This is a genomic window from Paenibacillus ilasis (assembly GCF_043195395.1).
Lineage (GTDB): Bacteria > Bacillota > Bacilli > Paenibacillales > Paenibacillaceae > Paenibacillus_AQ > Paenibacillus_AQ lautus.
Map to the genome: position 1 here is coordinate 692,058 of NZ_JBHDJG010000002.1, position 115,343 is coordinate 807,400.

Annotated in this window: 95 protein-coding genes and 1 riboswitch (2 of these 96 cut by a window edge); of the genes, 75 read left to right on the forward strand and 20 right to left on the reverse strand. The window is 51.0% G+C overall.

Going from position 1 to position 115,343, the window contains the following annotated elements; genetic code table 11:
- Positions 1-4,543 carry the 5' portion of a WIAG-tail domain gene (locus ACETK5_RS23225; protein ID WP_394058119.1) on the reverse strand. The gene continues 1,019 nt to the left of window position 1, outside the view, so 4,543 of the gene's 5,562 nt are visible here — the first part of the coding sequence; its start codon is at positions 4,541-4,543; its stop codon lies off the left edge, out of view.
- Positions 4,544-5,193: 650 nt separating this feature from the next.
- Between ACETK5_RS23225 and ACETK5_RS23230 the strand changes: the two genes are divergently transcribed.
- Positions 5,194-6,699, forward strand: coding sequence for an HD-GYP domain-containing protein (locus ACETK5_RS23230; RefSeq protein ID WP_100540052.1), 1,506 nt, complete (start codon positions 5,194-5,196; stop codon positions 6,697-6,699).
- 193 nt (positions 6,700-6,892) lie between these two features.
- Here the strand turns inward: ACETK5_RS23230 and tatC are convergent, their stop codons facing one another.
- Both tatC and ACETK5_RS23240 read right to left on the reverse strand, forming a co-directional pair.
- A complete protein-coding gene (tatC, locus tag ACETK5_RS23235; protein WP_394058121.1) occupies positions 6,893-7,663 on the reverse strand; it encodes a twin-arginine translocase subunit TatC in 771 nt (256 codons plus the stop codon).
- A 23-nt stretch (positions 7,664-7,686) separates the two neighbouring features.
- Positions 7,687-7,938 carry a MerR family transcriptional regulator gene (locus ACETK5_RS23240; RefSeq protein ID WP_100540054.1) on the reverse strand — a complete coding sequence of 84 codons (252 nt, stop codon included), beginning with the start codon at positions 7,936-7,938 and terminating at the stop codon, positions 7,687-7,689.
- A gap of 279 nt (positions 7,939-8,217) precedes the next feature.
- Between ACETK5_RS23240 and ACETK5_RS23245 the strand changes: the two genes are divergently transcribed.
- From ACETK5_RS23245 to ACETK5_RS23275, 7 genes are all read left to right on the forward strand, one after another.
- Complete coding sequence (locus ACETK5_RS23245) at positions 8,218-9,822, forward strand: flavin monoamine oxidase family protein (protein ID WP_394058123.1); 1,605 nt, start codon at positions 8,218-8,220, stop codon at positions 9,820-9,822.
- Positions 9,823-9,842: 20 nt separating this feature from the next.
- Positions 9,843-10,394: a RidA family protein gene (locus ACETK5_RS23250; RefSeq protein WP_100540056.1), complete on the forward strand. Its 552-nt coding sequence runs from the start codon at positions 9,843-9,845 to the stop codon at positions 10,392-10,394.
- Positions 10,395-10,484: 90 nt separating this feature from the next.
- On the forward strand, positions 10,485-10,700 hold the full coding sequence (locus ACETK5_RS23255; protein ID WP_012818889.1) for a twin-arginine translocase TatA/TatE family subunit: 216 nt from the start codon (positions 10,485-10,487) through the stop codon (positions 10,698-10,700).
- Positions 10,701-10,943: 243 nt separating this feature from the next.
- Entirely contained in the window at positions 10,944-11,147 is a 204-nt protein-coding gene (locus ACETK5_RS23260; RefSeq protein ID WP_100540057.1) for a CsbD family protein, read from the forward strand.
- Positions 11,148-11,179: 32 nt separating this feature from the next.
- A complete protein-coding gene (locus tag ACETK5_RS23265) occupies positions 11,180-11,455 on the forward strand; it encodes a hypothetical protein (protein ID WP_394058125.1) in 276 nt (91 codons plus the stop codon).
- Between the two features lie 155 nt (positions 11,456-11,610).
- The gene (locus ACETK5_RS23270) at positions 11,611-12,285 is read left to right on the forward strand and encodes an NAD(P)H-binding protein (protein ID WP_394058127.1); all 675 of its coding nucleotides are present in this window, start codon (positions 11,611-11,613) and stop codon (positions 12,283-12,285) included.
- A 68-nt stretch (positions 12,286-12,353) separates the two neighbouring features.
- Positions 12,354-12,734 carry a RidA family protein gene (locus ACETK5_RS23275; protein ID WP_100540060.1) on the forward strand — a complete coding sequence of 127 codons (381 nt, stop codon included), beginning with the start codon at positions 12,354-12,356 and terminating at the stop codon, positions 12,732-12,734.
- Positions 12,735-12,865: 131 nt separating this feature from the next.
- On the opposite strand, the gene ACETK5_RS23280 is transcribed toward ACETK5_RS23275, so the two are convergent.
- The 3 genes from ACETK5_RS23280 to ACETK5_RS23290 all read right to left on the reverse strand — a co-directional run bounded on the left by ACETK5_RS23280 (position 12,866) and on the right by ACETK5_RS23290 (position 17,129).
- On the reverse strand, positions 12,866-13,630 hold the full coding sequence (locus tag ACETK5_RS23280) for a tryptophan-rich sensory protein (protein WP_394058129.1): 765 nt from the start codon (positions 13,628-13,630) through the stop codon (positions 12,866-12,868).
- Between the two features lie 96 nt (positions 13,631-13,726).
- The gene (locus ACETK5_RS23285; RefSeq protein ID WP_394058131.1) at positions 13,727-15,343 is read right to left on the reverse strand and encodes a response regulator; all 1,617 of its coding nucleotides are present in this window, start codon (positions 15,341-15,343) and stop codon (positions 13,727-13,729) included.
- Between the two features lies 1 nt (position 15,344).
- Positions 15,345-17,129: a cache domain-containing sensor histidine kinase gene (locus tag ACETK5_RS23290; protein ID WP_394058133.1), complete on the reverse strand. Its 1,785-nt coding sequence runs from the start codon at positions 17,127-17,129 to the stop codon at positions 15,345-15,347.
- A 154-nt stretch (positions 17,130-17,283) separates the two neighbouring features.
- On the opposite strand from ACETK5_RS23290, the gene ACETK5_RS23295 reads away from it, so the two are divergent.
- From ACETK5_RS23295 to ACETK5_RS23305, 3 genes are all read left to right on the forward strand, one after another.
- Complete coding sequence (locus tag ACETK5_RS23295; protein WP_100540064.1) at positions 17,284-18,165, forward strand: carbohydrate ABC transporter permease; 882 nt, start codon at positions 17,284-17,286, stop codon at positions 18,163-18,165.
- Positions 18,165-19,001 carry a carbohydrate ABC transporter permease gene (locus ACETK5_RS23300; protein WP_076326017.1) on the forward strand — a complete coding sequence of 279 codons (837 nt, stop codon included), beginning with the start codon at positions 18,165-18,167 and terminating at the stop codon, positions 18,999-19,001. The genes ACETK5_RS23295 and ACETK5_RS23300 overlap by 1 nt, the downstream gene beginning before the upstream one ends.
- A gap of 142 nt (positions 19,002-19,143) precedes the next feature.
- Positions 19,144-20,433 (forward strand): ABC transporter substrate-binding protein, encoded by a 1,290-nt coding sequence (locus ACETK5_RS23305; protein WP_100540065.1) that lies wholly within the window; start codon positions 19,144-19,146, stop codon positions 20,431-20,433.
- Between the two features lie 268 nt (positions 20,434-20,701).
- Here ACETK5_RS23305 and ACETK5_RS23310 read toward each other — a convergent pair whose 3' ends face one another.
- Positions 20,702-20,914 (reverse strand): PLDc N-terminal domain-containing protein, encoded by a 213-nt coding sequence (locus tag ACETK5_RS23310; RefSeq protein WP_100540066.1) that lies wholly within the window; start codon positions 20,912-20,914, stop codon positions 20,702-20,704.
- 311 nt (positions 20,915-21,225) lie between these two features.
- On the opposite strand from ACETK5_RS23310, the gene ACETK5_RS23315 reads away from it, so the two are divergent.
- The 3 genes from ACETK5_RS23315 (at position 21,226) to ACETK5_RS23325 (ending at position 26,204) form a co-directional block, all read left to right on the forward strand.
- Positions 21,226-24,327, forward strand: coding sequence for a DEAD/DEAH box helicase (locus ACETK5_RS23315; protein WP_100540067.1), 3,102 nt, complete (start codon positions 21,226-21,228; stop codon positions 24,325-24,327).
- A gap of 69 nt (positions 24,328-24,396) precedes the next feature.
- Positions 24,397-25,134, forward strand: a complete 738-nt coding sequence (locus tag ACETK5_RS23320) for a hypothetical protein (protein ID WP_394058342.1) — start codon at positions 24,397-24,399, stop codon at positions 25,132-25,134.
- Positions 25,135-25,325: 191 nt separating this feature from the next.
- Positions 25,326-26,204 carry a M15 family metallopeptidase gene (locus tag ACETK5_RS23325; protein WP_100540069.1) on the forward strand — a complete coding sequence of 293 codons (879 nt, stop codon included), beginning with the start codon at positions 25,326-25,328 and terminating at the stop codon, positions 26,202-26,204.
- 281 nt (positions 26,205-26,485) lie between these two features.
- Here the strand turns inward: ACETK5_RS23325 and ACETK5_RS23330 are convergent, their stop codons facing one another.
- Positions 26,486-26,854, reverse strand: coding sequence for a hypothetical protein (locus ACETK5_RS23330; protein ID WP_100540070.1), 369 nt, complete (start codon positions 26,852-26,854; stop codon positions 26,486-26,488).
- Positions 26,855-27,231: 377 nt separating this feature from the next.
- On the opposite strand from ACETK5_RS23330, the gene ACETK5_RS23335 reads away from it, so the two are divergent.
- From ACETK5_RS23335 to ACETK5_RS23365, 7 genes are all read left to right on the forward strand, one after another.
- Positions 27,232-28,056: a zinc ribbon domain-containing protein gene (locus ACETK5_RS23335; RefSeq protein WP_394058136.1), complete on the forward strand. Its 825-nt coding sequence runs from the start codon at positions 27,232-27,234 to the stop codon at positions 28,054-28,056.
- A 97-nt stretch (positions 28,057-28,153) separates the two neighbouring features.
- Positions 28,154-29,056, forward strand: a complete 903-nt coding sequence (locus tag ACETK5_RS23340; RefSeq protein WP_394058138.1) for a TrmB family transcriptional regulator — start codon at positions 28,154-28,156, stop codon at positions 29,054-29,056.
- Between the two features lie 248 nt (positions 29,057-29,304).
- Positions 29,305-29,610: a hypothetical protein gene (locus ACETK5_RS23345; protein WP_179090732.1), complete on the forward strand. Its 306-nt coding sequence runs from the start codon at positions 29,305-29,307 to the stop codon at positions 29,608-29,610.
- Positions 29,611-29,732: 122 nt separating this feature from the next.
- On the forward strand, positions 29,733-30,830 hold the full coding sequence (locus ACETK5_RS23350; protein ID WP_326118774.1) for a metallophosphoesterase: 1,098 nt from the start codon (positions 29,733-29,735) through the stop codon (positions 30,828-30,830).
- A 142-nt stretch (positions 30,831-30,972) separates the two neighbouring features.
- Positions 30,973-34,815, forward strand: a complete 3,843-nt coding sequence (locus tag ACETK5_RS23355) for a stalk domain-containing protein (protein WP_394058141.1) — start codon at positions 30,973-30,975, stop codon at positions 34,813-34,815.
- Between the two features lie 166 nt (positions 34,816-34,981).
- Positions 34,982-35,082: riboswitch (purine riboswitch) on the forward strand.
- 145 nt (positions 35,083-35,227) lie between these two features.
- Complete coding sequence (locus tag ACETK5_RS23360; protein WP_009593434.1) at positions 35,228-35,797, forward strand: xanthine phosphoribosyltransferase; 570 nt, start codon at positions 35,228-35,230, stop codon at positions 35,795-35,797.
- A gap of 40 nt (positions 35,798-35,837) precedes the next feature.
- Positions 35,838-37,199: a nucleobase:cation symporter-2 family protein gene (locus ACETK5_RS23365; RefSeq protein WP_100540076.1), complete on the forward strand. Its 1,362-nt coding sequence runs from the start codon at positions 35,838-35,840 to the stop codon at positions 37,197-37,199.
- A gap of 237 nt (positions 37,200-37,436) precedes the next feature.
- Here ACETK5_RS23365 and ACETK5_RS23370 read toward each other — a convergent pair whose 3' ends face one another.
- From ACETK5_RS23370 to ACETK5_RS23385, 4 genes are all read right to left on the reverse strand, one after another.
- Complete coding sequence (locus tag ACETK5_RS23370; RefSeq protein ID WP_100540077.1) at positions 37,437-37,775, reverse strand: DUF4870 domain-containing protein; 339 nt, start codon at positions 37,773-37,775, stop codon at positions 37,437-37,439.
- Between the two features lie 99 nt (positions 37,776-37,874).
- The gene (locus tag ACETK5_RS23375; RefSeq protein WP_394058144.1) at positions 37,875-39,836 is read right to left on the reverse strand and encodes an electron transport protein; all 1,962 of its coding nucleotides are present in this window, start codon (positions 39,834-39,836) and stop codon (positions 37,875-37,877) included.
- Positions 39,837-39,900: 64 nt separating this feature from the next.
- Complete coding sequence (locus tag ACETK5_RS23380; RefSeq protein ID WP_100540079.1) at positions 39,901-40,179, reverse strand: transposase; 279 nt, start codon at positions 40,177-40,179, stop codon at positions 39,901-39,903.
- Positions 40,180-40,345: 166 nt separating this feature from the next.
- Positions 40,346-41,389, reverse strand: a complete 1,044-nt coding sequence (locus tag ACETK5_RS23385; RefSeq protein ID WP_394058146.1) for a serine hydrolase domain-containing protein — start codon at positions 41,387-41,389, stop codon at positions 40,346-40,348.
- A 384-nt stretch (positions 41,390-41,773) separates the two neighbouring features.
- Here ACETK5_RS23385 and ACETK5_RS23390 point away from each other — a divergent pair, with 384 nt between their 5' ends.
- The 23 genes from ACETK5_RS23390 (at position 41,774) to ACETK5_RS23500 (ending at position 66,803) form a co-directional block, all read left to right on the forward strand.
- Positions 41,774-41,962: a hypothetical protein gene (locus ACETK5_RS23390; protein ID WP_006208082.1), complete on the forward strand. Its 189-nt coding sequence runs from the start codon at positions 41,774-41,776 to the stop codon at positions 41,960-41,962.
- 269 nt (positions 41,963-42,231) lie between these two features.
- Positions 42,232-42,981, forward strand: coding sequence for a type I methionyl aminopeptidase (gene map / locus ACETK5_RS23395; RefSeq protein ID WP_394058149.1), 750 nt, complete (start codon positions 42,232-42,234; stop codon positions 42,979-42,981).
- A 436-nt stretch (positions 42,982-43,417) separates the two neighbouring features.
- Positions 43,418-44,467 carry a cytochrome c oxidase subunit II gene (coxB, locus tag ACETK5_RS23400; RefSeq protein ID WP_100540082.1) on the forward strand — a complete coding sequence of 350 codons (1,050 nt, stop codon included), beginning with the start codon at positions 43,418-43,420 and terminating at the stop codon, positions 44,465-44,467.
- Positions 44,468-44,553: 86 nt separating this feature from the next.
- Positions 44,554-46,401, forward strand: coding sequence for a cytochrome c oxidase subunit I (gene ctaD, locus ACETK5_RS23405; protein WP_371860473.1), 1,848 nt, complete (start codon positions 44,554-44,556; stop codon positions 46,399-46,401).
- Positions 46,398-47,018 (forward strand): cytochrome (ubi)quinol oxidase subunit III, encoded by a 621-nt coding sequence (locus ACETK5_RS23410; protein WP_009590523.1) that lies wholly within the window; start codon positions 46,398-46,400, stop codon positions 47,016-47,018. The genes ctaD and ACETK5_RS23410 overlap by 4 nt, the downstream gene beginning before the upstream one ends.
- 3 nt (positions 47,019-47,021) lie before the next feature.
- Positions 47,022-47,345, forward strand: a complete 324-nt coding sequence (locus ACETK5_RS23415; protein WP_071222061.1) for a cytochrome C oxidase subunit IV family protein — start codon at positions 47,022-47,024, stop codon at positions 47,343-47,345.
- Between the two features lie 99 nt (positions 47,346-47,444).
- Positions 47,445-48,353, forward strand: a complete 909-nt coding sequence (ctaG, locus tag ACETK5_RS23420) for a cytochrome c oxidase assembly factor CtaG (RefSeq protein WP_394058152.1) — start codon at positions 47,445-47,447, stop codon at positions 48,351-48,353.
- A gap of 24 nt (positions 48,354-48,377) precedes the next feature.
- Positions 48,378-48,842, forward strand: coding sequence for a DUF420 domain-containing protein (locus ACETK5_RS23425; protein WP_326118781.1), 465 nt, complete (start codon positions 48,378-48,380; stop codon positions 48,840-48,842).
- Positions 48,843-49,706: 864 nt separating this feature from the next.
- Entirely contained in the window at positions 49,707-50,408 is a 702-nt protein-coding gene (locus ACETK5_RS23430; RefSeq protein WP_394058154.1) for a hypothetical protein, read from the forward strand.
- A 73-nt stretch (positions 50,409-50,481) separates the two neighbouring features.
- Positions 50,482-50,883 (forward strand): GntR family transcriptional regulator, encoded by a 402-nt coding sequence (locus ACETK5_RS23435; RefSeq protein WP_100540086.1) that lies wholly within the window; start codon positions 50,482-50,484, stop codon positions 50,881-50,883.
- Positions 50,884-50,889: 6 nt separating this feature from the next.
- A complete protein-coding gene (locus ACETK5_RS23440) occupies positions 50,890-51,792 on the forward strand; it encodes an ABC transporter ATP-binding protein (RefSeq protein ID WP_100540087.1) in 903 nt (300 codons plus the stop codon).
- Between the two features lie 22 nt (positions 51,793-51,814).
- Positions 51,815-52,717: an ABC transporter ATP-binding protein gene (locus ACETK5_RS23445; RefSeq protein ID WP_326116305.1), complete on the forward strand. Its 903-nt coding sequence runs from the start codon at positions 51,815-51,817 to the stop codon at positions 52,715-52,717.
- The gene (locus tag ACETK5_RS23450) at positions 52,710-54,014 is read left to right on the forward strand and encodes an ABC transporter permease (RefSeq protein ID WP_100540089.1); all 1,305 of its coding nucleotides are present in this window, start codon (positions 52,710-52,712) and stop codon (positions 54,012-54,014) included. The genes ACETK5_RS23445 and ACETK5_RS23450 overlap by 8 nt, the downstream gene beginning before the upstream one ends.
- Positions 54,015-54,202: 188 nt before the next feature.
- Positions 54,203-55,417 carry a TraB/GumN family protein gene (locus ACETK5_RS23455; protein WP_394058158.1) on the forward strand — a complete coding sequence of 405 codons (1,215 nt, stop codon included), beginning with the start codon at positions 54,203-54,205 and terminating at the stop codon, positions 55,415-55,417.
- A 364-nt stretch (positions 55,418-55,781) separates the two neighbouring features.
- Complete coding sequence (locus tag ACETK5_RS23460; protein ID WP_394058344.1) at positions 55,782-56,639, forward strand: carbohydrate ABC transporter permease; 858 nt, start codon at positions 55,782-55,784, stop codon at positions 56,637-56,639.
- Positions 56,636-57,520 (forward strand): carbohydrate ABC transporter permease, encoded by an 885-nt coding sequence (locus ACETK5_RS23465; protein ID WP_100540092.1) that lies wholly within the window; start codon positions 56,636-56,638, stop codon positions 57,518-57,520. The genes ACETK5_RS23460 and ACETK5_RS23465 overlap by 4 nt, the downstream gene beginning before the upstream one ends.
- 54 nt (positions 57,521-57,574) lie before the next feature.
- Entirely contained in the window at positions 57,575-58,960 is a 1,386-nt protein-coding gene (locus ACETK5_RS23470; protein ID WP_394058160.1) for an ABC transporter substrate-binding protein, read from the forward strand.
- 136 nt (positions 58,961-59,096) lie between these two features.
- Positions 59,097-60,104, forward strand: a complete 1,008-nt coding sequence (locus ACETK5_RS23475; protein WP_394058162.1) for a LacI family DNA-binding transcriptional regulator — start codon at positions 59,097-59,099, stop codon at positions 60,102-60,104.
- A gap of 329 nt (positions 60,105-60,433) precedes the next feature.
- The gene (locus ACETK5_RS23480) at positions 60,434-61,798 is read left to right on the forward strand and encodes a cytochrome ubiquinol oxidase subunit I (RefSeq protein WP_100540095.1); all 1,365 of its coding nucleotides are present in this window, start codon (positions 60,434-60,436) and stop codon (positions 61,796-61,798) included.
- A complete protein-coding gene (locus tag ACETK5_RS23485; protein ID WP_326112060.1) occupies positions 61,795-62,811 on the forward strand; it encodes a cytochrome d ubiquinol oxidase subunit II in 1,017 nt (338 codons plus the stop codon). The genes ACETK5_RS23480 and ACETK5_RS23485 overlap by 4 nt, the downstream gene beginning before the upstream one ends.
- Before the next feature lie 99 nt (positions 62,812-62,910).
- A complete protein-coding gene (gene cydD / locus ACETK5_RS23490; protein WP_394058346.1) occupies positions 62,911-64,698 on the forward strand; it encodes a thiol reductant ABC exporter subunit CydD in 1,788 nt (595 codons plus the stop codon).
- Positions 64,695-66,422, forward strand: coding sequence for a thiol reductant ABC exporter subunit CydC (cydC, locus tag ACETK5_RS23495; RefSeq protein WP_394058165.1), 1,728 nt, complete (start codon positions 64,695-64,697; stop codon positions 66,420-66,422). The genes cydD and cydC overlap by 4 nt, the downstream gene beginning before the upstream one ends.
- 249 nt (positions 66,423-66,671) lie before the next feature.
- Complete coding sequence (locus tag ACETK5_RS23500; protein WP_279300477.1) at positions 66,672-66,803, forward strand: hypothetical protein; 132 nt, start codon at positions 66,672-66,674, stop codon at positions 66,801-66,803.
- Positions 66,804-67,022: 219 nt separating this feature from the next.
- On the opposite strand, the gene ACETK5_RS23505 is transcribed toward ACETK5_RS23500, so the two are convergent.
- Genes ACETK5_RS23505 through ACETK5_RS23515 form a run of 3 tightly spaced genes read right to left on the reverse strand, consistent with a single transcriptional unit; the run spans position 67,023 to position 69,765 of the window.
- Entirely contained in the window at positions 67,023-67,553 is a 531-nt protein-coding gene (locus ACETK5_RS23505) for a chromate transporter (RefSeq protein ID WP_100540101.1), read from the reverse strand.
- A 26-nt stretch (positions 67,554-67,579) separates the two neighbouring features.
- On the reverse strand, positions 67,580-68,227 hold the full coding sequence (locus tag ACETK5_RS23510; RefSeq protein ID WP_100540102.1) for a chromate transporter: 648 nt from the start codon (positions 68,225-68,227) through the stop codon (positions 67,580-67,582).
- Positions 68,227-69,765 carry a sulfatase family protein gene (locus tag ACETK5_RS23515; RefSeq protein ID WP_394058168.1) on the reverse strand — a complete coding sequence of 513 codons (1,539 nt, stop codon included), beginning with the start codon at positions 69,763-69,765 and terminating at the stop codon, positions 68,227-68,229. Before ACETK5_RS23515 ends, ACETK5_RS23510 begins: the two co-directional genes overlap by 1 nt.
- 125 nt (positions 69,766-69,890) lie before the next feature.
- Here ACETK5_RS23515 and ACETK5_RS23520 point away from each other — a divergent pair, with 125 nt between their 5' ends.
- The 10 genes from ACETK5_RS23520 to ACETK5_RS23565 all read left to right on the forward strand — a co-directional run bounded on the left by ACETK5_RS23520 (position 69,891) and on the right by ACETK5_RS23565 (position 83,679).
- The gene (locus ACETK5_RS23520; protein ID WP_100540255.1) at positions 69,891-70,745 is read left to right on the forward strand and encodes an AraC family transcriptional regulator; all 855 of its coding nucleotides are present in this window, start codon (positions 69,891-69,893) and stop codon (positions 70,743-70,745) included.
- Between the two features lie 75 nt (positions 70,746-70,820).
- Positions 70,821-72,614: a sensor histidine kinase gene (locus ACETK5_RS23525; protein WP_394058170.1), complete on the forward strand. Its 1,794-nt coding sequence runs from the start codon at positions 70,821-70,823 to the stop codon at positions 72,612-72,614.
- Positions 72,615-72,623: 9 nt separating this feature from the next.
- Positions 72,624-74,267 (forward strand): response regulator, encoded by a 1,644-nt coding sequence (locus ACETK5_RS23530; protein ID WP_394058172.1) that lies wholly within the window; start codon positions 72,624-72,626, stop codon positions 74,265-74,267.
- A gap of 196 nt (positions 74,268-74,463) precedes the next feature.
- A complete protein-coding gene (locus tag ACETK5_RS23535) occupies positions 74,464-76,035 on the forward strand; it encodes an extracellular solute-binding protein (RefSeq protein WP_394058174.1) in 1,572 nt (523 codons plus the stop codon).
- Positions 76,036-76,068: 33 nt separating this feature from the next.
- Complete coding sequence (locus ACETK5_RS23540; protein WP_394058176.1) at positions 76,069-77,031, forward strand: ABC transporter permease; 963 nt, start codon at positions 76,069-76,071, stop codon at positions 77,029-77,031.
- A gap of 14 nt (positions 77,032-77,045) precedes the next feature.
- Positions 77,046-77,939 carry a carbohydrate ABC transporter permease gene (locus tag ACETK5_RS23545; protein WP_394058178.1) on the forward strand — a complete coding sequence of 298 codons (894 nt, stop codon included), beginning with the start codon at positions 77,046-77,048 and terminating at the stop codon, positions 77,937-77,939.
- Positions 77,940-77,990: 51 nt separating this feature from the next.
- Positions 77,991-80,006, forward strand: coding sequence for an alpha-L-arabinofuranosidase C-terminal domain-containing protein (locus tag ACETK5_RS23550; protein WP_394058180.1), 2,016 nt, complete (start codon positions 77,991-77,993; stop codon positions 80,004-80,006).
- Positions 80,007-80,235: 229 nt separating this feature from the next.
- Positions 80,236-80,733: a pyridoxamine 5'-phosphate oxidase family protein gene (locus tag ACETK5_RS23555; protein WP_326112045.1), complete on the forward strand. Its 498-nt coding sequence runs from the start codon at positions 80,236-80,238 to the stop codon at positions 80,731-80,733.
- 502 nt (positions 80,734-81,235) lie between these two features.
- Positions 81,236-82,534 carry a hemolysin family protein gene (locus tag ACETK5_RS23560; RefSeq protein WP_394058182.1) on the forward strand — a complete coding sequence of 433 codons (1,299 nt, stop codon included), beginning with the start codon at positions 81,236-81,238 and terminating at the stop codon, positions 82,532-82,534.
- 77 nt (positions 82,535-82,611) lie between these two features.
- Positions 82,612-83,679 (forward strand): hemolysin family protein, encoded by a 1,068-nt coding sequence (locus ACETK5_RS23565; protein WP_100540111.1) that lies wholly within the window; start codon positions 82,612-82,614, stop codon positions 83,677-83,679.
- Positions 83,680-83,829: 150 nt separating this feature from the next.
- On the opposite strand, the gene lacZ is transcribed toward ACETK5_RS23565, so the two are convergent.
- Complete coding sequence (gene lacZ / locus ACETK5_RS23570; RefSeq protein ID WP_394058185.1) at positions 83,830-86,949, reverse strand: beta-galactosidase, LacZ type; 3,120 nt, start codon at positions 86,947-86,949, stop codon at positions 83,830-83,832.
- Between the two features lie 270 nt (positions 86,950-87,219).
- On the opposite strand from lacZ, the gene ACETK5_RS23575 reads away from it, so the two are divergent.
- The 9 genes from ACETK5_RS23575 (at position 87,220) to ACETK5_RS23615 (ending at position 97,274) form a co-directional block, all read left to right on the forward strand.
- Positions 87,220-87,813 carry a TetR/AcrR family transcriptional regulator gene (locus ACETK5_RS23575; protein ID WP_100540113.1) on the forward strand — a complete coding sequence of 198 codons (594 nt, stop codon included), beginning with the start codon at positions 87,220-87,222 and terminating at the stop codon, positions 87,811-87,813.
- Positions 87,814-87,839: 26 nt separating this feature from the next.
- Positions 87,840-88,619, forward strand: coding sequence for an alpha/beta fold hydrolase (locus ACETK5_RS23580; RefSeq protein ID WP_100540114.1), 780 nt, complete (start codon positions 87,840-87,842; stop codon positions 88,617-88,619).
- A 517-nt stretch (positions 88,620-89,136) separates the two neighbouring features.
- Positions 89,137-89,640 carry a GNAT family N-acetyltransferase gene (locus ACETK5_RS23585; RefSeq protein WP_394058348.1) on the forward strand — a complete coding sequence of 168 codons (504 nt, stop codon included), beginning with the start codon at positions 89,137-89,139 and terminating at the stop codon, positions 89,638-89,640.
- Between the two features lie 117 nt (positions 89,641-89,757).
- Positions 89,758-90,942, forward strand: a complete 1,185-nt coding sequence (locus ACETK5_RS23590; protein WP_207797523.1) for an acyl-CoA dehydrogenase family protein — start codon at positions 89,758-89,760, stop codon at positions 90,940-90,942.
- A gap of 292 nt (positions 90,943-91,234) precedes the next feature.
- Complete coding sequence (locus ACETK5_RS23595; protein ID WP_394058188.1) at positions 91,235-91,903, forward strand: hypothetical protein; 669 nt, start codon at positions 91,235-91,237, stop codon at positions 91,901-91,903.
- A 229-nt stretch (positions 91,904-92,132) separates the two neighbouring features.
- On the forward strand, positions 92,133-92,906 hold the full coding sequence (locus ACETK5_RS23600) for a hypothetical protein (RefSeq protein WP_394058190.1): 774 nt from the start codon (positions 92,133-92,135) through the stop codon (positions 92,904-92,906).
- 158 nt (positions 92,907-93,064) lie between these two features.
- Positions 93,065-93,835 (forward strand): MerR family transcriptional regulator, encoded by a 771-nt coding sequence (locus ACETK5_RS23605; protein ID WP_100540118.1) that lies wholly within the window; start codon positions 93,065-93,067, stop codon positions 93,833-93,835.
- A gap of 309 nt (positions 93,836-94,144) precedes the next feature.
- Positions 94,145-95,569, forward strand: a complete 1,425-nt coding sequence (locus tag ACETK5_RS23610; protein WP_394058193.1) for an alanine/glycine:cation symporter family protein — start codon at positions 94,145-94,147, stop codon at positions 95,567-95,569.
- Between the two features lie 130 nt (positions 95,570-95,699).
- Complete coding sequence (locus tag ACETK5_RS23615) at positions 95,700-97,274, forward strand: sigma-70 family RNA polymerase sigma factor (RefSeq protein WP_394058195.1); 1,575 nt, start codon at positions 95,700-95,702, stop codon at positions 97,272-97,274.
- 237 nt (positions 97,275-97,511) lie between these two features.
- Here the strand turns inward: ACETK5_RS23615 and ACETK5_RS23620 are convergent, their stop codons facing one another.
- From ACETK5_RS23620 to ACETK5_RS23630, 3 genes are all read right to left on the reverse strand, one after another.
- Positions 97,512-98,027: a DinB family protein gene (locus ACETK5_RS23620; protein ID WP_100540121.1), complete on the reverse strand. Its 516-nt coding sequence runs from the start codon at positions 98,025-98,027 to the stop codon at positions 97,512-97,514.
- Between the two features lie 72 nt (positions 98,028-98,099).
- Positions 98,100-98,705, reverse strand: coding sequence for a class I SAM-dependent methyltransferase (locus tag ACETK5_RS23625; protein WP_394058197.1), 606 nt, complete (start codon positions 98,703-98,705; stop codon positions 98,100-98,102).
- On the reverse strand, positions 98,698-100,113 hold the full coding sequence (locus ACETK5_RS23630) for an NAD-dependent malic enzyme (protein WP_326112032.1): 1,416 nt from the start codon (positions 100,111-100,113) through the stop codon (positions 98,698-98,700). The genes ACETK5_RS23625 and ACETK5_RS23630 overlap by 8 nt, the downstream gene beginning before the upstream one ends.
- A gap of 204 nt (positions 100,114-100,317) precedes the next feature.
- Between ACETK5_RS23630 and ACETK5_RS23635 the strand changes: the two genes are divergently transcribed.
- Positions 100,318-100,617, forward strand: a complete 300-nt coding sequence (locus ACETK5_RS23635; RefSeq protein WP_036638865.1) for a hypothetical protein — start codon at positions 100,318-100,320, stop codon at positions 100,615-100,617.
- Positions 100,618-100,998: 381 nt separating this feature from the next.
- Positions 100,999-102,033 carry a lytic polysaccharide monooxygenase gene (locus tag ACETK5_RS23640; protein ID WP_100540124.1) on the forward strand — a complete coding sequence of 345 codons (1,035 nt, stop codon included), beginning with the start codon at positions 100,999-101,001 and terminating at the stop codon, positions 102,031-102,033.
- A gap of 771 nt (positions 102,034-102,804) precedes the next feature.
- Here the strand turns inward: ACETK5_RS23640 and ACETK5_RS23645 are convergent.
- Positions 102,805-103,566 (reverse strand): DeoR/GlpR family DNA-binding transcription regulator, encoded by a 762-nt coding sequence (locus tag ACETK5_RS23645; RefSeq protein ID WP_071221931.1) that lies wholly within the window; start codon positions 103,564-103,566, stop codon positions 102,805-102,807.
- A gap of 362 nt (positions 103,567-103,928) precedes the next feature.
- Between ACETK5_RS23645 and ACETK5_RS23650 the strand changes: the two genes are divergently transcribed.
- The 10 genes from ACETK5_RS23650 to ACETK5_RS23695 form a co-directional block, all read left to right on the forward strand.
- Positions 103,929-104,984 (forward strand): ABC transporter ATP-binding protein, encoded by a 1,056-nt coding sequence (locus ACETK5_RS23650; protein WP_394058201.1) that lies wholly within the window; start codon positions 103,929-103,931, stop codon positions 104,982-104,984.
- Positions 104,977-105,855: a carbohydrate ABC transporter permease gene (locus tag ACETK5_RS23655; RefSeq protein WP_326112029.1), complete on the forward strand. Its 879-nt coding sequence runs from the start codon at positions 104,977-104,979 to the stop codon at positions 105,853-105,855. Before ACETK5_RS23650 ends, ACETK5_RS23655 begins: the two co-directional genes overlap by 8 nt.
- A gap of 30 nt (positions 105,856-105,885) precedes the next feature.
- Positions 105,886-106,719: a carbohydrate ABC transporter permease gene (locus ACETK5_RS23660; RefSeq protein ID WP_100540127.1), complete on the forward strand. Its 834-nt coding sequence runs from the start codon at positions 105,886-105,888 to the stop codon at positions 106,717-106,719.
- A gap of 61 nt (positions 106,720-106,780) precedes the next feature.
- On the forward strand, positions 106,781-108,097 hold the full coding sequence (locus tag ACETK5_RS23665; RefSeq protein WP_394058204.1) for an ABC transporter substrate-binding protein: 1,317 nt from the start codon (positions 106,781-106,783) through the stop codon (positions 108,095-108,097).
- Positions 108,098-108,123: 26 nt separating this feature from the next.
- Entirely contained in the window at positions 108,124-108,891 is a 768-nt protein-coding gene (locus ACETK5_RS23670) for a glycerophosphodiester phosphodiesterase family protein (protein WP_394058206.1), read from the forward strand.
- Positions 108,888-110,108: a sn-glycerol-1-phosphate dehydrogenase gene (locus ACETK5_RS23675; protein ID WP_394058208.1), complete on the forward strand. Its 1,221-nt coding sequence runs from the start codon at positions 108,888-108,890 to the stop codon at positions 110,106-110,108. Before ACETK5_RS23670 ends, ACETK5_RS23675 begins: the two co-directional genes overlap by 4 nt.
- A 457-nt stretch (positions 110,109-110,565) precedes the next feature.
- Positions 110,566-112,533: a methyl-accepting chemotaxis protein gene (locus tag ACETK5_RS23680; protein ID WP_100540131.1), complete on the forward strand. Its 1,968-nt coding sequence runs from the start codon at positions 110,566-110,568 to the stop codon at positions 112,531-112,533.
- Positions 112,534-112,741: 208 nt separating this feature from the next.
- The gene (locus ACETK5_RS23685) at positions 112,742-113,602 is read left to right on the forward strand and encodes a transporter substrate-binding domain-containing protein (protein ID WP_100540257.1); all 861 of its coding nucleotides are present in this window, start codon (positions 112,742-112,744) and stop codon (positions 113,600-113,602) included.
- Positions 113,603-113,920: 318 nt separating this feature from the next.
- Complete coding sequence (locus ACETK5_RS23690) at positions 113,921-115,141, forward strand: ABC transporter substrate-binding protein (protein ID WP_326112018.1); 1,221 nt, start codon at positions 113,921-113,923, stop codon at positions 115,139-115,141.
- A 59-nt stretch (positions 115,142-115,200) separates the two neighbouring features.
- Positions 115,201-115,343, forward strand: the 5' end (the start) of a protein-coding gene (locus ACETK5_RS23695) for a carbohydrate ABC transporter permease (protein WP_326112016.1). Its footprint extends 724 nt past the window's final position; the window shows 143 of its 867 coding nt (coding positions 1-143); its start codon is at positions 115,201-115,203; its stop codon lies beyond the right edge, outside the window.

Below are 115,343 nucleotides of genomic sequence, written 5' to 3' on the forward strand. Positions count from 1 at the left end.
TGAAGGCGTCCGGTCCGAGATGCCGGCTGCCGATTGCGCCGTCGGCAATCTGCGCTCCAGTAAGTGAACCCTCAGCTACGTGAGCGCCGGTGATGGAAGCCTTAGCAATCTTGCTGCTGTCTATGGAGCCATCGGCTAACGTAAAGTTATTGAAGGCATCCGGTCCGAGGTGTCTACTGCCGATGGCTTCGTCGGCAATCTGGTTACCAGTGAGGGAGCCGTCAGCAACGTGAGCGCCGGTGATGGAAGCCTTAGCAATCTTGCTGCTGTCTATGGAGCCATCGGCTAACGTAAAGTTATTGAAGGCATCCGGTCCGAGATGCTTGCTGCCGATTGCGCCGTCGGCAATCTGCGCGCCTGTAAGCGAACCATCCGCAACGTGAGCGCCAGTGATGGAAGCCTCAGCAATCTTGCTGCTGTCTATGGAGCCGTCGGCTAACGTGAAGTTATTGAAGGCATCCGGTCCGAGGTGTCTACTGCCGATGGCTTCGTCGGCAATCTGGTTACCAGTTAGGGAGCCGTCAGCAACGTGAGCGCCGGTGATGGAAGCCTCAGCAATCTTGCTGCTGTCTATGGAGCCTTCGGCTAACGTGAAGTTATTGAAGGCGTCCGGTCCGAGATGCTTGCTGCCGATTGCGCCGTCGGCAATCTGCGCGCCTGTAAGCGAACCATCCGCAACGTGAGCGCCGGTGATGGAAGCCTCAGCAATCTTGCTGCTGTCTATGGAGCCATCGGCTAACGTGAAGTTATTGAAGGCGTCCGGTCCGAGATGCCGGCTGCCGATTGCGCCGTCGGCAATCTGCGCTCCAGTAAGTGAACCCTCAGCTACATGGGCGCCGGTGATGGAAGCCTCAGCAATCTTGCTGCTGTCTATGGAGCCTTCGGCTAACGTAAAGTTATTGAAGGCGTCCGGTCCGAGATGCCGGCTTCCGATTGCCCCGTCGGCAATCTGCGCACCAGTAAGTGAACCCTCAGCTACATGCGCGCCGGTGATAGAAGCCTCAGCAATTTTGCTGCCTGTAACTGATCCGTCGGCTAACGTGAAGTTATTGAAGGCATCCGGTCCGAGATGCCGGCTGCCGATTGCCTCGTCGGCAATCTGCGCACCAGTAAGTGAACCCTCAGCTACATGCGCGCCGGTGATAGAAGCCTCAGCAATCTTGCTGCCTGTAACTGATCCGTCGGCTAACGTGAAGTTATTGAAGGCATCCGGTCCGAGATGCTTGCTGCTGATGGCTCCGTCGGCAATTTGCGCGCCTGTAAGTGAACCCTCAGCTACATGCGCGCCGGTGATAGAAGCTTCGGCAATCTTGCTGCCTGTAACCGATCCTTCAGCTATCGAGAAGTTGTTGAAGGCATCCGGTCCAAGATGTTTGCTGCCAATAGTGCCGTCGGCAATCTGCGCACCAGTAAGTGAACCCTCAGCTACATGTGCACCGGTGATAGAAGCCTCGGCAATCTTGCTGCCTGTAACCGACCCCTCGGCTAACGTGAAGTTATCGAAGGCGTCCGGTCCGAGGTGCTTTCTACCAATAGTGCCGTCGGCAATCTGCGTACCCGTGAGAGAGCCGTTCGCAACGTGAGTACCGGATATCGTTTCCTTCGCAATCTTGCTTCCCGTAATTCCACCGTCCTGCACAAGTTCCGTTGTGATCGCGCCCGCTTCGATATGCTGCGAACCGATGCTGGAGATTTGCAGGTGATGGGGAAGAACGGCCCCCTCCGCCAGCTGCCTCGATTTTACGGCCCCCGGCTGCAATTGATCGACGCCAACGCTGTCCGGTTGCAGGTGGACATGACCGATAGACTGATTTCCGAGATGTGCTGCGTTGATGGAGTACGGCGCCAGGTGATGGCTCTGAATTGAGAACAATTCAATATGCTTGGAGCTCACAGCGCCTTCGGCGAGATGTCCGCTCTGGATCGATTCTCCGGCGACATGTTCAGGAAGGATGGCGCCGTTCGTGATATGTGCGGACTCGATGCTCTCTGCCTGAATGTGCCGGGCATTGACGGAGCCGGAAGCAAGATGGCGGCCGGTAACTGATCCTTCATCCATATGCTGTGATTTGACAATATCCACGCCCAGGTGGTCAGACTGGACGCTCGCTTCTTGCAGGTGCACCGCTGAAATGGAGAGAGGCTTGATCTTATCACCACTCACGGCGTTCGCTTGCAGCGCGGCTCCCGAGACTGACGAAGGCGAGAGGTGGGCTTCCGTAATGGATTGTGGCCCGATTTTTACGCCCGGGATGCTTCCGTCCGCGAACAACGCTTCCGCTGAGCGGCTTTCATCGGCCAAATGGCTTAACGTGATGGATTTTTTCTTCAAGTGATAGCCATGAATGGCTTCCTGCACGATATGTTTGCCCAGGATGGATTCCAGTCCCAGATGTGCGCCCTCTACAGCCTGCGGAGCAATTTTTTCCGAAGTAACGGCCTTGTTCAGAATGGCTTCTGAAGTCACCGAATTCGGCGAGAGATGAGTGGATTGAACAGCTTTTGGAGCTATTTTTCCAGCAGAGACACTGCTCTCAGCCAGTTTATTTGAAGTTACGGCAAGGTCTGTCAGTTTATCCGTGGACACGCTTTCCGGAGACAGCTTCGGCGAGGTTACCGCATGGTCCCCCAAATGTCGAGGCGCAATTACCCCATCGCCGATCGAGGACTCCACGATGCTGCCTGCAGCAATTTTATCTGTCGTTACCGCACCCTGTGCGAGTGTTTGTGTCCGTACACTTCCCTTCTGCAGATGGCGGCTGGCAACAGAGCCATCGGTCAGATGAGGCTCGCGAACCGCACCGTTTTGCAGGGCTTCGGCGCCTACACTGCCTGCTGACAAGTGCTGCTGCTGAATGGCTTCATTGGCAATATTGCCGGAGGTTACGCCATGCTTAGCAATTATGGCTCCGCCAACCGATCCAAGCGCAAGCTTTTGGCTCGTCACGCTCTCGGGTGCCAGCGTCTCTTCGCCGACGGAAGCGGGCTGAAGATGCTGTTTTCCGATCGATCCGTCAGACAGATGCTGTTCCGCTATCGTTTTGGGCTGAATGGCACGCCCTATGACGCTCTGAGGCGCGAAATGCTGAGGTAAGATGCTGCCCTCGGCAATATGCTCGGCATTTACTGCATCCGCAGCGAGATGCCGGGTATGAATGGCATCCGATGCAATCTGGTCCGATTCGACCGCGCTCTTTGCCAGATGGCGCGTTTGAACGGCTTCATTGGCAATTTTGGTAGGGAGTATGCTCTGGTCCGCGATTTTCGAAGCCGTAACCGCCTGTTCAACCAGCTTCACCGTATGGACGGATTGATCGGCGAGCTTGGAGCTTGTGACACTGGAATCAGCCAGATGGCGGGGGGCAACAGCGTTGATGCCGATCTGATCGGAACCGATGGAGCCGAACTGGATTTGCCCTGATCCTATGGCTCCGTCCGCTAAATGGCGGGCGCTGAGCGAGCCTTCCTGAATATGCCCGGCGTTGACGGCACCGTCAGCAATGAGGTCTGACCCGATGCTGCCGGCAGCAATATGCTCCGCAGTTACGGCCTCGCTGGCCAAATGTTTGCTCTCGATGCTTTGCGGTTTTATGTGAGAACCCGAGATGGTATCATCGGCAATTTTTTTTCCTGTTACGGCACCTTCACGGATTTTGGTCGAAGTGACTGCATCCTCGGCAAGCTTGGAGCTATGGACGCTCTCATTAGCGAGATGGCGTGTTTCTACGGCGCTGGATGCGATTTTGTCTCCTTGAACCGCCTGGTCTTCGAGCAGGTCGCTCGTCACGAGTAGCTGTTGAAGATGACGTGCAGTAATAGCCCCATCCGCGATTTTGTCGCTGACCACGGCGTGGTCTGCCAGCTTCTGCGAGGTTACGCTGCCATCCTTGATCTTGCTGGCATTGACGGAGCCGTCTCGAAACTTGCGCGTAGACAAGATGCCATCCATCAGATGTTCTCCTGTGACCGATAATGGCGCGATTTTTCCGGAGGTTACAGCTTCGTCGGCAAGGTGCAGACTGGTGATGCTGTAATCCTGTATGGCTTCAGGCCCGACGGCACCACGTGACAGCTTGGATGCTGTGACCGCTCTCGAAGCGATCCGGCTTTCGGTTACCGCATATTCCCCTATGTCCTCTGTATATATGAATGCACCCTTAATTTCAGGCATTTCCTTTTCCATAATCAGCTGCACATGCTCAATCTCTATCTCGGGAAGGGATGGGGGATCGGTAGGCACGGACGGAGTGTCAGCGGCTACAGCATCTTCTGTAGGTAAGCTGGAATCTTCGTCAGATATCGATAGTGGAGTGTTTTCTTTGTTTTCCTTGTTTTGTTTGTTTTCTTCTTGTTTTAATTCCATAAGGCCGATAAGATCCTCATCCAAATCCATAATGGTAGCAGCTGAAAGGATGTGGGCATCTTTATCTTTTTTGAGGCTGCGTCCTTTATTTCGCTCAAGCAGATCAAGCTCCCTTGTATGGGGATCTACCCTGTAGGGCTGGGAAGAGGAAGATGATGGGTTTTTCTTCTTTTTCTTCAAAACAACACGCTCCTTCCGAATACTCATCGTCTCCGGTATCATATGCAGCCGTTTAGGCGGCTGTCACTGGTCTTTTGGGATTCGACAAACGAAAGAGCAGCGTAACATGGAAAAGGACCCGGCCAAAGGCCGAGTCCTTGATTGAGCGCTAAAAAGCACATATAAAATTTAACCCCTGACGGCCAATAACGGCTGTACAGTCGGTTCCGTATTTGAAGTTTCTTCAAGAATCTTTGCTTCTAAAACGACAAAAGCCCTGCCTCTCTTTCGTCCTTGCGGCTCCGATGACCGCTCCAGTGTGAATCAGAAAACTGTTCCATAAAACTCTTACTCGTAGGGTCATAAAATAGGAATTTGCACTTCAACAGAGATGTAAATAACCATGTTTCGAGGAACTAACGGGGTTAAACTTCATATAACAATTACTTATTATAGCACACGTGCTCGTAATAAGCAAAGATATTCAAATGAATATTAGAATGTCATGCAAAAATGCTTGATTTTTTCCTGAAATCCAACGATATTCATATTAACAGTTTTTTCTTGCAAATTCTGCTGCTGCGCTCTTAAAATTGTAGCATCATGTCGAATACGTTCAGAGCTCATATGCCTTGCCGATGTTATCATCTGTTAATGAAAGTAGGCGTTCCATGCAACTGTATAAGTCTTTTCTTAAACAGCTAATCCGGAACTATATGATCGGGTCCATTGCAGCTGTGCTTGTTGTGGGTGGCGTATTAATGGTAACGACTCTGGAAATTCCTATTGAGGAAGGCGTGCGTCTTGTGGTCATACTGGCCATTTCGTTCATGGTGATGATTGCGTCGGAGCTGACCGTCTTTCTTCGGCATTTACGACCGATTCACGCGGGGTTTAATGAAGGGAATACGGATTTGGAAACGTTGGAAAAAGCATATTTGAGTATACACCGCATGCCGCGTTTAGCGGTATACCGCATATTCGGACCTCATCTGCTCGGTTTGTCGCTTCCGGCCATTCTGCTTACGGTTTGGATGATGGAGCAGGGAAAATTGAATTTTCCGCCGTTCTATATATGGCTGGCTTGCCTTGGGGCGGTCCTGCTAGCCAGCTGTCATGCCATGATCGAATTCTTCCTGACGATCGCTGCTATCCGTCCGCTGATCAAAGAGATTCGGCGGCAGGCGTTGTCGCGTTATGGCGTGGATTTCTCCCTTGAGGGCCATGTATTCATGGCGATTCGGACGAAGTTTCTGCTGAGCACGATGCTGATCGGCACCTTTCCGCTGTTTCTGTTCAGTCTGGCGGTGCAGATTCGTCTGGAGGGGCTTAGTCAGATCGTAGCACAGCAGTACTGGGGCTGGGCGGGATTTATATTGCTGCTTGGTGTCGGTTTTGCTTATATCGGCGCCTGGCTCTTGACCCAGGATTTACAGCGGCCGATCCGGCAGCTGTACCGGGCGATGAATGAGATTAAGGAAGGGCGTCTGATTCAGACCTCCAATCTCTATTCCGATGAGTTTTCCAATCTGATCGCGGGTTTCAATATGATGGTTCGCGGACTGCAGGTGCGCGAGGAGCGGAATCGCAAGCTGCTGGACAGTTACTTTGCCGCCCTGGCAGCGGCGCTGGATGCCAGAGATCCTTACACGGCAGGACATTCGCTTCGGGTGGCGGAATATTCGGTGTTACTCGGCCGGCTGGCTGGACTTAGCGAAGAGCAGATAGATCTTTTGCACAAGACGGCATTGCTGCATGATATCGGCAAGATTGGGGTTCGGGACAACATTTTGCTGAAGGAAGGAAAACTGACGGCAGAGGAGTTCGATCAAGTAAAGACTCACCCGGCTCAAGGAGAGAACATTCTCCTGCAGATCGAGCCTGCCGATGCCATGGCACCTTATCTAGAGGGGGTGCGATCCCATCATGAGCGGTATGACGGGTGCGGATACCCTGACGGTTTGAAGGGGAAGGAAATTCCGCTGTTCGGCCGGATTATTGCCGTGGCCGATGCCTATGATGCCATGACGTCAGACAGGCCGTACCGCAGCGGCATGAAATCCGTTGATGCCTTGAACATACTGGAAGCCGGCAGGGGAACCCAGTGGGATCCCGAATATGCGGGCATGTTCGTTAAATATATGAAAGCGGAGAAGAAGGTCATTACGATCCGCTAGTGGTAATAAGCAGGGAATCGCTGCTGGTTCAATGGAATAGGAATAATAAAGAGGCCGTACCTGTGCAGGTAAACGGCCTCTTTTTTGTGTGACTGTCGTTAACATATCACTGGACCCCAGGACAGCTAAGCAAGTGGTTGCGATCTCCATGCTGCTCCCGTCGTTTTGGCTAGGGATGAATGAAAACCGGATATCATATCATCTGGTGAACCGTATCGATTTCCGTGCCTTCTTCATGCTCCACATGCTTCTGTTTGCGGTGCATCCAGCTAGCCAGCCATGTGCTGATCTCATACAGACCAATGAGCGGGATGGCAACCATCAGGTGGGATACGAGGTCAGGCGGCGAGATCAGCGCTGCAACGATCACCAGAACGACATAGGCATACCGCCTCATCGTGTGCAGAATGGCCGGGCTTAATATTCCTATTCGCGTTAGAAACAGGACGACGACAGGCAGCTCAAAGGCAAGGGACAGCGGGATGATGATATTGAACATGAACCCGAAGTACTGGGACACACCATATGTTTCCACGAGTTCCATTTGACTGTTGATTCCCGTCGTAAAGGCAAGACTCATGGGAAAAACGACAAAATACGCGAAACAAACCCCTATGATAAAGCACAACGCAGAGAAGGGGATAAACCGGAGAGCTGCTCTCTGCTCGCGGTTATTCAGCCCCTGATTGACGAACAGCCATATTTGATATAGGGCAAATGGCAGGGTAGGAAGCAGCGATAATACGATGCTTATGCTCATATAGATGCGCAGTCCGTCCCATGGCGAGAATACGTTCCAGGTTACCTGAAAGGCTGGCGAGTGATGTTTCAATACGGATAACATATGGGGAGCGGCAATCAAGCCGGCAGCCATGCTCAGAATGAAGACGGCGGCCACCTGAAGGATCCGCTTTCTTAGCTCGGCGATGTGCTCCAGCATCGTCATCGTATTCTTGAACTCCATAGTCTCGTTCACTCCTTTCTACATCATCGGAAGATGGGCGTGCAGCGCTGTTTTTTCGTTTTGTTCAATTCTTTAAGTTCAAATGTATTAAATCCCTCCTGCATTTTTTGATGGATTTCCTGGATGATCTTCACATCCTCAAAAGAATATCGGCGATTCCCTCCCTTCGTACGCTCCGGAAATATAAGCTTCCGTTCTTCGTAATACCGGATTTGCCGTTCCGTCAAGCCGGTCAGTTCGCAAACAACCCCAATACTCATCACCTTACTCTCCATGATCTTTACCTCCTATGTAAGTATTGTTAACCCTGAGCTGCTGTAAACGGCTTGGGATTAAAACCGAAGAAGATAAAACGGAAATAATTTGGGCGTATTCATTTTGTTTGGAAGGATTTATGACATGATTTTATGAAAAACAGGGTGAAAAAGCAATCGTTTTTCAAAATAAAAAAAATCGTGTAAGAATTCCTGACAAATTTTAAGTCAAATCTTGTTGTCTCTGCTAAGATCGGCTCATGAATCCAATCACACAAACTAGCGGAGGAGTGAACGAGGGTGGCTACAAAAGAACAACCAAAAGAGATGACCCGGAGGCAATTTCTGACGACTGTTGGCAAGGTGGGCGGCTCTGTCGCTGTCTTCAGCTTGATGGGTACGATGGGGCTCCTTACGCCGGAAACGTTGAAAGCAGCGGAATATACGCCTCCCGGGAAAGATGACCTGAACTTAAGCGGCCGGGGCGGCAAGAAGATTATTATTCTTGGCGCAGGGATTGCGGGGCTGACGGCAGCGTATGAGCTTGGTCTTGCAGGTTACGACTGTACGATATTGGAAGCGAAAAGCTTCGCCGGTGGGCGCAACTGGACGATCCGCAAAGGAACCTCCGTGGCGGAGATCGGATCCGGCCGTCAGACGTCCCGCTTTGATAACGGACTGTATTTCAATGCAGGCCCGATGCGGATTCCGCAGTTTCACGTCACGCTGGATTATTGCAAGAAGTTTGGCGTAGCTATCGAGCCATTCAACAATGTGAATGAGAGCGGTTATTACTATAACGAGAACGTGGGGGCTTTATCGGGGCAGCGCGTCCCCAAGCGTGCAGCCAAAGCCGACGTGCGCGGTTACGTGGCCGAGATGCTGGCTAAAGCCGTGAATCAAAATGCGCTGGATCTACCGTTGACGGCGGAAGAGAAGCTGAAGCTGGTCGATTATCTGAAGGCCGAAGGAGATCTGAATCCGGACCTGTTCTATAAGGGTTCGGAGCGCGGCGGATATAAGGATGAACCGGGAAGCCGCCTGGATGCGGGTGTGCTCCGGGATCCGTTCGATTTGAAGGCGATCATCAATTCCGGTTTCGGGAAATATTTCAGCAACGAATACGGTTACGACCAGCAGATGATGATGTTTCATCCCGTAGGCGGCATGGACGCCATCGTTAAGGCATTTGAGAAACGGGTAGGCAGCCGGATCAAGTACCGGGCCGAGGTGAAGGAAATTCGCCAGTCTACCTCTGGTGTGCGGATTGTGTACACGGACGGCCATTCCGGCAGAGAGCAGGAAATCCGCGGCGATTACTGTATCTGCACCATACCGCTGACGGTGCTGAAGAAGATCCCGGCCGACTTCTCGCCGGAGATGTCCAAAGCGATCAGCAGCGTCGGCTACGCCTCCGCCGGTAAAATCGGTTTGCAGTTCAAGCGGCGCTTCTGGGAAGAGGACGAGTATTTGTACGGCGGCAGCAGTTTGACGAATATGGACATCACGCAAATCTACTATCCGCCGACAGATTATTTTGGGAAGAAGGGGATCCTGCTTGGTTATTATGCGTACGGAGGCACTGCTGATAAACTCGGCGGCATGTCGTATGCCGAGCGCGAGAAATTGGCGTTGACGCAGGGGGCCAAAATCCATCCGCAGTATCCGAAGGAGTTCGAGGCATCCTTCTCGATCGACTGGAAGAAGACCAAATACCAGGAGGGGGGCTGGGTATCCTATTCCACCAATGATAGGAAAACCTACTACCCTACCCTCTGCAAGCCGGATAACCGCATTTACCTGGCAGGGGAGCACATCAGCTACATTACGGCCTGGCAGGCTGGCGCCATTGAGTCCGCCCGCGAGGTCGTAACCGATATCCATCAGCGCGTGATGAAAGCATAAATAGAAGGGAGACAACTCCAATGAAAAATAAAATGAAGACAATCCTGGCGCTGGCCATGCTGTTCAGTGCCGTGAGCGTGACCGCATATGCGGATAACGCTTCTGCCCATAAGAAGCCGCCCAAAGCCATACCCTCCCCAAAATTTTACGGCAGTCCTACCTCCTCTATTTCCAGCGGGGTTATCGTACCCGAGGGAGCTTCCTATCTCTTTACAAGCGGGACGGTTCCGCCCTTACTGAACAAGGATGGCAAGACGGTTTATGAGCGCTATGGCGATACGAAAACCCAGGGGATCGGCATCTTGAAAGAAATCGAGAAGCAGCTGAAGGAGCAGGGACTGACAATGAAAGATGTCGTTTATTTGAGAGTGTACCTGACCCCGGATGCAGCCAAGAACGGAACCTTTGATTATACCGGTTGGTTTGATGCTTACGCCCAATTTTTCAATACGAAGGAGAATCCCATTAAGCCTGCGCGTTCCACCGTGGGAGTAGCCAGCCTCGTGAACGCTGATTGGTTGATTGAGATTGAAGCCGTCGCCGTGTACCCAAGCAAGGATAAGAAGAAGTAAGTTGTTATGATTCCATGAAACGAGCCGATCCAAAGCGGCTCGTTTCCAAAAAGCACAGTCACCATCACTTATTAAAGGAGTTGGGTCCTTATGTTCCAAAATGTCGGCTTTGTCGGATTGATGATGATTTTGATTGTCGTGCTCATTCTGTTCGGGCCTTCCAAGCTGCCGGAGCTTGGCCGGGCGGTGGGCCGCACGTTATCTGAATTCAAAGCTTCCGCAAGAGAGCTGGTTGGGGAAGATAAAGAGGAGGAAAAGGACAAGGAGAGGGAAAGGGAAGGGGCGGTCATCAAACTGAAGGGATGATGTGGCAGTTTTTGTTTCTTGGGATAGGAAAGAAATGGGATATTCATGCGGAAGTAAAGGGCCCCCGTGGATCTATTGAGATCTATGGGGGCGCTTTTTTGAATGCTGATCTTTGGGGAGCGGTTCAAGATTGAACATCGTGATGAATCGTTTGCCAGGATTCAGAAAAACTCCTGAGGGGTATACACAAGTACAGGCAATTCTACATTTCATCATTCATTACTCTAAGAGGAGCTGATATTTATGGATAGCAACGTATTTAAAGGGAAATGGAAACAGATGAAGGGTGAAGCGAAGAAGCAATGGGGCAAATTGACGGATGACGATCTTGATGTGATCGACGGCGAGAAAGATAAATTGGTTGGCAAGCTGCAGGAACGTTATGGGCACACGAAGGATGCGGCGGAGCGTGAATATACGGATTGGAGTACAAGATACCGCGACTAGTCCATAAGACGATAAGGGAGGCAGAACGAATCATGTTGGAATCCCGGGTTGTGACCGGCAAGGTGATCGATATTCGTGACGGCAAGGTGTTTACCTTACACGGAGACATGGTCAGCACCTATCATTTGGGATACTATGAGATGATGAATGAGGAATTTCTCCCTGTCTCGGACAGTCAGCAGGCGGCAGCGCCCACCGCGGGCCTCATGGCGGAGGAAACTGCCGAATCCTCCGGCTGGCTCCGCAGAGAGTGGAAACCGCTGACCAGTTTCATAACCGCTTGGAGAAAGAGTGCAAATCGAGCCTGATTTGCACTCTTTTTTTGTCTTTTTAGGCGTGGTTGTCCAGATCATGCGCCATGAGAAATTCATGTGAGTTTTATATTTAGAAAGTCATATTGACTTGGGTCCGATGCGGTGTAGAATGAGGTCAAAAGGAATCATGAACGGAGGGTGGATTTGAGGTGGGAATGGTTGCACTCGTAGTTGGGGCCACGGGGCTTGTGGGGCGTATGGTAACCGAAGAACTGCTGGGCCGCGAGGAGCTTGAAGAGGTTCGCGTGCTGGTACGAAGTCTTCCTGATATTGCGCATCCCCAGCTGAAGCCCATCCTGGTGGAATGGGATCGGCTGGATCGGTACAGCGAAGCTTTTTCCGGCGTCCATAGCGTGTACTGCTGCTTGGGAACAACGATCAAAAAGGCCGGTTCCCAGCAGCAGTTCCGCAAAGTGGATGTGGATTATGTCATCAAGGCAGCCGAGTTGGCTAAGCGGCACGGGGTGAGACAATTTATGGCGGTCAGTTCTGCGGGCGCCGATCCGAAGGTGCGTAATTTCTATCTTCGGACCAAGGGAGAGGTTGAAGAAAAGCTGGCCGGGATCGGTTTTCGGGGGCTGCATCTGTTCAGACCGTCATTATTGCTGGGCGAGCGGCCCGAGCGGCGGTTTGGAGAACGGATGGCATCGGTTCTCATGACTTCCCTCGACTTTGCATTCAAAGGTCCGAAGCTGGCTCCATACCGGGCCATACCCGCGCGGAAAGTAGCCAAGTCGATGGTGAATATCGGCTTAACGGATATGAAAGGCCACCATGTATACACCAATGAAGTCATCCATGTTCTCGGCAAGGCCGCCGATTAAATTTGCCAGAGTACCCGTAGCAGATTACAATGTACACAGATAGGAATACATAGAAAGGGTGACATATCATGAGTAAACATATCATATCGACCAACAAAGCCCCGGGAGCCATCGGACCTTACAGCCAAGCTGTTGAAATCAACGGATTCGTATATACTTCAGGCCAGTTGGGCCTGAATCCGGAAACGGGCGAGTTCGGCGAGGGGGTTCAGGAGCAGGCGAAGCTGTCGCTCAACAACGTAAAGGCGATCCTTGAAGCTGCCGGGACAAGCCTGGATCACGTGGTGAAAACCACGGTATTCCTGAAGGATATGAACGATTTCGCGGTGGTCAACGAAGTCTACGGCAGCTTCTTCTCCGAGCCGTACCCTGCTCGCAGCGCCGTTGAGGTTGCTCGTTTGCCGAAGGACGGACTGGTTGAGATTGAAGTCATCGCCGTTAAGCAATAAGCGTTATTATCAGATGTTAAAAAGGAGCTTTGCCTGCTTTGGCAAAGCTCCTTTTTTATGCACTATGAAAATTGCGTATTGAAACTAATCTCCTGGATGAGCAAGAACTGTGCTTTTTGTTAAGACCCGGTTTAATACCGGGATCGTCTCCGATTGCGCGTAAAGAAGAGCCATATAGCATATACGAGCAGGACGATAGAGAGTACGAAGGCGGTCATTAAGATGCTGTCGGTCTCCCGATGCTCGGCCGCGATCGAGATGTAAGCCCAGGTGAAGACCAGCGGCACGATGCTGTCCCGGTAACGCTGGCCGATCAGTAAAGCGAGTAAAGCACCGATGCAGAGCAGCACAATCCCCAAAGTGGTCTCGCGCAGGCCGAAGAGGCTCCAGTCATTCTTCTGAAACACGATCCCGACATTGACAATAAAGGCAGGGCACACCCAGCCGATATATAGGCTGAACGGCAATTTCAGACAGAACTTCTCGCCTGACGTCGGATAGTCTATCGTATGCGTGCGGACATATAGAACCCACAGAGTTAACAGCAGTAACAACATCGCCACGACAGACCATTCAATGTACAAATAGTGCCATAATACAAGCCAAGCCATATTGAATACGCAGCTGACTATAAACCATGGCCCGATGGATCTTACGGAATCGCGGTTTCCGGTGTCACGACGCAGCTGGTAGATGACAAAAAAGAGCAGCAGCACATAGATGACGGACCATATGGAAAAGGCATAACCAGCGGGAGTGATCGCCGTATAATACATATCCGATATCTCCCCGGTTGTTCTGCCGCCTAGGGGCAGCATGCCTGATAACACATTCACGGTGATTACCCCGGCGAAAAACAGCAGATTCCACCAGCGGTACGGGTTGGTGCGGTACATACAATCTCCTCCTGATATCAGTCTGGAATATATAGAATATACCCAAAAGAATGAATATCAAGCCAGCGAACCGGGTAAAGGACGCTGGCCTTCCCCTCAACTCATATGCTTCTTGCGGTATTCGTTGGGCGTGAAACCCTCCATCTTTTTGAATACCTTACTGAAATATTTCTCGTCTTGGTAACCGACCATCTCCGCGATCTGGGCGATCCGGATCTGGGGATTGAGCAGCAGCGTTTTGGCTTTGTTGATTCGAATCCGCCCGAGAAAATCCGATAACGTCACGGCGAATTCCTGTTTGAATTTACGCGAAATGTACTCCCTGCTAAGAAAGAACTTCCCAGCAATTTGCTGAAGGGAAATCTCCTCATGATAGTGCTGCTCCAAATAGCGGGCAATGTCATGAATGATGTGGTTGTCCTTGGAATGGATCTGGGTAAGGACCCGGGATGCCGCATAAAGCCTTCCGCTGATCTGTTCGCGCCAGCGGTCCCAGCAGATCATTCCGTCCTCGCTGTAAGGAAGCGCGGAGGGGAGATCCTGCGAGATTTCAGCGTCTTCGACGGGTTCCTGCGTGCTTTTCACTTCATTTTCCGTCCAGTGATACTGGATCCAGTCCCACTCCGCATTCCACCTCACCAGATGCTCCGGCGATACGAGATCCCTCTCGCGTACATCCTGGAGCCACTCTTCCGTGGCTGTCTCAATGCGCTCCTTACTCCCGCTGAGTGCAGCCAGCTTGAATTTCTCCTCGTAGGAGGAGAGACGCAGGGTGCGCGAGCCTTCGCTTTCAACGGCACGTTCGCGATGGATGCGGCATTTGCCGGTTAATAAATTGCGGCTGCACAAGGCTTGGACGGCATTTAGATAAGCCTTCGGCAGATCATCGGGAAAGGCGCCTGCTTTGGCGGCACCGAAATGGCTCCGCCTGCGAAGGGTGGAGAAGAACCCGTCATTGATTCGTTCCAGCACGTCGTTAAAGGGAAGCCGCGGATTCCAACAGAGCAGAATGATTTCCCCGGGTTTGTCGATGTGTCGAAAGGCAACCCCCTGATCCATCAACAGCTCATTACAAATATTGATGAGCGTGAAGGAAAGCAGATGGCGCCTATTGCGGAATTTGGACAGCAAAGCTTCGTCAAATTGATCATCGCGCAGCACGGCAACGTTATAGGTCATGCCGATTACCGGCAGCGTCATCCGGTTCCGCAATTGAGAAACCACGCTGTCCCTGTTGCCGTAGCCGTTAACGAGATCCGAGAGCAGGCGGTCCATATAGAAAGGGGTCATCTGATTCATTTCGATATTCTGATTGGTTATCTGCTGCCGTTTCTCTTCCTCGAGCTGCCAGGTTTGAACCGCTTTGGCTAGCGCCTCGTTCAAGCTGTCCGGTTCAACGGGCTTGAGGATATAGTCAATGCCTCCCGAACGGATCGTATGACGCACATATTCAAAATCATCATATCCGCTAATGACGAGCACTTTAATATCCGGTTTCGTGGTATGCAGCCAGGTGAGCAGCTCCAGTCCGTTTTTGCGGGGCATTCGCATGTCGGTCATGACAATTTGCGGTTTGTTCTCCTCGATTAGTCGCACCGCTTCCTCCCCGTCAGCGGCCTGATCGATTTCCGTGATGCCATGCCGCTCCCAGTCTGCCAGAAGCCCTATTGCCTCCCGCACATGCTGTTCGTCATCTACGATCAATACTCTCATTCTACTGTTCACTCTCCCATGCGTTGATATCGAGCGTGACCCTGACGCCGTGAGGCACGACATTCTCTATTGTTAATCCAGCCTTGTTGTCGGAGTATAAGTTCAAACGCATCAATACGTTTAAGAGCCCGATCGAATCATTGCCGGCATCGTTTCGGTCAGGGTGACCGTAAGCGGTCGCTAGCTTGCTGCGAATCGAAGCAAGCTCTGCTTCTTCGATGGATGACCCGTTATTTTCAACGACGACGATCAAGCGGCGATCTTCCGAGATGCGGGAAGACATGGATATATGGCCGACGCCGGCGTGTGTATTCATGCCATGCTTGAAATAATTCTCAACAATCGGCTGCAGGATCATCTTCGGAACCGGAGCCGTAAGGCTCTCCGGATCCAAATCCCAAGTAATGTCCAGCTGGTCCCTGAACCGCTGCTTCTGCAGCTCAAGGTACAGCCGCACATGGTTGATCTCATCCTGCAGCGTTACTTTCCCCTCGCTGTTGCGCATATTGTAGCGCATCATATTCGCCAGCGAAGAGAGCAGGGAATAAATTCGCGGCACATTGTGCTGCAGGGCCAAGGTACCGATCGACTGGAGCGAATTGTATAGGAAATGCGGATCAATCTGGGCCTGGAGTGCCTTCAGCTGATTGGTCTTATTGGCGATTTCCAGCCGGTACTCACGCAGGATCAGGTTGTTGATGGTGTCCATCATGGTTCGGAAGCGGCGGGAAAGAATCCCGATCTCATCCGGGCTTGTAACGTCAATATCCACGTCAAGCCGCCCGGTTTTCACCTGATTCATATAGCTTGTGAGTTGTTTAATGGGTCTTGTAATTCGAATGGATATCCATAGGGTGCCAAATATGACAATGAACAGTGCTAATATCGCAATAATCGCGTTAATACTCGTTAGTTCTGTCGAATGTTTGTACAGCGTTTGATGCGGGATTTGTTTGACAAGCGTCCAAGGAGCGTAAGGCAAATCGAGCTTCTCGTAAACGATCATCGCGTCTTCGCCATCGTAATATCCATTATCCGCTTGAGCGATTTCGCCCATTAGCACAGGGTCGTCCAGACGTTGCCCTCTCTGCTGCGGATCCGGACCATAGATGATGCTTCCCTTGTCATCAATCAAGTATAGCTGTTCTTCCCCTTTAGCATACAGTTGGTCGCAAATGGCCAAAATACTGTCAAGCTTCACATCGATCGCCATAAGGGCATATTGGTCGGGTGACGGCACGTTGGTGATGGATCGATAGAAGGTGAAAACTTCAAAATTCAAAATGTCCGCAGGCCGCGGAGGGAACCCGTAACTGTGCACCTGATGGACGGGCTCGATGGCCGTATTGCCCGGGCCGAATTCTTCTATTTTACGGTAGGGCGCCTGACGGAATTCCCTGCGAGGGAGATTACTAGATATCTGGGTGGACTGTCCCGTTAAATTATTATGCAGATAAATTTGATGCACGTCCTGCGTGCCCGTTTGAATGGCCTGCAAGGTCGTATACAGCTCGGCCACAACCCGGTGATTATCGGGATCTAAGGCAAGATTGCGCAGAAAATGGGGATCGGAATATACGGACAGGGAGGCGCGGTCGATGCCGCGCAAATAGTTCATCAGATTGGTGGCTCCCTGATAAATCAACCGAATATTTTCATCCACCGTCTGCTCCTTCACGGACTCGCGGGTATGCGTAAACGTAATGAACAGCGAGAGCAGGAGCGGAATGGTTGTGACAGCGAGCATGAACGTGATCAGCCGGGTCTGGATGCTGCGGTACTTCATGTAGGATCACCCCCTGGATTATCGAATTTGCAGAAGCGCGTATGGTCAATATTTTACACCTAACGGTTCATGATTCTCCGTGTTTATTGTTTACAGGTTACCGCATAATGGCTGTACATCATACAACAACTTAACGAAAAGGGGAGATCAAGGGATGAATCGAAAAAAATCTTCGGCGCTGCTGCAGCAGTTTCTTTTCGTGGGACCCTCCACTATTTTTTTCATCCTGATCATGATCATTCCGTTCCTTCTGGGTCTTTATTATTCCTTCACGAACTGGAATGGCGTGTCAAGCAAAATCGACTTTGTCGGCTTTGATAATTTTGTTACCATTTTTACCAATGATGATAAATTCCGTGATGCCTTCTGGTTCACAACCCGGTTTACGGTGCTTGGGGTCATCCTGACGAATCTGCTCGGATTTTTACTGGCATACTTCCTGACCAAGCCGCTTAAGACGCGGAACGTGCTCCGGACGATCTTCTTCATGCCAAACGTCATCGGCGGCTTGCTGCTCGGCTTCATCTGGCAATTTATTTTTGTCAAAGGATTCGCGGCGATTGGCAATGCCACAAACCTGGGATTCTTTAACCTGCCGTGGCTCGGCACGAAGGGAACTGCCTTTTGGGCAATTGTAATCGTTTTCGTATGGCAGACGGCCGGTTACCTGATGGTCATCTACATCTCCTCGCTCAACAACGTGCCGAGGGATATTCTTGAGGCAGCCGAAATCGACGGCGCGAGCAGAGGACAGGTACTGCGGTCCATTATTATACCGCTTGTCATGCCGGCGGTTACGGTATGTTTGTTCCTGGCGATTTCCTGGTCCTTCAAAATGTTCGACTTGAACCTTTCCCTGACCAAAGGCGGACCGTTCGGCTCCACAGAGTCGGTGGCCATGAATATTTACAACGAGGCTTATACGAATAACCGTCTCGGACTCGGAACGGCGAAGGCAGTCATCTTTTTCATCGTGGTTGCCATCATAACAAGTCTGCAGGTTCGATTCACGAAGAGCAAGGAGGTTGAAGCGTAATGGAGACCACGAGAAAATACCGGCTGAACACCATGGCCACCGAGATCATCATGATCATCGTAGCGTTGCTCTTCCTGGTCCCGTTCTACTTCCTGTTCGTGAACTCCGTGAAAACCTTCGGCGATCTGTTGACGGACTCAGCAGGGCTTCCGACCACTCTTGAATGGAGCAACTATTCACGGGCGTGGGATATCACCAACTTTCCGCAGGCGTTCTGGAACTCGCTGGTCGTTACGGTTGCCAGCAATCTGCTGCTGGCGATGTTAAGTGCCATGACCGCTTACCAGATGGTTCGACGGAACACACGTTTTAACCAGATCATGTTTGCACTGTTTGTAGCGGCGATGGTCATTCCGTTCCAATCGATCATGATTCCGCTCGTGAAAGTGACGGCAACGCTTGGCATTAACAACAGCTTGTACGGGCTCATTATTTGTTACCTGGGCTTCGGGGTTCCGCTGAGCGTGTTCTTGTTCCATGGCTTCGTGAAATCGATTCCGATGGAGATCGAAGAAGCCGCAACCGTGGATGGATCCAGCGGCTACGGCGTATTTTTCCGGGTGGTATTCCCGCTGATGAAGCCGATGTTCGTTACGGTCATTATTCTGAACACTTTGTGGATCTGGAATGACTATCTGCTTCCATCCTTGATCCTGCAGTCCGCAGAGCTACGGACCATTCCAATTGCTACTTTTGCCTTTTTTGGGCAGTATACGAAGCAGTGGGATTTGGCTCTTCCAGCGCTGGTGCTGGGGATCATGCCGGTCATTATTTTCTTCCTGGCCATGCAGAAATACATCATTGAAGGCATTACGCAAGGAGCGGTGAAGGGGTAGCCGTCAAACGGTCAATTCCTTCCCCCTCAAAGATCAATATAATACCTGATTTAACGAAAATAGGTTGATTATACTGAAAAAGTAAACGCTATCAACGAATGCAGCACACGATGTTATAGAAGAAAAAAAGGGAGGATTCACAATGAAGAAATACGGTAAGCTGCTCCTGGTCATGGTTCTGGCGTTCTCCACGCTGCTTGCAGCCTGCGGCGGCAAAAATGAGGACAATCAAGGCGCTGATGGTGGCGCCGAAGGCGGAACGAAAACGATTAAGATTTTCCAATTTAAAGTCGAAATCGCCGAGGCTCTGAATAAACTGAAAGCCGAATACGAAAAAGAGCATCCCGGCATTAAGCTGGACATACAAACCGTTGGCGGCGGCTCTGATTACGGCGCGGCGCTGAAAGCGAAGTTCGCTTCCGGCGATGAGCCGGACATTTTCAACGTTGGCGGATATCGCGATCTCGAAACGTGGTTCGAGAATGTCGAGGATCTGTCGGACCAGCCATGGGTGAAGGACGTTGTTGACGTTGCCAAAGAGCCTATGACCAAAGACGGTAAACTGTACGGACAACCGATGACCATCGAGGGTTATGGATTTATTTATAACAAAGACTTGTTTGAGAAGGCAGGAATTACCGAGCTTCCTAAGACACTCACGGAGCTTGAGGAAGCAGCCAAAAAACTGCAAGCGGCCGGCATTACGCCATTCGTGAACGGATACCAAGAGACCTGGATTTTGGCCAACCACTTGCTGAACATTCCATTCGCCCATCAAGAAGATCCGGATGCATTTGTCAAAGGAATGAATGAAGGCACGGAGAAACTGGTAGGCAACGCGAAATTCGACGAATGGATGAGACTGTTCGACCTTACCGTTCAATACGGGCAGAAGAACCCGCTGACGACGGATTACAACACGGAAATCACGACCTTTGCCAGCGGTGAAGCGGCCATGACCCAGAACGGGAACTGGACGCAAGTGCAAATCGACGGCATCAATCCGGATCTGAACATCGGCCTTCTGCCAATGCCGATCAATGACAATGCCGAAGAGAATGACAAGCTTCCGATCGGCGTGCCAAACAACTGGGTCGTGAACAACAAATCGAAGGTGAAGGATGAAGCCAAGGAATTCTTGAACTGGCTTGTCACTTCGGAGACCGGTAAACGTTATATTACGGAAGAGTTCAAGTTCATCCCGGCACTGACCAGCATCGAAGCGAACAGCGAGACGCTTGGCGACCTGGGCAACGATGTCATGAAATACAGTAAAGAGAACAAAGCGCTTAGCTGGGAGTTCAACAAATTCCCTGACGGCGGCATGAATGAATTCGGCAGTCAGATGCAAGGTTATGTGGCTGGCAATGTGGACAAGAACCAATTGTTCGAAGGCATTCAGAAATCATGGGAAAGCTTGAAGGCGAAGTAAGCACGAGAGTGGCGCTATATAGCTATACCTTCGAAATGATCCATTGACGTGAATAGAGGCTGTCCCCAAGTATATTGTCTCTTGAAAAACAGCCTGGATTTTCATTCATGCATCATAAAAGGTCGAAGACAGACTCATTTAGAGCGCTGGTCTTCGACCTTTTTGCTTCTTGTTGCAACATACTTCAGTTTTGAGGACACCGTCTTTATCATTGATAAGCATGAACCTCGTGGCTAAAGGGAGAAGAAGAATCGGAGCATGGTCACCATTAATAATGATTGCGGATTAGCAAATAAATAATCAGACCGACAACAGGGAAGAACAACAAGCCCAGCACAACCAGAATCGCAAATTCGGGGCTGCGGCCTTTTCGCCGGGCGTCATTATAACCCCATACGCAGACGGCAATGTGAAGAAGGAAGAAGAAAAGTCCCAGCAATAAAGTCAAAATCCCGATAACACCAACACCAACAAAACTCATAATGAAATACCCTCCCGAGCTCTAAATGTATGATCTACATACGGTCGATCGGCAGAAGGGTCGCAAAAAAACGAAAAGATTTGGAATTTTCCTGCTGGAGCAGCCGAAGATTGTATAAGAATACGGATATTTTATTAACCTATATAGGAGAATTCTGCAATACATAGATCACAACGAAATAGTAAATACATGGTATGATAAAGATTGACGTTATTTTGGCGTGGGAACGATTTCGCATCGTTTTGAAATGTTGAAGCTATCGTATAAGATAGTAATAATATCTATAAAGCAGGAAAAGACGGGAGACAACGATGAATCAACCGCTCTATGGCGTATGGTTAGGTGACGTATTCTTTTGTTTTTCCGGTGAGGTTTCGGAACCGAGAGTGGACGCATGGAGCCGCGTGGTCCGTACCTTTCGCAGACCGGATGGAACCCGTCCCTTCGCTAACGCTTCCCTCCGGCTTGCCGAGCTCAGATATCCGGCCAAAGTCCTCGGATCGAAAAGCACACGGCGTCCGGAACGGAAGACACTTGGCGGACGGACGATGGAAGGGCTTGCTCTGACACCGGGAGACGCATTTCAATTGCTGATCTCGCTGGATCCTGAGTATTATCAGGCTCAGGGTCTAAGCGTCGGTGAAGAAATGGAATATTGGGTACAAGCGAGCAGATTTGCATTGGAGCTGCTACTGCAAGGGAAGTTTGCACCAGGCACGGCCGAGGTGCCTTCCGTGGGCAGACGCCGGACTACGATGCAAAATATAAAAGCGGTATGGAAGCCGCAGTTGTCTGCCGAGGATGCAGCGCGCTTTCTGCAGCTGGCAGCAAATATCCCGCCAATTGCCATTGGGACGCCTGCAGCTCTTGCCGGATTCGATCCTTCTACCCGTGAGGAAGCAGGGGCTATTGTGCTGTATTCTTTTCTGTGCAGCGTGATCGACAGCCAAGCCCGGGCGGCTGTCCGTGAATCGGAGGATAAACTTCGGACCTATCTGGCGAACTACCGGCGGGGACAATCACCACTGGCGGAGCTTTGGTGGAACAGCCTATTGACCGTCAGTCGGGATATTCCCATTCAAGGGACGGCTGAGGAAGTGAGCGAGCTGGAGGAAGCCGTTGAACGTATTGGAGGGACGGCGTTCCCTTATGCCAGCGGGGAGGATCAGCCTCCCGAGAACGGAACCATTGGACTTGGGCTGCGGCTTGAGCCGCCCCTGGATGAGAGCCACAAGGACTGGAAGGTGTCCTTTTGGGTACGAAGCCAGGAGGATGAAGGCTTATTGATGCCTGTCCGCAGCATATGGGGAAATCCCGAATCCGATCAGCTGATCCGTGGACGGATGTATTCCAGGGCTCAGCTGCAGCTGTTAATGAAGCTGGGAGAAGCGGCAGAACTGGCACCGGAGCTGGCCGCAGGCTTGTATGGGCGTGCTCCCGAGAGCGTGTCGCTGTCGCTTGACCGCTTGTCCACGTTTATGAAGGAATCGGTTCCGAAATTAACGGCGAGCGGAGTCACGGTTCAAATGCCTTCACGATGGAGCAGGGAAGGGCGCCGCCGCGTCGGCCTATCTCTCAAAATGATGCCGGATGCAAGACCATCCGGTGAGGCGCATCCGCTGCCGGTGTTAGGCATGGAGCATCTGGTCAGCTTTCAGATCTCCGCAGCGATGGGAGGCCAATCCCTAACCCGCGAAGAATTGAAGTTTCTGGCCGAACAGAATCTGCCTTATGTCCAGTTCCGCGGGGAATGGGTTGAGGTGGATCTGAAGGAGATCAACCAAGTGCTGCGTTTCATGAAGCGCCATGAGAAGGGCGAGATGGAGCTCGCGGAATGGATGCACCTTAGTGCTGATATGGATGGAGAACGCCTGTGGAAAGGTCTTTTTATCGAAGAAGTGGAGACAACGGGTCTGCTATCCTCCTTACTGGATGGTGAAACGGCCCGCAAGCTGCCGTCCCGCCCAATTCCTTCCTCGCTACATGGCGAACTGAGACCGTATCAGGAACGGGGGTATCAGTGGCTTAGCGTGATGCGCGATTTGGGATTCGGTGTTTGCCTTGCCGACGATATGGGACTTGGAAAAACCGTGCAGGTCATCACTTGTCTGCTGGAGCGTCTCAATACGGAATCCGCTGGCGGACCGGTGCTGATCATTTGCCCGACTTCGCTTCTGGGCAACTGGCAGCGGGAAATTCAGCGTTTTGCACCGGATCTGACCTTACATGTGCACCATGGCGTTCGACGTCTGCGTGGAGAAGACTTCCTGCAGGAAGCGGCCAATCATGATATCGTGTTAACCACCTATCACTTGGCGGGAAGAGACAGCGGTGATTTATCTGCGATCCAATGGTCGAGCGTGGTGCTCGATGAAGCACAATATATTAAGAATTACCGTACGAAGCAGGCGCAGAGCGTCATGAAATTATCTGCGCCACACCGTATTGCCATGACCGGAACACCGGTGGAGAACCGTTTGGCGGAGCTGTGGTCGATCTTTCATTTTCTCAATCCGGGATATCTCGGCTCCTTTAACACCTTCCGTCAGCGCTATGCGCCGGGAGAGGGGCAGCAGGAGAGATTCCGTGAGCTTCATAAGCTGGTATCTCCATTCATGCTGCGCAGACTCAAGAGCGATCCGGATATCCGCAAGGATCTGCCGGAGAAGCTGGAATTGAAATCGTATTGCCCGCTGACCGAGGTTCAAGGCGCGATGTACCAAGCGGTTGTCGATGAGATGATGGGACAGATCGAGAGCCGGACGGGCATGGCTCGCAAGGGACTTGTGCTTTCCTCCCTCACTAAGCTGAAGCAGATATGCGATCATCCGCAGCTGCTTCGACGCGACGAAGGACGCGCGGTGCGTGCGGAGTCCTCGGGCAAAATGGAGCGCATGCTTGAAATCCTCGACAGCATTTCGGATGTCGGTGAATCCGCGCTGATCTTTACCCAGTATGTGGGCATGGGTGAGCTGCTGGTAAGCATGCTTGGACGTAAATACGGGAAGGAACCGTATTTCCTTCATGGCGGGGTGCCCAAACGGGAGCGGGATGAGATGGTACGGGCATTCCAGGCAGGCGAGGGGACTGAGTTCTTTGTTCTGTCGTTAAAAGCCGGGGGCGTAGGCTTGAATTTGACCCGTGCGAACCATGTGCTCCACTATGACCGGTGGTGGAACCCGGCGGTCGAGAATCAGGCGACGGACCGTGTATTCCGGATCGGTCAGCACCGTAACGTTCAGGTGCACAAGCTGATTTCGCAGGGAACGCTGGAGGAACGGATTGACGAGCTCATCGATCAGAAGAAGGCGTTGTCCGAGCAGGTTGTCGGGTCGGGCGAAACCTGGCTGACGGAAATGTCGGACGGTGAGCTTCGCCAGTTGATTGAGCTGCAAGAGCAAGATTGGATGTAACCGGATGGCATACGGCGCGTGAAGCAGCCGAAAAAACATACAGAAATGGACGCCAAGGAGGTGTGGGCTATGGAATCTGCGGAATCGGCCGGACGGATCAGGCTGGAGATCGAACCGGGATGGTTAAAGGGGAAAGTAGATGAGGCCGTCGAATCATCAGGGACCTGTGAAGTCAGCATTCAGGTAAAGACGCTGAACCCTGCCGCCCGTAAGGCGGTGCTGGCTTATCTGGAGGAAGACCCGCAGGCGTTGTACCACCTGCTTGCAGGACAGGATGCTCCATGGCTGGACGAGCTGGCGCCGTCGCCCCTGCAGGGCGAAGAGCCGGCCGCCGATGCCCGCTGCACCTGCGGCCAAGCGGCCTGCGGGCATGCCGCAGCCTTGCTGGCTGCCGCGGCCCAGCGGCTTGCGGCAGAGCCGCTCCAGCAGCTGACGCTGCTGGGGCTGCCGCGGGAAGCGCTGCTGGCCGGCGTCTTCGACGCCTGGGCCAAAGCAGCCCCGCCGCCGGCAGGCGGCTCTGCCGCAGAGCAGGCCACCCGCGCGAAGGAGAAGGGGCCGTCCGGCCCTTCTCCGGGCGAATGGGTGGCCGAAGCGGCGGCCGAGGGCCGATTGCACCGGCCCGGCCCGCAGCTTAGCGAGCTGGCGGTGCAGCTGTCACCGCCGCCTCCGGCAGATCAGCTGGGCCCCGTCGGCGACTGGACAAGCTTATTGCCTGGCGTTCGCGGCGCTTCCAAAGCGCTCGGCGTGATAGCCCGCGGAGCGGCCAAGCAAGCCGAGCAGAAGCGCCGCAGCTTGAAGTCGCCGTAGGTATGGGAATCCATCCATCACAGAATTGAATGAATTTGTTAGAAGCGGCGCCATAAATCGGGGCAATCTGCCGGATATCTGACCTAAACGGAGATGATCCGGCTTGATTCGACAGCCGCTCGTTTGTCCTGCTCATTCTGAATAAGGTACAATGAGTGCAGGACAAACCGTGGGAAAGGAAGAAGCAAAAGATGAATGCATTTTCGGGAAAACGTACACGATTTACAAGCGTAATGCTGTCATCCTTGCTGTTAGCAGGGGCCATTCTGGCAGGCTGCCAATCGGATGATGCGGGTTCCGGTAAGGAACAGGGTCAGGAATTGCAGTCGCCGGCAGAGGGCCAGGAAGGAAACACGCTTCCAGAGGGCGACTCGGGCAATGGTGAGACAGGGGCTGAGAATCAGCCGGCGGATCCGGTCATGGCGAAGCGCAGCGAGAATGCACTTCAGGCCACGATCCAGGAGAGCGGCGGCAAGCAGGTCGTAACCAACGCAGAGGCCGTTACGGTTGTTGTAAATAAGCAGCGCAGCTTGCCGGATGGTTATGAACCAAGTGATCTCGTGGAGCCGAATGTTCCCTTTTCTTTTGATGAGCCGCATGAAAAACGGCATCTGAGAAAAGAGGCGGCGGACGCGCTCGAGGAATTGTTCGATGCGGCCAAAGCGGACGGCATCGAGCTGCGTGCCGTATCGGGATACCGTTCTTATGGCCGTCAGAAAACGATATACGAGAATAATGTTCGTACCAAAGGGGAAGCCGAGGCTAACCGTGTGAGCGCGGTGCCGGGTACGAGTGAGCATCAGACAGGCCTTACGATTGACGTGTCCAGCCCAAGCGCAGGCAATGCGCTGGAAGAAACGTTCGGTCATACGGAGGAAGGGCAGTGGCTGGCGCAGCGTGCACCGGAATTCGGCTTCATCATTCGTTATCCGGAAGGGGCCGAGGATATTACCGGCTATGTATACGAGCCGTGGCATATCCGTTATGTAGGCAAGGATCTGGCGCCGGATATTGCCGACAGCGGCTTGACGCTGGAGGAATACTTCGATGAGGCGAACATTAAACTGTAAGCTGTGCTATTAGTCGTAGGATAAACGGGACTTTTTATCCTTGTACCCCGGCTTGCGAATCTATAAAGTAGAACAGGACCTGCGCAAGGCCGGGCGATGTTCTTGTTATACGAATGAATCCCGGAGCGGCTTGGCTCCGGGATTCATTCGTATTTTAAGAGATAAGAAAGCATAAACTTCAGAGGTTTACCATCCTGATCTCGCAAGGAAAACTTCCGCTAAATGCGGTCTGTCTTCTGAGAAGATACATCGAATGCGTTTTTCTTATGGACTGACTGTCTTTACTTATTTAATGGCGAGTCTTCATAACCGGGATCATCGTAGCCAGTGTCGTTTAGCTTGCCAAGGATGTTCATGTCCTCAATGGTTTTGCGGGTGCGTTCATCTCCATGTTCATGGAGAAAGTGGTAGAGGTTTATCGTTCGTTCATCGTATTGATCGGCAGCATCATCATGATCTGCCGACTTATAAGGGACGAATGTCCGTTTAAACGCATACCGATCGCTGCTGCTGACTTCATAGAGGAGCCCCCTCAGCTTTGAGACCTCTTCATCATCCATATATACGACATATTCGTTCGTATCGTTCGGTACATCCTGGATCAGATTGTGATTGACTGAAACATAATACGTCTTTTTATCGTTTGTCATATTAAATCCCTCCAGACTTCGGCAGCTAAGGGCTGCACGGAATAGGACGCGGCTGTAAGCCGACAGTATCCGGCATGGTACTGTCCAGTTTTCTAATCATATACACGTTCGGGACCTGGATGAATCAGCAGCGGAGTTGGAAGGGGCTTCCTTTTTCACATGGGGCAAGGAATTTGGTATGATAGAATCACCATGGCGGCAGTATACTGGACGATGAGGAGCATATCATCACGATAAGTAGTATGCGATCGGTAAAAACATGGGGTAGCGGGGTTTATCGCTAGCTAAAAATCGTTAATAACCTTAATGAAGAGAATATGACAATGTGCCGGCAGCCCGCCGGTGAATCAGGATATGAGAAAGAGGAGGATTCATAAATGAATATTTTACAAAAGCTCAAGGATGGAGCCAACCGCGCAACTGAAAAGGCTCAGCACGTGGTGGAAGTGAATAAGCTCAACAGCCAAATTTCCGAAATCGAACAGCAGAAGAACTCATATTACTTACAGATGGGTAAAGTATTCTATGAGGGCTACCGTCAGCAGGATATGACGATGGCAGAAAAAGAAATGGTCGAGCTTGCACAAACCTGCGATGGATTGCAGGAGCAAATCGAAGCGATTCGGAACCGCATTGCGGTCCTCAAGAATGAGCGGGTCTGTGAATGCGGGCGGGTGGTCGCGCTGGACGCGAATTTCTGTCCGTATTGCGGAAACAAGCTTGCTAATTTGATTCACCCCGAGAAGTCTGCAGCGGAAGAACCAAGGGAGCCTGAGCGCAAGATCATGTTTGATAAACATGAATATGCAGCGGCTGAAGAACAACAACAGGAACAGGACCCATTGCATACGTACGATTACCGTTCGAATCCGGATCCATACGAGCCGGACATGTATGAACCGGAGCCGGAACGGCAGCACGAGGACATGGAGCCGTCTGAACCTGAGGTTGATCCGGAACAGCTGCGAATCGAGCAGGAAGAGCAGGAGAAGGAGCGTCGTCACTGGGAAGAACTTGAGCGGGAGCGGGAGAGGCAGCTGGAACTGGACCGCCGCATTCGTTTCTGGCAGGAGAATAACCAAAGTCAGGACTATGTTGGTGATGAAGAGGAGACGCGCGATATGGTGAAGTGCCAGATTTGCAGTGTCGACCTGCCAAAAGGCTCGAAATGGTGTCCGCGCTGTGGAGCTGAACAGATTTAAGATATAGGGATTCGGACGATCATGCCCTTGCGCGAGTATGAATAAGACAGTGTGAATGATAGAGCAAGCGTTCGAGCATCTTGGGAGGACTAATATTATGGAACAATTGCTGCATCATTTGCGGAATTTGGGATTTACGGAGATTGAATCGAAAATTATGGTGGACCTTGCTGAGTATGGGCCGGCGGGTGGTTATGAGGTAGCTAAACGACTTGGAGCTTCGCGCTCTAATGTCTATGCAGCCATGCAGCGTTTGGAGCGGCAAGGGGCACTTGAGCGAATGGACGGGGAACCCGTCCGTTACCGCTCGCTGAAGCCGGAGGAATTGACGCGGATGATATCCAGCCGTGTGGAGGCATCACTCGCTTTTGTTGAGAAGAGCTTGCCGCGAGGAAGCGGTACGGCTGCTCCCTTTCTCAGTATGGAGGGAGATCAGGCGGTGCTTGATGTGCTCGTCCGGGAATTGAAGCGAGCGAAACAGGAGATCGTGGTTGACGTCTGGCGTGAAGAAGCGTCGCTTCTGCGTGAACCGCTGGCAGAGGCGGAGGCTAGGGGAGTCAAGGTGCTGTGGGCTTGTGACGGCCCGGACCAGGGACTCTCAAGAACGCTGGCGTGGTCTGGGTGGAACGGCCTTGCAGAGCGCAGAGGAGGCGGCCGGAAATTTTCCTTTGTTGTGGATCGGCAGTGGTGCATACTAGGGATGCGCGGCGGGGAATATGATACAGGAGCGGTCATCACGGAGCATCCGGTACTGGCGGAGCTGCTGCTGCACCATTTTACTCAGGAGATGGTATTGTTCCAGCTGGAACAGGATATGGGTGAGCAGCTGGAAGCCCGTTATGGAGAGCACTTCGGTCTGATTCAGAGCCAGTATCTTAATGCGGAAGCCGAGACTGAGGCTCAGGAAGGCCAGGCTGCGGAATCGAAATCCAACTCACTGGCGGATTATGAAGCTGATTCTGACCTAATGGACGGGGATACCAATCGAAATACGGCCTAGGGCTCAGGCTGAGCTCATGAGGAGGCCCTCCCAGAAGTGACTTTTATCACAGTTAGGCATCATGGTTCATCGTACAATGTAATAAACATATTAGATAGGGACGCCGGGATTTATCTTGGCGTTTATTTGCTTAAGATGACTTAAGATCAGCAACAGGCTGGAATGAAAGTTGCAGCTGGCAGGAGTGCATGAATGCAGCGGTTATAAAATTGCAATCATGACAACCAAGAGAAGGGGGATGAATGAGCATGGAATGCATCGTTCATTTTACAGTGGGACATAAGGAAGAACCTAAGAAGCTTCGGGGATTGATTTTTGTTGATAAAGGAGAGAACCCTACAGGTCAGCAGCTGCTCGATATGTTTCATGAAATGGAGTACAAGGTGGTACCTGACCCGCATGATGAACTTCTCTTTAAACCGGAGAATCCCACGGAAAGTTATACTTATATACGTGTGAATGAGCTCGATATGGGTCAAGAAAAATATACGGAAGACCGCAATCTGAAATCGCTGCTGAACGAGCTGCTGCCTAAACAACGCACGGGCTTGTAGCGGCCTGCTGGAGATCATACTGATGCTCACAAAGAAATGATTAAGCCCATCTGCCTTCCGCTAGCGTCCGCTGGGATTTGTAAAATCCGCTTGTTATAATGGATGTACGGAAGGGGATGGAGATGTTTATTTTTGCAGGAATTGCGGCATTGTTCATTTATGGCTTGCTGGTTTATTATATTGGCCGAAGCGTATGGAGCTGGATGAAACCGGGTCCATCCATGGTACTCAAATGGATATACATAGTCGTGCTGACCGTGGTATCGACATCGTTTATTTCGGGGCGGTTCTTCGGTAACCTCACCGTCCTGAGTGTGATAGGATCGTATTGGATGGCTATTTTCTATGTCCTGATCATCCTTCTCCCGTTGATGCACATCATGCTGTGGCTGCTGAGAATGACGGCATTGCGAAGAGATGGCCTGGAGAAGGCGGCGGGATTTATCGTGTTGGTGCTAATGGTCGTTGTGATCGGTTTCGGTTCTTTTAATGCTTATAGCCCAACGGTCCGCGCTTATGATATTCACGTGGACAAAGAGCCAGGCACACTTGAGGAGCTGAATATCGTCATGGCGTCCGATATGCACTTCGGCGTCTTGTCAGGAAAAGCCCACGCTGCACGCATGGTGAAGGAGATCAATGACTTAAAGCCGGATCTGGTATTGTTACCAGGCGATATCATCGATGACGATCTGGATGCATATTTACGCCAGGGGATCGATCAGATTCTGACCGGTATCCAGGCAACGTATGGTGTGTATGCCTCACTTGGCAATCATGACCGATTCGAAGGTGAAATTCCGGAACTGATCGCGGCTCTTGAGCATAGCGGCATGACGGTGCTGTATGATGAGAAATTGACGGTGGAGGGCCTGACGCTGGTGGGCAGACGGGATAAACAGGATCAGGAGCGAGCCGAATTGTCCACGATCATGGAGGGGGCTGATTTGTCCAAGCCGATCTTTCTGCTCGATCATCAGCCAAATGCGCTGGAGGAAGCGCAGCAGCAGGGCGTAGACCTTATCGTTTCTGGGCACACGCACCGTGGGCAGGTATTCCCAGCACATCTGATTACGGAGGCCATGTTCGAGAATGATTGGGGGTATCTGCAAAAAGGCCGGATGCATTCCATCGTGTCCTCGGGCTACGGTTTCTGGGGACCGCCGATTCGTCTGGGTTCCCGGTCCGAGATTGTACAGATCCATGTTACATTTCAATAGATGAATTTGTTGGACAAAGCCACCTGTGAGGTGGCTTTTTTTCATGTTAGATATTTTGGGAAAATATTGTATCCAGAAGGGATCGGATTATTGTATGATCTTTGCTAGATAAAACACTTTGTGTGTAGGGGGGGTTAATGGGGTGGTATCGATTAGGTTTAGAAAGATTGGAATGATGGCATTAGCCGCTGTACTTGCGGGGAGTGTATTTGGGGGAGCAGGCGAAGCTAAGGCAGCAGCATCAACGGCGCCTATTCCAAGTAAAGAGGGGCTCGTTGCCAGCAACGGATTGCCTATGGGTCAATCCATTACGATTGCCGGAGGGCCCGATCAAGTGGCTGGTCTATCTTCGTCATTGGCTACAGAAGGACTGCGCCAACCAGGCAGCGTAGCTTGGCTGCCCGATGACTCCGTTGTCGTATCTGATACGGCGAATCATGTCATCCGTAGAATTAAGGACGGGCAGAGTACCATTCTGGCAGGGGCATCCTTGTCCAACAAGCGCGACGGCGGGGGACTCCCGATCGGCGGCCTGCTGGATGGCCAGGGAGAGCTTGCTTTTTTTAACCGGCCATCCGGGATTGCGGTGGATGGAAAGGGGCAATTGTACATAGCCGATTCAGGCAACCATGCGATTCGAAAAATCGATCAAGATGGCAAAGTGACTACCATAGCGGGCAGCGGACGGATTGGGCTGAAGGACGGCAAGGCTCAAGATGCCTTGTTCCACGAGCCTCAGGACGTTGCGGTTACCGAGGACGGCATTCTGTATGTGGCGGATACGCTGAACCACGTGATTCGGCGGATCTCTCCGGATGGGGAAGTAACGACCATTGGCAGCCCGTCCACCCGAACTGTTCAGGTTCGCGCCGGAGTCATCGCATTGGCAGGGGACTACAAGAACGGATCGCTTGCTGAGGCGCAATTTAACGAGCCGGCAGGTCTCGCGCTTGACGGTAAAGGCAATTTGTATGTCAGCGATTCGGGCAATCACGCGATTCGCTATATCGATTTCGGAAAAGGGACCGTTTCGACGGCTGCAGGCAGCGGTCCGTCATCCGATGTCTACGCCAAGGACGCGTTATATGCAGATCCGGGCTATCTGGACGGAGCTGCGGGTGCAGCCCGCTTCAACTCGCCTCGGGGACTGGCATGGAGCGCGGATGATGGGCTTCTCATTGCAGATTCCCATAATCATGCCATGCGTCAACTGAAAGGCGAAAGCGTAATCACCATGGCCGGCGGAACCAGAGGTTACGCGGATGGAATTGAAAGCGAGATCCGATTCAACGCGCTGGCGGATATTTGGGTCGCTTCGGATAGTGGGGAGCTGTTCATCGCGGACCAACGCAATGGGGCCGTCCGGGCATGGTCCGGCTATAAGACGCCTGATGCCTGGCAGCCAAGCCAAGGGATCAGCGCAGCTTACGCGGATCAGGTGGCCCAACTGGGCGACTTGGCCGTTATGAAACAGGGCCAGATCGTGGTGCCTGTCAGAACGTTAGGCACGCTGCTCGGAACCCGTTTGAGTTATGATGCCAAGAATAAGGAAATGACATTAGCCCTTGGCGAGGATGTCATCACGGTGCAAGCCGGAGATCCCAATATGACCCGGGATCAGGCGGGCAAAGAAGTTTCCAGAGCGGAGACGGAAGTTGAGCCGTATATCGCCAACGGTCAGATGATGGCTCCGCTGCGAGCGGTGGCCGAGCTGATGGGCAAGGATGTCCAATGGAACGCCAGTGACAAGCTGGTTATCATCCGGGATTTGGCTGAACGAGAAACGAAGCCGGGTGACGTTAGCTTCAGCACTTCGAACTTTACTCCTCGACGCATGCAGATCGTGGACATCACCGGTTCGGCCAAGATCCGTTACGGCGGATATGCGCAGGTGGATGCCTACAAGGGGATGATGCTGGGCGAAGACGATGAAATTGTTACCGGCTCCGGCACGGGAGGCGCCAAGCTTCGGATCCTGGATACGGACGATGTCATCACTTTAGGCAATGACACAACGTTGGTGGCCGAACAGCTTCGCAAGGCTGGTATCTCCAACGTAACTCGGCTGAATCTTGAGGCGGGGCAGGCTTACTATGATGTAACCGACCTGACCCGGTCGAGGGATCGTTTCGAAGTGCGGTCTGGTTATGTGACGAATAACGTGCGAGGCACGCATTTTATAATCACCGTCAACCCCTTAACAGGAATGACAAACGTAGTGACGGCTAGCGGGAAAGTAAGCTCTTCGATGGTGCCGACAGGCACAGAAGGGTCCCTGCCATCCGGCACGGTCACGATTAGTCCTACGCAACAAATAACGTTAGGCGGTTCACAAGCGGGACGGCCCCCTGTACAATTCATCGATATTGAGGATTTGATTGGGAACGCCTCGCCGGAAATCATTGCTCAGCTCATTAAGAATAAGAACGACATCGACCGGGAGAACGAGGAGTTCCTCGAGAAGAAGCGGCAAGAATTACAGTCCGGACAAAGCGGAACCGGGGATTTGGACTTGAATATGAAATCGCCGGAGGATTTGTCAAGAATCACAAATAACTTGGATCAAATTATCGGAAACATTGCCAAAGAGGCTCTTGATAAGAAGAAAGTAAGCAAAGAGGAATTAGATAAACTTATTAAAGAAGCAAACCGGGATTCGGAGAAGAAGCTTGATCTTGGCCAAGTGAAAGATTTGGATAAACAAGCCGGACTCGACCCTGCTCTGGAGCAGGCGCGCTTGGAAGCACTGAAGCGTAAGCAGGAAGAGGTTAAGAAGAAGCAAGATCAACAGCAGGATCTGCTGGATCAGCTGCAGCAGCATCTCGGCGATATGCTGGCTAAGATCGAGCAGCAGAAGAAACAGCAGGATGAAGCGAACAGGAAAGCACAGGAAGAAATGAAAAGGAAGGCTGAAGAGCAGCTTCTTCAATCCTTAAGCGCAGAGGAGAAGGCACGTTTTCTCCAGGGCAAGAAAGAAGCGGAGCAGGAGAAAGGCGTTCGGCAGCCGACGCCGGTTAATCCGGTCGGCGGCTCAGGATCCGGAGGCAGCGTATCTCCGCCTGTAACCGGTCCGCCCGTGACCGAGCCCCCAGTGACTGAGCCTCCGGTAACGGAACCTCCTACGACGGAGCCGCCGGGGACCGATCCTTTCGTGAAGGTTGTATATAGCGATGATATGAGCAGTGAACTGTCGGCCCGCCCGGACAATTATTTTGGCTCCATTCATTTCGAGACGAAAGGCTTGGCCGATGACCTGGAAGTTCAAGTCAGGGTGACGCTGACAAGGGATGGAAGTCCGGTCGTGGGTCTGCCTGTCCGTCATGGCGAGCAGACGGTGGAATCCAACGCAGAGGGTAGCTTTACGCTGCAGTCTGTTGATGGTACCGGCTTTAAGTTAAGCGAGGTCGCTTCGCCGGATACTCCGCTGGAGTTCTATGCCGAACTGCTGGAGCCGGGCAGCTATACGGAGAAGATTGAGCTGTTGGAGATGAAAGACGATTCATTGACACCGCTTGGAGAAAGCGTCCGTTCCATCCAGGTCAGTCCCTTTTCGCAATTCGAATTCGTTGGCGAAGGGCCGTTTCCGGCAGCCCTTGATATGTATTGGGGATTTTATTCCAAGGCGTACGGACTGAGCGAGGATACCCGGGTTGGCTATGAATTGACGATACTCGATGACCATGGTCAGCCGGTAAGTCTGGGCGTACTCGGATTCCGAATGAAGCCGCATGAGCCGGGAACGATTCCGACGGAGGGGTATGAGATCGCAACTCCCGATAGTGATGGGGTATACCGAGTGAACGCAGGTTTAACCGCTGGCGACATGAAGCTGGAAGGGAATGGGAGCGATATCTTGTTCCGCTGGCAGCAAGCTCATGTCGGGACTTATACGCTCCGTATCCAGCTGGTTGATATAAACGGCGATGTATCAATGCCCATCGGTGATCCTCTGGAATGGATCATAAACGTTGTGCTAACAAATTAAATGGCCTTGTAGGCTGTCCCATGAAACATATGGGGCAGCCTTTTATTTGTTTTAATTGACCAGCCGTTTATTATTTCCGTAAATTTTCACTTTATTTTTTCATGAAGAATGCGTTATACTTCATTCATTCGGAAATATAACATTTACACGTAAGCATTCTAAGGAATTTGGATATCATACATTTTCTCGTATAGGTGCAGGAATCGGCCTGCATGTCTCTACCCGATCACCGGAAATGATTGGACTACGGGTTATAGCAGCAGCGGACAAGCCAGGTCATTTCCATTTGATCTCTATGGCTCACGGTGCGTTTTTGCTGCTTATGCCCACTTGTTTCTTTCCCGGCGAATCGGTGAAAAGAGGAAGTGGGCTTTTTTGCTTGGAATGTGAACAAATTTTAAGGGGGAGCATCATGCAATTACTGCAGAACAAAGTGAAAGAGGAAGGCATTGTATTAAGCGGACAGGTACTTAAGGTGGATTCGTTCCTGAACCACCAGATGGATCCGGTATTGATGAAAGAGGTGGGAAAGGAATTTACGCGATTGTTTAAGGAAGCGAACGTGACTCGTGTATTGACCATTGAATCCTCCGGCATCGCGCCCGGCATTATGACCGCCCTTGAGATGGAAGTGCCTCTCATCTTTGCACGGAAGCAGAAGTCGCTGACCCTCCGTGAGGATATATTCGTGGAGAAGGTGTATTCCTTCACCAAGCAGGAGACCAACGAAATTACGGTCGCGAAAAAATTCATCAAGCCTGGCGATAAAGTGCTGATCGTCGATGACTTCCTTGCCAACGGCGAGGCGGCATTCGGGCTTGCCCGAATCGTAGAGCAGGCGGGTGCCGAAGTAGTAGGCATCGGGATCGTCATTGAAAAAGCGTTCCAACCAGGAGGACGCTTGCTGGCCGAAGCGGGTTATCGGGTAGAATCGCTCGTACGGATTGCATCACTTGAAGATGGCGTAGTGACATTCGCATAGACCGAAAGTCTAACAATTTATTGGGGGGAATCAAGAAGCCATGGAACAACAGAAACAAGCGGTGCAAGAACCGATTTTTGATAAAAATCGGAGTCCGGGTAAAACCTTTTCGCTGGGTTTGCAGCATGTATTGGCGATGTACGCAGGGGCTATCATCGTACCGCTTATCGTTGGCGGGCAGCTCGGCTTAACGACGGAGCAGCTGACTTATCTCATCGCCATCGACCTGCTTGCATGCGGGGTCGCAACCTTGCTGCAGGTATTTGGCAACAAGTACTTCGGTATCGGTCTTCCGGTCATGCTCGGCTGCGCATTTCAGGCCGTAGGTCCGATGATCATTATCGGACAGCAGCACGGGATGTCGGCCATTTACGGAGCGATCATCGCTTCCGGTTTATTTGTCATTCTGTTCTCTGGCTTATTCGGTAAGCTGATTAAGGTATTCCCGCCTGTCGTTACAGGCTCTGTTGTTACGATTATCGGTTTGACGCTGATTCCCGTAGCCTTGAATGACCTTGGCGGCGGTCAAGGCAGCGAGGATTTCGGCAGTGCGCTCAACATTTCCCTTGGCTTCGGCGTTCTTGCCTTCATTATCATCATGAATCGGTTTGCCAAAGGTTTCTTGCGTTCAATTTCAGTGCTTCTGGGTCTTATTCTAGGCACCGTGGTAGCCGCATTTTACGGTGGAGTGGATTTAACCCCGCTGCGCGAAGCTGGCTGGTTCCGTGCTCCGCAGCCCTTCTTTTTTGGTACGCCGGAGTTTAAGCTCGTTCCGATTATGACAATGATTCTGGTGGCGATTGTCAGCGTTGCCGAATCGACGGGCGTATTTATGGCGCTTGGCAAAATTGTGGATCGTGACATCACCTCTAAAGATCTGTCCCGTGGTTACCGTGCGGAGGGCCTTGCGATTGTGGTAGGCGGTATTTTCAATTCGTTCCCTTATACCACATATTCTCAAAACGTGGGTCTGATTCAGATGAGCCGTGTGAAGACGCGCGACGTGATCGTTGTGGCGGGGGGCTTGCTGGTCTTGATCGGATTTGTTCCGAAGATTGCGGCTATGACGCAGCTGGTACCGACTTCGGTTCTCGGTGGGGCCATGGTAGCCCTGTTCGGCATGGTTGTATCTTCCGGTATTCGGATGTTAGGAGATCAGGTAGACCTTAACCGTCACGAGAATCTGTTCATTATCGCGTGTTCCGTCGGCATGGGCCTGGGTGTGACAACCGTACCGGGTCTGTTCGCGAGTCTGCCTGACAATCTGCGTATTCTTGCCGATAATGGCATTGTGGCAGGCAGCTTGACAGCGATTGTGCTGAACCTGATCTTCAATGGTTTGAGAAATACGAAGCCCACTCGCACAGATCAAGGGGAAACAGCAGAAGGGCATGCTGCATAACTAATGCTCCTGAAGCAGCCGGATAACCTCCGGCTGCTTTTTTTAAGATAAGACAGTATCAACTACAGGAGCTTACCCTCCTTATCTCGCAAGAATAATTTCTGCGATTAGAGGTGGTCTTCTGGAAAAGGAAAGGACGTTGATAGCCTTTTTTTTGATCCGGTTCCATAGGTTCCAACCCAAAATGGCTGCCTCCCTAGAGTGGAGGCAGCCATTTTTAAGTGAGTTCCCCAAGCTTTATACGCGCTGCATTTGTTTCTCTGCAATATTGCCGATCCAGGGCAGCTTGAACCATTTTCCCTGAATGGCGTTGGCCATAAGCACCAGCCACATCAAGACGCCGACCAGCGCCAGGAGGGCGGAGGCCAGAAGGCCGATGATGGGCACCGCGCTCGACAGCAGGTGAGCGACAGCCAGGACGCCAAAGGCCAGCAAGGACTGCAGAGCATGAAATATGACGTAGCGGCTTCTCTTTTCTAATGAAAGAAACAGAATTCCTCCGACCATGGGAAAAAGATAGCACAGCGTAGCCGCCAGATTCTCGGGAAGTCCTGTGGACGATTTGAAAGGGGACATCTCATCAACTCCTTGTCTTAGACCGGTTCTGGGGTAGGGCAAGCTTTATACCTTACCTTATGAGCCGATGGGACAAAGTATGATGGTTAAATCCCGAACTTATTTCATTTTTAATTGCAGCAGATACTTCACGAGAGCATCCTGCTGCTCCTGCGTGAACCCGCTGCTTTCGTCGACCCAATACTCATGTCCCTGACCGGTGACATGGGTGTCTCTCAGCCTTGAATCCTTGCGGTTCGCCTCGACGACCTGCAGTCTCAGCTTACGGTCTATCAGGGCTTTCAGGCTGTTGTAAGGGTCCGGGTGAATCCCTTTCATAAGCGTCTGCGTTACGCCGGTTTGCGTCAGGTTAGGCCCGACCGCCACGCCACCGTCGTGCAAATACGGTGCGGACCATCGAAGACCGATCAGCCCTTTGACTTTATAACCGCCGTCCGACGGTTTATGGCCGAAACCTAACTCGATCTGCTCGGGGTCGATATCGTCCAGCGGGATTTTGGTTATCTTGGCGTCCGGTGGGATCGGCACAGGCGTATCGGGCGGGTAGAACTCCGCTTCGCCAAAAACGTTCTGCGTACGCTGGAAAGCCTTGGCCCTTGCAGGCTCGGTACCGATTTCAGCCGCGCGCATAATGCGGTTATTCGTAAAGAATCCGCCAGCGTGGCAAGTGATGCATTGCGCCTTTTTAAATACTTCCGCTCCGAGGTTGATTGTCTTGGCATCGGAGGTTTCCTTAGGATCAGTTTCAGGCGGACGGATGGTATTTTGATAGGCGGACATGGCATTCACTTGCTCCCCGGCTTTGAATCCCGGCGAGCTGATGTACAGCCCGTTCGGTGCGATGGCTGAAACTTTCGGGAAGTTTGGAATCTTAACTGCCTCATTCACGCCGGGGGTTCCGGGGTTGGGATCCAGCCGGTTAAAGAATTCGGTTGGCTTCAGCCCGCTGCTCGGATCATAGCGAAACTTACGATGGGCTGCATTTTGCAGAATGGTGCCCACATAAATCTCTTTGTCGATCCCCCATAACGGTTCGCTAACCTCGGTTTGACTCAGGGTATCCGTGTTTTGGGCGTGAACATTGTTGCTGAAGGTGCTAAGTCCCTTGAAGGGTCCCACGGTAGCGAAGCCGCTCCAGCTGTAGGGGTGATCGCCCTTCGTAAACATATCGGGAATTTGGGTTACGTCGCTGACCAGATCCACGGTTGTATCGAAAGTGCCGGGCATCCATTTGACCAGATTTTCGTCAACGGCTTTCTCTAGCAGGGCGGGATCCGGCAGCGCTTCGGTTTTTCCTTTGGAGTTAACAACCGTACGCTGCTCGTTCTTTACATAATCCACCAGGTTCGCAACGTCCGTATGGGTGAAATATGCCGCGCTATTCGGCGCCAGCGCCAGCATTAAACCGAGGTTCAGGTCGGAGTTGGGCGCACCCTCGACGATCATTCCCGTCTCACGGTTGACAGTTGCATGGCAGGCCATGCAGCTAACGCCGATCCGGGTTTTGCCTTCGGCATATTTAAACGTGATGCCAACGGGGGCATAGGCTCCCTTGGCTACATCAAAGCCAGTATCGATCTTGTCCCCCTTACGGAAAGACTTGCCGCCGACGGTGACATCCTGATCAAGTTCGACTCGTAAATTGGTGGTTCCCTTTCCCTTCAACTCCGCGAGGGCTTTGGCAACATTCTTCAGCTTCATCGGACCGTCGACTATCCCCAAAATATCGGTTAGGAATACCTCATTGCCAAAGGACTCCTCATACAGTGTACGGCGTCCTAAAGCAAGCAGTTCTTTCGTCACCTCCACCGCGCCATTGGCGGCTGTTAAACGGGGATCTTGATCCTGAAGGGCGGTACCGGGAACCGTAAGCGATTTGCCCCAGATATCATACTGGCGAATGAAACCTCTTTGCTGGGCTTGAAGCTGCGTGGTATTCTCCAATTTATGTGCCGGCGGTATATAGGCGTATTCCGGCTCCACGATGTAAGCAATAAGCCATAGGGCTCCTACGATGGCGATCGGGATCAGCCATAACAGAAACCGTTTCGGTATTCGCATGTCATATCACCCTTTTATAAGCAGGTCTGATGAATCATCTCTTCACTGCCGATATGCAAGGGCTTTAATCTACTTCCACATCATGCCGCAGCGGAGATTCGGCATTCACCTGTTTATCAGGACCTTTTTCCTTCGGAACAAGACGCTCATCTGTCATGCCTCGATGGTGGTTTTCAAAATCATACTCCGCCAGCCGCCACTCCGTGGAGCCCTTCTGCGGATCGAACGGGAATTCGTCGCCTCGTTTCAAATATTCCTCCCGTCCCCATTCATTCGTGTATGTTCCGTCTACTTCAACCTCTTCTCGGGAAATAGGGTGGAGATCCTTGTCTTTACCGGACATGTCACATGCTCCTCTCATGCTTGATTTTAGAAATGATTCATATCGCATAAAGTAACCAGAAAGAGGAGGTACTATCCGCTGTAATTTGCATGTAAGTCAGATTACGGACTCGGGAAAGAACGGAATCCTCCTCCTGGTGTAGGGAAGGGCAGAAGTTGAGGATCTTTCAATTGTATGGCGGTGACGCAGCGGGTTTTGATTTTAAATCATCAAGAATATAGCGCTCCAGCAGAAACCGCGGGTTCTTCCAGCGGCTGACTTTGCTGTCGGCTGTAAATACGACAACCGTATCCAATTGGGGGAAAAGGTAGATTTGCTGTCCTCCATGGCCGTGTGCAAGCGCAAAGGGAGTCCCGTTCTGAATGCCGGTCCACCACTGGAATCCGTAATCGCCAAAGCCGGGATAGCCCTTAACCTGTGGAGCGAGTGCTTGCTTAAGCCATGATTCCGGGATGAGCGTGGTGCCTTGCCACCGTCCTCCATTCAGGCAGCAAAGACCGAATTTGGCCATGTCGCGGGAGGTGAGACAGAGGCCGACGTGACCCATGCTGTGGCCCTCGGGGCTTGGGGACCAGGCAGCATGGCGAATCCCGAGCGGCTCGAATAAATGTTGTCTGGCATAGGCGTAAGCGTCCATTCCGGTACCCTCGCTAATGGCTACGGAGAGCAGATGGGAATCCGTGCTCCGGTATTGAAAGAGGCCCATTTCCTGTTCAATGACAGGAAGGGATAGCGCGAAGCTTGTCCATTTTTGGTTGCGGTGGAATCGGTGAATGAGCGGTTCCCCTAGCTTTTTACCGGTTTGCCATGCAAAGCCTGAGGTCATCGTCAGCAGATGATGAAGGGAAACCTTTTGCAATAGCGGATGGGCTCGTTCGGGAACATATCTTTTGAAGATATCGATTGCAGAGGAATTCAGATCAGGCAATTCGCCGCGTGAGCGGGCGATGCCGCATAACACCGACGTAAAACTTTTGGTAGCCGACCTGAGATCATTCAGCGAGGAAACGCCATGACCGTTGTAATAGCGTTCGTAGATGAGTTTGCCGGCATGGAGCAGGAGAAAGCTGCGCATTTTCGGATATTGTTTCTGAATGATCAGATCGACCTGATCAAGCGTATCAGGGCGAAGCCCTGCTTCTTGAGGATCAGCAGGAATAGGTGAGCCTAAATCGACGGGGGAGTGCAGGATCGACTGTGAGTTCGTCATGATCTGTAAGGCCTCCTTGTATTTGAATATATATTCTGAGTATCAATTTGTGGTATTCCTTGATATCTGGAGTCGGCGGGAGGTTCGTTTGAATGTATCTTAACCAATTCCGGGCACAAAGGATGACCTGATGAAAAAACATAGCACAAGAAAACATTTTTTGGGAAAGATGAAACAAACAGAAGAATATGATATAATATATTAATGATTCAGTTGCATGCTGTTAGGGTATGTATAGTGTCAGGTGCATTGGTAAGTTGCTGAATATCAACCTAATGGTCACCGTAAGAACTGCAATATGGCTTCAACTTAATGAGGTAGATCTTTTCGGCATTCTCTTTAAACGGAGTAATTTTATTCCACACGTTTTGGGAGGGATCCATCATGGCAACGAAAGGTCACAATGAGGTTAAGGAAAGTCTGCGGGAAATGACACGAATTTTCCGGCCTAAAGATCCGAAAAAATTTGTAAAGGAGTATGTCCGGAAGTACCATATTATGGGGGGCTATGAAGAAGAGCTTACTCTTGTTGTTGAGCATGAACTTGGCAAGCTGAATTCCTCCGTTTCGTAACCTGTAACAGCACCTGGTCTATAGAAATATCACCAACACGCATCGCATCTTCACCTTGTTAATGACTAATGATATGAACCATTTAGAGTTTATGGTTAAACCGTTTTTGGGACAAATGTCCCGAAAACGGTTTTTTTGCGTTGGCCTGTCTCTTTTAAGTCAACAGGCTCATACTTCCTCGAAAGTCCATTTCCTAGGGGTATTTTGCATCGGTCCCTACATATATTGTTAGCAATCGATCCGTAAAGGATATAAGGGAGTGGACAGATGTGAGGACACAGCTCAGACGGAAGGAAGAAATCGGATATATCCGCGAGGCGGGACGTATATTGGCTGCGTGTCACCGTGAAATAGCGAAAGTCATCAAACCGGGGATCACGACGGGTGAGATCGATGCCAGGGTCGAGAGGTTTTTGGAGAAGAACGGGGCTTTTCCCGAGCAAAAAGGATATAAAGGATTTCCATACGCAACTTGTGCTTCGGTCAACGAGGTGGTGTGCCATGGATTCCCCGACCAGCGGCCGCTGGAATCCGGGGATGTTGTGACCATTGATTTGGTGGTGAATAAGAACGGGTGGCTGGCGGACTCCGGCTGGACCTATGCGGTAGATAGGGTTTCAACGGAAGTAAGCCGGCTGATGAAACACACCCATGAAGCCCTGTTTAAAGGGATCGAGGCCGCCCGGCACGGTGCAACCTTGGGCGACGTGGGTCATGCGATTGAGCAGGTTGCCGAAAGGGAAGGCTACGGGATCGTTAGATCGCTTGTCGGTCATGGCATCGGCCGTGCCATCCACGAGCCGCCCGATGTGCCGAACTATGGAGTTCCCGGAAGGGGACTCAAACTCAAGGAAGGAATGGTCATTACCATCGAACCCGTTTTTACCCTGGGCCCCTCGGGCGCCGTGTTCTGGGGGGATGATGGCTGGACCATTTCCAGTGCGGATGGATCGGTGGGTGTCCAGTATGAGCATACGATTGCCATTACGCGTGGAGAAGCGGTTATCCTGACGGATTAAGATTCCGAAAAATATACCATAATAATAGGAGGTTTTCTTCGTGAGGCTGTCTGGGCTTTTCGAAGAACACCTCCTTATAGCATGGGTGTCCAGATAAATGGGGGAAGGCTGCATATAGATTCAAAAAGGCGGAAATGACTGTATATATAGCTATGAAGGCTGTCGCTGACGGGGTGTGAAGAATGTCGAATGATGGGTCACAGGAGGGGAGATACAGTTTGAAAGCGATTGCAAAATCAGTAATGGCGCGACTTTGACGACTTTTCGAACAATTTGTGAACTCCCTGTGAATGATTGACAAAAGCAACCCATGAACTTATATTTAATAAGTGATTGCTTTAATTGACAGGATTACTTCATCCGTGATTGTGCAGGTAGATTACCGCTGTTTGCGCCGGATGGTAGTCTACGAAAATCGGAAAAGTGGGGTAGATCAATGATGAAACGGTGGCAGGCTGTAAAGCGTCTTCTTCCTTTGATGGCCATGTTTGCTTTGGTGTTATCCGGCTGCGGCCGAGAGGATTTGTCGGTCTTAAGACCACAAGGTCCGGTAGCACAAGGTCAACTGGATTTAATTAAGCTCTCCATTTCGATTATGATCGTCGTAATGGTTGTGGTATTTGGAATCGCCGCATACGTGCTTGTTAAATTCCGTCGAAAGAAGGGACAAGATGAAATTCCTGAGCAAGTAGAAGGTAACCATAAGCTGGAGATTATTTGGACGGCGATTCCGCTGCTCTTGGTACTCGTGCTTGCAGTTCCTACTATTCAAAAGGTATTTGCTTATGGAGAGAACGACTGGAACAATCCAGATGCAGTTAAGGTGGAAGTTACTTCTCACCAGTTCTGGTGGGAGTTCAATTATCCAGACTACGGCGTAAGAACCGCTCAAGAGCTGGTTATTCCTGTAGGCAAGAAAATTGCTTTCCAATTAAAAACGAATGATGTGCTTCACTCCTTCTGGGTACCATCGCTCGGCGGCAAGATGGATACAAACACAGAAGGCAGCGTTAACTACATGACTCTGGTTGCTGACAAAGCAGATACATACATTGGTAAATGCGCAGAGTTGTGCGGTCCTTCTCACGGCTTCATGGAATTCCGGGTGAAAGCGGTTGACGATGCGGCATTTGACAAATGGGTTGCGGCATTTAAAGAACCTGCTGTGCTTCCTGCCGATGCGGCACTCGCCGAGAAATTCAAGACCAACTGCCTTTCTTGCCACGCTGTGGGCGACCAAGGCGGAGCCATGGGTCCTAACCTGACCGGCATTGGATCACGTGAGACGATTGCGAGTATCTTGCTGAACGACATAAGCGGCAAACCAGGCACAAAGCCGACGAAAGACAACCTGGTGGAATGGCTGATGGAGCCTCAGGCTGTAAAACCTGGCAACACGATGCCTAATCCGAAGGATCTCGGCTTCAGTGACGAAGAAATCGAGCAGATTGCCGATTACTTGGCCAATTATAAGTTGGATTATTAATACAGCAGCAAGAACTTTAAAAGGGGGTACAAACCTTGGCTCACGCTCATGCTCAAAGCCATAGCGTCAAACGCTACACGGGGTTAATGGATTGGCTTACAACCGTTGACCACAAGAAAATCGGGATATTATACCTGATAGCGGGCGGCTTCTTCTTCGGGATTGGCGGTATTGAAGCGATTCTGATTCGCTTGCAGCTGATCAAGCCGATGAACGATCTGGTATCGGCTCAAGTATTTAACGAATTGATTACAATGCACGGAACGACAATGATCTTCCTTGGCGTTATGCCAGTTATCTTCGCCTTGATGAACGCGGTTATTCCGCTTCAGATCGGTGCACGTGACGTCGCATTTCCATTTTTAAACTCGCTTGGATTTTGGACGTTTTTGTTCGGTGGACTTTTGCTCAATCTTAGCTGGATTATGGGCGGCGCGCCTGATGCGGGCTGGACATCCTATACACCGCTTTCCACAAATGACTACTCGTCCACGCACGGTGTAGACTTTTATACCATAGGTCTTCAGATTGCAGGTCTGGGTACGTTGATCGGTGGTATCAACTTCCTGGCTACCATCATAACGATGCGTGCACCTGGAATGTCCTTCATGAGAATGCCGATGTTTACATGGACGGCTTTCATTACATCGGCCATGATCCTGTTTGCATTCCCTGCAATTACAGTAGGTCTCGTATTGCTTAGCTTTGACCGTTTGCTCGGTGCCAATTTCTTTGATGTTGCGGCTGGCGGTAGTCCCGTATTGTGGCAGCATATTTTCTGGATCTTCGGTCACCCTGAAGTTTACATTCTGATTTTGCCGGCGTTCGGTATTATCTCCGAAGTTATTCCGACATTCTCCCGTAAACGTTTGTTCGGATACAGCTCCATGGTATTTGCAACCATCCTGATCGCCTTCTTGGGCTTCATGGTTTGGGCTCACCATATGTTTACGACGGGTCTTGGACCTGTAGCGAATGCGCTCTTCTCCATCGCAACGATGTTGATTGCCGTTCCTACCGGTATCAAAATCTTTAACTGGCTCTTTACGATGTGGGGCGGTCAAATCCGCTTTACCAGTGCAAACCTGTTCGCGATCGGTTTCGTACCGACCTTCGTTATGGGTGGGGTTACCGGCGTCATGCTGGCATCTGCTCCTGCAGACTTCCAGTTCCATGATACGTACTTCGTTGTAGCTCACTTCCACTACGTTATCGTTGGTGGTCTGGTATTCGGTTTGTTTGCCGGATTGCATTATTGGTGGCCAAAAATGTTCGGTCGCGTACTGAACGAAACGCTTGGAAAATGGACGTTCTGGTTGTTCGCCATCGGCTTCCATATGACATTCTTCGTACAGCATTTCCTTGGATTGCTCGGTATGCAACGGCGGATTGTCTCATATCTGCCGAACCAGAATTTTGACGAGCTTAACTTTATCAGTACCATCGGCGCAATCTTGATGGGAATCGGCGTTTTGGCCTTCTTGGCAAACGTTGTGATTACTTCGAGAAAACCGGTTGGTGCTCCGGCCGATCCATGGGAAGATGGCCGTACGCTCGAGTGGAGTATTCCTTCTCCACCGCCAGAGTACAACTTTAAGCAAATTCCGCTTGTTCGCGGCATTGACGCTTATTGGAAAGAGAAGATGGCAGGCAATAAAGAGATGACACCATCCGAACCGGTGGGTCCGATCCACATGCCTTCGCCAAGTATCCTTCCGTTTGTGATGTCACTGGGTCTGTTTATCGCGGGTCTTGGTTTCATGTTTAGCACGGAGGACTTCTCGAATTCGTTCATGAGCTTAATCTTCAATAAATATATCGTTCTGATTGTTGGTCTTCTGATTACGTTCGCGGCAATGATCGCTCGTTCCCTGTACGATGATCATGGATATCACATCGAAGTTGAAGAACTGGAAGGGGAGGGTAAAGCATGAGTCACGCTGAACATGTAAACGGCGAACTTCCTCACGAGCCGGAGAAGGCAACACTCGAAGGCCGTAATAAGGTTCTTGGTTTCTGGCTCTTCCTCGGTGGAGAGGCCGTGCTCTTCGGTACGTTGTTTGCAACGTTCCTGGCGCTTCGCGGGCAGAACAACGAAGGCCCAACCGCAGCCGAGCTGTTCTCTCTGCCGATTACGGCAGCAGCAACGCTGATATTGCTTGTCAGTTCCTTGACCAGTGTGTTCGCCATTCAGGCGCTCCACCGTCACAATATCGAGAAGCTGAAGTTGTGGCTGATCGTAACCGTTGTTCTGGGTCTTGGGTTCCTTGGCCTTGAGATTTATGAGTTCTATGAATATGTTGTGCATGAATCGTTTAACATGAAGACGAGTGCATTCTCGTCTGCATTCTATACGCTGGTTGGCTTCCACGGTGCCCACGTTGCTTTCGGGGTTGTGTGGATCAGCCTGTTGATCGCTCAGCTGTACAGAAAAGGGTTAACCGTGGTTACAGCACCTAAGGTATATGTTTCTGCCATGTACTGGCACTTTATCGACGTTGTATGGGTGTTCATCTTCTCGGTCGTATACCTTCTTGGAAAGGTGGGCTAAGGAATGACTGCGAATCAACAATCTAATGAGGGGCCTACAGTTAAACACCGCCATCGTGTGGAAGGCCCTGAGAAACACATTGTTGTCTTTATTTTCTCCATTGTCCTGACTGCGATTGCTTTTGCGGCTGTCGCAGCCGGTGGCATCAACACAGCATTTACGATCATCATTTTGCTGGTTATGGCTGTGCTGCAGGTGTTCGTGCAAATGGGTTACTGGATGCACTTGAAGGACAAAGGGCATCTGATGCCAATCCTGTTTATGATTGGCGGCTTCTTCGTAGCTAGTACCTGTATTGTCATGGCACTGTTCTGGGTTTGGTGGTAAAATGAAAAAGAGGTGGGCTCTTCAGCCCCCTCTTTTTTTAAATCGTAGGAAGGTGTCACAATTTCGACAGAATTTTACCCGTTAAGGGGAGGTTTTTGCATGCTGGGCTTAGAATATTTTAGTTTTGCAGATAAATGGAGTCCCTTGTTCCTGGCATTTATGCTGCTCGTAACAGCAGGCTACTTCCTGTTGACCGGGCCGCTGAGCAGTAGATTCGAAGGGAGCGCTCCAGTTTCCGCAGGAAGGAAAACACTGTTTGTAGGCGGTATGCTTACGTTCTATCTTGCGCAGGGTGGACCTATTGAACTGCTAGGACATACGATGTTCTCGTTTCATATGGTCAGTATGGCCATGTCCTATTTAATGGCGATGCCGCTCTTGATTCTGGGTATTCCTGTCTGGATGTGGCGTGCCTTCGATAAGGTCAACCCGTTTAAGAAGCTCGGTTTTCTTGCGCGTCCGATCGTTGCTGCGGTTCTGTTTAACGGTTTGTTTTCTTTTTATCACGTCCCGGTTATCCATGACTTTGTCATGTTGAACTTCTGGGTGCACCGCTTGTACTATTTGATCCTGTTCATCGCCTCAATGTTGATGTGGTGGGCTATCATTAACCCGATTCCGGAGAAGGACAAGTCCTCAGGTCTTCTGAAAATGGGATACATCTTTCTCAACATGGTATTGTTAACTCCGGCGTGTGCGCTCATTATATTCTCGAGCGAGCCGATGTACGCAACGTACAGCGATCCGGTGGTATGGGCAAAGGCGATGGGATACTGCGTGGCTGGCGATACCTCGGCATTGCTCAGCCAATTTGGCGGACCTGAGTTCTTCGGTTATCTGGAGCCTGCGATTGACCAGCGGGTAGGCGGGATCATCATGAAGTTTTTCCAAGAGATCATTTTTGCCTCGATGCTGGCCTATGTGTTCTTTCATTGGTACAAACGAGAAAATCAGGAAGACGATCCTTTGCCTAGCGAGATTCCTCCCGGCAAGCTCAATCAGGCGTAAGAGGATTATTGAAGGGGGATCCATATGGATTGGTTTTTTATATTTCCCACGGTCAGTACAACGTTTATTGTCATCAGCGCCGTGCTGGTAGCGATTGGCTGGGGTCTTATTATTAAGGGGAAGCGCGAAGCCCACAAGAAAGTGATGATCTGGGCGGCCATCGCCGCCGTCATTTTCTTTATCATCTATTCCTCGCGCACCGTATTCATCGGCAACACGTCATGGGGGGGGCCCGATGATCTGCAACCGTATTATCAGGTATTCCTGGTCTTCCACATTGTGCTGGCTACCGTAGCCGCGGTCTTCGGAATTACGACATTGACCCTCGGCTTTAAGGAGAAGTATTCCAAGCACCGCAAGTGGGGCAGAGTCACGTCGATCATCTGGTTCTTTACCGCCATTACCGGCGTAGCCGTGTATACCTTGCTATACCTGTTATATCCGGGCGGGCATACCCAGCCTGTGTGGAAAGTGATATTTGGAATGTAAGCGTGGGAGAACACCCGTCAGAGAAATCTGGCGGGTGTTTTTTATTTGAGTGGCGGCTCATTCAGGAGCATTGTGAGGGCAGAGGTGGGGGAGTGTATCCGCTCCGGTCGCTGTTGAAACCAGGAAACTGGGATGAGATGAGAGGGTTGTTTCCCGGTTTCAAAGGCGAACGCCAGGTCTCCTCCACGGCTACACTCCCCTTGCACAGGGAAGCTCTTGAATGAGCCGCGGCAAGGGAGGGTGGCACCCGACAGGAAGCCTCTGACGGGTGTTTAGAGTGTGAGGGCAGAGGTGGGGGAGTGAATCCGCTCCGGTCGCTGTTGAAACCAGGAAACTGGGATGAGATGAGAGGGTTGTTTCCCGGTTTCAAAGGCGAGCGCCAGGTCTCCTCCACGGCTACACTCCCCTTGTGCAGAGAAGCTCTTGAATGAGCCGCGGCAAGGGAGAGTAACACCCGGCAGGAAGCCTCTGACGGGTGTTTAGAGTGTGAGGGCAGAGGTGGGGGAGTGTAACCGCTCCGGTCGCTGTTGAAACCAGGAAACTGGGATGAGATGAGAGGGTTGTTTCCCGGTTTCAAAGGCGAACGCCAGGTCTCCTCCACGGTTACACTCCCCTTGTGCAGAGAAGCTCTTGAATGAGCCGCGGCAAGGGAGGGTGGCACCCGACAGGAAGCTTCTGACGGGAATTTTTTTACAACTTCTATTGACACTGTTTATATACACACCATATACTGTGTATAAAGATATATACAGTGAGCACAGTAATCACACTAAGCACAGTAAAACTTAAACTGCGATGATAACAAAATGAATATATGAAGAAATGAAAGGGTGAGACGCATTGCAACAGGTTTTCCATAATGCGATGAAGATCGTAAAGAAAGACTTCGTTAGCGACAAGCTGCAAATGGTATGGACCATGCTGTTTATGGTGTATATGGGATTTGCCACAAGCGTTATCATTGACAATCAGTTTGAACATTTGAATGAGTACATCAACCCACTGATTGACTTTCTATTGGTATTCTACGCTCCGTTGTTGGGGTTTCTATTTAGCAGGAGGTCTTTCCGGTATCTGAACGAGGATTCGTACACCCGGATGCTGTATTTTTACCGGAGTATACCGGTACCGGCCTCGGCCATCTTCGTAAGCCGGATCATGTACTCGCTGATCGCTTTTGTCATAAACGGCATCGTATTATTTGGAGTCATTTATGCGATAGGCAATCATATTAGAGCCGCAATGGATTTCCCGAGCTATATTGCATTTGTACTGACCTGGATCGGCATCGGATTTTTAATAACGGGACCCTATATTTACTGGGAACATATGTGCAGTGGTAAGAGGTACTTCGGGAATTCCCTTCTGGTGATGTCGCTAACCTCCGGAACGGCCGTTATGCTTAGCTTGCTGGGCTACAGCATTTTTGGGTTCTTTGTGAGAGCCTCCATGAAATGGGGCCTGTTATCTCCGGTCATGTGGGGATCGCTGATTGTTGGACTGGCGGCTATGCTGCTTATGAGCAAATTAACCTACATTCGGCAGCAGACCCGGGATTTATCATGAAGGCTATGGAGATGAATCCGTATGGCATGCAATGGCACGGGTTTATGTACAAAGAAAAGCGAGGTGGTAAAAGGTGCGACTTCTGATACAGATCAATGAAAATAGCGCAGAGCCTTTATATCACCAGATTGAAACACAGCTGCGCTCGCTCATTATTAGCGGTCAGATCGAGGAGGGAACGTTATTGCCATCCATTAGGGAATTTGCCGGGAATCTGAAGTGTAGCGTTATTACGGTGCGCAGGGTGTATCAGGATCTTGAGAATGAAGGGTTGCTGCGAACGAGACAAGGTACGGGAACTTTTGTTGCTGGTGTCGGCGACCAGGCCCGTGAACAATATAAACGCGACGCGGTGATTGAGGCGTTAAGGATAGCAGTGGATAAAGGGCTTTCCGTTCAATTTAATGAAGATGAATTGAAAGAAATGTTCATGGAAGTTGTTCGGGAAAAATATGACGCAAAAGGAGGTCGCTAACATTCCATGGAACCGCATGTTATTGAATTTCGTAATGTCATAAAACGACGGAAAACGAAAACCATCGGTCCGATCCAATTATCGATCCCTCAAGGGTATATCGTTGCCCTTGTGGGACCTAATGGTTCGGGAAAAAGCACGCTGCTGAACATGATGATGCAGACCGTGTTTCCGGACGAAGGGGAGATTACCTGGTTCGGTGAATCTCACCCGAGAGAGCTTCCGATCTCCATTCGAAAACAAATGGGATTCGTACCCGAACAGCTGAGCGTAGAGGAACAGCATATGACGGCGGACGAAGCGGCCAGCTTTCGCGCATCCTGGTATGACACTTGGGACGGTTATTTTTTCGATGAGCTGCTATCCCGGTTCGATGTCCCGCGAGGCGTAAAACTTCGCAAGATGTCCAAAGGGGAACGGCGCAAGTTTGAGATCGCCGCTGCACTTGCCCCTAGGCCCAAGTTTTTGCTCCTGGATGAACCTTCTTCCGGCCTCGATCCTTTCGCTTGGAAGCTGATGATCGATCAGCTGCAGAAAGTGATGAAGTCCATGGATACAACGATTGTGCTCTCCACCCATGTGGTAGATGAAATTCGGCGTCTGGCGGACTACGTCATTCTCATCCATCATGGGAAGCTGCTGGGCATGGTGGAGAAGGATTCGCTCCTGGATAACTGGAAGGAGTGCTGGATCCAAGGGGATACCTCCATTGCCGAGGAGCTGCCGGGTATTCTGAGCTGCAAACAAGAGACAGCGACTACGATTTCTTTTATAACAACGGAATGCTTGGAAGTGGAGAAGATCCTGCAGTCTGCAGGCATCCCGTTCATTCAGACCCGTTCCCTGGAGCTGGATGAAGTGCTTCGATTATGGATTGACGGAAACATTCCTGCCAACGTGCAGAACTAGGATAGAGAGGGGTTTTTACGATATGCAACGCTTGCAATTAGACAATGTAGTTAAGATTTATGCAGACAAAACGGCGGTAAACCGGATTTCGCTTCAGGTTGAGGAAGGTGAAATCTACGGACTGCTCGGGGCGAACGGAGCCGGCAAAACAACCACCATGCGGATGGTGCTTGGGCTGATCTACCCGGATGACGGAACGATCCTGTATAACGGCAAGCCGTATAACAAAGAACTGCGTCACATTATGGGTTATTTGCCGGAGGAGCGCGGGTTATACCCGAAAGTGAAAGTCAGCGAGCAGATTTCCTACTTGGCACAGCTGCGGGGCATGTCCGCGAAAGACGCGGATAAGAGTCTGAAATACTGGTTGGAACGGTTTGAAGTACCTGACTATTACGATAAGAAGATTGAAGAGCTCTCCAAGGGTAACCAGCAAAAAATGGGCTTTATCGCAGCGGTTGTCCATGACCCGCAAATTCTGATTCTGGACGAAGCCTTTAGCGGACTGGATCCAGTAAACGTCGAACTTCTGAAATCAACGGTAAAAGAGCTTCGCGACAAGGGCACGAGCATTCTGTTCTCCACCCACCGGATGGAACATGTCGAGGAGTTGTGTAAGAACATTACTATACTGCATCGCTCCAATACGGTAGTGAAGGGGAACCTGAAGGATATCAAATCCAAGTACCCTCGTGAAGAAGTGGTGCTCGGTACGTCGGGTGAAGTCCGAGGCCTTGAAGCCCTGCCTGGCGTAACGGCTGTGGAGCGAACAGAGGACGGCTACTCCATCCGGATCAGCCAGGTTGAGGCAGCGCAAAACATTTTGAATACAGCCATGTCGCAAAGCACGATCCATCGGTTTGAAGTGAAGGAGCCGACACTCAATCAAATCTTCATAAAGGCGGTAGGTGAATCCAATGAATAATATGTGGACCGTTATCCGATTTACATTCATGAATAAAGTAAGAACGAAGTCCTTTCTCGTTTCAACGTTGATTTTTGCACTCATTATTACGATCGGGATCAATCTTCCTTTTCTGATCCAAATGTTTACGGGAGATAAGGCAGGATCCGAAGAAACCACCCGCATCGGTCTGGTTTATGGACAGGAGCAGACGCTCGCCGAACAACTGGAGACTACTTGGAGTAACCTGCCGTCAACCTCCTATGAATTCGTCAAATACGAAGCGGCAGATGAGGCAGCTCTGAATAAGGATATTAAGGATGGCGTAATCGAAGGTTATTTGAAGTTTGAAGCACAAGAAGGCAATGCGTTCCCGACCGTGGTCTACAGTTCTGAAGACGAGGCCATGAGCCCGGAACTGCAATCCAATCTGCAAGCAGCGCTGCAAGTGGCGAAGACGCGCAGCATTGTAGAAGGATTGGATTTGTCCGAAACGCAGATCAATGAGCTGAATACGCCGGTTCAAATCGACACTCGGGGTATCGACCCTACAGAAACAGGTAACGCAGGCGGAGCTTCCGGTGAGAATGAAGGGGCTTCGGAGGTAATTAACTACATCGTCGTGTATGCACTGATTATTCTCTTCTTCTTCACTTTGATGGGAACAGGTAACATGATCGCTTCAGAAGTAACGACAGAGAAGAGCTCCCGCATTATGGAGATTTTGATTACAAGCGTATCTCCGCTGAGCCAAATGTTTGGTAAGGTTATCGGCATGTTCCTGCTGGGACTGTCACAGATCGCGGCATTTGGAGTTGTGGCCGCCGTGAACTTGATGCTGCCGCACAATATGGATACATTGAAGGACATGAATCTCGATCTGACAGCGATAGACCCGATGCTGCTGGTGTTCGGTTTGGTCTTCTACATCCTTGGCTATTTCTTGTATGCGATGCTCTACGCGGCCATTGGTTCGATTGTCAGCCGGACCGAGGATTTGGGGCAGGCGGTCATGCCGATCACGATGCTGTCGCTGGTGGCGTTCTATATCGCGATCTTTAGCCTAAGCGCTCCGAACTCGATGCTGATGAAGGTGTCTACTTACATCCCGTTCATCTCGCCGACCACGATCCTGGTACGGATCGGACTTGGTAACATTCCATTATGGGAGATCCTGCTCTCGCTGGCGATCCTGGTCGTAGCCATTCTCGTCTTCGGCTGGCTGGCTGCGAAAATCTATCGCACCGGTGTCCTGATGTACGGCAAGCGCCCTACATTCAAGGAGCTTAGAAAAGCGATGAAGGCTTATAAGATGTAAGCATAGACAGTACAAGAAGTTATGGTTGCTGAAAGCAAGAAAGTAGAAGATAAGGGTTCGCCATAACGACAATATCGGTATGGCGAACTCTCATCAATCTTTGATCATAAATGAAGCCCCATGGCGGTTATTCTTTGTCACAAACTAAGTAGTTTCAAAACTACACGAGAATAAAGGAGATTACATAAATGAAAAATTGGAAAAAAATGCTCTTGTCCCTCGCGATTTCGGTTGGTTTGCTCGCTTCGGCAGTGCCTGCCATGGCAGCGCCACAGCAGCCGGCAGTAAAAGTCGATAACCAAGTTGTTCACTATTCGCTTGGTACACCGATGATAGATAAGGGCACAACGCTTGTTCCGCTCAGAACAACGCTCCAGGCTCTGGACGTGCAACTGACGGGTGCTGCAGATGACACCATTACTGCGGTGGTGGATGGTAAAACCATTACCCTGAAAGGCAAACTGAAACAAATCCATGGCGTAACCTATGCGCCCATTCGGGTTGTTGGGGACGCTGCGGGTTATAAGGTTAGCTGGGATGCGAAAACTCGCTCCGTTCTGCTGGTTTCCAAAGAAACGGAAACCGGGCAAGCGGGTGGCCGCGGCTTCATGTGGGAAGTGGAGAGCAACGGGAATACGGTGTACCTGGTAGGCTCCATGCATATCGCGGATGACAGCTTCTACCCGCTGCGTCCGGAGTTTGAAGAAGCATTTGCCGAGGCGGACTATTTGGGTGTCGAGATTGATATCAGCAAAGCGGCTGATGAGGAGCAGCAGAAACTGATCATGGATCTGGGCATGTATCAGGATGGGACAACCTTGAAGGACCATGTATCCAGTGAGACCTATGCCAAGCTGGGCGAAATTCTGAAGCAAAGCGGCATGCAGCCGAATGCACTCGATGCATTCAAGCCTTGGGTTGCCGAAACCACAATTAGTAGTCTGAAATCCGTGAAAGCCGGGTACGACGCATCAGCCGGAATCGACCTGTATTTCATCCAGAAGGCCATCGAACGCAAAGTGCCGATTCTGGAACTGGAAACTTATGAATCCCAGCTGGGCATGTTTGATAACTTCTCCAAAGAGCTGCAGGAGAAAAACCTCAATACCGCCCTCGATAACTTCGACGTGCTGGATGAGAGCGTGAACCAGATGGCCGAAATGTGGAAAACGGGCAATGATGAGCAGCTGCTCGAGTTCACAAACAGCATATCGGGTGACGAGGAATATAACAAAGCGATGCTGATCGACCGCAACATCGGCATGGCAGACAAAATCGACGGGTATTTGAAAAACGGCAAAAACGAAGAGTATTTCATTGTGGTAGGGTCAGCCCACTATCTGGGTGAGCACGGCATCGTGAAGCTGCTTAAGGATAAAGGCTATACTGTCGTTCGCAAATAAATAGCGGCAGGGTTGTAGTCTACGGGAACCAAAACCTTCCAATGATCGTCATTCGATCACTGGAAGGTTTTTTAATGGTAAGAAAGGGGCATGCCGAATCTGTATCTAAATGATTAGCAAAGCGATGCAGCGCTTTCATTTCTCCAAAAAAAGAGTTGATAATTGGGAAATCATCCTCTATGATATTGTCATCAGATTGATATGGAAAATTAAAGCACTTTAACTTTTATGTTTACATCATCCTATGAATGCCTTGAAACAGGGCAAACTTTATATTGAAAGTTAAAGCGTTATAATTTTCATAATAAAAAGAAAGGTTGGTGTTTACGTGACCCATCGCGAAAGCCGGCGGCAGACGTTATACATGTACCTCTTCATTGCTCCATGGCTTATCGGTTTCCTTGTGTTTGCCTATTATCCGATTCTGTCATCCCTTTATTACAGCTTCACGGACTATGACATTATCCATCCGCCGAAATATGTCGGCCTGGCGAATTACATCGAAATGTTTCACAATGATCTGTTTTGGAAATCCGTTGTGGTAACGGTGCGGTATACGTTTATAAGCGTACCGATCCAACTGCTGCTGGCACTCGGATTTGCGCTCCTGCTCAATACGAAAATACCGTTCCGCGGATTTTTCCGCACCGCCATGTACTTTCCGAGCATGGTATCCGGCGTGGCGATGTCACTGCTGTGGTACTGGATCTTTAATCCATCGATCGGCCTGTTCAACTACGTTCTGTCCTGGTTCGGCATCCGTGGCCCATCTTGGCTCATGAGTCCGGATTATGCACTTTACGCTCTGATGATTATGTCCTTCTGGACAGTAGGCTCAGGCATGATTCTGTTCCTCGCGGGGCTCATGAGTGTACCTGCAAGTCTCGTGGAAGCCGCCAAGCTTGACGGTGCGGGACGCTTCCGGATTTTTCTGAATGTGACGCTTCCCATGATCTCACCGGTGCTATTGTTCCAGCTGATTATGGGGGTCATTGACTCCTTCCAGGTATTTACGCAAGCGTATGTCATGACCCAAGGCGGTCCGAACTACTCAACATGGTTCTATGTTTACAACCTGTACACCAGCGCCTTCAAAGAATACCGGGCTGGATACTCCTCCGCTCTCGCGTGGGTTCTGCTGATCGTTGTCATGCTGTTTACGGCACTTATTATGAAATTCTCGAACCGTTATGTTCATTATGAAGGAGGCGGACGCAGATGAGTAACATTCCGGCAGCCAGTCCTTCGACTTCACCTTCTACGAATAAACGCCGGCGCAAAATCGATGCAATAAGCATTGCCAGCTTTATTGCCTTAGTGGTCACTACCTTTCTCATGCTCCTGCCTTTGTTTTTCATGGTCTCGACCTCATTGAAATCGAAGAAGGAACTGCTGAAGTTTCCTCCGACCTTTTTGCCGGATTCCTGGCAGTGGAGCAACTACAAGGAAATTTTCGAAACGCTGAACTTCGGCCAAATGTACATGAACAGTCTCATTATCGGCATTCTCACCGTGGTCGGCACCCTGTTGTCGTCGTCGCTGGCAGGCTACGGCTTCGCCAGATACCGGGGCAAGGGCAGCAACCTGTGGTTCATGCTGATGCTCAGCACCATGATGCTTCCTTATCCGGCGATTATGATCCCGCAGTTCATTCTTTTTTCCAAGCTGAACTGGATCGATACGTTCTTGCCGCTGATCGTACCTGCATTTTTCGGCTCGGCATACAACATCTTTTTGCTGCGCCAGTTCTTTTCCACCCTGCCGGATGAGCTGTTTGACGCCGGACGCATGGACGGTTGCGGCGAGCTGCGGATGTGGTGGCGGATTGCCTTGCCTCTGTCTGGCCCGGCACTTGCAACCGTTGCGATTTTTGCCTTCATTTACAGCTGGAACGACTTGCTGACACCCGTGCTCTACCTAAGCTCATCGGATAAATTTACGCTTCCGGTCGGTATGTCTTCCTTCACCTCGTCGCGGTTTCGCATTCCGCCGTGGCATCTGCTCATGGTTGCCTCCGTGCTGGCCATGCTGCCAATCGTCACTTTATTTGCGATAGCCCAGAAACGATTCGTTGAAGGAATTGTACTTACAGGCATCAAGTAAAGACCCCGCCGCAGCGGCGGCAAAAAAACTTGAGTATATGGGGGACTGTAGATCATGAACAAAAGAAGGATTAAAAAGACCTATGCACTTCTGCTTGCGTTCAGCTTGCTCGTCGTATTGGCATTGTCCGGCTGCAGCGGCGGCAAATCAGCGGGAGAAGTGGCTCCCGCAGGCAAAGGCGATAGCGCTGGCTCTTCAGGCGAGCAAGTAACGATAACGCACTACACCATGGATTCGGAAGACCGCACGTTTATTGAAAAGCTGGTTCCGGACTTTGAAGCCAAGCACCCGAACATCAGGGTCAGAATAGAAAAGGCACCTTACGAGCAGTTCGACAGCAAGCTGCAGACGCTGATCGCCGGCGGTAAATCGCCTGACGTGACAAGCCACTATGGCTACGGTGGCTTTGCGGAATATTTCAACAAAGATATGCTGCTTGATATGAGCGACATGATAAAAGAAGACGGATTTAAAGCATCCGATTACAGCATCCCGGATGACCTCATGGAAATTTATACCGTCAAAGACCATGTATACGGCATTCCGGTCAATATGTATGTGACTCTCATGCTCTATAACAAAGACATGTTCGATGCTGCCAATGTTCCTTATCCTCCAAGCGATTACGAGGACAAGAGCTGGACGTTTGACAAAATGGTCGAAGATGCAAAGAAAATGACTCATGTATCCGACGATATCGCTAAAACACAGTATGGCGTCGACTTCACATGGTCCGAACGCGATATGCGCCCGCTGTATTTCGGCGTTGAGCCATACTCTCAGGATACCTGGACTAACGGCGGCGTGCCTACAGAGACTCATTTCGATTCTCCTGAAGTGATCGCAACCTATAACAAACTGTTTGACCTGATTTTAAAAGATAAGGTTTCCCCGACGACGGAATGGAGTAAGAGCGTAGCCGGGCAAAATGGCGATGCATTCGTAACCGGCAAGATTGGCATGACCGTCAGCGGTTCCTGGAGCCTGGCCGGCTCCAATGACTTCCCGTTCAAGGTCGGCGTGGCTGCAGTTCCTGCCGGCGGCAACGAGAAGATCCGCAGCGTGCTGTTCGTCGATCCCCTCTTTATTCTGAAAGATTCCAAGCATCCGAAGGAAGCTTTTGAATGGATCAAATATCTGGTCAGCGATGAAGTTCAGGAAAAATCCATTGACCTGAGCGGCGGCAACCCTCCTGTCAATACGAAGGCAGCCGAGGCTTATTACAAGCATTTTGAGGGCATCGATCCGGAAGATGTGAAAAAGGTTTACGAAGGCGCTGTCAAATACGGCTTTGAATCCTACAATCACCTGATCACCAACTATTCGCAGATCAACGACATGTTCATCAACGAAATGCAGCCGATCGATACCGGACATAAGACCGTTGAAGAAGTGATGCCGACGATCCAGAAAAAAGTCATGGAAATTATCAAACGTTAAAACAAAAAACTTATCGCACCGTCCCGAAAGGGGCGGTGCTTTTGTTAAATTAGCTTCGCGGCCAGGCCTCCGTGCATGTATACTAGTGTTAAGTCAATGTAAACGTACGGAAAATCTGCCGCAAGGAGTATAAACCATGAAGGTTAGTATATTTGACGTAGCCAAAAAATCAGGACTCTCCGTCGTGACGGTTTCACGTGTCTTAAACGGTGCCGAATCGGTTCGAGAGAAAAACAGACTTAAGGTTCTGGAGGCCATCAAGGAGCTTGATTACCGTCCCAATGCGGCTGCCCGGAGTTTAGCACGCGGTAAGACAGGGATCGTCGGCTTGATTGTGACCACCCTTCAGGACTCTTTCTTCGACGCTGTGGTCAAGGAGCTGAATGAGGTGCTGGCACTTCACGGTTATTTCCTCGCCATTTCGGTCTCTACGGGCATAGGCTCCGACGAAGCCCATTATCTGATTCAGGAAGACCGCGTGGACGGACTGATTCTGCTCTCACCGATGGAAGAAGACAACTATATCGTGGAATTGAAACGGCGGAATATCCCTTATGTCCTGATAGACAACCAGAAGCCGGATAATGACGCTTATTCCGTCACTATAGACAACTACAAAGGCGGTTATGCCGCAACGAAGCACCTGCTTGATCTCGGCCATACCTCCATTGCGCATATCAGCGGGCAGGATATGTTCCGCAGTACGAGAGAACGCCGCAGCGGCTTTCTGCAGGCGCTTGAGGAAAGGAGCCTGGCGCCGTTCGAAATGATTACGGGCGATTTCGAAATCGACTTTGGCTATGATGTCTGCCGTAAATGGCTGCGGGAAGGACGACTTCCTTCCGCCGTATTCGCAGGCGATGACAATATCGCGCTCGGGGTCATGAACGCTCTTCTGGAAGAAGGCATCCGGGTTCCAGAACAGGTAGCCATTGTGGGTTATGACGATCAGTATATTTCATCCAAGCTGCGCCCCCATTTGACAACGGTCCGGCAGCCTACTGACCGGATTGGGCTTGCCGCAGCGGATATGCTGCTAAAGCGCATGGATGGTACGATGAAACGCGGGGGCAATGTTCGAATTGACCCTGAGCTTATCGTAAGAGAATCTACGTTCAGACCTGCAGAAAGTGCGTCCGAATAAATAGAAAAACATAGAGTCCGTTGTTTCATTCAAAGAAGAGTGCCTGGTTCCCGTATTTACGGGGACTTTTTCTTTTTTATCGAATGTACGAGTAGATGAGTATGCAGCTTCAAATACCATACATCGGTTAATAGATCAATGACTCGATGGAGTGATTTTTTTGTTTTTCACCGAGTTGTCGGAAAGATACGATTGTTTTTTGAACGAGAGGCTTTCGTGATTCATTTGAGACATGGCTTCGTTATAATAACGTTTAAATATCGGGTATGTACTTATTAGGGTCAATTCCGATCAACGAATGAACAGGGCTTGAAAGGAGGCAGTATCTCGTGGTTATAGATACGGTGCTGTGGAGCAAATGGCTGACGGGGCTAACCTTGGCGTTTCATGTCATTTTTGCCACGGTTGGCGTGGGTGTTCCGTTAATGATTGCCATTGCCGAATTTGTCGGTATACGTAAGAAGGATCCCCATTACACGCTCATGGCCAAAAGATGGACGCGCGGGTTCGTTATTTCGGTGGCGGTTGGCGTGGTGACTGGAACGGCGATCTCCTTGCTGCTCGCGCTTGTTTGGCCGAACTTTATGCAAGTGGCGGGGAATGTTATCGCGCTCCCGTTATTTATGGAGGTTTTTGCATTCTTTTTTGAAGCCATTTTCCTGGGGATATATATGTACACGTGGGATCGGTTCCGCAACCCGTATATCCATTGGCTGCTGACGATTCCGATTGTTGCCGGGGCAGGCATGTCCGCTGTTTTTATTACGACGGTGAACGGATTCATGAATCAGCCTGGAGGCTTTGTCATGGAGGCAGGCCACTTTACGGCGGTTAACCCGCTGCAGGCGATGTTGAATACGGCGACGCCTTCAAAAGTATTCCATGTTCTAACCTCGGCCTATTTGACGGGAGCTGCCCTGCTGGCAGGAATCGCAGCCTACGTGATTCTGAGAAAAGGGGCCACGGCATATTACAAGAAAGCATTGAAGCTCATGATGGCGGTTGTTCTGGTGTTCAGCTTGCTGACAACCTTAGCCGGGGATATGTCGGCCAAGTTTTTGGCGGAGCATCAACCGGAGAAACTGGCGGCCGCAGAATGGCATTTTGAAACGGAAAGCGGTGCGGATTTGATATTACTGGGCTGGCTTAATGCAGAGCGGGAGGTCATGGGAGCTATCCACATTCCGAAAGCGCTCAGCTTCCTGGCCTTTGGAGACTTTGATGCCGAGGTTAAGGGGCTGGAGGAGTTTCCGCTTGATGAAAGGCCGCCGCTGCTTGTCCACTATTTGTTTGATTTCATGGCCGGGATCGGTTTTGTTATGTTGGCCGTTGCGGTCCTGTATTTCCTGTTTTTGTTCTGGAAGAGACGCAATGAGCTCAACAAGTGGCTGCTTCGGGCCATTGTTTTTAGTGCGCCCCTTGCATTTTTGGGCGTTGAAATGGGCTGGTTCTATGCGGAGCTCGGGCGGCAGCCATGGATTATCCGCGGATATATGCGCGTAGAGGAGGCGGCTACCACTTCACCGAATGTAAGGATTCTCTTTTTCCTCTTCCTGCTATTGTATATTGTGCTAGGGACCATGTGTGTCTTTGTACTGAGACGCTTGTTCCGTAATAAACCGGCAGAAGCCGAGCTGGACGAGTTCGTGAAAGAGAAACGCGATCAATCCACGGGAAAGGGTGAGCCGGTATGATCCATTACGAGTTGATAGGCATCTCGGTTCTTTGGCTGTTTTTATACGGCTATCTAATCATTGCCTCCATTGATTACGGTGCTGGTTTTTTTGCCTTCTATGCCCGTCTGACGAAGCAGGACCACCTGATCAATCGATTGATATCCCGCTATTTATCGCCGGTCTGGGAGATTACCAATGTGTTTTTTGTCTTTTTCTTTATCGGCATCGTCGGTTTTTTTCCGGACACGGCCTATTATTATGGCTCTGCGCTGCTTATACCGGGAAGCATCGCCCTAATTCTGCTGGCGATCCGCGGCTCCTTTTACGCGTTTGAAAATTACGGCTCCAAAGAAAACATCGTGTATCTGTTTTTATATGGGGCCACAGGTTTGCTGATACCGGCTTCCTTGTCGGTAGCATTAACGCTTTCCGAAGGCGGTTTTATTGTGGAAAGTGGCGGAGCTGTTTCTCTGGAATATTGGACACTGATGACGAGTCCGTTGTCGTGGAGCATCGTTGCATTGGCCATCGTATCGGTACTGTTTATAAGCGGGTCGTTCCTGGCCTTCTACGCCTCCCGGGCGGACGATCAGCCGGCGCTAAAGCTGGTGCGGACATATGCCCTGTTTTGGAGTACGCCAACCATCATTGCCGCGCTCACGGCATTTATTTTCCTCAGTCAACATAATGAGCGGCATTTTCAAAACATGATGGATTTATGGTGGCTGCTGGCGCTTTCCGTCGGTTTTTTCATGATAGCCGTATGGCTGCTGTACAAAGGACGCCGCTACGGACTGGCTTTTATTTGTGTCATGCTGCAATTTTTCTGTGCGTTTTTTGCATACGGTATCGGGCAATATCCTTATATTCTGGATCCGTACATTACCATTCAAAGCGGAGCCACGCATGAGTCGATGGGCGCTGCGCTTGTAGCAGCCTTTATCGGCGGTCTATGTCTGCTGATTCCGTCTCTTATACTGGTCTTCAGGCTATTCCTGTTTGATGCGGATTATGTAAAAGGCAAAAAATAATAATCGTGTGTGGGTATCACTTCATTTGGGAGCACCTTGCAGCGGTTTGGTATAAAGGAGGGGAGTTAGTTGAAGGGGAACACTCTGCTGGCTGAGCAAATGTCCGCACAAAGAAAACGGTTGATTCTCTTGGGGTTCATGTCGCTTGGGCTCGGTGCAGCCATGACAGGCCAGGCCGCGCTGTTCGCCGAAGCGGTCCAGAGGATTTTTGTGCAGCGGGCTTCCTTTTCGTCGGTTGTTGTCATACTTGGCGCCTTGCTGGTTGTGATGGCTGCGCGGACGCTGCTGTCTTATGGAAACGGGATCATCGGCTTGCACATGGCTGCCAGTGCCAAGACGGAGATGCGAGCAGCGGTGCTGCGTAAGCTGGCCCATGCTTCCGTAGCTTCAGCGCTTCGTGGACAAACGGGCGGAAAGGTCAGTGTGGCGCTGGATGCCGTGGATGAGGCCGACAGTTATTTCAGCCAGTATATCCCGCGTATGATAGAAGCCTCCATCATTCCTGTCCTGATTCTGGTCATTGTTTTTACGGAGCATATGAATTCCGGCTTGATTATGCTGTTTACCGCCCCCTTTATCCCGATTTTTATGGTGCTTGTGGGGCTGAAAACGAAGAACAAATCGGAGGAGAAATTCGCACAGCTGGCCGAGTTTTCCGGTACGTTTCTCGACTCTCTTCAAGGGCTGGTTTCGCTCAAGCTGTTTGGTCGGACGGAACATCAGCAGCAGGAAATTGAACGCAGCAGCCTTGGCTATCGGGATGCAACGATGGGCATTTTACGGATTGCGTTTACCAACACCTTCATGCTGGAATCCATCGTCATGCTTAGCATTGGCGTTGTTGCGCTTGAGCTGGCGCTGCAGCTGCTGGTTTTCAAAACGCTTTCCTTCCACACCGCCTTTTTGATCCTGCTGCTGGTGCCCGAGTTTTACAGCCTGCTAAAAAACACGGGAACTGCTTTTCACAGCGGTCGTACCAGCATGGGGGCCATCCGAAAAGTAGAGGAGATGCTCACGGAAACAAGGGAGGCAGGGGCAGTGACAGATGGGCAAGAGAGCGCCGGGAAAAAAGACAGAACAAACGGGGACAATCCGATGGATACGGCGGATAAGCCTGGGACAGCCGATCTGGGTTTGATTCGGATGCCGCCAACCATCGAACTGAGGGATGTCCGGTTTCGGTATGCGCCGGATTCGTTCGAGCTTGTAGCCGGCGCCATGTCGTTTGGACCAGGGGAGCAAATCGCCATCGTCGGTAAAAGCGGATCCGGAAAAACCACCTTGCTGCATCTCATTGCCGGACTGCTTGCGCCAACGTCGGGAGAAGTGCTGGTGAACGGACGTCCGCTTGCGGGGTACGATGAGGCTTCATGGTTTGATCATGTTAGCTACATTACCCAGCATCCGTATATTTTTGCCGGCACGTTTGCCGACAATATTGCGATTGGAGCGGGCAAGGACGTCTCCAGGGACGAAGTGCTGCAGGCGGCGGAGGCTGCCGGACTTGCTGCGGTTGCAGCCGAGTTGGAGCAGGGCTATGACACCTTTGTCGGCGAAGGGGGCCGGGGATTGTCAGGCGGCGAGAAGCAAAGGCTGGCGCTGGCGCGTGCTTTTTTGAAGCAGCCTGCCGTTATTTTGTTTGATGAGCCCACCGTCGGATTGGACTTGCACACCGAACGCGTCTTACAGCGGTCCATTGCCGAGCTTGCAAGCAAAGCGACCATGATTACGGTGGCGCACCGCTTGTACACGATACGGCATGCCGACCGGATATTGTTTATGGACAACGGAGCGCTGCTGGACAGCGGGCGACATGATGAGCTTCTAGCGCGTGTGCCCCAATATGCTGACATGGTGGATGCCCAGCGGAAAGGGGGACTCGCATGAATGAGCTGGCTATTTTAACCAAGGCGATGATTCAGGAACGGAAGGATATTGCCATCGCCATTATCGGAGGATTCGTTGCGGGCATCGCAGGTGTATGCCTCTTCGCCGCAAGCGGGTATGTGATCTCCCAGACTGTATTTGCCCCGCCGCTCTATACCTTGATTGTGCTGACGTCCCTGGTAAAAATACTGGGTTTGCTGCGGGCGGCAAGCCGCTACGCGGAACGCTTGTATTCCCATCGGGCGACATTCTCTCTGCTCAGCCGTTTGCGTACATCCTTTTTTGCCAAGCTGGTTCCTTTGACGCCAGGGATATTGGGTAAAAAACGGAGCGGAGAGCTGCTCGCACGGATCGTCGGGGATGTAGAGAGCTTACAGCATTACTTTCTGCGCGTCGCCTATCCGCCTGTCATTGTGGTCATGGTATTTCTGGCTACGGTTTTGTTTACTTCCGCCTTTTCATTCTGGATTGCCTGTTTGTTTGTGCTGGGGATGCTGGCAACGGCTTTTGTGGTTCCGGGACTTGTTCTCCTTGGGCAGAGGAGGATATATGGCCGCGTTCGCCAAGAACGAGCAGCGCTTTCCACCGAAGTGACCGAAATGCTTTACGGTTTCCGCGATTTGAAAGTATACGGGCAAATGAAAAAGCGAGAGCAGCAGCTGCAGCGCACCTCGGCCGCATTGGCAGCGGAACAGCAAACGGCAGCCCGGCATTTGCTGCGCGGGCAATCGCTGCATATTTTTGTATCGTATCTGATTTCATGGGGCGTACTGATTCTTGGCGCCTATTTGATTATGGCCGGCTCGCTGGCCGGCGTATTTCTCGCCATGCTGGTCATGGCTTCGCTTACGGTGTTTGAAGAAGCTGCGCCAATGGCCACACTGCCTGCTTATAAGCTGGATAGCGAACATGCGGCAGCTCGGCTTGCGGAAACGGTTTATGCCGCAGATAAGCAGCCGCCGCAGCCAAGCGGTGTCCTCCCTATCGAGAAGGCTGTTTCCATTGAGCTGAGCGGTGTTTCCTTTCAATATGAAGATGAATGGCGCCCAGCGCTGAAGGACATTTCCCTCTATCTACCGCCGGGATCTAAAACCGCCATTGTCGGGTCGAGCGGATCAGGGAAAACCACCCTCATCGAATTGCTGCTCAAGCTGCGTTTACCGACAGACGGCCAGATTCGTTTGAATGATACTTCGGTTACGGAACTGGATGAAACGAGCATTTGGCAAGCCTCAAAGGTGGTGCTGCAGCACAGTCATTTCTTTCGGGGCACCATTCGGGACAACCTGCTGCTGAATGAGGAACATCATTCCGATCAAGCGTTGTCGGTTATACTGGATAAAGTGCAGCTGCCGAACAAGTCCCTGGACGATAGGGTGTACGAAAAAGGGGAGAACTTGTCGGAGGGAGAGAAGCAGCGCTTAGCCTTGGCCCGGGCGATGCTCCGAGAGGGACGCTTATGGCTTCTGGACGAACCGACGTCTTCACTGGATTACGTTACGGAGCAGCGTGTTTTTCGGCATCTGCTGGCGCAAGCGGTTAACGATACGCTTGTTCTGATTTGCCATCGGCTGACCGGCTTGGAAGAGATGGACCGGATTGTAGTCATGGACCAAGGCAGGGTCATTGAAGCGGGCACGTATGCAGAGCTGATGGAACAAAAGGGATATTTTTACGAAATGAAACAAATTGAGCTGCAAATGATCGGCGAAGACGGATCATAGGAGCTGAGCATTACGGCTGATTTCAGCCATTGGTGCTGCGTAACCGAGTCTTTGCTGGAGGATTATGCGGAAGATATGGAGGTCGCTATTCGCCGGACCGTCCATATTCACGCGCGCGTAGGCTATGCCCAGGGCCCGTAGGTTCCCCATTCCGGGGCGCCTGAATATAGCCGGGAGCTTGCGGCCTTTGAAGCATGGTGGACACGAATTGTCCAATATCGGAGCGAGCAAGGGCTCAGCTATACCAGCATGACGCCTGAATTCGGGCCTGCCCATTCCGGTTACATGCATACGCTGCCCTTCACAGGAGCTCCTGTTACGGATCTATGGGACGTAAACGAGTGGATGGCCAAACGAATTTCTGAACGGATGACACCATAACAAAAGAAACTAAAACAAGCCGGACCATGAAGGTTCCGGCTTGTTATTCGTTCGTTTGGAAAGTCAGCCTTGTCCAATCATTCACGCACGGCCGACAGCCATCCAAGCATGCCCCGGACCACGCACCGTGCGCACGGGGAGCAGGGTGCACGACGTACAAGAAGGAGGACCGTTTGGGTATGCTGTTGAGCCGTCTGTTCCCGCCCCCCCTATTACAAATTAGAATAAAACAATGCCGGCAGCGCCGGCCATGAGAAGAATCAACAACGGGTGAAGTTTGTACTTCAGCAAGAGAAATAAACAGGCTCCGCAAATCAGCAGCGTAGGAATGAGGCCCCCGATGAGCCCTTCGCCCTCGTCGGGATACCCAAAATGAATAGCTGCATATACAATGAGTCCTGTCGTTACGGGACGCAGGCCGTATAAAGAAGATTTTACCCATGGATTGCCCCGCATGCGATAGAAGAGGGCGGAGAGCAGCACGATGACAACCAGCGACGGCAGGATGATGCCCGCAGTGGAGACGGCGGCTCCGATATAGCCGGCCGACTGATAGCCAATCAGCGTAGCGGCATTGGTGGCGATCGAACCGGGCGCCATGCCGGCCAGCGCCACGGTCTGCTGGAATTCCGCCGTAGTCAGCAGCCCTTTTTCCGCTACCTCCTTCTGAATGACCGGGATTACCGCATAACCGCCGCCAAAGGACACGAGGCCTACACTTATGAACATCATGAACAAGTCCCAATACATGTTTCAATCGCCCCGATTCGTTTCGCTCAAATGTAATATTCCAGTTCCGGGCAGCTGTTGATCCTTGCCTTCTTCTCTGTATTCGCTTGAAGGCCCAGCCGTTTTTTGATCTGAATGACGGCCATTCCGCATAGTAAGCTTAGCGCAATAAGATAGAGGGGGTGCACGCCTGTAAACAGCATCACGGATACGGTGGCCAGGGTGGATATCATTGTCGTCACATCGAAGACGGCATATTTGGCCATCCGGTAAGCAGCGACGGTGATCAACGCAATAACGGCGCCATGCATCCCCTTTAAAGCAGCTTCAACCTTGGGTTGATCCCGAAAAAAAACGGCACCTACGCTGATCAGGATCACGATCAAAAACGTGGGGCATGTCACGCCAAGCACGGCCGAAACAGCCCCGGCAATACCGGCCTGCCGGTGGCCGATCATCGCGGCAGCATTTACACCGACTCCGCCAGGAGCGGAACCGGCAAGCGAGATCAGCTCACCGATTTCCTCCTCGTTTACCCACTTTTTCTTGCTCACCACTTCGCGCTCAATTATGGGCAGCATCGCATATCCGCCTCCGAAGGTGGAGGGGCCGATGCGAAAGAAGGTCCAAAATAGCCGGGCCAGCAGCGTTAACCGTTCTTTTAGACTGCTAAAGTACACGTTTATCCTTTCCATTAGGCGTGATGAATTCTCGGCATCGGCATCGGCTCCTTGCCAAGCTCGGCCCAGATATACTTAAGCAGAAGCTCTGCCTTCAGCTGCTCGTACCCCGGGTCGTCCCATAAATTGCGCAGTTCGCCGGGATCCGCTTCAAGGTCAAAGAGCTCGCCGTAGGTTTGGTTGTAATAAACGGTGATTTTATAGCGCTGCTCGATGTACGTTTTTTGATGAATCGTCGTAGGCTCATGACGGAATTCGCAGAGCGCGTGCTGCCGCGCGGCGTCCGCGTTACCGAGCCACACATCCTTTTGGTCGATGCCCGTCATCGCTGGCGGTATCGGTATATTGCAGAAGGATAGAAAGGTAGGGGCCAGATCGACCAGGGACTGCATCGCATTTGTCCTTTTTCCGGCAGGCATCCGTCCTGGATATCGTGCAATGAATGGAAGCTTGATTAAATCCTCGTAATGGAACCCGCCCTTGGCTTGAAGGCCGTGCTGGCCGAAGAAATGTCCGTGATCGGTGGTGAAAACAACGATCGTATCCTCGGATAGCCCCAGATCATCCAGTTTATCGAGAATGCTGCCGATATATTTATCCATCATGCTGATCATGCCGTAATACACGGCGACCAGCTTCTTCTTGTCATACTCCGTTAACCTGGATTTCGAGCCGTATTCGTAATAATGATGGGAACGGTAGCCGTGAATGCCGAACCCGGTTTCAACGAGATGCGAAAAATCCGGATTTTCATCCTGCGTTAAGCGGAAGTGCGGCGGATTGCGGTCATGCTCACCAGGCGTCAGGGATGGGATCGTGAGTTGTTCCGGATCATACATCGAATCCCATGGTTCCGGCACCAGGTATTCCGGGTGCGGGTCGAAGAAGCTCGCCCACATAAAGAAGGGGTCATCCGCCTTTTTATATTGCTCCAAAAGAGAGTTGGTTCGCTCGGCGATCCAGGTATTGTAGTGGTATTTTTCCGGGATGGGCCAGGTGTACGTTTGGGTAGGATCCATAGTTCCCGTAGGCGGCAGGAAGTATTCCCGCCAATGGGCACATCCTTGCTCCTCCAGCCATAGGGCATAATGTTGTCCGACATGGGCCTCATTCGTATGGTTGCGGGCCAGCTCGACGTGATCGAATCCGTAAAAAGGACCGTGAAAATTCCGCCAATACTCCAAATCCTGAAGAATCGGGTAGGCCTCCACGGATGGGTAATCTTCCGTAGATTTCAACGGCTGGAAATGCGCTTTTCCCACCAGTGCGGTTCGATAGCCCGCGTCTTGGAAGCTCTCTCCCACGGTATGGCGGTCTTCCAGCAGCTTTGTTCCCAAGGTCCAGGCTCCATGCTGACTCGGGTACTGCCCTGTAATGATGGAAGCCCGGCTCGGCGTGCAGGTCGGATTGGGGCAATATGCCCGATCGAACGTCGTTCCTTGACGTGCGAGGCGGTCCAGGTTCGGCGTAGAGATTTCAGGCTGAAATGCGCCGATTGTATTCCAATGCTGCTGATCGCTTGTGATTAGCAAAATGTTAGGTCTTCTCGACAAGTGTAATCCCCTCCTAGTATGATGATATTGGAAATAACGGGTTATAAAAATAGCGGGGTGTTATATTTTTATTGTCATTTTGTTATTCTTGATAGAAAAAATGAAGGAAGAGGAGGGGAGCCATGATGCAGGAATACGAATACGAATATGCGGAGTTCATCTATTACACGCCGGGATATTTGGATAAAGAGGAACAGATCTGGCCTGTCCGGGCCGGGCGAAGCATAGCCAAGCCCAATTACAGGGTCGGACCGAAACGAATCGAGTGTTACAGCCTGCATTTTGTACATGAAGGCAGGGTGCGGCTGGAGTTCGAAGACAAACGAGTGGATCTGCAGAAGAATGATCTGTTCTGCCTGTTTCCGGGTCGGACCTATTATTATCACCTGCTTCCCGCGGATACACCGCTTCAGATGAGCTGGTTGGCAGTGGACGGGAACAGGGTCAAGCCATTATTGGAGCTGGCGGGCTTATTCCCGGAAAGCCCGTTCGGCAAACAGATGATATCCTCTAAGGTCAAAGAATCCTCCGAACGCGTGATTGATGCCCTGGCCGCAGTCGAGCGCTGGAAACCGGCGGTATCGCTGGAGCTGCACGGCTTGATTTATGGGCTGCTCGCCGGGATGGTCCCGGATATGGCTTCCGCACAGCCGACGGAACTTGCGGGATGGATTCACGAGTGTTTGGATTATATGGAGCTGCATGCCACCGAGGGGATTTCCGTACAGCAGGTTGCCGAATTCGCGGGGGTGCATCGGTCGTACTTCTCCAATATGTTCACCCATCAGGTAGGAATGCCGCCATTAAAATACCTTCAGCGCATACGAATGGAAAAGGCGAAACGCTTGTTACAAGAAACCGACGCAACGATTACCGAGATTGCCTTGTCACTCGGCTATCCGAATTTGTATTCGTTCACCAGAGCTTTCAAGATCTATTATAAGGTGCCTCCCATAACCATGCGCGGAGCTCAATGCTGACCGTACGGACGGCAATACGTTTTTGTAAACGTTTACGATCTATTTCTTCTGACCTGGAAAAAGGAGACACGCGCCATGAAACTCTCTACGATTCAAAGGTGGATATCACCGAGACGAAGCATTCAAGGGAAAATCTTCATTGCGTTCAGTGCGGTTACGCTCGTATCCATTGTCTCTATTACGGTCATTGTGTATATGAGCATGCGTGAGACGATCATGCAAAATGCGATTACCTCGGTCTCGGACAGCATCAGGCAGGCGGATGAATCGCTGAATATGATGCTGGAAGAGATCGACCGGCTGAACACCGTCGTGGTGACCAACAAAAACACGGTGATTGACACCTTGCTGAGCCCTCATGAAGAAATTAGCTATGAATGGTTTCAAGAGCAGAAACGGATCGATGAGTTTCTATCCGTTCTGATCGATTACAAGCCGTATATTTCACGGATTGCCGTGGTCGGTTTGAACGGCAAGGTGTTTTTCTCGGGTGGCCCGTGGCTGGACAAGACGGTTTTGGGGACCGGAATGATGGATTACATGCTCCAGAATGGATCGCGTCATGCGTATTTCAAGCAGACCGGGGTGTCGGATGCCATCACGGTCGGGCGGGAGATCCGGTATAACCGTGAACCGATCGGGGTTGTCATGGTGGATTTGAATTATGATTTCATCCAAAAAACATACGGCGTAAAGCCGACCACCGATAGTATGGTCTATGTTCTGGACAAGCAGGGCGGGTTTGTCTATGAGGCCGAATCGGCGCCATCCTTTGCCCCTTCGTTCGAGAAGATCCTCAGCATCCATGGGGAGCTCGCAGGGAATGGGGATGCCATCAAGCAAACCATTGACGGCAGAGACTACATCGTCGTCAGCCGCCAATCCGGTTATACGGGATGGACCACCCTGGCTCTGATACCGATGGATTCGCTGCTTAGCGAATCGACAAGGCTCCGTAAATTGTTGGCGGAGGTATCGGTTATCGTCTTTATTGTTGTCCTGATCGGTTCGCTGCAGGTATCTTCCCGAATCACCCTCAACATCCGGAGGTTGAAATCCCTGATGATGTTCGTGAAGGAAGGGAATCTGACGTTCCCGAGAAAGGAAATCAAAGGCGAGGACGAGACAGGGGAGCTTTACAGCGTCTTTATCAGCATGGTGGAGGAATTGAAGCGGCTGCTGGAAGGGATACGGGTCAGCGAGAAGGAGAAGCGGGAGGCCGAGCTAACGGCGCTTCAGGCACAAATTCACCCCCATTTTTTATACAATTCGCTCAACACCATCAAGTATTTGGCCAAGATGAACGGCGTGCCGAATATCGAAGAGGTGTCGGGATCGCTGATTGAGCTCATGCGCGGCGTTCTGGGCAATTCGAGCGAATTTCTGACGGTGAGGGAGGAGCTGGATTATGTTGAGCGCTATATCTCGATCATGAAGTACAGGTATATGGAGCCGATCCGAATGGTTACCCAGATCGAGGACGACGTTTTGCTGGAATGCCGAGTGCTGAAGCTGATGCTGCAGCCCCTTGTGGAGAATGCCATCATTCATGGAATCGGATTAATGGAGCAGGAAGGGCTCGTGCTGATTCGCGTATGCGATGAGGGCAGCGACCTGAAGATTGAAGTGATTGACAATGGCAAGGGCATAACGGAAGGGCAAATGGCGCACCTGCCGGGCGAGACGGGCAAGAAGGGAGAAACCTCCCGTTTTAGCGGAATGGGCGTGCGCAGCGTGCATGAGCGGATCGTTCACATGTACGGCGATTCGTACGGCGTCAAGTTGTACAGTGAACCGGGTTTATATACGAAGGCGGAGATCCGGCTGCCGAAAAAAATGGAGAGTACGGACAAATCCCGAAAGAGGTGATATAAAGCCATGTTTCAAGTGCTGCTCGTTGATGATGAGCCGCTCGTGCGGCATGATCTGCGAACGTTATTGGACTGGAATGAGCATGGATTCGAATTATGCGGCCAAGCGCATAACGGATTAATGGCCTTAGCCATGATTGAGCAGTCTCCCCCACATATTGCGATTATTGACGTGAATATGCCCGAAATGAACGGCGTAGAGCTCAACCGGGCGATTAAAGAACGGTTTCCACTTATTCAGACGATTATGCTCAGCAGCTATGATGATTATGACTACGTGCGGGAGTGTCTGAAGAACGGCTCCATCGATTATCTGTTGAAGCATCGGCTGGACGGTGCAGCGCTGGTCACCCTGTTGAACAAAGCGGTACTGGAGTTGCGGCAGGAGGATCGGTTGCTGGATGAACGCATGGCTCACGAGGCCGTGGCCGAGAGGCTGAATCCCGTGCTGATTCGCGATTATATCGTGTATCTCGCTAGCGGGCGGAAGGATGCAACCATGGAGGTTGAGGCTTTTTCACAAAAAAATAGCCTGTACACCCACGCGTTAAGCTATGCGGCAGCGGCTGTGCAGATTGTTCCGTTCCTGCTGCTGACGGAGTCATACAGCGACGTGCAAACGAACCGACTGGTTCAGCAGGTAGTCGATATCATGCAGCAGAGTTTGGGCGATATTCAGGAGCGGACGGCGGCTTACGTGGAGGATGGAAGGTTTATTGTCGTGTTTGCGTTCGAGGAGCGGAGCGAACATGCCATAAAGAACGAGATAGCCGGACAGATGAGAAAGCTTCAGCATGCGATTGAGCTGTTCCTTAATTTAAAATGCGTGGTCTCCGTCGGACATGTCTGCACCAGCTTGTCTCAACTCGGCTCAAGTTATAGCTCCGCTGAGCGGGTGCTCGATGCTTCCACGGCGGAGTCGACCGGAAGCAGTGCCGCTCCAAGAATACCGGGCCGGGCCGGCGGACTTGCTGGCGGAAACCCTCAGCGCGTATCTTTGACGATCGAGGAACACAAACAGCTTCTGCTTTCGATTGAGAGGCTGGACGTCGAAGACGTGCACGGGTTAATCTCCTCCATCTTTGCTTCGATCCGCCATCTGCCGATCCATTCGCATACGGTCCAGATGATCGTCAGCGAGCTCATGTTAACCGGGGATAAGGCATGGAAGACATGGATGCCATCTGCGGAAAATGCGAAGGAGAAGCTTCCTTCAAGAAGCGAGCTCGGAAGAATCGGCAGTGTTGGGGAGTTAGTGTTATGGCTGCAATCCTACTATGCGGGCTTGCTTGGCCTGCTGAAGCAGCACCGTGCAGCGGGTCCGTATTCCCGGCATGTCACGCAGGCCGTTCATTTTATTCTGGAGAGGTATCCGGGTTATGTCACGCTGGAGCTTGCCGCCGGCGCAATCGGCCTGAACTCTTCGTATTTAAGCAGAATCTTCAAGGAGGAGACGCAGCGGACGTTCTCGGAGTATCTGAATCGGGTACGGATCGATGCAGGGCGGAAGCTGCTGGAGAGCGGCAAATACTCGATCAAGGAAATCAGCAATCAAGTGGGTTTTACGACCCATAACTATTTTTTCAAAGTATTCAAGGAAATAACGGGGGTAACCCCGCAGGAGTATTTGAACCGCTTGGGAAGAGGATAGGCTAAAAAACCCAGTATTCGGATCGGCAGGAGACCGTGCAGGGAACCCGCCTTTCAAGAACCGTAAAATATGTGGAGTAAATGGTCATATTTTTGTAATGGGCCGTCTTGAAGGGTGGATTATAATAATCACACACCAGGCGGTAAACGCTTACAAACGCGCTTGGTGAATGAAGAGATATGGGGGTCGCTTATTTATGCGTAAACGCTGGGGAAGAAACGCGGTCATCACGATGCTCGCTTCCAGCTTGATGCTGGCCGGATGCAGTTCCGATGGAGGTTCGAGGAAAGAAGCTGCGCCCGAAGGTACAGAGAATGTCGTTCATGCTACAGGGTTTCCGATTGTAGAGCAGCCCGTGGATCTCAAGATGTTCACCCGGATTGCACCCGTGAACGGTCCGTTCAAAGAGATGCCGGTGTTTCAGGATTACGAGAAATTAAGCAATGTGAAGGTCGAATTCATTGAAGCGCCCACGGACGGTTTCCAAGAGAAGAAAAATCTGTTGTTTGCCTCCAACGAGCTGCCGGATGCCTTGTTCCGTTCCGGCCTATCGCCGCTGGAAGCCGTTCGCTACGGATCGGCAGGCCAGTTGATTCCGCTGGAAGGCCTTATCGATGAATATGCGCCGAATTTAAAAAATTTGATGGAGCAATATCCCGAAATTCGCTCAGGCATCACGACGCCGGAGGGGCATATTTATGCGGTTCCGGGCATTGTAACGCTGGGCGCGGCGCGGACGGATAAGAAATGGATCAACCAGATGTGGCTGGAGAAGCTGAATCTGGAGGTGCCGGAGACGACGGACGAACTGTACGAGGTGCTGCTTGCCTTCCGCGACGGGGACCCGAACGGCAACGGGAAGCAGGATGAAATTCCGATGACGGCCCGAGTCGGATTGGCGGTCGTTGCCGCGATGAGCGGCTCATTCGGTCTGGATACGCAGCTCGGATATAACATCAATATCGAAAATGACAAAGTGAGCATCTGGATGGGGAGCGACAAGAATAAAGAGATGCTGATGTATTTGAACAAGCTTTACAAGGAAAAGCTTTTGGACCCTGAGATATTCTCGCACACCGAAGCGCAATATTTGGCCAAGCAGGGGTCGGGAAATGCAGGATTCTTCTTTGACCAGACCAACAATAACTTCTTGTCGATCCAGGACCAATATACCGGAATTGCGCCTCCGGCCGGCCCGAACGGAGATCGGATGCAGAGCCAGGCCTTGCCGATTGCGCGGGATTTTGGAGCCTTTGCCATCACGTCCATTAATAAATACCCGGAAGTCACGATGCGCTGGATCGACTATTTCTATAGCGACGAAGGATCGACACTTCTGAGGTTCGGCAGGGAAGGGGAACATTATGAACTCAAGGACGGGATTCCGTTCTATACAGAAGATTTCCTGAAGGATATCAGCAATCAGGCCAAAATCACGCCTTACGCCGGGGGAGGGGCACCTCATCTCATCAGTGAGCAGGTTGCTTCTTTCATCAATCCGCCGCAGGTACAGGAGGCGCAGCAGAAGCTGGATCCGTTCATGCCGAAGGTTCGTTATGCGGCTCCGATGTTTGACGAGCAAACCGCGCAGCAGGTCAACATTCTGCGCAACGACATCGACAAATATTATGAAGAGCAAAGCACGAAATTCATTGTTGGCGCGCTTAGCTTTGACAAGTGGGGAGAATTCGAATCCACGCTCAAGAAGATGAAAGTAGACGAGTTGGAGAAATTATATCAGGATGCCTATGACAAGATGCAGAAATAATGCTGCAACATCATGGATAAGGAGTGGATGCCCATGAAGCGTGTCAAAGCTGATACATCAATGGCTCTGCCTCGAAGCGATTCGAGGCGGGGTTCCCGCCTTTTAAGGCAAATGGCCAAGCGATATGACCTGTATCTCATGCTGCTTCTGCCAATCATCTGGTATCTGGTCTTTCATTATGGTCCGTTGTACGGGCTGCAAATCGCGTTTAAAAATTTTAATCCGGCAAAAGGTATCCTCGGCAGCAGCTGGGAGGGCTTCGGGCATTTCGAACGCTTCTTTGATTCGTATTATTTTTGGCGGCTGCTGTGGAATACGCTGTCCATCAATTTGTTTTCCTTGTTGATCGCCTTCCCGATTCCGATCTTGCTGGCGTTGATCATCAATGAAATACGCAACAAGACTTTCAGCAAATGGCTGCAGAACATTACGTACATTCCGCATTTTATTTCGGTGGTCGTGATCGTGGGCATTCTGAACGTGTTCCTCTCGCCCAATAGCGGTCCGATCAATCTGCTGATCGAGGCCGTCGGCGGTACGCCGATTCGTTTTCTTGAGGAAGCCGGCTGGTTCAAGACCATCTTTATCGGCTCTAACATATGGCAGAACATGGGGTGGCAGTCCATTATCTATATTGCGGCGCTCAGCGGGGTGAACCCGCAGCTCTACGAGGCGGCCAAGATGGACGGGGCGTCGAGGCTGCGGCGCATCTGGCATATCTCTTTGCCGGGAATCGCGCCTGTCGTTATCATTTTGCTTATTTTGGATATCGGCCATTTCATGAACATTGGCTTTGAGAAAATATTGTTGATGCAGAACAACTTGAATCTGGAATCGAGCGACGTCATTTCCACGTTTGTCTACACGACAGGCATTTTAAAGGGAGAATACAGCTACACGGCAGCAATCGGGCTGTTTAATTCGGTCATCAATCTGATCCTGCTGCTGTTCGTGAACCGGGTTGCGCGCAAGACGTCGGAGACAAGCTTATGGTAAAGGGGGGACGTGCCATGTCCAAGCCGTCGACAGTAAAAGAGGCCGCGAATGAACGGGTATTCGATGTCATCATATACGCGATCGCCGCGATCATTATCGTCATTGTGCTGTACCCGTTGATTTTTATTGTCAGCGCGTCGTTCAGTGATCCGGCAAGGGTATTGAACGGCGAGGTTTGGCTGCTGCCGAAAAGCGTAACGCTGGATGCTTACACGAATATTTTGCAGAACGAAAAGATTTGGACGGGATATCGCAACACGATTTTCTATACGATCGTTGGCACAGTGATGAATATTGTGATGACGATTTTGGCGGCCTACCCGCTATCGAGGCCTGACCTTCCGGGGCGTAATGCGATCATGGTGTTTATCACGCTGACGATGTTCTTCAGCGGGGGCTTGATTCCAACGTATCTGCTGGTCAAGGATTTGGGAATGGTCGATACGATGTGGGCGTTGATTGTCCCCGGCGCCATTGCGACTTACAATCTGATCGTGATGAGGACCTATTTCCAATCGAGTATTCCCTGGGAGCTGCAGGAGGCCGCCCATATCGACGGCTGCTCCAATTGGAGGCTGCTTTTCAGTATCATTCTGCCTCTATCCAAGCCGATCCTGGCCGTCATGGTGTTGTTCTATGCGGTCGGCCACTGGAATTCGTTCTTTAATGCACTCATATACATCCGAAACGAAGATCTGCACCCGCTTCAGTTGGTGCTGCGCGAAATTCTGCTGATCAGCCAATCCGATGCCGTGGACGGCAGCGTTGGACTGGAGGATAAAATTTTGCTTGCCGAAAGCATCAAATACGCGGTCATTATCGTCTCCAGTTTACCTGTACTGCTGATGTATCCGTTCGTGCAGCGGCATTTCGTTAAAGGCGTCATGATTGGCTCGATTAAAGGGTGATGCCGACATGATTGCACGGCTCAGCCTAAAATTCCATGGGAGGTTATATTCTTGAATACGAACGCAACGATCACCATTGATTGCAGCCGCAAGAGCGAGCATGAGATTAATCCGTATCTGTTCGGTCATTTTGTGGAGGATATCCGGGACCATATGGAGGCGATGCTCGCGTTTCCGCTGAAGGACATGGATTTTGAAAGCGATGCAGAAACGAAGACACCGGTATCGGGAAGCTGGCGCGCCTATACCAACGGGCGAAACACCGGGTACGCGATGGAAGCCCCGGCACCCCGACATTCGGGACGCGCCCAGCGCATCCGCATCCTGAGCGATGACGAAGCCTATGCCGGCATTGCGCAGAAAGCGGCATTAAAGGGTCCGATGAAGTATACGGTCCGGCTTGTTGCCCGCGCTTCCATTGAGCTTCAATACGTAACGGTCGATGCCGTGGACCGGCGCACGGAAGAAACGCTTGGACAGCTTCGCATAGAGCTGGGCAGCCACAACTGGCAGGAATACGAGGGAGAGCTCTCCATAACACGCGCTTGCAGCGATGCCGAGATCCGGGTGTATGTTCCGGCCGAGCATCCAAGGTGGATCGACCACGTATCCACCGGCATGCTCTGGATCGATCACGTGTCCCTGCTGCCGAACGATAGCATCGCCATGGTGAAGCGTGAAGTGATCGAGATGACAAGAGAGCTGAATGCGGGCATGATGAGGCTCGCAGGCAATTATATCAGCGCTTACCATTGGGAGCATGGCATCGGCCCGGTCCTGGAGAGACCGGTCATGTACAACGAGGCTTGGGGAGGATGGACCAGCAAATATTTCGGCACGGACGAATTCATCCGCTTTTGCCGCGAGCTGCAGGTGGAGCCCCTGATTTGCGTGAACGACGGATCGGGTACCCCTGAAGAAGCCGCACAGTGGATCGAATACTGCAACGGAAGCGCGGATACGCCGATGGGGGCTTTACGTGCCCAAAACGGCTTCCCTGAGCCGTATAACGTCAAGTATTGGGAAATCGGTAACGAAGTATGGGGCCAATGGCAGGTCGGCACTTGTACAGCAGAACGGTTTGGCGAGCGGACGATATCGTTTGCCAAGGCCATGAAGGAGGCGGACGCTTCCATCGTGCTGCTGGCCTGCGGTCATTACGACCAGGAATGGAACCGGACCGTGTTGGACCTGGCAGGCGAGTATATGGATTATTTGACACTGCATTTGTATCACGGCTACGGACCTTTCGGCATGAACCGCGAAACGCCGGCGGAGGAACGCTATAAGGCGATTGCCTCTTATCCCGAGTGGACCCGGCACCATATCCGGCAGACGACGGAGCTGATTGAGTCCAAGGCGAAGCACAACCACGTAAAGCTGGCGATCACCGAATATAACACGATGTACTATCCGAATACGGTGCGAAAAGGGCTGCCGAACGAGCACACGTTAGGAGCCGCGGTGGCTAATGCCGCCAACCTAAACGAAATGATTCGCTGCAGCGACATGGTGCATATCGGCAGCTTCTCCGATCTTGTTAATGGCTGGCTCGGAGGATGCATCCGGGTCGGGGACTACTATGCGGATCAGTATTGCGGCAAGGAGCCCGGATGGAGCGGGCTTCCGCTCACGATATACGGGACGCCGACCTATGAAGTGTTAAAGCTTTACGCGAATCGGGATGTTCGGCGTATTCTCCCCGTCCAAGCGGAATGCGAAACTTTCTCCGTGGCATCAAGCAAGAAGACGCCGATGGAGCTTGATGCGCTTCCGGACCTGGACGTTGCGGCCGGGACGAATGGCGACGGCGGCAAACTCACCGTATTTATCGTGAATCGAAGTCTGGAGGAGGTAAAGGCCGTACTGGATTTGCAGGCCTTCGAGGCTTCCGGGGAAACGATTCTTTATGAAATCACCGGCAATTCTTACGATGATATTAACTCCGTATTCCAGCCGGATCATATTGTGTGCAAAGAAAGCAGGGTGCCGGCAGAGGCATGGCGCCAAGGTTACAACTTGAGGCCTTCATCCGTTTACGCGCTTGAATTCAAAGCGAGTGTATAGTGGCGGAAGGTACAGAGGAATGATGTAAGCTCCATAACAAATCGTTGCACCAAAAAAGTCGGACTGCGCTGGTAGTTTCGGCTTTTTTGGCGCAGGCGATGGTTCAGGTTCTACATAAAGTCATGAGTGAATGAGCCTGCAAAGAAAAACGGAGTCTTACATGATTCATCGTTTAACTTATTTTGGGGAAGTGTAAATAGAGACTAAACACAAGGATGGGGTGATTGAGATGTCAAACGAAACCGTAGTGAACCAGGAAGCGGTCGAGACCGTGAAGGATATTATCAAGGATATCGAAACGGCGATGTTCTCCACGATATCGGAGGGCGGGATCAATTCCAGACCGATGCAAACGCAGGATATCGAATTCGACGGCGATTTGTGGTTCTTAACGAAGAGGGATACCAGCAAATATCAAGAAATTATGGCCAATCCCAACGTCAATGTCGCTTATGTCGGCAAATCCTATGTATCGATTCGGGGAACGGCCGAAGTCGTGGATGACCTTGAGCGGAAAAAGGCGCTTTGGAATGCGGCATATGAGAAGTTTCTGCAAACGTCCTACGACGATCCCAACATGATTCTGATCAAGGTGGATACAGATACTGCGGAGTATTGGGAAACCGGAAACAAAACGAAAACGGTCAAAGCCTTCTTCAAGAAAATGGTGGGCCAAGAGCCGAAGGGTGACTCGGATATAAACAAAACCGTAGATCTCCATGGATAACGAAATACGTAACAAGATGATGGAAAAACCGCAGGATCCAGTCACGATCCTGCGGTTTTTTCCTGTAAGTTGAACCAGCCTGCACGGATCCCACCAGGCGAATGCCATTATGGTTATGAATGGATGAACAATAGATGAAGCGTACATTTTAATACATAACAGGGCATATTTAGTACCACGTAGGAATATACCTCATCAAACAAGTGAGAATTATGTGAATTCGTGCTGGAATCCTCCCTCAAACCATAACGTGCAACTGGATGGTTTGAGTGCTGCCATGATATAATTTTTTCATAAATATGAAAAATAGATTCCAGGAGAGGAGGTAGTACATTGGGAAGGCGTTATTGCAAATGGATCAAATTGCGGAATTAGGCGGTAATATTTTCAGCGAACTACCTCTTTTTCATGGAAATATCGTATATAGACATGACCTGTTCAGATGCATAACCTATGGCCTTTAATTCAATCTGGAGGTGAATCCCTCTGAAGAGGGAAATCATTGGACATTATTACCATCACTAATTTAATCATACTTGCCATACTGATAGCGTTGACCGCTTTTTTCGTAGCGTCCGAGTTTGCTGTCGTTAAAATCCGCATGTCGCGGATCGATCAATTGATAACGGAAGGAAACAAAAAGGCGGTTGTTGCCAAAAAGGTAGCCGGGGATCTTGATTACTATCTCTCGGCCTGCCAGCTCGGCATTACAGTGACGGCGCTCGGGCTCGGGGCCATCGGCAAGCCGGCCGTTGAACGTTTCATGTACCCGGTATTCGATTGGTTTGACGTATCGGCTTCAACGGCCTCGATTGCCTCTTACGCCATTGCGTTCATTCTCGTGACCTTTTTGCATGTCGTGGTGGGGGAGATGGCGCCCAAGACCTTGGCTATTCAATTCTCGGAAAAGATGACGCTGCTCCTTGCAGCCCCGCTGTATTGGTTCGGAAAGCTGATGTATCCGTTCATTTGGGCGTTAAATGGAGCCTCGCGCGTGCTGCTTCGTTTGTTCGGCGTGAAACCTGCGCCGCATGAGCAGGCCTACTCGGAAGAGGAACTGCGCATTGTCATGGCACAGAGCTTTCAGGGCGGCGAGATCAATGAGACCAAGCTGGCTTACATGGAAAACGTATTTTCGTTTGATGAGCGTGTGGCCAAAGACATTATGGTACCGAGAACGGATCTGATCACCCTGGATAAAGGCATGAAACACCCGGACATCGTCCGTATCCTGGATGAGCACAACTATACGCGGTATCCTGTCATCGAGGATGGCAGCAAGGATCGGGTGGTTGGCGTCGTCAACGTGAAAAAGATGCTGCCCCACATCGTGGCCGGACGAGACCGCAAGCTGGAAGAATTCGTTCGGGATCTCCCGGTCGTCCTTGAAATTACGCCGATCCAGGATGCCATGCTGAAGATGCAGCAGGAGCAGATGCATATGGCTTTGGTGATTGATGAATACGGCGGTACGGCGGGGATTCTGACCCTGGAGGATATCTTGGAAGAGATCGTCGGGGAAATTCGTGACGAATTCGATGAAGATGAAGTAGCGGATATCCGCATGATCGGTGAACGCGAATACCTGATAAGCGGACGGGTTCTCTTGGAGGAGCTTGAGAAGCGCTTCGGCTTGGTATTCGAGGATAACGAGGAGATGGATACGATCGGCGGCTGGATACAGTATCAGAAAGGCACGACGGCTCAAGACGGCGATGAGATCCAGCATGGCGAGCATGTATGGGCTGTAGCCGAAACGGACAATTTCCAGATCAAACACGTCATTCTCAGACACGGGTGATCAAGGGCATAGCGTGACCCCGTGCACATTCAGACCATAACTTTTTTGGAGGTGAATCCCTCGCCAGAGGGAAATCATTGGACGGAATAATCGTGTTAAATTTATTTTTGGTAGCCGTGTTTATAGGACTGACTGCATTTTTCGTGGGCGCCGAATTCGCCATATTGAAGGTGCGGCTGTCCCAGATCGATCAATTGATCGCAGAGGGGAATAAACGGGCGGTCACGGCCAGGAAGGTAGCCCATGAGCTGGATTACTACTTGTCCGCTTGCCAGCTTGGAATCACTATTACGGCCCTCGTGCTCGGCGCGCTGGGCGAACCGACCGTCGAAAGAATGCTGCACCCGCTGTTTGAACGATTCGACGTGCCGGCGGCGGTGGCAACGGTACTCTCTTATGCCATTGCCCTTGGGATCATTACGTTCCTGCACGTTGTCATCGGGGAACTGGCACCTAAAACACTAGCGATCCAATTTGCCGAGAAAATGACGTTGCTGCTGGCACCTCCCTTGTATTGGTTTGGGAAGATCATGTATCCGTTTATCTATGCACTGAATGGAGCTTCGCGTCTGCTGCTTCGATTATTCGGCGTAAAGCCCGCAGGGCATGAAACGGTCCATTCCGAAGAGGAATTGAAGTGGATCGTGGATCAGAGTTACGAGAGCGGCGAAATTAACCAAACCGAGATGGGGTATTTGACCAATATATTTGCTTTTGAGGAGCGCACCTTGCGGGAAATCATGGTCCCGAGAGATCGCATCGTCACGGTAGAACGAGGGTGGCCCCTTGCCAATATCCTGGAAGTTCTCGGGGAGTACGACTATACCCGTTACCCGGTGACGGAAGCGGGACGCACGGAGGATTTCATCGGGTTTATCCATACCAAGGAGATGCTGACGGGCATAGCGGCCGGAAGAAACTGCAGCGTGAATGACTTTATTCATGACATGCCGCGTTTTCCGGAATCGTCTTCGATCAAGGACGTCCTGATCAAGATGCAGCAAATCCGCGTGCATATGGCCGTTGTCGCGAACGAATCCGGCGCGGCGATCGGGCTGGTGACGATGGAGGATATCCTGGAGGAGATCGTGGGCGACATTCGGGACGAATCGGATCGTCACGAGCTGCAGGGTGCACAGGCCTAAGCGATGGAGAACTAGCATCGAGCACGATCTAAGAATATGAAAATGCTCTTTAGCTACCCATCCGGTGGCGAGAGAGCATGATCTTGAATCATGGAAAGAGCAGCTTCTAATCTTAGAAGCTGCTCTTTGTATTTGTTTTATAGAGGGGTTTTAGCGTGCTGCCCCCATCGTAAAGCCGAAGCTGTACGTACGGTTGGAAGGCAGCGTAAATTCTTCGTGGATCGGCGCTCCCCAGCTGTCGTCACCGCCCACGCCCATTTGCTTATAGTTAATGCGGAGGACGGTTTTATCGCTTGGCGGGAGCTTGTACATATGGTCGCTGCCCTCGAGTTCATCCGGCGTCCACGGCAGGGCGCATACCTCCATGAGGGAGGAGCTTTCGAATCGTAGACCTTCCCCGCTGCTCCCTTCGGTGAGACTCGCGAAGCGGACATCCGTTTTGTTCCCGCATTCTTGAGGTCTTAGATAAGGAACGAACTGATCGGCTGCTTTTCCTGTGTATCGACCGATTTTGGCCCCCGACTTCCGGTCCCAATAATTATCATGCGGCCCCCGCCCATACCAGCTGAGCATATCGAGACTTTCATCCAGCAAGAACAGCATGCCGATTTCCGGAATGTCTGGCAAGCCGCTGCCCGGGACAAAGGTTTCTTGCACGCGGATGGTCCCATCCGGGAAGATTCGATACTCCAGAGTCAAGCCGGATACGGGATGGGTCTCAATCTGATAGTGACTGGAGACCACGACGGCAGGACCTTCCGTATGCCAGCGCAGAGCCAGCAGCTTCCGCTGATCATGGGCCGTTCTCCATACGCCGCAGCGTTCGGGGAGCCGGTTGCCCAGATCGTTATCGGTGACGGCCCGCCAGAAATTCGGTCTGGCCGGTGCGAGCAGGTATTCCTTGCCGGATTGCGCGTAAGATGTCAGATCGCCGGTGCCAAGGTGGAAGCGTAACGAAACGGCAGGGCCCGAGATGAGAAGCTCTTCATCCGACTCGGTAACTTCCAGAGCCTGCGCGTTTGCAAGAGTGTCTGTTTCCGGTTGGTTCGCCGCTATATAGGTCGTTAGCGCGAACTGCTCCCAAGCCTCTTCATGCCCCGCTGGTGCCCACTTGGTGCTCTCCTTCCGAACGAGGGAGACGGTGAGAATCGCTTCTTTTCCATCGTCCTCGATAGGGGAATACGGAATCTTGATTTCGGAATGGTCACCGGGCTGGAGCGAGAGCTGGAGCGTGCCGGATTGGCTTTCTTCTCCGTTCAGTTGGATCTCCCATTTTACAAGATACGAATCGAGATTGGTAAACAAGAAACGGTTGCTGACCCGAATCCGGCCTGCGGCAGGGTCCAAACATTCAAACTTGACGTTCTGGTAGCATTTTTTTACTTCGTCCAGCTTGGGGGTTTTGCTGCGGTCCGCGAAGATCAGGCCGTTTCCGCTGAAGTTGCCGTCATGCGGCGTTTCGTTGAAGTCCCCGCCGTACGCCAAATATTCGATTCCGTCCGCCGTTTGGGTGCGGATCGCTTGATCGATCCAGTCCCATATAAAAGCCCCCTGCAAAATGTCGTACCTCTCAAACAGCTCCCAATACAGGTGAAGCCCGCCGCAGGAATTGCCCATCGCGTGACTGTACTCGCAAATGATATAAGGCTTGTCCGGGTTGCTGTTGGCATACTTCTCTACGTCCTGCGGTTTTGCATACATGGTGGATTCCATGTCGCTGGCCGCTTCGGACGCCCTGTAATGAAAGATTCCCTCGTAATGAACCAGCCGCGACGGATCGGCCTCCTTCAGAAAATCGTGCATCGCAATGAAGTTGTCGCCTCCGAACGATTCATTGCCAAGCGACCAGATGATGACCGAGGGGTGATTCTTGTCCCGTTGAAACATCGAATTGCAGCGGTCCAATACGTTGTCGCGCCACTCCAGCTTGCTGCCGGGCACCGTTTCTTCCAGCTCCTGCTGCCCATACGTCCAGGTTCCGTGCGTCTCCAGATTCGTCTCATCGATCACATATAAACCGTATTCATCGCAGAGGTCATACCATACGGATTGATTCGGGTAATGGGAGGTCCGTACCGCATTAATGTTATGCGTCTTCATCAGCTCAATATCGGTGATCATGTCTTCACGGCTAAGCGCCCGCCCGGTATCCGGGGAGAATTCATGCCGATTCACGCCTTTGAACAGAATGCGCTGACCGTTGATTCGCATCAGCCCGTCCTTCAGCTCGAAGCGGCGGAAACCCGTGCGGCAGCTTACGGCTCCGCGGCAAACTCCGTCCGTATCCTTCAATGCCAGAACGACGGTGTACAAATAAGGTGATTCCGCGCTCCATTTTTGGGGCTCGGGAACGTCCATGCTCAGGGTGAAGCTGCCCTCATCGATAATGTAATCCGCTATGGTGAGTGCTTGTTTCTTGACCAGCTGACGGTCCTGATCGTATAGAAGCGCCTCAAGCTGAAGCTTGTCCTTATCGATGGTTTCATTAAAGTAATTCGTAACGGTTGCATTGATCTGCAGCTCGGCATTCCGGTATTCGTCATCAAGAACCGGGCGCACGAAGAAATCGGAGATATGGATGGCAGGGACGGAATAGAGGTAGACTTCGCGGAAGATCCCGCTAAGCCTCCAGAAATCCTGGTCCTCCAGCCAGCTCGCGTCGCACCATCGGTAAACCTCAACAGCCAATTTGTTCTTGCCTTCGATCAGATAGGGGGTAATGTCGAACTCGGCCGGCGTAAACGTATCCTCGCTGTATCCGACCATCTCGCCGTTCACCCATACATAGAAAGCGGATTCAACACCTTGGAAGCTAATATAAACGGGCTGTTCCTTCCATGTGTCCGGTACCGTGAATTCACGGATGTAGGAGCCTACGGGATTGTATCTCGTTGGCGCGAAGGGGGCTTTTAATTCAGGCTCCAATTCGGACCAAGGGTATCTAACATTCGTATATTGAGGATAGTCATAGCCTTGAAGCTGCCAATGGGAAGGGACGGGCATATCGGCCCAGCTGCCGGAATCATAGTCGGCCTCGTAGAAATTTTGGATGCGCTTGTCAGGGGTTTCGGCAAATGCAAACTTCCATATCCCGTTCAATGACTGATACCAAGGGGACATGGAGTGGGCATGGTTCAACGCCTCAGACTCCGACGGAAACGTCATCATGTAAGCATGGGCTTTGTGACGGTTTAGCTGATAAATATTCGGATTATTATTCCATTCGGGATAACCGTTTGCAGGTGCCTGGTAAATGAATTTGGTACGCAATGTGTTCAGCTCCTCCTAGATTATGGTTTCCTTCTACTGTCAGTATAGAGGTTAATTCGGTCCAAGAGTATAAGGAAGTTGCGTTTTTCTATTAAAAACGACATCCGGATTACACACGAGAGCGGTCAGCAGAGGTGAACAGAACAGGAGTCAGGCCGTATCTTGATGTGCGTGTTCGCCTTCAGGCATTTCACGGTTTACATTGGAGAAGGTTTATGAAACAATGGTTAGTAAATGATCATTCACTAACTGGAGAGAGGAGATTACGTTATGGTAAGACCTCGCGAATTCCAAGATGAGGCTATCTTCTACGGTGTCTACCGGGCACTGTGCAAAAAAGGCTACGGTCAAGCAGCATTAACCGACATCACGCATGAAGTGAATATTTCGCCGGCAGCCCTAATGAAGCGATTCGGTTCGAAGAAGAATTTGTTCCTGGCCTACAGCGATTATGTTATTGAATTAACCAGGCATGCCTTTCAGGAGGCCAGCTTAACCGATCAATCCAGAATTGATGCATTAAAGGCCGTGTTTCGGGATGCGGTTTTACATATGAAAGATCCTGTTGAATTGGCTAACCATACTTCCTTCTATCTGGAAGGGACGAATGATCCGGATTTGTTGGAGAAGACCCGGTACCGGCTGCAGCTGATCGATGAGTTTACCCGGCAGATGCTGAACCAGGCGATTATGAACAAAGAAATCGCTGGATGCGACGTCGCTATGGTTAGCAGGGTACTGCAAGCCGCGATTAGCGGCGCCATGATGATCTGGATTAAAGAATCAAACCGGGCGTTGGACGAACTGTTTGATGAGTGCTTTCAGGTGATATTCGATCCGTTATTGAATGTCGGTACGTCATAATTTCAATTTAGCAAGGAGGATTCGTTATGCCGATTTTCAAAGGAAGGGAAGTCGAATTGTACTATGAAGTAAAGGGAGAAGGAAAACCGCTGGTTTTTACGCATGGGGCCTCATGGAATCATAAACAATGGCGACAGCAAGTCGATTATTTCTCCCGTCAGTATCAAACCGTGGTGTGGGATGTTCGGGGACATGGTTCGTCTTCCTTGCCGGACGGAAAAGTGGATTCGGAGGATTTCAGCAGGGATCTGGCGGATTTGCTAAGCGGACTGGGCATTGAAAAAGCGATTCTTTGCGGGCTGTCCCTGGGCGGGCATATTTCGCTGCAGACTGCCGTTCGCCATCCAGACAAGGTCGCAGCCCTTGTACTGATCGGTACGCCGTTCACGAATGCGTTCAATTGGTATGAGCGAATGTTCGTGCCGCTGAATCGCTGGTCAAGTTATTTGATGCCGATGTCCTTATCGGGAAAAATGCAGGGGAAAATGCTATCCAAGTATAACAAGGGCAATCAAGCTTATATAGAGAAAGCCTTTCGTTCCATCCCGCATTCCAACTGGGTTCGGATATGGGATGCGGTGACCCGGATGGACAGCACGCAGGATCTGCATAAGATTCATTGTCCAACCTTGCTTCTTCAAGGAGAGAGCGACACGATGATCCGAAGGCAGCAGGAGTACATGCAGGAGAGAATTGCGAATTCGCGATTAAAAATCATCCGGAATGCTCACCATGCAACGAATTTGGATAATCCGGATGAAGTCCATGAAGCCATCGCTTCATTTCTGACGGAGAACGCGTTGTAGACTTATACCGAAGGGGGCTTTAAAGCTTGACGCTTTGATCTGGGGATAGGTATAATATGTAAAACCTACTTTAAGGAGAGATTTGTTGTTCTTAATTTTGTTTGAACCATAGGTCGGAAGAACGCTTGACTTGACATAGCCGTAGACAGGCTAGGTTTCATTCAAGATGCATTCTTCGGGGAAATATGGTGGAGTTAAGAACTGCGAAGATCAAGGAAGCCTTGGGTAGACTATCCTATTTGCGTCTTGGATCCGCGTTGTTTCTGCAGCGCGGATTTTTTATTAGATTATTGAAATTGTACGTTTTCAGCGAAGCTGAACCATTCGATAATCACAAGAAAAACTTCATCTAAACGCGGTCTGTCTTCTATGAAGTGCAAATCGATGGATGTTTTTCTTATGGATGCAATTAGCACATAGACTTCATATAGAGGCGGAGAATGACGCGAGTTCATTTTCCGTCTTTTTATGTTTTCTAATAGAAATAATCAAAATCTTGAGAAGGACAGGTGAACACATCATGGAACTGGAAACAAAACGTATGCTGCTTAGAACATTGGATTTGGATTTGATTGACGCGGCATCGCGCCGGGATCCGAAGGCATTCGAGGATTTAGGATACCACAGTAACGGTGAATGGCCGGGCACCGACTTTTATGAGGCATTGCCTTTTTTCCGGGAGTTGTTGGTCAAGAATAAGGGTACGCGGGGCTTTGATTCATGGATTATGGTAGACAAGGCCACGCGCGATATTGTCGGCGGCATCGGATTCCTGGGAGAGCCTGATCCGGAGGGCAGAATCGAAATCGGCTTTGCCACCAATCCAAGCCATCAGCGGCAAGGGTACTGTCATGAAGCGGCGCAAAAACTATTGGATTGGGCTTCGCGTCAGCGGGACGTCAAATCCATCATCGCCAGATGCGAACCTGGGAATGCGGCTTCTCAGCATGTTTTGCTTAAACTGGGATTCCGGAAGAGTCATGAGGATTCGGAATTCATACACTGGATATATCCGAACTAAAGCGGGGAGCGGCGATCGGTGATCGGTGATCCCCTTCATTGACACCCCAAAATAGGGTTGCTACAATTTTAAGTATATATCCATCGGAATACAAGGGTTAGCAAGGAGGGGACAAACTTGAATCGATCCGGTTCCACAGATCCATTCATACGTAATGAACGCGAAGCCATGATCGCAGCTCGGGCCGATACGCTTGGGGCAAAATTCGCAGAAAGAGCTCCACGGCACGATTTGGAGGGATCGTTTCCGTTCGAGAATTTTGATGACCTGAAGGAGTCGGGCTATCTGAAGCTGACCGTACCGGCATCCTTTGGAGGAGAAGAAGCATCCGTATACGAAATGGTGCTTGCCCAGGAAAGACTCGCCAGAGGCGACGGCTCTACGGCGCTTGCGGTCGGTTGGCATATCGGGCAAATACTCCAGCTGCGCCTATCAGGAGCTTGGCCGGAGCCGTTATTTGAGAGACTCTGCAAGGATGTTGTGGCCGAAGGTGTGGTCATTAATGAACTGGCAAGCGAACCTGCGACAGGGAGTCCCAGCCGGGGCGGAAGGCCGGAGACCACGGCACGGCGGGTGCCTGGCGGCTGGCGCATTACCGGGCGCAAAACTTTCAGCACGTTAAGCCCGATCTTGAAGCAATTTGTGGTTACGGCTGGTATCGAGCATAGCGAGAAGGTCGGTGCATTCCTTGTGCGCAGCGGACCCGGGGTCAGGGTCGAGGAAACCTGGAATACGATGGGCATGCGGGCAACGGGAAGCCATGACGTGATCCTGGAGGACGTCTTCGTGCCGGAGACGGAAGTCATTCGGGGACTCGATTACGAGAAGCCTGAGTTTCCCGTGCCAACGGAAGGCATTCTGCTTCACATACCGGCATGTTATATGGGGATTGCTTATGCCGCGCGCAATTTTGCCATCGATTTTGCCCGTCATCATAAACCGAACTCCTTGACGGTCCCCATTGCCGAATTGCCGAATATCCAAAGACATATCGCCGAAATCGAAGTGGACCTGCTTACGGCCCGCAGTTATTTGTATCAAACCGCCGACCGCTGGGACAAGGAAGTGGAGAACCGCGCTGCGCTTAAGCCTGAGCTGGGTCTTGCCAAGTATGTTGTGACCAATGCAGCGGTCCGGATTGTTGATCATGCTATGCGGATCGTCGGAGGATTAAGTCTCTCCCGGACGCTCCCGTTGGAACGAATGTACAGGGATGTTCGTGCGGGTCTTCATAATCCGCCGATGGACGATGTCGTGCTGACGAATCTTGCCCGTCGGGCCATTTCGGAAGCGGAGGAGTAGGGGAAGCAGGCTTCTCAATCTGATTGCTCGAGAGAATGGATCACTTGTTGAACCGCAGGGATTTACGGATAGAAACCGCTGGAGAGCTGGCTCCGGCGGTTTTTTGCGCTTTACGCACCGGACATTCCTTTCGCGGCTCCATTACAAAATCCCCCGCATCTTCAGCGACCTGTTTCATATACATACACTTAGGTTAGGATGGCGGGCTAACGGGTATAAAACCTATCAGTACGTGCTGCAAGGGTCGATCAGATCCGATCATGAGGAGTTAAGATGAAAGGAGATATGAACCATGGATTCTGTGCTGTATTTCGGCTTGGCCGTTATCTATGCCGTGCTGTTTCTGTATGGTTGTGTGCTGCTGAAGCGGGATGCGTCACCGGGCCTTCGGTACTTGCTTCTGATCGTAACTGCCGGACTGGTCTGGGATAACGGCGTGATCGGGATCGGGAAATATATCGGGGAGGGAGACCTGCTGGAGAGGCTAAACGTTGCGCGTTTCTGGGTGCATGCGATGGCAACGCCGCTGCTTGTGCTCGTGTCGTTCGATCTGATACGCAAGGCCGGAAGCCCTTGGGCCAACAAGCTGGCCGCCGCATGGGGAGCCTGGCTTTTCACCGCGGCCCTCATCGTGCTCGAAGTGGTGACGGAGACGCTGCAGCTCAAGCTCCAGCCCTCTATGGAATACGGAGCGCTTCGTTACGTTTCGACCGAATCCGGGGGGCCGCCGCTCATGGTCATCCTGATTCTGATCCCGCTGCTGACGGCAGGCATTATCGTATGGCGGAGGAACAAGACGCCGCTGCTGTTCATCGGCACGGTGCTGATGGCAGCCGGGAGCGCCATCCCGATTCCGATCGAAAGCTCGGCTGCCACGAACGTATTCGAGCTGCTGCTTCTTATATCCCTGTGGCTGACGGTTCGCAAGCTGGCCTCCGCCCGCACGTTGTCTTTTCGATAGAGAATGGATGCAAGCCGCGTTTACGCTCCGAGGTGAACGCGGTATTTCGCGTCTCCAAGCATACCCCAGGCCACCCACCGTGCGCACAGGGAGCAGCGCGTCTTTTGGCATTCAGCAAACCTTCAGCTTAGCCTAAGCCAGGCATAACATTCCCTTAAGTTTACTTTCAGATTCCCTCTCTATACTTCAAATTGTAAGACAAACCCTGACCCTAAAAGGAGAGATGACGATGAATCCGATAAGTAAAAAAGTATTGGTAAGCAGCATGGCGGCAGCGATTGTGCTGGGAGGAGCCGGGTACCTTCAGAACAAGGTTTTTGCAGCAGCGAGCACGGACGCTTCAACCTCCGTATCGGAGGATGGACAGACGGGGACAGACTCATCAGCTGCGGATGCAGTGAAGAACCGAGATGGAAAGTGGATGGATTATAAGGCGGGCGGCCCTCGCGGCGGCAATATCGTCAAAGAGACGGCCGAGATCCTTGGGCTCACGGAGGCCGAAATCCGGACGGCGCTTGAAGCGGGCAGCACGTTTGCCGAAATTGCCGAAGGCAAGGGAATGACCCAATCCGTGTTTGTCCAGAGGCTGACCGAGCTGGAAACCGCCAAGATCGATGAACGTCTGAGTGAAGGCAGCATGACGGAAACCGAAGCAGCCGAGTGGAAAGAGGCTCTGAGCGCGCGCCTTACACAAATCGTGGAGAGCAGCGAAGCCGGTTTTGGAAAAGGTCATGGAAAAGGCGGCCGAGGTTTCGGCCAATTCGGGAATCCGGAGGAAATCGCAGCTTTGCTCGGATTATCGGAGAACGAGCTGAAGGCGGAAATGCAAGAAGGGAAGTCGCTAGCCGAGATAGCTGCCACGAAGGGGATTTCGGAGGATCAATTGGTTCAGAAGCTGAAGGATCAAATGACCGAGCCCTTGAAGCAGTGGATTAACGAGAAGCATACGGACGCTGATAAATCCGCAGCAGCAGCGGCGAATACGACAGAGGAAGCGAAATAACATTCTGAATTGGATCGCTGGGGAGACTGGATGATATTCTGTTAAGAATACATTCAGTTTCTTTTTTTGTATTTAAGAAATTTATAATTTTTTTTGCACAAAGTGTTGACCTTAACGTTACGTGAAGGTGTACATTGATGTTGTCAGGAGGTGAAACCATGGAATACACGGTGCAAAAGCTTGGAAAGTTGGCGGGAATAAGCACACGGACGCTCCGTTATTACGATGAGATTGGCATTCTGAAGCCGGCCAGAATCAACTCGTCAGGATATCGGATCTATGGGCAGGAGGAGGTCAATCAATTGCAGCAGATCTTGTTTTACCGGGAGCTCGGTCTTCAATTGGACGGGATCAAGGAGATTCTGACCTCGCCATCCTTCAACCGGACCAAGGCGCTCCAGGAACACCATGCCCAGCTCCTAGACAAAAGAAGGCAATTGGATTTGCTGATTACCAATGTGGAGAACACGATCGCCTCCGCCGAAGGGAGAAAAACCATGAGTGACCAAGAGAAATTCGAAGGATTCAAGCAGAAGCTGATTGATGATAATGAGAAGAAATACGGTAAGGAAATTCGCGAGAAGTATGGCGAAGAGACTGTAAATAAATCCAATGCCAAGCTGAAAAACATGACGCAAGAGCAGCATGAGGAAGTAACGCGTCTGACTGATGAACTGTACAAGACGCTGGCTGAAGCGTTTAAGCAAGGCGATCCTGCCAGTGAGCTGGCTCAGAAGGCGGCCGATCTTCACAAGCGCTGGCTCACCTATTATTGGAACGATTACAGTAAAGAGGCCCACGCAGGCCTCGCTCAGATGTACGTTGACGATGAGCGTTTTACCGCCCATTACGATGAGAAGCAGCCCGGAACGGCAGTGTTCCTCCGCGATGCGATTCTAATCTACACGGGCGCGAATCCTTCATCATAGTAAGGCAAGTTGAAGCAGCCGCCTGCCATACTGACAAGACCCTTTCCCTGTGCTAAACCCGCGGAGGAGAGGGTCTTTTTTATATGGTATCCCTTGGGGATCCATGCTCTGCTCACCCTGCTGCCGAGTAGGAGAGTACCTAAACAATCGTCTCGACTTTCGGGCGGAGGGTCCCCGTCGAAACCATGTCCTCCAATTACCACAATTAACCTCTTGTTTCCGAAGGGGAAGTAATGGTTAGATGAAACGTGGACTATTATACACAAAAACCTACACCATGGGTGATGACTTATATAGCGAGGGTAGAGTATGGATCAAATTGTACAGCATGTAGTGAATATTTTTAATGAATTTTTATGGTCTAAGCTGCTTATCGTATTGCTGATTGCCGTTGGCCTGTATTTCACGGTGGGGACCAAGTTTCTGCAGTTTCGCTTGATCGGCGAGATGTTCCGGGTGATTCGCGAACCCAAAAGTAAAGCAAAGGGCAGCATTTCGCCTTTTCAGGCATTTGCCATTAGTATGGCTGCCCGTGTCGGGACAGGGAATATAACCGGGGTTGCTCTGGCCATCTCGCTTGGGGGACCTGGTGCCGTATTCTGGATGTGGATCATTGCGCTTATCGGTTCGGCATCCAGCTTTATCGAGAGTACGCTGGCCCAGATCTATAAAGTAAAAGATGGGGCGGGTGGTTACCGCGGCGGTCCCGCTTATTACATGCAGCAAGGATTAAAGAAACGGTGGATGGGCGTGTTGTTTGCGATCCTGATCACCTTGTCCTTCGGTCTTGTCTTTAATGCGGTCCAATCCAACACGATTACGATTGCCTTCGAGAATTCATTCGGTACCGATCGTTTAACCATCGGAATTATGATGGCGGTGATCTTCGCGGTGATCATCTTTGGCGGCGTGAAGCGAATTGCCAAAATGTCGGAGCTGATCGTTGTTGTATTGGCTGTGGTGTATGTCGGTGCCGCGCTGTTTATCGTACTAGCCAACATCACCAAGCTGCCGGAGGTTTTTGCGCTCATCGTCAAAAGCGCGTTCGGCTATGAGCAGGTCGTTGGCGGATCAATCGGTGCCGCCCTCATGAATGGGATCAAAAGAGGACTGTTCTCCAACGAAGCCGGCATGGGGAGCGCGCCTAACGCGGCAGCTACCGCAACAACAAGCCATCCTGCGAAGCAAGGGCTGGTGCAGGCGCTGGGCGTACTGATCGATACGCTGGTCATATGTACAAGCACCGCCTTCATTATTCTTTTTACCGGTGCTTATCAGCAGACCGGACTTGATGGAATCGCCCTGACCCAGGCTGCGCTGGGCATGGAGATGGGGGCATGGGCTTCCGACTTCCTGGCGATTATGGTCTTCTTGTTTGCGTTCAGCACGCTGATCGGCAATTATTACTACGGGGAAACCAATATCGAATTTTTGAAGTCGAATCGGGCGTGGGTATGGGTCTATCGGGCTTCCGTGCTGGCTATGGTCATCTTCGGCTCGGTTACCAGCGTGAAGCTGGTTTGGGATTTGGCCGACCTGTTCATGGGATTGATGGTGATTGTGAATCTTGTGGCGATCACGCTGCTTTCCCGAACAGCCTTTGCCGCGCTGAATGACTACTTGAAGCAGAAGCGGGCTGGTCTTGATCCTGTCTTCACTAAAGACAGCATCAAAGGGCTTCAAGATGTGGAGTGCTGGGACGGACAAAACAACCCGTCCTCTGAAGTGCAATAATATAGAATATCATGATATGGGATCGTTACGGTAGCTGCGTGTCTTTAGCTGCTGTAACGATTTTTCTTATTTTACCGTAACATTTGCGGGATCAAACCGTTGTCTAAATGAGAAGGGAGAGAGGAGATGGATGCGGAGTGATTTGTACGCAGAGTTGTTCAAAAAGTATCAATCCTCTCTATATCTCTATTTACACCGAATGAGCGGGTCCAAGGAAATTGCAGAGGAACTGGTCCAGGAGACCTTTTACAGGGCCATGGTGTCGATGAAGACTGAGCATAGGGACTATGCTAGGGCATGGTTGTATAAGGTCGCACGTCATTTGTACATTGATTGGTATCGCAAGCGACGTGGTGAGATTCAGATGCGAAGAGAGATCGAGAGGCAAAGTGCTGACAATACATATCCGACCCCAGAAGAAGCGCTTCGTGCAGGTGAACAGAAGATGCTGGTAGCCAAGGTCTTGGGCAGGCTGCCGGAGCACTACCGGACGATTTTGCTCTTGAGGGAGATGAATGGTTTATCGTACCGTGAGCTAGCGGGAGATTCTCGATATGAGTCTGGATCAAATCAAGATTACACTGTACCGGGCAAGGGAACGCTTCAGGACGGAGATGGCGCGAGAGGAAGGGGAGTGGTAGAAGATATGCGCAATGACCAAGAAGAACAAGAAAGTGATGTCCTTCGCGAAGGCGATTTCGACGATCAGATACCAGAGTGGAGCGAGAAGAAGTTTAACCGGATGGTCTGGCGGACGCGGGTGAAATTTTTGACGAATGCGGTTGGAGCAGTCGTATTGATATGGATAGCCTACACGGTCTATATTTCCGCCATCCATATCTATTTCGATACTTCAGAGGTTAGAGGCAAATTTATCAGATCCATTATTACGGTTGTCGAACTGAATGAGAATGGGGTTCGAGTAGAAAAACCGGCTCATCCAATGATTGAGGTTACTCCCTTTTTGACCCAAAAAACTACGCTCAAATTGTACCGGGATGTTGGCAAATGGCAGGTTATCACGGGGGAGATTCAGGCAGAACAGACTTTGTCCGGTAAGTTGACGTATTCCATCGTGAATACGGGAGCATATCTGAATAATCACGGCCAGGCTGCTTTCATCTTACCAACTACCGTCATGCTGGATAAATCGTTGAAAGACAGGCATCGCGAGGAAAGTGATCTAGAACAATTAGGCAAGATCGAAGATGGGAACGTCGCTGAGTTGTCCTTTTCGACGAATACACTGATGTCCCCTGAAGAGTTATTAAAGATGCTAGACGGTTATGACCTTGGAGTGACGGGAATGCCCGTATATGCAGGAGAACTTAAAAGTTTCGATGTGCCTCATAGCATTGGCGGGGGAACTGACTATTATGTTCCGCACTTAACCTTACTGCCAATGTATGGATACGAGGAAGACAATCGGCTTTCTATGTGGCAGCTCTATTTTACGAATGAAGATCTTGGCAAAATGTCTGAACATTCTGAGCAGCTGATCGCCGACGTTGAATGGATGACCAACAATATCAAATATAACGGTGTGGATGATGACAAACACCGGCTGGCCTACTTGAAGAAAAATGGAGTTCAAGTTTATGGAGCAACCGTTACGGGACCTGTACGGGAGCTGGAGAAGCTGAAGGAGGAGTCGGAATTCTGGGGATTCCGTTTGGGCCGGATCGAGGTATGGAATTGGAGTTAAGACAGCTTGCGCTGCCTCCCTTTGTATAACCAAACAAGAAGGAGCTGGTGGGTCGCACAACGGTAGCGGAGAGGACGAAACGATTCTATACAAGCAACAGTGATGGGACGAAACGATTCGTACACGGAGCGTCTCCTAACAGAAAAAGGGGGGATCCCGTCAGATCTAAGATCTTTTTGGGCCCCCCTTTTGTTAAGAATAAGCAATACTACCATGCCGCTAAGCCTTCTTCATAAACTAAGTTAAATATTTATCCCGTAGAATATTCAGGTGATGAAGCTCATGCCCTGCAATGACATAGGCGGCCGCCCGGGCGGAGAGCGGGTAATTGTTGAATGTGCCCTGACGCAGCAGTGCTTCCTCCGTCAAGCTTCCAACCAGCGTAATGGTAGACTGCCTGACGGCTGCATAATCCTTAAGGGCTTCCCGTAACGGAAGATGGCTGAAGGGAGAGTTCTGGACAAAAATCTCCCGGTCATACCCCGAAAATTCACGGGCATCTCCACGCGCGATGTAGAGAATACGGTAATTCCATAAGCGCTCTACATCGGCGATGTGTCCAACCACCTGTTTTAGACTCCATTTCCCTTCCGCATAGCGAACATTCGCTTGTTCTTCCGTCAGATCGCTGAGCGATCTTAGCGTTTCATCATGCTGTCGCTGCAAAACCTCGGCAATATGGCCTTCGGGGACAAGAGAGACGTATTTTTCGGCGAGGGGTAAGTATTCATTAGAATCGGGCCTTGTATTCATAACAAGTTCCTCCAGATCAATTAATAAGAGCTTATGTTAAAAATATGCCGACAGGTCAAAATGAATGAATGATCAGGTTGCTTGCGCCCAGATCAGATGGACGATGCCGTTCCAGTAACGTTCCGTCTTCACGATATTCAGTTCCGAGGCATTCGCGATATGGATCATGTCCCTATTAAAATGACAGCCGGATATCCGCCGTCCTGCGGGGTTGATCAGGTGCTGCATGGCGCCAAGGAATCGGTTCGTGCTCATGCCATGCTCCAGTAAATAAACGCGGCCGCCAGGCTTGGCCCAGCGGTTGATTTTATTCAAAGCTTTGACCGGATCTTCATAACCGCATAGCGACAGGGTGGATACAACGCAATCATAGGAACGTTCCGGCAGCTCCAGCGTTTCGATATCCCGTTCCAGGAAATTGGCCCGAATGCCAAGCTCGGAGGCCATACGCCGCGCACGGTTTAACATCTCGGGACTGAAATCGACAGCCGTGACGTTCACCTTGTCGCGTTGATAAAAGGGGAAGTTCGCGCCTGCGCCGACAGCTACTTCAAGCACGTTACCCTCTACATCCTGAAGCAGCCGCTGTCTCCACTTACCGAGCCTGCGCTGTCTGGTGTTTCTTTCATATATCGCTGCCTGCTTATTGAACTTCCGAATGAGGGATTCTTTATTCACGCGGGATTCTCCGGGCAACGCCGGTTTTGACCGCCGCTTTCACGACAAGCTCACGAATGGCTTTTACGACGTTCTGGTTAAATACGCTTGGAATAATATACGACGGGTTGCGTTCCTCATCCGATACAGCGGATGCAATGGCTTCGGCTGCAGCCAGCTTCATCTCCTCATTAATCGTGGTCGCTCGGCAGTCCAGGGCCGCTCGGAAAATACCAGGGAAGCAGAGGACGTTATTAATCTGGTTCGGATAATCCGAACGTCCGGTTGCAATGACGCCTACAATATCCTCAACCTCTTCCGGTTTAATCTCCGGCGTAGGGTTTGCCATTGCAAACACGATCGGATCTTTAGCCATGGCCTGTACATCCTCACGACGAAGCAGGCCGCCGGCAGAGAGGCCGATGAATACGTCGGCACCTTGGATCACTTCGCGCAAGGAACCTTCAACCTTATTCGGATTCGTATGCTCTGCGTACCATTGCCACATACTATTGTTGTAAGTTTTTCCGGCAACCAGTGCACCTTCACGGTCTACGCCAATGATGTCTTTGACACCGGCCGACAGGAGGATTTTGCTGCATGCTACGCCTGCAGCTCCGATTCCGCATACCACGATCCTAACTGTATCGATGGATTTCCCGACAATTTTCAGCGCATTGATCAGTGCCGCATACAGAACGACCGCCGTGCCGTGCTGGTCATCGTGAAACACAGGAATATCCAGCTCATCCCGCAGTCGTTGTTCGATCTCGAAGCAGCGCGGGGAGGAGATATCCTCCAGGTTAATGCCGCCAAAAGCCGGAGCCATTGCTTTGATGCAGGCAATAATCTCTTCTGTATCCTGGGTATCCAGGCAGATCGGGAAGGAGTCTACGCCCGCAAACTGTTTGAAGAGCATCGACTTTCCTTCCATGACTGGCATGGCCGCATAAGGACCGATGTTGCCCAAACCGAGCACGGCGCTTCCGTCCGAGATGACGGCCACCGTATTTCTTTTAATGGTAAGCGTAAAGGCTTTTTTCGGGTCCTCTTGGATGGCTGCACATACGCGGGCAACATCTGGCGTATAGACGCGCGACAGGTCATCGCGGTTTTGGATTGGAATTTTGGGCTGGGTTTCGATCTTGCCGCCGAGATGCAGCAGGAAGGTACGGTCCGAAACGTTGACGAGCCGGACGCCTTTTAGATTTTTTACTGAATTTGTAATTTTACCGATATCCACGCTGTCCGTGACCGTGATGGTAATATCGCGTACGGTAATGTGGCCGCTCGCCTGAATGACGTCGATGGCGACCATGTCTCCCCCGGCTTCAAATATGGCGGATGCAACTTGACCGAATTTGATTTCCTGTGTATTCATCTCTAGTCTGAGGATAATGCTTTTTCCTCCGAGTCCGTTGTTTTCCATTGCTACCTCCAAATGTTTGATCGATTTCGTCCTTCTAAGTGTATGTAACTGTGCAAAATGTTAACGTTATCATAGTTCGCTGAGCAGTGGTCAATTTCCTGTTTCATTGCAAAGAAACTGTGATATATATAGGAAGAATTTATTGGAAATGCGAAGGCTACGGAGTATAATCGAAAGCATCTTATTGTGAAGGAGAGAGCTGCCATGAATGCCAGAATCGAGGAGCTTGAAAAGCGTTTAACGACCCAGCATCATAAAGACCTGTTTCTTCAGATGAAACATACGTTGAAAGCCGTTGATGATTTGGCCGAACAGCACCGGGTCTACCAGGCCGTTCAGGCACTCAGTGGTACACGTATTGTGGGGACGGAGGAAAATGTTTATTTTGACACCTTGAATCAGGTCAAGGAACAAATTGTGCATACCCTGGAGCTTACGATTGAGGATTTGGAGCACAAAGGGGATAAACATTACAAGAAGCATTTTAAGGACGGCGTGGAATAGGAGTCAGCTGCGCGGTCTGGACGGATAGAAAAACATGGATAAAAGCATGATTCCCCCAGGGGAGGCATGCTTTTTTTGTGATTTTTTTTCTGCAATTTCCGAGTGTTTTCATAACATTTCAGGTTACATAATTATCCAATTTCATTGAAATGTGTAACAAATCGTTGATTAGTGTTATGGGATACGGCTTTCAGATGCTTTAAAATAATGATAGTACTGGTAAAGCTTGGACGATGGTTGAGCAAGATTTCCAAGTTCAGTCAAGTTTCAGTCAAGTTAAGAGGGCAGCTACTGTATCAAAGAAAGGGAGGTGGCCTGAGCAGCCGGAGGTTATGTAAACGCTTCAATTATTATCTTTTATATTAAAGGAGGATTAATTGTATGACTTTAAGTTTGCCGAACAAAGCTTGGCTCAAGCATCTAATCATTGCCGGTTCCACGATGGTAGTGATGACCTTATTCATGGTTTTATTTGCAGATAAGGCTTTTGCCCACGGATATGTCGATTCTCCAGGCAGCCGCGCCATTCTGTGTAAGCAGGGGCAAAATACCGATTGCGGCGCAATCGTGTATGAGCCTCAAAGCTTGGAAGCTCCTAAAGGCTGGCCGAACGCAGGCCCGGCCGATGGCAAAATCGCCAGTGCAGGCGGCGCGTTCCCTAAACTTGATGAGCAATCCGCAACTCGTTGGAGCAAAGTGAGCATTTCCCCGGGAACCACAACGTTCCAATGGCATTTGACAGCCAACCATGCAACGGCAAGCTGGAAATACTACATTACGAAAGACGGCTGGAATCAAAATGCTCCGCTGAGCAGAGCTTCGTTTGATCTGACGCCTTTCTGCTCCATTGACTACGGCGGTGTAAAACCTCCGACAAACTATGCTTCCACTTGTAACGTTCCTGCTAAATCCGGTTACCATGTCATTCTGGCAGTATGGGAAGTAGCTGACACAGCGAACGCTTTCTATAATGTCATCGATGTGGACTTTGGCGGCGGCGGAACTCCGAACCCAGGCGTACCGGCACCGACAGGACTTACTTCCCCATCCCAAACCAACAACAGCGTTTCCTTGGCATGGGCAGCCTCCACAGGTGCTTCCAGTTACGAAATCTACCGTAACGGATCCCTTGTGGGTACATCCACTACCACCTCCTATACCAATACGGGGTTAGCCGAAGGAACGTCTTATACGTATACTGTGGTAGCTGTAAGCAGCACGGGCAGCAAATCATCGGCATCCGCCCCGCTTACGGTGTCAACATCCGGAAGCTCAACGACCTATCCGGCATGGAGCGCAACAGCCGTTTACTTGGGTGGCAGCAAAGTCAGCTACAACGGCGTGAACTATGAAGCAAGATGGTGGACTCAAGGCGAAACTCCTGGATCTGCCGAAGTTTGGAAGGTCATCCCTTAATCGATAGTGTGAGAGGATCCGGCGTCTAATGACTGCCGGATCTTTTTTTAGCAGCCGGGCAGGGAATGAGAGAGTCGGGGAATCTTTCTTTGGTTACTTCCATTAATAAGCGTAGAGGAAATAGCTTCCGTCGGCTACGCATTGACCCTGGTGGCTCCTGGAATTACCAATCGAAATATTGGGGCTCACTGACTGTAAGGTGTTCTTCATTCGATGATTTCATGGTTTCTTCAACTTTAACGGACTCTAGTTCCGTTATTTAAGATCATAACCCGATTATTTACAAAGTACCGGACTCCAGATCCGCTATTACGAGAATTACGGGAGCAAATAGCAATTAAAACAGAAAATAAGGTCCGCTGGGTCCGCTAAAGTTATTAAAAGGGTTGTTTTCTATGAAATAAGGTATTCTGAGTCCGTTAGGAAGTCCTTATACCAAAGAACAAGTACATCGTGCGCACTGTGCTCCCTGTGCGCACGTTGCGTGGTCCGGGGCATGCTTGGATTGGCTGTCGACCGTTGAGTTTTGACGTATTGAATGACATGGCGATCGTATGTATGGACGTTCAGTGAATTTCTGCTTATTGCTTTTTTGGTTCTAAGTGGGGATCGCGAAAAAAGAGCGAGTTTGGATGGTAAACATAGCAGTGGAATATAAATAATCAAGCTGCCGGCAAGCAGCAGCTTGATCTGGGCACCCCTAGGGGTGCCTATTGTGTTTTCTGCAAGGAGTATGCCAAGGTACGCCAAGGTATACAAGGTGTGCAAGCCTCAAACCCTGTACACGGTAATGCCCCGTTCCTGAAACGGCTTGATATCCGAGTCGGAAGCCTCCGTGCCGGTGACAAGGGTATGTATCGCGCTGTTGGGAGCGACCGTGTGCAGAGACAGCTTGCCGATTTTGCTGTGGTCGGTGACAACGACAATTTCGCCGGCGGCCTGTATCATGTTCTGCTTGGCCGGGACGAGCAGCGCTTCCGGGTGCATGAGCCCATGCTGAGGATGCAGGGCAGGGGTACCGATGAACGCTTTCTCGACGTGCAGGGATTTCAGCACATGGTCGGTAAACATGCCGTTTAACATATAGCTTGAGGGGTACAGCTCCCCGCCGGTCAGAATGACTTTGATGCCCGGAGCATCACGAAGTTCAACAGCGACATTCATATCGTTCGTAATCACCGTAATGTCCGAGCGGTGCACAAGATGCGTAGCAATATGAAGGGTGGTTGTTCCCGAATCGATGATGATATTCTCCCCGTCTTCCACAAGCGAAGCCGCGAGCTGACCGATGCGTATTTTCTCGTCCCGGTGAAAGTTGGTTCGCTCATTAAAGGATGGCTCGTTATGCGTCCATTGTTCCATGATGACCCCGCCATGCGTGCGTTTCAAAGCGCCTTCCTGCTCAATCTCTGCCAGATCGCGGCGGATGGTGGCTGTGTGAACACCGAATTCCGATGCCAGCGCAGCAACCGTTGCCGTTCGGTATTGTCTTACATAATCAATGATCCTTTTCTTTCGTTCATGTGCCAGCAATCGATAATTTCTCCCTTCCTAAATGGACAATGAGCTGTAGAGGTGCGTTTGTACATACAATGCGCACTTTTGCTCTTTTATGCTTAAGGACTCCATGTCTATCTAGTGTACTCCCATTATGTTAATGCCATGTTAAATCCCTTGATGCGAAGCGAATTTACACAATCCGTACGAAGGTCTAACACTCTCCTAATATTGCACATCTACAATCGAATTAAATAAAAATGAACAAAAGTGATCATTACCTGTGCATTTAATGCGTACTTATTATCAGGTGCATGTAAGGGATTTCATTTTTATGGATTCATTTATTTTTCGCTTGTCATGACAGCATCATTACACTTTCGTGAGGGGGATCGCTCTTGGCATCCATTGAATTTGTGAAAGTAAGCAAGTCGTTTGATCGTCAAACCGTCATACAGGACCTGGATCTTACCATCGAGGACGGAAAATTCACCGTGCTGGTCGGTCCGTCCGGTTGCGGGAAAACAACGCTCCTAAGGATGATCGCGGGCATTGACCCTCAAACCTCCGGCTCCGTTCTTATCGATGGCAAGGATGTTACGCGAATTGCCCCGGGTAAGCGCGGCGTGGCCATGGTATTTCAGAATTACGCGATCTACCCGACGATGTCGGTCCGCGAGAATATCGAGTTTGGACTCGTGAACAACAAGGTTCCCAAAGCCGAGCGTACACGTCTGGTGGAGACCATAGGGGCAACCGTTGGACTGAACGATTACTTGGATCGTAAGCCTTCCACCTTGTCCGGCGGGCAACGGCAGCGGGTGGCTTTGGCCCGGGCGATGGTTAAGAATCCGTCCGTATTCCTGATGGATGAGCCGTTGTCCAATCTGGATGCCAAGCTGAGGGTTCAGATGCGGATCGAGCTGATTGAACTGCACAAGAAGCTGGGAACGACCTTTGTCTATGTGACCCATGACCAAATCGAGGCGATGTCGATGGCAGACACCATCGTGCTCATGAACAAAGGCGTCATTCAGCAGGAAGCACCGCCTGAAGTGGTATACCGCGAGCCCAGCAATCTGTTTGCGGCCCAGTTTATCGGGGTTCCCCCCATGAACATTGCGCCGCTGGGCGACGATCGTACCACATTCGGTTTTCGTCCGGAGAGCGTCGTGATCGGCACAGAACCGGAATCGTTTCATTATACGGCCAAGGGTGAGGTCATCACGCGTGAAATGCTGGGCTCCGAGACGATTTATCAGGTGAGGACAACGGAGGGTCAGGCATTCATGGTGAAGTGCCAGAATGACAAATTCCATGTCGATCAGGAGGTATATCTCGGCGTACCGGCGGATAAATTGTTTTTCTTCGGGGCGGATGAGAACCGGATCGAAGAGCAGGACGTCCGCTATAGGGAGTTCATGGAGCGGCTGAGAGGGCTGGCTCATGGATAAGAAGCGGATCTGGGAAGGGATCAGGCCCTATGTGCTGATCGCGCCGGCCATGGCGGGGATCATGCTGTTTGTGATGTATCCGGTAGGTTATCTGATTTACTTAAGCCTGTTCAAATACAACCTGATGAACAAGGACAAGAGCAAGTTTGTCGGACTGGACAATTTCACCCAGATTCTGGGCCGTGGGGATTTTTACAAAGCGCTCTGGAACACCTCCGTCTATACAGTCGGCGTCGTGATTCTTACCATGCTGCTGTCTCTGTTGATTGCGGTGTGGCTTAACAAAAAGGGGCGTTTCAATTCGGTCGTTCAGGCCGGGATTTTCACGCCGCACGTCGTTTCCATCGTGTCGATCTCCCTGGTCTGGCTGTGGCTGATGGAGCCGAATCAAGGACTTCTCAACTATCTGTTCAAGCTGGTTGGGCTCCCGCCGTCCGCATGGCTGCAAAGCTCCAAGACCGCATTGATATCCGTCATTATCGTATCGGTCTGGCAGGCCATCGGTTATTACACCCTGATTATCGTGGCGGCCCTGCAGAGCATATCGCCAAGCATCTATGAAGCGGCGGCGCTGGATAATGCCAGCAGGTTCAAGGTGTTTTACAAAATCACATTACCGATGATTTCGCCGCAGCTGTTTTTTATCCTGATCATCATGACGATTGGTTCCTTCAAAGTATTCGACACCGTTCAGGTGATGACGGGCGGAGGACCGAATAATGCAACGACCACGCTTGTGTATTACATATACGGCTTCCGAACGACCAATATTGGTTATTCGGCCGCGACAGGCGTTGTGCTCATGGCGATTATCGGATTGCTCACATTCATCTATTTCCGGCTGCTGTCCAAGAAGGTTCATTATCAATAAGGCTTTGGCCATGCAGAAAGGAGGCACAGTTTGAAGACCTTTGACTTAAAAATCGTATGGACGGCGCTGGGCTATTTGCTGAAGGCTGCAGTGCTCATGATTTTCATCTTCCCGTTCCTGTGGATGATCTCCACATCGCTCCAGACATTCCGGGAAACGATGACGTTTCCGCCGACGTGGTTTCCGGCCTCACCGCAGTGGGGCAACTTCGCGGAGGCGATGAATGCAGGTCCTTTTCTGACCTATTTCAGGAACTCGGTTGTTGTCACCGGATCCATCATCATTCTGCAGTTCCTGATCATGATTCCGGCCGCGTATGCATTTGCAAAGTATAAGTTTCCGGGAAAAACACTGCTGTTCGGCATGATCCTGCTGGCATTCATGATTCCGGGCCAGGTTACGTTCATACCGGTCTATCTGATGATGGCGGATTGGGGATTGGTCAAAACCCTGCTGCCGCAGATCATCCCGTTCATCTCGAATGCCTTCGGCATCTTCCTGCTGCGACAGTACTTCATGCAGATTCCGGAGGAAATCATTGAAGCGGCCCGGCTTGATAATGCGACTGAATTCAAAATCATTCGGAAAATCATGATTCCCATGTCGAAGCCGGCACTTGCTACCATCGCGCTGTTCAGCTTTGTCAGCCACTGGAATGACTATTTCTGGCCGCTCGTCATGACCGACTCCGCTGCCGTCCGGCCGCTGACCTTGGGGATCGCCATGCTAAGGGAGACCGAGGGCATCAGCAACTGGCACATCATTATGGCCGGCAATGTGATGCTGGTGGTGCCTATCCTGCTTGTGTATGTGTTCTGCTCAAAGCACATCGTGAAGGCTTTTGTTTATTCAGGCATTAAATAATTTCAGGAAACGACAGGGTTCAGCAATTCACAATCGAATGATTAATGGAGGAATGAGTCATATGAAATCCAAATGGTATACACTGCTATCCGTCATGATGCTGTTCAGTTTGCTTGCCGCGTGCGGTGGTGGGGGGACTTCCGGTAATACTGGCGAAGCGCCGGGAAGCGGCGGGACCGAAGCCCCGTCCGGAGACAAGGGGAAAACCACGGTTCAGTTCTGGCACTCGCTGGGCGGTAAGAATGGGGAATACATGGACGCACTCATCCAGCGCTTTAATGCATCCCATGAGGATATCGAAGTAGTAGGCACCTTCCAGGGAAGTTATGACGAGACGGTAACCAAGCTGCAGCAGGCGATAGCATCCGATACCGGTCCGGATGTCAGCATGCTGGAGCGAGCCTACGTTCAGATGTTCGCCGATTCGGAAGTGCTTGAGGATCTGACGCCTTATCTTGAAGGCTCTGGCATCAGCGCCGATGATTTTACGGCGGGGCTGATGGGACACTCCATCTTCAATGATCAATTGGTATCGCTGCCGCTGAACCGTTCCACCCCGATTCTGCATGTGAACAAAACCTTGCTGGATGAGCAGGGGCTTCAAATTCCGACCACATGGGAGGAGCTGAAGGAGGTCGCAAATGCGCTGGTGGTCAAGGAAGGCAGCGAGTATAAGCGATACGGCGTTACGATGCCTTATGACACTTGGTATCCGATTGCCATGATCTCGCAGGCGGGCGGAACTTTCTTCAATGATGATAGTACGTCAATCGGCTTCGGGGATAACGGCGCCGGCGCCAAGATGTTCACTTACCTTAAAGACCTGCAAAGCACAGGCGCCCTGTATTATCCTCCTGCTCAGGATTCCGGCAACATTGTGAACAGCATGTTTGTGGAAGGCAAGGTCGGCATGATGTATCAATCTACGGGATCGATTGGCGGGCTGTCCAGCGCGGTGGATTTCGATTACGTGACGGCATTCCTGCCTAAGGACGAAGTGTATGCGAATCCGACCGGAGGCGCGAATGTGACGATGCTGTCCTCTTCCAAAAACAAGGAAGCGGCATGGGAGTTCATCCGGTGGATGGAGATGGAAGAGGAAGGCGGTCTTGAATTTATTTTGCAATCCGGTTACCTGCCTTTCACGAAGAAGATGGTGGAGTCGGAGCAGATCCAGGAGCTGTGGGCCAAAGAACCGAATCGCAAAGTCGCCTATGATCAGCTGGAATTTGCCGTTGATACCAATAAGGACGTGGCATGGCCGGAGATTATGCATGAGTTCTTCTCGGCCATGGAAGCGATCATGTATGACAGCAAGGATATTCCGGCTACGCTGGATACCTTCAAGAAAGAGACGGAACGGATTTTGGCCCAATAACAACTGGTAAAGGAGTGGCAGGACATATGATCGAACGACTACGGGAACCATCCTGTATGATGGTGGCTGCACACCGCGGGTATAAATCAGCTTATCCGGAAAATACGCTGCTGGCCTTTCGCAAGGCGCTGGAGTTAGGGGTAGATATGCTGGAGTTTGATCTCCGGCTGACGCGGGATAAGGAAGTGGTGGTTATCCATGATGCAACGGTTCAGCGTACGACGAGCGGCGCTGGCGAGGTGAGGGATTTTACGCTTGCGGAACTGAAATCTCTGGATGCGGGCGGCTGGTTCGCTCGGGAGTTTGAAGGATTGAAGATCCCGACGCTTGCGGAGCTATGCGAACTGCTCCGGGAATTTCCCGAAGTTCTGTGCAACGTGGAGATTAAGCCAAGCCCCGATGCCAAAGAAACCGCAGACCTGGCGGTTGATGTGCTGAACCGATACGGGTACCTGCCGCGCTGTGTATTCACCTGCTTCGATGCAGAAGTTCTGACCCATATTCATGATACGCATGGTCTGAAGACACAGGGCTTCCCTGGTGAGAAAATGTCCCGATTTGTCTTCGGCGAGGATGGAACCTACTCCAAGATGTGGGCAATCGGCGTGGAGATGTCGCTGCTTACGCCTGAGCTCGTTGCCCGGTTCCAGGAACAGGGGCTCCTGGTTTGGAGCTATTGCCCCGACGATGAGGAGGGTGTTCGCTATTCGCTGGAATGCGGGGTCACCGGCATGACCTGCAATGACCCGCTCCCGGCGATGGCCGTGACCGGAAAGAAGGGAACGCCGATATGACCTCCATTTTATCGAATGTCCGAAGTTTGGCTGCGGATTTACCTGCTGGGCAGCTTTCGAATCTGGACGAAGTGGAGTCTATTCAGATCCAGTCCGGAGCTCTGCGCGAGGTCGCAGGTTACCTTGAGACGAAACGGTGGACCTCGGTGGTGATGGTCGTAGACGGCAATACCTATGACATAGCGGGCCAGCCGCTTGCGAACCTGCTGACGAAATCCTCGATTCAGGTCCAAGTCACCCGGCTTCTTCCGGATTGGAAGGGAGATGTTATCGCGGATGAGGTTTCCCTGATTCAGGTCATACTGGATATCCAGCAAAGCGGGGCGAAGGCGGTGCTGGCGGTAGGCGGGGGAACGATTCACGATATTAGCCGGTACGCTGCTTATACCGCGGGTATCCCGTTCATCTCGGTACCCACGGCCGCTTCGGTGGATGGATTTAATTCCAAGGGAGCGCCCATCATTATACGGGGCGAGAAGAAGACGATTCCGGCCATTGGACCGAGCGCGATTTTTGCGGATGTCGATATTCTCATGTCGGCTCCCCCGCAGCTTACCGCAGCCGGGTTCGGGGATATGCTGGGCAAGTATACGTCGCTGTTCGACTGGAAATTCGGAAGCTTGGTGGCCGGCGAACCCTATTTACAAATCTCGGCGGATATTACGCGATCCGCGCTCGACCAATGCGTGAACGGGGTAGAGCAGATTGGGAAGCAGAGTGAGGAGGGGGTGCGCATCTTAATGGGTGCGCTCATCGAATCCGGTTTAGCCATGCTGCTGTTCGGTCAATCCCATCCGGCTTCGGGCTCGGAGCATCATCTGTCCCACTATTGGGAGATGGAGTTTATCCGGCTAGGGGAGAAGCAGCTGCTGCACGGAGCCAAGGTAGGTGCCGCTTGCGTGGAAATCTCGAAGCTGTATCACCGTCTCGGGGAACAGGGGCTTGAGATGAATATAGGCGCCTCCCGAGGTGTGGATGACATTGCACTTCGGATCACGCAGCACTGGAACGAAATCCGGTCGCATATAACGCAAATCCCGGAGCCGGAAGAACTGGGGGATCTGATGCGAATGGTCGGCGGACCGGCTGGGGTGTCGGAGCTTCCGATCCAAAGCGAGCTGCTGAAGCGGAGCCTGGGTGAAGCCCACAAGGTTCGATTCAGCCGATACACGCTGCTCCATGCCTACAATGAACAGGGATATCTATTCGTAAACTAAGGATCCACATGCAATGAAATAAGGCTGTTCCCTAAAAGCAGATCATTCTGCTTGATAGGGGACAGCCTTATTTACTTTTATCCAACTGTGCTTTTATTCCTCCGTTCCATATAAACTCAAGTAATTCCTGCAACATGTTAGTAACGACTAAAGATATATGAAAAAAATTATATATTCAAGTCTTTTGGACTAGGTAAACCCCTGAGCATTTCGCATTACCACGTCGATGTCGAATTGTGTAAAATGTCTCATCAACCTATCAAAAAATGAACATACCCTACCGATAACTAATAAAGCGGAGTCTTATTTCGCCATTTTATACCATAATTTTTTGACGTAATTTGTTCATTTTTGTTTGTAGAGAGAAAAGTCCTTACAGAAAAAAGAGCACTTGCAAAAATTTTGGACGAATGATCGGATAGGACCCAGGCACTATTTTTGGGAGGGTTTATACAGCATGCTTAAGAGTCTCAAGCAAAAAATGATTACAATGATTTGTTTGCTCTTGCTAGTCAGTCTTGGATCCGTCTTTGCCGTAACTTACAACCGGTCCTCCGATTTGCTTCAGGAGAGTTTGGACAAGGAAGCACAGCTTAGCGCGGAGAAGCTGGCGCTTCAGATCGACCAATTTCTCGACGTGGAAATTGCCAAGGTTGAAACCATTGGGAAATTCGTCACAGGGAATAAAGCGCAGGATTTGCAATTGATACAAGCGGCGCAGGAAGTGAACCCGGAATTTGAGACCTTTTTCTTCTCATACGATTTGACAGGGAAGAACGTCATCAACTTTCTGGGCGAAGTGACCGACGTGTCCGACCGCGTCCATTATCAGGAAGCCGGGAAGGGCGAAGGTAAGCTGGTTGTGTCGGAGCCGGTGCTTTCCAAGCGTACGGGCAACAACATCGTTACGATGATCATTCCGTTGATGAAAGATGGAAAACAGTACGGTTACATGGGCTCTACCCTTCCAATCAACGAGGTGCAGAAAAAAGTATCCTCCCAGACCTTCGGAGATACCGGATACGCTTTTCTTCTAAGCAAAGCGGGAACGTTCATGTGGCATCCATCAGAGGAATTCGTTCTTCAAAAGAAGGTCGAAGATGTGGAAAGCACGGAATTATCGCAAGCTTTTGACAAGGTGCGTCAAGGCGAGCTTGGAGAATTCGACTATGTACTGGATAACGTTGAGTACTCGGCGGCCTACGCACCATCCAACTTAAACTGGGGCGTGTTCGTAACGGCACCGACCCAGGAGCTGAACGCTCCGATCAAGGAAATGTCGTTTACTTTAGTCATTATCTCGGTTGCTGCTCTGTTCGTTTCCGCCGCTGCTGCGGTTTGGTTCACGGCACAGATAGTCCGGCCGATCCGCAGGCTCAACGCGGCGGTTAAAGAAGTTGCAGCGGGTGATTTGACCAAAACCATTCAGGTTAGCGGCAAGGATGAGGTTGCCGTCCTTTCCAGCGATTTTAACCAGACGGTATCGCATCTGAAGCATCTGGTCGTTGGGGTGAACGATTCCTCCCGCCAAGTCATGTCGGTCACGGATACCGTTTCGAGCGGGGTGGATACGGCCATGGACAGCGTGGACCGAATCGGTTCTTCCATTCGCCAAATTGCCAGCGGAGCACAAGCTCATGCTTCAAGCTCCAACGAAATCGCGACGTCCATGAGCGACATGGCCAGCGGAATCGTCAAAATCGCCGAGACATCCTCGATGGTGTCCGAAGCCGCGCAGGAAGCCGCTAGTCAAGCGGAGACCGGATCGGTTGTTGTTGAGCAAGCCGTGAAACAGATCGGCAACATCGGCGTGGGCACGTCCAAGGTCGGCACGGCGATTGAACGTTTGAATGAGCGTTCCTCGGAAATCGAGCAAATTTTAAGCTTTATCACGGAAGTGACCTCCCGGATTCGATTGCTGTCCCTGAACGCTTCCATCGAGGCTGCCAGAGCGGGCGAGCACGGACGCGGCTTTGCAGTCGTGGCTGAAGAAGTCAAGAAGCTGGCTGGACAGTCCGAGGTATCAACCGATCAGATTGCAAAGCTGATTACGGAAATACGCGAGGATACGATTAATGCTGTACAGGTCATGGACGTCAGCCGGAAGGATGTACAGGATGGCATCGCGCTGATTGAAGAGGTGCGCGAGAAATTCGATAACATTCTGAGTGCGACACGCAACGTGGCTGATCACATTTTGGAGGTATCGGCGGCTTCCGAGGAAATGTCGGCGGGATCCGAACAGGTCAGCGCTTCGGTGGAAGAGCTGAAATCCATTGCAGATTTGACTTCCAATGACGCACAGAATGTGACCGCCGCCGTGGAAGAGCAAATTTCAACCATCAAGGAAATTTCGAACTCCGTTAAACATCTGGAGACGGTCGCTCAGGAGCTTAGCAAAGAGCTTGCCAAATTCAGTCTGTAGCATTCCCTAAATCTTATGGACCGCACGTAAGGGGACTTGAGAGGGGGGATGCCTGGAAGCAAAGAAACTCGAATCGTAACGTGTAAGGCAGTAAGTCAGGGGAAGTACCAGGAAGACGATGATCAGAGTGTTTCAGGCAGATCGATGCCACTGCCAACCAAAGGGCATCAGGATGTACAACTAGATGAAAACTGGAGGAAACGAAGACATGGCTAAGAATTGGAAAAAGGTATTGCTAGCAGGGGTAGTCAGCTTATCATTGGTAGCAACGGGTTTTGCTGCAAACGAGGTGCTCACATCACCGGAGGTATCCGCTAAATCGGCTTCGACCAATGCACCCGGACAGCTAAAGAAACAAGCGGCTTCCCAGCTTGACGAAATTATCGAAAGAGGCTACATCCGGGTTGGCATGACAGGGGATTACAAACCGTTTACATATTTGAATCCTGTTACAAAAGAGTATGAAGGTTATGATGTTGATGCGATGGAAGAGCTCGGTAAAGATCTTGGCGTGGAAGTTCGCTACGTCAACACCACTTGGTCCAACATGATGAAGGACTTGCAGGCTGATAAATTCGACATCGCAGTAGGCGGCGTTACCCGCAACACGGCAAGACAAAAAACGGCTTATGTGTCCCAAGGGTACATTTCCTTCGGTAAAGCACCGTTGATCCGTGCCGAAGACAAAGACAAATACCTTACAATTGAAGACATTAACAAACCTTCGGTTCGCATTGGTGTCAATCCAGGCGGAACAAACGAAGTATTCGTACGCGAGCATTTGACGAAAGCTAATGTGACCGTCGTTCCAAACAACCTGGATATCCCGCATTTGGTAGCGGACGGTACGTATGACGTGATGATTACCGATACGATCGAAGCGATTACGTATGCAAAAGCAGATTCCAGACTGTATGCTGCATTGACGGATAAGCCTTTCACGAACAGCGAAAAAGGCTACATGATTCCTCGCGGCGACTTTGAATATGCAAGCTATCTGGAAATGTGGATTGACGAAATGAAGCTGCAAGGCAAGTTTGCCGACATTCATAAAAAATGGTTGGAGTAGGTTGCATCGGGCTATGAAACGATAGCCGAACCTTGCCAGCAGATCAGGATGAAGACCCTGATCTGCTGGTTTTTTTTATGTCTATGGGAGGGTTCCGTTTCAACGGATCTAATCCATAGGATACTTTCAAAAAACTTTCTCTATACGTGATCTGTTTTCTGTGAAGGAACGTCGAATAGACGTTTTTTTCTGTTGTCTTACACGGTATCTGGAGCGCTGCCTTGGAGCCTGGAAGGTTTACCAACCAAGCAAAAAGGGTAGTAAATAGACATGGACTTTGACCAAAACTACATCAGGATATGAAATGGGGGGCAGACCATGACGCTTGGTAAATGGATCGCGGCGTGTTTGGTGATCGTACTGATGCTGGCCGCATGCGGTGCAACAGAGGAATCGGGACGCGTGCAGATTGAATTTTTTCAAAATAAGCCTGAAGCGAAAGGTTCCTTTGATGCACTAATTGAGAAATTTAATCAATCCCAATCCGAGATCAAGGTTGTTCAGGTAAATCCGCCGGATGCGGAGACCGTACTCAAGACAAGAGTCGTCAAGAATGATATTCCTGACATTATCGGCATGGGTGCAACCGATACCTATTCATTGCTGGCGCAAAGCGGCATTTTTATGGATTTGACGAATAATCCGCTGCTGAGTCAGGTGGATGAGACCTATGTCCAGATGCTGAAAGACGTAGCGGGGATGGACGAGGTTACGGGCATTCCCTATTCAACGAACGCTAACGGCGTGATGTACAATACGGAAATTTTCAAGGAATTGGGGCTCAGCGTTCCCAAGACCTGGGACGAGCTGTTAGCTACGGCGCAGAAGGCCAAGGATGCGGGGAAAATCCCGTTCTATTTCACTTATAAAGACGATTGGCAGACGGTGCTGCCGTTTAACGCATTGGCATCCAATCTGGAAGGCATTGACTTTTACATGGATCGGCGGGAAGGCACGGTAACGTTTGCCGAGAAATACCGGGAGATTGCGGAGAAGCAGCTCGCGCTGATGGATTATGGCCATGGGGATAACTTTGGCAAGAACTACGCGGACGGCAACCGGGATTTTGCGAGAGGCCAATCCGCCATGTATATCCAAGGAACCTGGGCGATTCCGGAAATCCGGAAAGCGAATCCGGATGCACCGATCGGCTTCTTCCCTATGCCAACCGGCAATAAACCCGAGGAGAATAAACTAATATCGGGCGTCGATACGTTACTTGCCATATCCGAGGATTCGAAGCATAAAGAGGAGGCCCAGCAGTTCATTCAATTTTTGCTGGAGCCTGAGAATAGCAAGCAGTATATAACGGAGCAAACGCTGTTCTCCACCGTTGAGGGCGTGAAGCAGGAGGATCCCGCCGTCGCAGAGCTTCTGCCTTATCTGGAGCGGGGCCAGGTCATCGATTTTGCCGACCACTACATCCCCGCGGCGGTGCAGCTGAACTCGGTGATTCAATCCTTCCTTCAGAACCGGGATATCGACGGGTATCTGAAGAAGCTGGACACCGAATGGGACAAGGTAGCTGACAGGCGTTAACGGGCGGAAGGCGGTATTTTCTTCATACGATATCCAAGAAGCATTGAGGAGGACCCAACATGAACAAGCGGCTTATGCCTTATTACTTGATGACCGTGCCGGCGGTCGTGCTGTTCTTCGTATTTCTGACGCTGCCGGCTTTGCAGGGGGTGTATTACTCCTTCACGAACTGGAACGGATTCGGCGATAACTTCGATTTCAT

What these genes read in the sequence shown, in the direction of transcription:
- ACETK5_RS23230 (WP_100540052.1), top strand. Translation starts at nt 5,194, where the DNA reads ATGCAACTGTATAAGTCTTTTCTTAAACAGCTAATCCGGAACTATATG.
- tatC (WP_394058121.1), bottom strand. Translation starts at nt 7,663, where the DNA reads ATGGAGTTCAAGAATACGATGACGATGCTGGAGCACATCGCCGAGCTA.
- ACETK5_RS23240 (WP_100540054.1), bottom strand. Translation starts at nt 7,938, where the DNA reads ATGGAGAGTAAGGTGATGAGTATTGGGGTTGTTTGCGAACTGACCGGC.
- ACETK5_RS23250 (WP_100540056.1), top strand. Translation starts at nt 9,843, where the DNA reads ATGAAAAATAAAATGAAGACAATCCTGGCGCTGGCCATGCTGTTCAGT.
- ACETK5_RS23255 (WP_012818889.1), top strand. Translation starts at nt 10,485, where the DNA reads ATGTTCCAAAATGTCGGCTTTGTCGGATTGATGATGATTTTGATTGTC.
- ACETK5_RS23260 (WP_100540057.1), top strand. Translation starts at nt 10,944, where the DNA reads ATGGATAGCAACGTATTTAAAGGGAAATGGAAACAGATGAAGGGTGAA.
- ACETK5_RS23265 (WP_394058125.1), top strand. Translation starts at nt 11,180, where the DNA reads ATGTTGGAATCCCGGGTTGTGACCGGCAAGGTGATCGATATTCGTGAC.
- ACETK5_RS23275 (WP_100540060.1), top strand. Translation starts at nt 12,354, where the DNA reads ATGAGTAAACATATCATATCGACCAACAAAGCCCCGGGAGCCATCGGA.
- ACETK5_RS23280 (WP_394058129.1), bottom strand. Translation starts at nt 13,630, where the DNA reads ATGTACCGCACCAACCCGTACCGCTGGTGGAATCTGCTGTTTTTCGCC.
- ACETK5_RS23285 (WP_394058131.1), bottom strand. Translation starts at nt 15,343, where the DNA reads ATGAGAGTATTGATCGTAGATGACGAACAGCATGTGCGGGAGGCAATA.
- ACETK5_RS23290 (WP_394058133.1), bottom strand. Translation starts at nt 17,129, where the DNA reads ATGAAGTACCGCAGCATCCAGACCCGGCTGATCACGTTCATGCTCGCT.
- ACETK5_RS23295 (WP_100540064.1), top strand. Translation starts at nt 17,284, where the DNA reads ATGAATCGAAAAAAATCTTCGGCGCTGCTGCAGCAGTTTCTTTTCGTG.
- ACETK5_RS23300 (WP_076326017.1), top strand. Translation starts at nt 18,165, where the DNA reads ATGGAGACCACGAGAAAATACCGGCTGAACACCATGGCCACCGAGATC.
- ACETK5_RS23305 (WP_100540065.1), top strand. Translation starts at nt 19,144, where the DNA reads ATGAAGAAATACGGTAAGCTGCTCCTGGTCATGGTTCTGGCGTTCTCC.
- ACETK5_RS23310 (WP_100540066.1), bottom strand. Translation starts at nt 20,914, where the DNA reads ATGAGTTTTGTTGGTGTTGGTGTTATCGGGATTTTGACTTTATTGCTG.
- ACETK5_RS23315 (WP_100540067.1), top strand. Translation starts at nt 21,226, where the DNA reads ATGAATCAACCGCTCTATGGCGTATGGTTAGGTGACGTATTCTTTTGT.
- ACETK5_RS23320 (WP_394058342.1), top strand. Translation starts at nt 24,397, where the DNA reads ATGGAATCTGCGGAATCGGCCGGACGGATCAGGCTGGAGATCGAACCG.
- ACETK5_RS23325 (WP_100540069.1), top strand. Translation starts at nt 25,326, where the DNA reads ATGAATGCATTTTCGGGAAAACGTACACGATTTACAAGCGTAATGCTG.
- ACETK5_RS23330 (WP_100540070.1), bottom strand. Translation starts at nt 26,854, where the DNA reads ATGACAAACGATAAAAAGACGTATTATGTTTCAGTCAATCACAATCTG.
- ACETK5_RS23335 (WP_394058136.1), top strand. Translation starts at nt 27,232, where the DNA reads ATGAATATTTTACAAAAGCTCAAGGATGGAGCCAACCGCGCAACTGAA.
- ACETK5_RS23340 (WP_394058138.1), top strand. Translation starts at nt 28,154, where the DNA reads ATGGAACAATTGCTGCATCATTTGCGGAATTTGGGATTTACGGAGATT.
- ACETK5_RS23345 (WP_179090732.1), top strand. Translation starts at nt 29,305, where the DNA reads ATGGAATGCATCGTTCATTTTACAGTGGGACATAAGGAAGAACCTAAG.
- ACETK5_RS23350 (WP_326118774.1), top strand. Translation starts at nt 29,733, where the DNA reads ATGTTTATTTTTGCAGGAATTGCGGCATTGTTCATTTATGGCTTGCTG.
- ACETK5_RS23360 (WP_009593434.1), top strand. Translation starts at nt 35,228, where the DNA reads ATGCAATTACTGCAGAACAAAGTGAAAGAGGAAGGCATTGTATTAAGC.
- ACETK5_RS23365 (WP_100540076.1), top strand. Translation starts at nt 35,838, where the DNA reads ATGGAACAACAGAAACAAGCGGTGCAAGAACCGATTTTTGATAAAAAT.
- ACETK5_RS23370 (WP_100540077.1), bottom strand. Translation starts at nt 37,775, where the DNA reads ATGTCCCCTTTCAAATCGTCCACAGGACTTCCCGAGAATCTGGCGGCT.
- ACETK5_RS23375 (WP_394058144.1), bottom strand. Translation starts at nt 39,836, where the DNA reads ATGCGAATACCGAAACGGTTTCTGTTATGGCTGATCCCGATCGCCATC.
- ACETK5_RS23380 (WP_100540079.1), bottom strand. Translation starts at nt 40,179, where the DNA reads ATGTCCGGTAAAGACAAGGATCTCCACCCTATTTCCCGAGAAGAGGTT.
- ACETK5_RS23385 (WP_394058146.1), bottom strand. Translation starts at nt 41,389, where the DNA reads ATGACGAACTCACAGTCGATCCTGCACTCCCCCGTCGATTTAGGCTCA.
- ACETK5_RS23390 (WP_006208082.1), top strand. Translation starts at nt 41,774, where the DNA reads ATGGCAACGAAAGGTCACAATGAGGTTAAGGAAAGTCTGCGGGAAATG.
- coxB (WP_100540082.1), top strand. Translation starts at nt 43,418, where the DNA reads ATGATGAAACGGTGGCAGGCTGTAAAGCGTCTTCTTCCTTTGATGGCC.
- ctaD (WP_371860473.1), top strand. Translation starts at nt 44,554, where the DNA reads ATGGATTGGCTTACAACCGTTGACCACAAGAAAATCGGGATATTATAC.
- ACETK5_RS23410 (WP_009590523.1), top strand. Translation starts at nt 46,398, where the DNA reads ATGAGTCACGCTGAACATGTAAACGGCGAACTTCCTCACGAGCCGGAG.
- ACETK5_RS23415 (WP_071222061.1), top strand. Translation starts at nt 47,022, where the DNA reads ATGACTGCGAATCAACAATCTAATGAGGGGCCTACAGTTAAACACCGC.
- ctaG (WP_394058152.1), top strand. Translation starts at nt 47,445, where the DNA reads ATGCTGGGCTTAGAATATTTTAGTTTTGCAGATAAATGGAGTCCCTTG.
- ACETK5_RS23425 (WP_326118781.1), top strand. Translation starts at nt 48,378, where the DNA reads ATGGATTGGTTTTTTATATTTCCCACGGTCAGTACAACGTTTATTGTC.
- ACETK5_RS23430 (WP_394058154.1), top strand. Translation starts at nt 49,707, where the DNA reads ATGAAGATCGTAAAGAAAGACTTCGTTAGCGACAAGCTGCAAATGGTA.
- ACETK5_RS23440 (WP_100540087.1), top strand. Translation starts at nt 50,890, where the DNA reads ATGGAACCGCATGTTATTGAATTTCGTAATGTCATAAAACGACGGAAA.
- ACETK5_RS23445 (WP_326116305.1), top strand. Translation starts at nt 51,815, where the DNA reads ATGCAACGCTTGCAATTAGACAATGTAGTTAAGATTTATGCAGACAAA.
- ACETK5_RS23450 (WP_100540089.1), top strand. Translation starts at nt 52,710, where the DNA reads ATGAATAATATGTGGACCGTTATCCGATTTACATTCATGAATAAAGTA.
- ACETK5_RS23455 (WP_394058158.1), top strand. Translation starts at nt 54,203, where the DNA reads ATGAAAAATTGGAAAAAAATGCTCTTGTCCCTCGCGATTTCGGTTGGT.
- ACETK5_RS23460 (WP_394058344.1), top strand. Translation starts at nt 55,782, where the DNA reads ATGTACCTCTTCATTGCTCCATGGCTTATCGGTTTCCTTGTGTTTGCC.
- ACETK5_RS23465 (WP_100540092.1), top strand. Translation starts at nt 56,636, where the DNA reads ATGAGTAACATTCCGGCAGCCAGTCCTTCGACTTCACCTTCTACGAAT.
- ACETK5_RS23470 (WP_394058160.1), top strand. Translation starts at nt 57,575, where the DNA reads ATGAACAAAAGAAGGATTAAAAAGACCTATGCACTTCTGCTTGCGTTC.
- ACETK5_RS23475 (WP_394058162.1), top strand. Translation starts at nt 59,097, where the DNA reads ATGAAGGTTAGTATATTTGACGTAGCCAAAAAATCAGGACTCTCCGTC.
- ACETK5_RS23485 (WP_326112060.1), top strand. Translation starts at nt 61,795, where the DNA reads ATGATCCATTACGAGTTGATAGGCATCTCGGTTCTTTGGCTGTTTTTA.
- cydD (WP_394058346.1), top strand. Translation starts at nt 62,911, where the DNA reads ATGTCCGCACAAAGAAAACGGTTGATTCTCTTGGGGTTCATGTCGCTT.
- cydC (WP_394058165.1), top strand. Translation starts at nt 64,695, where the DNA reads ATGAATGAGCTGGCTATTTTAACCAAGGCGATGATTCAGGAACGGAAG.
- ACETK5_RS23500 (WP_279300477.1), top strand. Translation starts at nt 66,672, where the DNA reads ATGACGCCTGAATTCGGGCCTGCCCATTCCGGTTACATGCATACGCTG.
- ACETK5_RS23505 (WP_100540101.1), bottom strand. Translation starts at nt 67,553, where the DNA reads ATGTATTGGGACTTGTTCATGATGTTCATAAGTGTAGGCCTCGTGTCC.
- ACETK5_RS23510 (WP_100540102.1), bottom strand. Translation starts at nt 68,227, where the DNA reads ATGGAAAGGATAAACGTGTACTTTAGCAGTCTAAAAGAACGGTTAACG.
- ACETK5_RS23520 (WP_100540255.1), top strand. Translation starts at nt 69,891, where the DNA reads ATGCAGGAATACGAATACGAATATGCGGAGTTCATCTATTACACGCCG.
- ACETK5_RS23525 (WP_394058170.1), top strand. Translation starts at nt 70,821, where the DNA reads ATGAAACTCTCTACGATTCAAAGGTGGATATCACCGAGACGAAGCATT.
- ACETK5_RS23530 (WP_394058172.1), top strand. Translation starts at nt 72,624, where the DNA reads ATGTTTCAAGTGCTGCTCGTTGATGATGAGCCGCTCGTGCGGCATGAT.
- ACETK5_RS23535 (WP_394058174.1), top strand. Translation starts at nt 74,464, where the DNA reads ATGCGTAAACGCTGGGGAAGAAACGCGGTCATCACGATGCTCGCTTCC.
- ACETK5_RS23540 (WP_394058176.1), top strand. Translation starts at nt 76,069, where the DNA reads ATGAAGCGTGTCAAAGCTGATACATCAATGGCTCTGCCTCGAAGCGAT.
- ACETK5_RS23545 (WP_394058178.1), top strand. Translation starts at nt 77,046, where the DNA reads ATGTCCAAGCCGTCGACAGTAAAAGAGGCCGCGAATGAACGGGTATTC.
- ACETK5_RS23555 (WP_326112045.1), top strand. Translation starts at nt 80,236, where the DNA reads ATGTCAAACGAAACCGTAGTGAACCAGGAAGCGGTCGAGACCGTGAAG.
- ACETK5_RS23575 (WP_100540113.1), top strand. Translation starts at nt 87,220, where the DNA reads ATGGTAAGACCTCGCGAATTCCAAGATGAGGCTATCTTCTACGGTGTC.
- ACETK5_RS23580 (WP_100540114.1), top strand. Translation starts at nt 87,840, where the DNA reads ATGCCGATTTTCAAAGGAAGGGAAGTCGAATTGTACTATGAAGTAAAG.
- ACETK5_RS23595 (WP_394058188.1), top strand. Translation starts at nt 91,235, where the DNA reads ATGGATTCTGTGCTGTATTTCGGCTTGGCCGTTATCTATGCCGTGCTG.
- ACETK5_RS23600 (WP_394058190.1), top strand. Translation starts at nt 92,133, where the DNA reads ATGAATCCGATAAGTAAAAAAGTATTGGTAAGCAGCATGGCGGCAGCG.
- ACETK5_RS23605 (WP_100540118.1), top strand. Translation starts at nt 93,065, where the DNA reads ATGGAATACACGGTGCAAAAGCTTGGAAAGTTGGCGGGAATAAGCACA.
- ACETK5_RS23610 (WP_394058193.1), top strand. Translation starts at nt 94,145, where the DNA reads ATGGATCAAATTGTACAGCATGTAGTGAATATTTTTAATGAATTTTTA.
- ACETK5_RS23615 (WP_394058195.1), top strand. Translation starts at nt 95,700, where the DNA reads ATGCGGAGTGATTTGTACGCAGAGTTGTTCAAAAAGTATCAATCCTCT.
- ACETK5_RS23620 (WP_100540121.1), bottom strand. Translation starts at nt 98,027, where the DNA reads ATGAATACAAGGCCCGATTCTAATGAATACTTACCCCTCGCCGAAAAA.
- ACETK5_RS23630 (WP_326112032.1), bottom strand. Translation starts at nt 100,113, where the DNA reads ATGGAAAACAACGGACTCGGAGGAAAAAGCATTATCCTCAGACTAGAG.
- ACETK5_RS23635 (WP_036638865.1), top strand. Translation starts at nt 100,318, where the DNA reads ATGAATGCCAGAATCGAGGAGCTTGAAAAGCGTTTAACGACCCAGCAT.
- ACETK5_RS23640 (WP_100540124.1), top strand. Translation starts at nt 100,999, where the DNA reads ATGACTTTAAGTTTGCCGAACAAAGCTTGGCTCAAGCATCTAATCATT.
- ACETK5_RS23655 (WP_326112029.1), top strand. Translation starts at nt 104,977, where the DNA reads ATGGATAAGAAGCGGATCTGGGAAGGGATCAGGCCCTATGTGCTGATC.
- ACETK5_RS23665 (WP_394058204.1), top strand. Translation starts at nt 106,781, where the DNA reads ATGAAATCCAAATGGTATACACTGCTATCCGTCATGATGCTGTTCAGT.
- ACETK5_RS23670 (WP_394058206.1), top strand. Translation starts at nt 108,124, where the DNA reads ATGATCGAACGACTACGGGAACCATCCTGTATGATGGTGGCTGCACAC.
- ACETK5_RS23675 (WP_394058208.1), top strand. Translation starts at nt 108,888, where the DNA reads ATGACCTCCATTTTATCGAATGTCCGAAGTTTGGCTGCGGATTTACCT.
- ACETK5_RS23680 (WP_100540131.1), top strand. Translation starts at nt 110,566, where the DNA reads ATGCTTAAGAGTCTCAAGCAAAAAATGATTACAATGATTTGTTTGCTC.
- ACETK5_RS23685 (WP_100540257.1), top strand. Translation starts at nt 112,742, where the DNA reads ATGGCTAAGAATTGGAAAAAGGTATTGCTAGCAGGGGTAGTCAGCTTA.
- ACETK5_RS23690 (WP_326112018.1), top strand. Translation starts at nt 113,921, where the DNA reads ATGACGCTTGGTAAATGGATCGCGGCGTGTTTGGTGATCGTACTGATG.